The sequence below is a fragment of the Mesorhizobium ventifaucium genome (genome assembly GCF_935822925.1).
GTDB classification, from domain to species: domain Bacteria; phylum Pseudomonadota; class Alphaproteobacteria; order Rhizobiales; family Rhizobiaceae; genus Mesorhizobium; species Mesorhizobium ventifaucium.
In genome coordinates, this window is record NZ_CAKXZS010000004.1 from 1 (window position 1) to 115,343 (window position 115,343).

Genomic DNA, 115,343 nt, shown 5'->3' on the forward strand with positions numbered 1-115,343 from the left:
ACCTGAGCGTCCGACGCTCTAACACCTCATTAGACGGTAAGTTTCCTCTGGCTCTCATCATTGCGGCCGCTTCCGAACACGATCCCATCCGTGTCCGAGGACTGGAGCACGTGATGCTCAGGTCTCCAGTTGGAACCGGCCCAACCGCCAAGGAACCGAACATCAGCGCGCGCCTTTGTAACTCGGCAAGTACATGCCGAGCCGATAAGTCACGTCATTGATCGCAGAACACATCAGAGAATGCAGCGAACCATCAACCAGGATTTCACAATCATTTCCGGGAACAGACCAGGATGCCAGGAGTGAGCTTCGGCTGCGAGCCTTGCGCCGGACCGGCGGCGCGAGCATCCCGTTCTGGGCGACCGGCGGTCGCCAGCACAAGGGCGGCGCATGCGGCCCGCGCCAGATTCCGGCGAGAAAGGCGGTTGGTCATTGTCGTGTGCCAATAATTGCTGGTTTCGGGATGAGACTCCGCATGGACACCCGTTACTTACTATCGCGCTTCTCCTCACAAGCTCCGCAGCATATCATAGGTTTCAGTTTGGCCTTTCAACGACAGCCAGGGAAGTGGGTCGCGCCTGATGCGATAACGGAGAAAGCAGATGCAGACCGCTGACAGGATCGGTGCTTCGCCTCCCACCAGGCCGGGCAAAGCTCTTCCGCCCAATGCGCTTCTATTGAATTGCTTTGGCCGAGGTGGGTCAAACATTGTCTGGAATATCATCGGCAGCTCGCCGGATGTGTTGATGCCATACCGCGAATGGCATGAGGGAGTGTTCGGACGCTTCTACAAGCTGCGCAAGGCTGCGTGCCATATTGGCGGGGCCGTCAACTGGGCATCTGTTCCCGTCTTTTGGCGTCATATGCGCGCAGCGACTGCCGAGACCGTCCGCCCCGGGGAGCGCAATGAAAAGTCCCAAGCACGCTACGTCGTTTTGAAGGTGATGGATTACTACATTGCATTCGACGACGCGATTGCGCGCGGCTTTATGGAAGCGCGGAACCTTGTGCTTACGCGGCATCCATTACCGATGTGCGAAGGGCTGATACGCAGCGGTCTCAGCGAGGCGCGCGCGATCAAATGGTACAATGATGTGACTAGCCTGATGTTCAAAGCCTCGAGGAAGCGTGATGCGCTATCGCTTCGATTCGAGGACTTGATCCAATCACCGGATACCTTTGTTAAAAGCCTTTACGACGCGCTCGGCATAGCAGCAGCGGAGGACGGAAGGATCCGGTTTAAGGTCAAATCATTTGGGACGGAGCGGACGACGAACACAAACGCCGCGACTGGCGAAAAGCTGCGGATAAGATTGGATGAAGCACCCGATCACATCGCACGAGACGTCAACACCCGAGCGGTTGCCCGCCTCGATCATTCAGCACGACAGCGGATTTGGACAGGCACCCGCGCAACTGCGGAATTGTTCGATTATGGAGGTGACAATTTCTGAGTTTGCGCGGTTCGATGACGGGCAAAGATACGTCGAACAGATTGCGCAGGTCCAAAGGTTCGCCTATATTATCGAGCGCTTCGGGTACAGGTTCTGAGGATTAGGAATGACCAACCAGGGCGTGCCCAAGATATTCGGCGTGGGACTTGGTAAGACCGGCACAAAGACCCTTGGGACGGTTCTCAGAGGGCTCGGATTCAACCACGCGCCCTTTCGCCGCGACCTCGTGAGAGCCTGGCACAAGAAGGAGTACGACAAGATATTCGAGTTCATCGACCAGTACGACAGCTTCGAGGACTGGCCGTACGCGTCAATGTGCTCGATGTTGATCGAGCGATTTCCATACGCGCGCTTTATCCTGACAAGACGGTCATCGCCGGAACGCTGGCTATCCAGCCTGAAAAAGCACGCACTGACAGGCGTTCCGTTCAAAAACATCCGGAAGCTCGTCTTGGGCCAGACCTATCCCTTTGGGCAGGATGCGCGGCTAATCCAAATTTATACGGAGCACAATGCCCGCGTTCGAAAGATGCTTGTAGGAAAGCCGTTCCTGGAGCTTTGTTGGGAAGAAGGTGACGGTGTTGAGAAACTGGCCGAATTTCTCGGGATGGACGTCCCCGCGGGCACGGTTCTGCCGAAGGTCAATGCCTCGGCGGACCGCGATCGCACATACGTGCTCGCCAACCGCCTGCTCGCCACCGCATTCGCTCCCGCCGGATGGGCCGATATCTGGCAATTGAAGTTATAAGATGCGACCGCTTTATTCGCTCAGCTTGGCGTCCATTTGATCCATGCCGTTTTCTTTGATGCTGCGCTCTTGAGCACTTCTACGCCGTATCTCCCGAAAAAAAGCGAAGCCCTCATATAGAGCGCAACAAGGGATAACGCGCCTATGACGGAAAGCCCGACGGCCAGCACCTGATAATCCGGCCATCCTTCGAGCAGAGCTTTGACCGCCGAGCCTGCCCCGAAGACAAATGCGGCAAAAGCAGCCGGTGGACCATGGACAAGCAAGAAGTCCCAGAGTGTCACCCCCGTCATCCGGCAACTGACGACAGCACAAAGCACGAAACTTGCCGCCATGGCCGCCGATACAGCGACCGCCACCGCGTTCACGCCGTAAGGTGCCGAAAACAATGCGAACAAACCGATAAGCGCCATGTTGATAATTTGCATGGTCGCCATCTGGTAGCTGCGGCCTGTGGCAAGCATCACAGCGCTGCAAACCTTATAGCCGAGGCGAAAATAGATCGCCGCAGAAAAAGCCATGATGGGCACAACGGCGTCCACCCATTTCTGGCCGAGAACCGTCAGGACAAGCTCATTGGCGAACGTGCTCAGGAACGCGCTGAATGGCAAAGCTAGGGCTGCCGTCAAGGCATAGCCCTTGAGCTGAGCGGTGCGAAGCCTCACCTTGTCGTCCTGAACCTTCGACAGAAGCGGGAAAACCACACTCTTGTTCAGATTGCCGAACAGAGTTGCCGGCATCGCGATCAGATAATACGCTCGCGAGTAAATGCCCAGCTCTGCGGTACCGATCAAGCGCGCGACAATAATATTGTCGATATATTTGGCGGTGAAGGTCGATATACCAGCCAGCGAATAGCCCAGGCTCTGTCTGCGGATATCGCGGTAGGACTGCATGTCGAAACTGGGCCTCACGAGATAGTCCCTGGCAATGAAGAAATAGATGCTGGCCAGGATCAATGCCTCGGCCATATACGTGACCACCAAGGCCCAATAGCTGAATCCTAAATAGGCAAGCGGAATGGCTAGGCCGACATGGGAAGCAATCCAAGCGATCAGACTCGCTATGGAGGATATTTTGAATTTCAGGTGCCGCGACAAAATGGCCTCGGCAACAAGATTGAATGCATTCGCAACCATCATGACCGCAAGGACGCGCGAAACGAGGACCAATTCCGGGATATGAAGAAAATCGGCGATCTGCGGTGCAAAAATCCATTGAAGCAAGCCGAGAATGGTGGCGATTAGCATGGACAAGGAAAAGACGGTTCTGATATGCCGCTCTTCAATGTCCCGTCGCTGGATCACCACTTGCGACATGCCAAGATTGGCGATCGAATTTCCTAGGGCACCGACGATCATGGCAGCGCCGACAACACCATATTCTTGGGGGGAAAGCAGGCGAGCGAGGACAGCCGTGACCAGGACATTCAATAAGATTCGGGCCAGCAATGTGGCACCAGACCACGAGAGGCCCCTGGCTGCCCTTCGTGTCAGGTTCTTATGTCCAGTTACCTCGTCCAAGTTGACCTGCTCCGGACTGTCCAATTGGACTGCCACGCTTCAGTGCATGCAAGCGTGCTCCAACCTTATGAGCTATTTTCTCGCCCACGCCTCGCGGGTGGATTCCTCAGGCGCCCAATCACCGTTTTCGTCATCGCTTCATCAACCTAAGTCATTATGGCAGCGGCCGCATCCAGGGCACACTTTTCCCTAGCCACGAACCTCAGCTTTTCGCGGGAGTCGACCGTCATGGCTGATTACTTGGCCTCTTTGCTGCGTTGTAGGCGCTCAAGCATCTCGTTCAGCGCCTCTCTCCGGCATCAATAGTCGTCATTGCTTAGGCGGGCTTCGGGGTTGCTCCTTAATAAGCTATCGCCTCACGATCTGGGTGGCAGTATCCACAAGAGTGGCATACAGCCTCATTTGCCGTGTTGCGACGCTTTCCATGCTGAATCGCGCAGTGACTGTTTGTACTGCGCGACGCGCCATCTCATCGCGCTTTGCCTCCGATAGGCCGAGCGCGCGAAGAAGGAGTCCGCAATACTCCGCATGCGAGCGAGCCAAAAAACCGCTGCGCTCATGCTCCACAATGTCGGACGCACCGCTGACATCGGTGATGATCGGGACCACGCCGCAGCTCATGGCCTCGAGCAGGGCGTTCGACATGCCTTCCGACACCGAGGTGGAAAGATAGAAATCAGCCTCCCGCAGAAAGGGAAAGACATCTTCGACCGCGCCGGCGAATATGACCCTGCCGGAAAGGCCCAACCGGACCGCGTGTTCCTCGAGAGTGGCGCGGCACTGGCCATCGCCCAGGATAGTGAGTTGCGCCTTTGCGTGGGCGGGAAGTGCCGCGAATGCGTCGAGCACGTGCTCGACGCATTTTTCCGGATCGAGACGGCCAAGGCAGATAAAGCGTCGGCTGCCATCGGCGCTCGGCTCGCGGTGCGGCATGCGGGGCAGATCGATCCCATTCGGAATCACATGAATGCGATCCGCGTCGATGCCATGTCTCTTCAGATCACCAGCGATCTGGCGGCTATTGGCGATAAAGGCCGTGACGTGACGTTTGATCAGGGCGGACGCCCAGCGACCGATGATTTTCTTCTCGCGCACAACGTCGAGATCGAAACACGGTCCGCCCCGGCCCAATTTTGCGAGAACCGTTTTGCGCAGGAGGGCTCCTGCCAATGCCGCCGGAACGGCGTGAAGTCGGGCATGGATGATATGTACAACATCGAATTCGTCGCGATGGCGCAGCATCCAGATCACTACCTGGACACACCACGACAGGAACGACAGCATATGCCGCCCGCCTAAATTCGGCGCCGCGCGCAAACGAAGGCGCTGGATGGGCACCCCGTCGATGGCGGACCGTTTCGGCGTCGAGTGCGACAATCTGGGTGCCAGAATGGTTGCGGAAACGCCCCTTTCAACCAGCATCCGAGCAAATCGGCGCGTCTGTTGTTCGGCACCGCCATATGACTCAGGAAAATAGGTTGGGAGCACGAGCAGAATACGTATGCTCGGAAGAGCTTCGGCTTGGGGGGGCTTCATCGGATGAGCAGAGACAATTTCTGTTACAATCATATCAATCCGCCGGATAGCGTTCCTGGAGCCACTGGCGGCCACCCCCCGTCCCATGTGCAAGAGAAGATGACTTTTTTGGCATCTCACCACCTTGTCAAACGCATAGGTCACACCCCTTCATCGCGGAAGCGCCACATTTCCGACAGGAGGCCTTGTCGGCACTCCCTTGCTTGCCCGATGCTGGTCAAGAGCCTCGCGATAGATGGCATCGATCCGCTTGCCCATTAGCTTGGCGTCCCAGTTCGAAAGATCCGTCGCCGCGGCGCCTTGGGCGAGGCAAGCCAGTCTTTCACGATCCTCCAGGAGGGCGGCAATGGCGTCGGCCATGGCTGCTAAATCGTGTTCGGGTGTAATCACAGCGTTGATACCAGGGCGGAGCACTTCGCGAAGACCTGGCAGATCGCAAGCGACGCAAGGCTTGCCACCGGCGAGATATTGCATGACCACGCGGGGCAATCCCTCCCGCATGGAACAGAGCAGGCAGAGATCCGCCAGTGCGATCAGCCGCTCGGGATCGTCCCGATAACCGGTAAAGACCACTTGGCGCTCGAGCCCAAGCCACTTGGCCCGCGATTCGACGATCGAGCGAAGCGGCCCGTCGCCCGCGAGCACAAGCACCGCGTCGGGTAAGCGGACTGCGACTTTCTTGAAAACGTCCAGAAATTCCGTGTGTCGCTTGCGTGGCTCGAAAGCCGCGATCATCAAGAGCACAGGCGGGCGCGGCGCGCCCGGTGTCAAGCGCAGCAAATCGCGCCAATCGTCGGGCGGACGGGCGTTGCGAAAACGATCAAGGTCGAATCCGGAATGGACGACATAGTGTTTGTCTGGATGTCCCACTCCTGCGCTCAAGCATAAGTCGCGGATGCCCTCGCTCACACTGATGAACGCACTGGTGACTGGTGCTGCCAGTTTTTCCAAGGCGAGATAGGCAAACCGCTCGGCGACGCCGACATTGACAAAAGGCACGATATGTACGCCATGAACGATCGCTGGAACTCCTGCCTTCCATGCCGCGAAACGCCCGAGAATGCCTGCCTTGCTGGTGTGCGTATGTACGATGTCGGCATGCAAGGCGCGGAATCTCCTGGTAAGCGCCAACAATGCCTTCACGTCGGAGACAGGCGAAATGGACCGGGTCAAGCCCGGGACGCCAATGAGTTCCACCCGCGGGTCCACTTTAGCTAAAATTTCCGGGTGGACCATCTCGCCATGCAGCAGGACAACATCATGTCCTCTTTGCGCGGCCCAATTGCAGGAATGGACGGTATTCTCATCAGCACCGCCATTGATGAGACGGGTAATGACATGAGCGATACGCAGTCGATGCCGCATGGAGACGAACCCCGAATCCTGTTGCACCCCTTCTCCTTCTTGGGTCATGGCACATGCCGTTCCATAAGGAGGGGTTATCCCAACGGCTTCCAGTCGGTCAGACTTAGCTTGTTGGATTTAAACGGCTCAGAGACATCTCGCTGTGACCTTGGGCACAGCGAGATGATTATTTTGTGGTATGACTTCAATGCAGCCAGTACGCCTACTAGCGTCTTGCCCGATTTCGAGTTCCGAGGCCTCGTAGACGCGTGAAGTACAGAGGGCAGAGATGCCTAGTAACGGGACCACCGCTGAAGCCGTTCTGTGGAGGACATCTTCGAGGAACGTGATCGGAGTTGTCTTTCTGATCACGGCAATCTCGATATTCGTGATCTCTACCCGTCACGGCATCGGAATACTGCCGGACTCGACCCGTTACATGCGTCTGGATGAGACCCCATTTGATGCGCCGCTATACGCTTGGTTGCTCGACATTGTCAGAGCTGCAGACGGATCTGTCGTGACTTGGGCCCGCGTGCTGGGCCTGGTCTTCGTCTGTGTCAATATCCTCCTAATCTGGCTGATGCTCTCTTCAACGACGACCTCGGCCGCTGCTTTGGGGACAGCGCTGATCGTCACGTCGCCACAATTTATATTCCTGCATGCCGTTGCGATGAGCGAGCCGTTGTTCATTGGTTTGGTGCTAACCACGGTTCTCCTGTTTTGTCGGTACTTCGAAAGCCGCAAAGGCTACTTCCTGGTTTTTACCGGTGTCACACTGGGACTTGCGATGTTGGCGCGCTTCACCGCAGCGCCGCTGGCGCTGGCGATCGCGGCTTGCTTGCTTCTCGATAGGCCGAGGCTGCTTGCGCGACGCTTTCTCGATATCGCCCTAATCGCGATCACCAGCGGCGTAATCTTTCTGACCTGGGCTATCGGAAGCCGATTGGCAGGCGGGAACGGGCTTGGCCGAGAGCTCCGGCTGAACGGCAATCCTGACGCCGAGTCGTGGCTTTCGGGTCTGAATACGTTGACCAATCTTCTCGTCCCGATGGCACTCCCGTTCCCGATTCGGCTTCTTCTGCTCATCGCCGCAGTCGCGGTATCCGGCACAGTTATGTGGATCTGTAGCCGTCGCATTCTCAAGGAATCCGCAGCAGGCCGTGTCCTGACACTTGACCGACTACCCCTGGTCCTTGGGCTTTTCGCCATCTTCTACTGCCTGTTCATGATTATTGCCGTCCATGTCGAAGCAAACCTGCCGTTGTTCGGACCCCGCAGTCGCTATGCGGTTCCTCTCTACATTGCAGTTGTCATGGCTACGACGGTCGCCTTGGGTGGCCCGTATCGAGTCCGATTGCCACGTCTTGTCCTGTGGGCGTTTTCGGTCCTTATCGCGGTCGTCCTTGCGGCTCATCTGGTCCGCAGCACAGACCGGGTTTGGCGCGCCTACGCCACCGGCATCGGATATGATGCCACCGCTTGGCATTCCTCCCCGCTCGTTCAGTTCGTCAAAGATCTTCCGGCCGACGCAATTGTATACTCCAACGGCGCCGACGCACTCGGGTATCTGACCGGTCGGTTTGTTCGATTAGTTCCGCGTCAATTCGATCGCCGGACGCAGCGAGAAGACCCGAACAATACATTGGAGGAGCAGATCTTATCGCTTCGGCGATCAATAATAAGCGGCAATGGTTACGTCGTGTTCTTCGATGCCATCACTTCGCGATTTTACAATCTGCCTGAAAATGATCTCGTCAAAGTAGTGCCTTTGAGCCTCTACAAGCAGCTCCCGGATGGGCGTGTCTACGTCTTAGATCAGACGCGGATCGAATCCGCAGAAAGGTGATGACACCACAGCTCTTTTTCCAATTGCCCGGCAAGAACTTTTCACAGAGGACATTGTGTGATGCAGTCAGAACTGTCGAACGCCACTTGGGGAAGCTATCTTACGCTTGCGCGTGTGGACCATTCTACGAAGCACGTCTTCATCATACCTGGCATAGTTCTGGCTCTGGTCCTGAGAGAACCTACAGATCAGCTCCTCTTGAGAATTCTGCTTGGCGGGTTCAGCGTCGTCATGATCGCGTCGAGCAATTACGTCATCAACGAATGGCTCGATCGCGAATTCGATGCGCATCACCCAACAAAATCGAAGCGCGCATCCGTACGACACGACCTTGATCCCAGACTAATCTACATCGAATACGCGGTGCTTGCCGGGCTGGGGCTCATCTGCGCGGTGGCTCTCGGACCACTCTTCTTTGCGACCACGCTGCTGTTCCTGCTTTCGGGATTACTCTACAACGTGAAGCCATTTCGCCTTAAGGATCGCACCTATGTCGACGTGATCAGCGAATCCGTCAACAATCCAATACGCCTGGTCCTCGGCTGGGCGATGATCGACCCGACCTCGCTGCCCCCGTCTAGTCTAATGTTCTGCTATTGGATGGGCGGGGCATTTCTGATGGGAGCAAAGCGCCTATCCGAATATCGGGACATTGCAGCTGGTCCCGGCCTCGGCGTTCTGCACCTCTATCGTCGCGCGTTCCGCGGCTATTCCGAAGAGCGATTGCTGATCTCATGCTTTACATATGCAAATCTGGCATCGTTTTTCCTCGCGGTCTTTCTTATCAAGTATAAGGCGGAGTATATACTTACATTTCCGTTCTTTGCCCTGCTGTTCTCTCTCTATCTATGGCTCTCCTTCCGAAAGAATAGCGTTGCGCAACGGCCAGAGAGACTCTTTCGTTCGCGGTGGTTGATGTTCACGATTGTTGCCATCATTGCGGTCTTCGGCATAACAAGTCGTGTCGACGTCCCTTGGCTTCAGAAACTTTCCATTCCGCATTACATAGATTTCTTGAATTCTGGATGGTAGGGCATGGGAGGGCTTGATCGAACGTTCGATTGGGCTGCAGTTGATCTTGTCATCTTCGACGTCGACGGGACCTTGTATGACCAGAGGCGGTTAAGACAACGGATGCTAATCGAACTTGGAGCGCACTGTTGTCGAACATTGAGCTTCAGGACTGCGCTGACGCTGCGAGCGTTCCGTCGCTGTCGCGAGGATTTGAGCCGTGCACAGCAGATGGAGGATATAACGGATATCCAATATCGGCTTACTGCGGCGGAGTGTTCACTGCCACCGGATGATGTACGAACTCTGGTCAAGGAGTGGATCGAAGAACGTCCCCTCCGGTTTCTTAGGTGCTATCGCTTCAACGGTGTCGCGGAACTGTTCGATGCCTGTGCGGGTCGAGGAAAGACGATCGCGGTCTGGTCGGACTATCCTGCGTCTGCAAAACTTGTTGCCCTCGACTTGGTCGCCGATATCATCGCCAGCTCCGGGGACGACGGCGTGCGCCGGCTGAAACCCGATCCTGCCGGCCTATACTATGTTCTTGCCTGCGCAGGTGTTCCGCCTCAACGCGCCGTGCTGATCGGCGATCGCGCCGAACATGACGGGGAAGCTGCACGCCGGGCCGGAGTCCAGGTCCTTCTACGACGAGCGGTGCCGCACAAGGATTTCCCAACGTTCAGGACGTACCACGATTCCGTTTTTGAGCCTCTTCTTTCGTCGTCAGCGGTGGCCCGCGAAGACAGCAGAGGTTCTCAATGATCGAAAGGAATTCGCGGCTCGGTGTCGCTGACCAAGGGCTTCGTTATTTCGTCTCCGGTGGATTGGCTGCAATCGTCGACATCGGGGCTTTTTCTGCACTCTATCCAAAGCACGTTGGGCCGTTGTATGTCGCCGCTACGCTGAGTTTCCTGCTGGCGGCCGCATTTAACTACTGCGCTTCCTCTTTTTTTGTATTCGGGGTAAAAACACTTTCACTGAGATCTGCTATTTATTTTCTGGTCGCCGCAACGCTTGGATTGGCTCTTAACGTGACGGTCACAGTTATCGTTGTGGCGGAGACCAAAGTCGAACCGGTGTTGGCCAAAGCCGTCGGAATAGGAACGGCGTTTCTCCTCAATTTCATCCTTAATCGCTATTTCGTCTTTGGTGTTGTGCCACGCTCTTGAGAGGCAGCTATGTCTTTGAGCATACCCTAAATCGACATCGCAGAGACATGTCGCTGTTACCCCGGGCACAGCGGAGTGATTATTTTGTGGTATGCTCAAGGCAACGCTTTAAGGGACCGGGCGGCTTTACCCTATCAGGGGGACAGGAGCATGGCTGAGGCGCTTGACCAGCAGTTTGCGGATTTTTCGCGTGCCGCAAAGTTTGCTTATTGTCGATATGCGCTGGCGGCGAGCGTGCATTCGATCGAGACATGCTTGGCCTTGATGTGAAGACCTTGTCTCTTCCCTGGTCGGCGGATCCTACGGAGACTGAGTCGAGAAGCATCCTGGCTTGGTTCGCCATAACCGGCCAACTGGCCCTCTTCATCGCGCTGGTCTATCTCCTTAGGCTCGAGACTACTGCGCTTGTCCGCGTCCTGCTCGTTGCCCTCGCCGGCTGGTGCGTGCACTACTTCCTGCCACAGCGTTACCGGCTGCCGTTTTTCGTGCTGCTCTCGTTCGCGGCTATCGCCGCAGTCTTCGTGAACCTTGGGCCCAACTGGCACCACTGGAGATTTGAGGGCGTCATCGATGCCGCCTGGATCGTCGCCATTGGGCTCGTACTGATCGGAATTGTCCACCTACCGATCGCTTTTGGATGGAGAGTGCTGGCGCTGGTTGGCGCCGGCTGCGGGCTCGCCGCCGCACGAATGGACTGGATTGCGACCCCGTGGACGCGCGCCGTCTGGCCCGTGCTCGCTTCCATGTTCATGTTCCGTCTCATTGTCTATGCGTATGAAATGCGGCGTGACCAGAAAATGGCGACGGTTTCGGAACGTCTCGCGTATTTTTTCATGTTGCCGAACGTGTGCTTCCCGCTCTTTCCGGTCGTAGATTTTAGAACTTTCCGCAGCAGCTACTACAATGCTGACCGGCACTACATCTATCAAACGGGCATTCAGTGGATGTTTCGCGGCGCTGTCCAATTGATATGCTACCGCATCGTATATCAGCGATTTGTTATCGATGCTGCGGACGTACAGAATCAGATCGATCTTTTGCAATTTATCATATGGCCATTTTTACTTTATCTGAAGGTTTCAGGAACTTTTCACATAATCACGGGGATTTTGCATTTATTTGGATTCAACCTTCCAGAAACCCACAATCTGTACTTTCTTTCCTCAAGTTTCACAGATTTCTGGCGTCGAATAAATATATACTGGAAGGACTTCATAATGAAAATTGTATACTATCCGTTGTATTTTCGTTTTCGACGCTGGGGAGAGAGCGTAGCGCTGGTCAGCGCGACCCTCCTCGCGTTCCTCGCGACCTGGCTGCTGCACAATTATCAGTGGTTCTGGTTACGTGGCACCTGGGTATTCACCTGGAACGACTTCCTCTTCTGGATGATCCTGGCCGTGCTTGTGACGATCAACGCCCATTATGAAATGCGGCACGGTCGCACGCGGCGCCTGCGTGGCGGGGCACTAAGCTGGAACGGTGCGCTGCAAACTGCGGGCCGGACCATTGGCGTATTCGTCGTCATCTGCCTCCTTTGGTCGTTTTGGAGCGCGAGCTCTATCCCACAATGGTTCTCGGTCTTCGACACTGTGGGCGTGGAAGGACCTGGCAAAACGACGCCCGCCCTCGTACTGGTCGCGGTGGCAGCTATCATTGGCATTCCTGCCCTTGCGCTCGCGCGCGGCGGCGGCGACCGCCAGTACAGTTTCCGACGGTCGGTTGCGTCGGTCGGTGTCTGCGGGTTGATCGCGGTTTGCATCTCGCTCCCCGTGGTTCACGATCGCCTCGGGGAGACGGTCAGTACCGCAATGGCCGACATTAGAGTGCCGACCCTCAATAGCCGCGACAACGCGAACCTGGAGCGCGGCTACTACGAGAACCTCGTCAATGTCGGCGCATTTAACCCAGAACTCTGGATTGTCTATGGCCAGCAACGACACGACGGTTGGGACAATTTGGACAAGACGCCGCTGAGCGAGTTCACGGGTGCGCTTCCCACGACCTATCTGCGACCACTTTCCCAAGCAGACTTTAAGGGAAAGCGGGTCCATATCAACCGCTGGGGCATGCGAGATCAGGACTACGAGAAGATTCCTTCTCCCGGCACCCTACGAATTGCAGTCGTCGGCTCTTCCCACCTCTTCGGCGAGGGCGTCGCGGATGAAGAGACTTTCGAGGGCTTGTTGGAGCGGCGGCTGAATGCGCAGGCGGCCGACAGCGGATATCGACACTACGAGGTGCTGAACTTTGCTGTTGGGGGTTATGTTCCTCTGGACATTCTGGCCATCCTCGAGGATCGGGTGCTCGCATTCAAACCAAAGTACATCTTTTACGTCGAGCACAGCGCGCTTATTCCACGAATGCTAAAGCGTCTCGCGACGGCAATCCAGAATGGCTCCGCATATCGCTACGACTTCGTGCGCGACATTGTACGCGAGAGCGGGATCGATCCCAGCGCCGACCGCGAGGTGCTTCAAAGAAAGCTCACGCCCTACGGAGAGAGACTTCAGCGTGCAATCTATTCTCGAATCGTGGAAGCTGCGAAGCGAGAAGGTGTCGGGGTCTTTTGGATCTATCTACCCAGACCAGACGAGAGGACCAGTGCCGAGCTGGAGAAGCGCCTCGCTGCCGAGGCTGGCTTCAATGTTCTCGATCTTTCCGGTGTCTATGACGGGTATGACTGGCGGACGCTTCTTGTAGCACCTTGGGACGATCACCCAAACGCCGCCGGCCATCGGCTCGTCGCCGACAAGCTTTACGAAGTGCTGCAGCAACACCAGGATTTATTTCCCCTGAACCTTGCGGTTGCTCCACAAAGGGAGGAACAATGAACGCGATCCAGATCAGGACGATGGCCAAGGATTTCATATTGAAGGAATTTCTGCCCGGTGAAAGGCCGGAGAATCTGACGGATTCAACGGAGCTGATAACTGACGGCATTCTCGACTCGCTGGCGACGCTTAAGCTCGTTGCCTACCTGGAAAAATCCTGCGGTATCGAAATCGCCCCTGACGAACTCGTGCCGGAGAACCTGAACTCCATCGCCCAAATTGCCAATTTCGTCCAGTCGAAGCAGGCGTCCACATAGAGCTCGCCATGACGGTCGCTGCCTTACACGAGTATCTGGAACAGAGCGCGAGGCGGTATCCCCAGACGTGCGCCGCTGTCGAGGCGAGCTCTGGGCGGCAGATCACCTACGGCGAGCTCGACGCGCTGTCGGACCAAGTCCGCGACCATTTGCGTCGGATCGGCGTCCGGCCGGGGGACCGCGTCGGCATTTGCCTTCCAAAATCCATCGCCTCGCTCGCTGTTCTGTTCGGCATCTTAAAGGTGGGCGCGGCCTATGTGCCCGTCGACTCTCTGGCACCGCCTGCGCGTAACGCGTTCATATTTAACGACTGCGGCGTGCGCGCGATTTTCGTGGAGTCGTCCAGAGCCGAAACTTTGCGCTATGAGTTAGCGCGTTTGGCTGCGGAACCTCGGCTCTTGCCGCTCGACTGGTCCGACGGTCCCTCGCCGCTCGCGACGTACCTGGCTCGCGTAGAGGCCGGCGGCTTGGCGGTGGAGGACGAATCGGCGCGGCCGGAGCCGGACAACCTCGCTTACGTGCTTTACACTTCGGGCTCGACCGGCCAGCCGAAGGGCGTGATGCTGACGCATCGTAATGGCTCGAGCTACGTGGACTGGTGTTCCGATATCCTCGCCCCTGACGAGAACGACCGCTTCTCCTCCCATGCGCCTTTACATTTCGACCTGTCTATTCTCGACATCTTCGTACCGCTGAAGCACGGCGCGACCGTATTCCTCATCGGTGAGGAGCTCGGCAAGAATCCGACCCGGATGGCGTCGGTTATCGCCGAGCGGCGGTTGACCGTCTGGTATTCCACGCCCTCCGTACTCACGCTTCTGGTCGAGCACGGCAGCCTTGATGCTCGCGACGACCACGCTCTTCGGTTCATTCTATTTGCCGGCGAGGTTTTTCCGGTCAAGCATCTGCGCAGGCTAAAGGCTGTGGTCCCACGCGCACGTTACCTGAATCTCTATGGCCCAACCGAAACCAACGTCTGTACCTACTACGAAATCCCGCAGACGATCGCCGAAGACCGCTCGGCGCCGTTTCCGATCGGGCGCGCCTGCTCGCATGTTAAGGCACGCGTGATCGATGCGAATGGTCGCAACGTGCCGCGAGGCCAGGAAGGCGAGCTCGCAATCAGCGGTGCTCCCGTGATGCTGGGCTATTGGAACATGCCTGAGCGAACAAGCGCCGCTTTTCATGTCGATTCAAGCGGTCGCTGGTACCGTACCGGCGATGTAGTGATCGAAGGCGATGGCGGAGTCTACACCTTCCGCGGTCGACGCGACCGGATGGTGAAGAGACGGGGATATCGGATCGAACTCGGCGAGATCGAGACGGCGCTCTATCGCCATCCAGCGATCTCCGAGGTGGCGGCGATCGCTCGCTCGGAGGAGTCGGGCGTCTCCATAAAGGTGTTCTATGCCTCGCGCGACGGCCATGCGCTGTCGCTCATCGAGCTGAAGCGGTTCTGCGCCCACAACTTGCCGGCCTACATGGCCCCGGACTGGTTCTCGCATCAGCAGTTACTTCCCAAGACATCGACAGATAAAATCGACTACCAGCATCTGATGAGGATGGAGTAGTGGATTTCGCGCTGAACGAGGAGCAGCGTATCCTGCGTGGCCAGATCCTTCGCTTCGCGCAAGATAAGCTCAATAAAGATGTCAGGCAGCGCGACCGAGACCAAGTATTCCAGCGCGAGTTGTGGGGGGCTTGCGCGCAGATGGGCCTGACCGGCCTGCCAGTCCCCCAGGCCTACGGGGGAGCCGGTCTCGATTCCCTGTCCACGGCCATTGCAATCGATGCGCTTGGCTACGGCTGCGAGGATTCCGGCTTGGTCTTCTCGATCTGCGCCCACCTTCTGGCCTGCGTGGTGCCGATTTGGAAGTTCGGCACTGAAGAGCAGAAGAATCGATATCTTCCGGGGCTCTGTGATGGCACCTTGATCGCAGCCAATGCGATGAGCGAACCGGAGTCGGGCTCCGATGCATTTGCGATGCAAACCCGGGCGGAGCCTCATGGCGACGGCTTTCTAATCAACGGCACGAAGACCTTCGTGAGCAACGGGCCGGTGGCAGATGTTGCCGTCGTCTTTGCTGTCACTGACCGCGCCAAGGGGTATTTCGGCGGCATCACGAGCTTCCTCGTGGACCGCGCGCTGCCCGGCTATCGGGTCGCGCAAAAGTTCGAAAAAATGGGACTGCGGACGTCTCCGATCGGGGAGCTTGTCTTCGAGGACGTATTTGTTTCGAAGGACGCTGTTCTCGGTGGAGTGGGCGGCGGCTCCAGGCTGTTCGCTCATAGCATGGACTGGGAGCGGGCGTGCCTATTCGCCAGTCATATAGGCACCATGGAGCGGCTTCTGGAAAAGGCAGTGGCCTATACGCGCACCCGACGTCAGTCCGGCCAGGCCATCTCCAAGCACCAGGCGGTCGCCCATAAGATTGCCGACATGAAGATGCAGGTGGAGGCGGCCCGACTGCTCGTCTATAAGGCGGCGTGGGGCCTTGAGCGCTCCCAGTCCGTTTCCCTCGACGCCGCTGTTTCAAAGCTCTTTGTGAGCGAATCGCTAGTTCGCACCACGCTCGATGTCGTCCAGGTCTTCGGCGGCTATGGTTTCTTGAGCGAATTCGACGTCGAACGTGCCGTGCGTGATGCCATCGGCAGCAAACTCTATTCCGGAACTTCGGAGATACAGCGCAACATTATTGCTGGCTGGCTGGGGCTTTGATGACGGCTGTGGTCAGAACCTGTCCGGGTGAAGGGCGGCGTGAGCTGTCGCTGGGCCTGCCCTCAGTTCGCGAAAGAGGGTGCTCGATTTTGGTGAGGCAACCGGAGAGTGGTACTATCACAACTCACGGAGCCACCACTGCGGAGGGCGCTTTTGTCGTTCGACTTGGGTGCGTCTGCCCAGGCTCGTGGTCTCCGAACTTGCGGCTCAGAGGCGAAGAACTAGACTAGCCGCGACGCGTGAAAGATAGGCTTTGTGGATGCGGCTTCTCTATATACATTCTGCGCACGTCCCGGCGCCGGCCGCCAATGCGGTACAAGTCGCAAAGATGTGCCATGCATTTCGGGTTGCCGGAGCGGAGGTCCTACTAGCGCTTCCACGCGCCTCCATGAATACACGGGATCATTATGAAAAGATCGCGCGCGAATACGGATTCGGTACCGAGTTCCCATTCCGCGTTCTCCCTGTACCCTTTTGGCCTGTGCCCGGCCGGGAGCTTTTTTTTGCTGTGTTGGCGCTGCTTGCTGCGGTCTGGCTGCGGCCGCATGTCGTCTTTACACGCTCGGCTACTGTAGCGCTTGTTTCTGCCGGACTTTTCGGGTTCACGACCGTTTTTGAGCTTCACGACCCGATTGGCAGTTTGAGCAGACGTCAGCGTCAGCGCCTTGCCAAAGTGATAGGCCTAAAGGCATTCCGTATGCTGGTCGTCACGTCGCAACGCCTGCGAGACGACAGCATCCGCCTCTTTCCTCAACATGCGGGAAAATTTCTCATCGCGCCCAATGGCGCGGATCCTGTTCCGCCGAATGTCGAGCCATGCAACCTCAGCGGCACGTTCAAGGTTGGTTATGTCGGACATCTGTATAAGGGAAAAGGCATGGAGATAATAAGCGATATTGCGCCTCGATGCGGCTGGGCGACATTTCACATCGTCGGGGGAACACCGGGCGATATAGAGTATTGGACATCGAAGCTGGCCAAATGCCCGAACACAGTGTTTCATGGCTACGTTCCTCACGCCGCGACATGTGCCTACTTGGCCGATATGGACGTTGTACTCGCGCCCTACCTTAGAAATGTAGAGGGCCAGGGCGGCGGTCGAAATATCGCTGAGGGAATGTCGCCGCTCAAGCTCTTTGAATACATGGCGCATGGCAAACCCATAGTGTCCTCCGACCTGTCAGTTATCCGAGAAGTTTTGAGGGATAGCGTCAACAGCGTTCTGGTGTCGCCAGACAACCCGTCCGACTGGGTCAAAGCTCTTCATCGCCTGCGCAAAAACAAGGTGTTTCGGGATCAGATTGGTCTGCAGGCGAAGATAGACTTTCTGGCCAAGCATAGCCGCACCACACGCGCAAAGAACATCTTGAAGGAAGTCGAGAACCGGATGCCGTCGAGCGGAAGCTCATAGGCTGCATGGTTCAAGGCGGCTGCGCCATCCCATGATCGGGAAGCCCTCGGCGAATCGCGATCTCAGATATGACTCTAGGAAACCGGAGCTCGCACTCCATCGGCCCTGCCGAGTCGCGAGCTCCAATCCGGCAAGCGCATGAGCCCGCCAAAGGCACTGAGCAGTAGGACAATGTTGAAGTGCCGCACCACCGCATGGATGACGACCATGGGCATGAGCATGGCGAGGCAGAACACCACGAAGGAGAAGCTGCGCCACCGTCCCCATTCCCGCATGGCGGCTACAGCAAACCCGAGGAGGCCAGCTAGTTCCAGAAGACCGTAAAACACCTGATCTGCCGCAGGTGAGATCAAGCAACCGTAGCGGCGATCGCCCACGTGGAGGTCATCGACCAAGCACCCATACCCACTCACGAGCGTCCAGAAACGCAGAGCCATACGCCGCAGGGCGCTAACCGGATCGCTCCGGATCTCGTCTAGGGCGATGGCCTTGAAGATGCGCCGCTTGTTCTCATCGTGCAGCCATCGCTCGTAACTCCTCTGTGGAAGAAGACGTGGCTTTGGGAATGCAACCTTGTCGCCCGCGGCGTAGCGGCGCTCCACCTCTTCGAAGAGGCGGTCCTTCGCGGCTGATTGCGGATGGGTTCGCAGGAACGGGTGGTTGTTGATCGCCAGGTTCTCCTCGGCGCTCGTCGCGAAGAGGACGAAGCCGTTGTGAATCAAATTCTGTGCCACAATATAGGGTCCGCCTATTGCGAGGAAGCCGATCAAGAACATCGCGCGGGCGCGTCGGCACAGGCAGGCGAGCACCGACAGGTAAAGCGCGGCGAAGAGGAAAACCGCGTGGGTCAGGCAGATGAGCGCTGCGAGGATTCCGGCCGTCCCGTAAGCGCCCCGCCAGCGGGCGTCCCCTTCATCGGCCGAGAACAGACCCTTGCGCATTATCAGGAAAATCAGGGCGGCGATGAGCAGGATGGCAAGGTTCTCGGGCCGAATCTGGAAGTAGTTTCGGGTACCGACCACGAACAGGACGGCGAGGATCACGCTCGCGGCCCGGAGACGCGCATCCGTGATGGCGGCCGTAAGGAGCGCTAACCCGGCATAGACCATCGCCATGTTGAACACGCGCAACGCGGCGAGATCGGCTCCGGTCAGGCGCTGCACGAACCCTATGGTCATGGGGTAGAGCGGCGGCCAAGTCCCGTTGACGTAAAAAGTCGCGATGGTCTTGAAGGAACTGTCACCCCCGAGCATGCGCGAGAACAGAAGGGCGCGGCGATAGTGCTTGGCCTCGTCCACGTCCCCGTAGGTTTGTTGATTCCACAGGACGTCATTGCCGCTCAACATCCAGAGATTGAGCAGGAACAGGAGACCGAGTAACACCAGGTAGAGGTTGCGGGTGAGCCACCGGTCGTGATGAGAATTGAGTTGGTCCATCGTTCGGCTCCCGAAACACCGCCGGCCCGGTCCAGTCAGATCTTCATCCGCATGAAGATCGGCTCCGGCAAGAGGCGGATGATGAGCATGATGAGACGCCAGCCCCCGAGGATGTAGCTCACGGTGCGCCTCGTGAGCTGCGCCTCCACGATAGCCCTGGCAACTTGATCCGGGCTGGCCGTTAGGGCCTTGAAGAGCTTCAGGCCGCGTGTCATGCGGGTTGCGACGAAGCCGGGCTTCACGGTCATCACGTGCACGCTGCGCCCGGCGAGGCGGTTGCGCAAGGCGGACAGAAAAGCCGTGAAACCCGCCTTGGCGGAGCCGTAGACATAGTTCGTCGCCCGGCCCCGATCGCCGGCCACCGAGCTGATGCCGATGATCGTTCCCGCGCCTCGCTCGGCCATACGGTTCGCCAGAGCCGAGAGGACTAGCGCCGGAGCGACATAATTGGTCTTCATGATCATTCGCGTGGCCTCGGGATCGGCCTCGGCCGCCTTCTGGTCGCCCGGTAGGCCGACCACCGAAACCACCGTGCCGGGTACCTCGTCGAGCCCCACCAGAAACGCCTCGCGCTCGGCGCGGTCGAGGACGTCGAGTTCGACCGCCCGGGCCGTGGCCCCGTGCCGATGCCGGAGGTCGCGTCTTCAGCCATTGGTGCGGCCGCAGGGCCCACACGTAATCGCGCCAGCGCGATCCGCCCTCGTCCAGCGACACGGCGAACGGCATCGTGCCGCGCAATTGCCGTAGCAGCCGCGGGGTGCCGCCGGCCACCAGGGCCTCGCCGCAGCGCTCCAGACGTACAGATCCACCCGGCCCCCGCCGCAAGAAGTATTGTCTCTACGAGAAGGAAATCAGCGGTTGCGAGAAGCACGCAAACTGTTCCCCAAGGCAGCCGTAGCGGTTCTACGCTCCGCTTCCAGACCGCACGCGATACCTCGATGGGTGCATGCCGCATGGAGACGAACCCGATCCTGTTGCGCCCCTTCTCCATCTTGGGTGAAGGAACACGCCATAAGGAGGGGTTATCCCAACGGCTTCCAGTCGGCCCGATTTGATTTAAGCCGCTCAGAGGCGTGTCGCTGTTACCCCGGGCACAGCGGGGCGGACTATTTTATGTACCCTTATGTTCTGATAGTTCTGCCTTAGCGCGTTTGCGCGAGATCGGCACACCCAAGATAGCATTTGAGCGGAGCCGTAGTTGTACTCCGGGGTCGGGGAAACGATTGATTGGGATCGTCGAGTGTGCCGGCGTGCAAAGCGGTCTCCGCTCCGCGGGAGTCGAGGATCGCGGGATGCGGGCCTAGCCACGGTATTGCGTAGACGGCCGGCGCGGTGTTTCGCCCCTCGGGTTTGAGGATGATCCGAGCGTCCTCGATTCCGAGCGCGCGCAGGTGCTTGAAGCGATGCTCCTCGTTGCAGACCACGAGCGGCGCGTTGAAACGAGTTGGGTGGTCGAGCGCCCGTTGCGCGGTCTGGGCCGTTTCCGACGAGCGGAAGAAGCTGCTTGGGATAGGCCTCCCGAGATAGAGGCCAGAGACGGGACCCGGTTCCGCCGGAGAGAGGAGGACAGGGGTGATCCGCAGGCCCTTGGTCATCGTTTGTCCTTGCGGCCGCTCGCCGCTCCCCGTTACGGCCGCAGGGGTTCCCTGGGGAACCGCGGCCGCGCCGTTTGCGCCTATCGCCACCGGCTTCTCTCGCGCCGCCTCGGCCGGTGCCGTTATGCCTCGATTATCTAAAGCGCCCTACCGGCTGTAGTAAGCAAGAGCGCGTTCGACGCCGCTTTGAAAAGTGATCTTATACTGGAAGCCGAGCCGCTTCTGTTTGGCGGTGTCGCCGCCGCGGGCATGAACGCCGGCGGGCTTGTTAGACATGCCCTTGATCTCTGGATAATATCCCATGATCTGAGCGGCCAAGCGTGCGAAGTCGATGAAGCTAGTGAGAAGGCCAGTTGATAAATTGACTGCATCCCCATTGTCAATCTGATCTACACACGCGAAAACGCCGTCCACGCAGTCATCGATATGGATAAAGTCGCGCATCTGGGTGCCCGTGCCCCAAACATACAGCACATTGGCGCCCTTGTTTGCGAGCGCTCGTTTGCAGATGCTCGGAAACGGATAGGCGTCATCCTGATCTTCGCCGTAACCCGAAAACGGACGATAGCAGATCGAGTTGAGACCGTATTTCTCCCAAGCAAGCCGGGCCAGATATTCGCACGTTAGCTTCGCCCATCCGTAGCTCGTATCCGGCATACCGATGTCATCGTCAAACTTAATCATGTCCTCAGAAAGCAACACGTAGTGATCCGGCCGTTGCAATTTCACAGGATAGGCGGCGCTGGAGCTGAAACAAACCGTTTTTTTGGGCTGAGCGATCTTGGCCCACTGCCAATAGGCGGAATCGATTGAAAGGTCATCCGCCACAGCAAGGGGATTGTTCTCAATCATAAGCCGCCCGCCCACCATGGCTGCGAGATGAAATGCGTAGTCGAAATCGTCGTGCTGCACCCGTTCGAACCACGCGCGACAATCCTCCTTGTAGAAACGGAAGTTTCGGTAATCGCGTGGATCAAAAAGCGGCCAACCGTCGCCTGGGTGGATACCGCCGGTGTACTCCGCTATGCAATCGACCGCATGGACTTCGTGTCCCACATCGAGCAATCGCCTGACCATGTGCCTTCCCACAAAACCGGCCGCACCGGTCACAAGGACTTTACCCATGATTAAAGTGCCTCCGGTACAGTTGAAATGCCCAGGCTGACCGACCGGGCAGATAGGCGAGAATGGACGCCGGATCACGCGCCAGGTCGTTGACGATCTTCAGATTGTTTTCATAACCTAGGTATTCTTGGCGCATATCGCTAAGCAGGTCGTGTTCATTACGCTGCTGGTATACTGATGCCTTGCCATAGATGACACGACAACCTTTGGCCTGCACGTAGAAGGACGCCCAGATATCATCCATTCGACCTACGTGAGGAAACAGGAAGTAATCCTTAAGGTATGCTCCGCTAAGGAACGTGTTTTGAGAGTTGAAGGGCGACATCTTGTTGGCGGCCATCGGTAGTCGTTCTGGATCGAAAGTGCATTCTGGGGCATGCTCCATGCGGCAAATCGCGTCAATATCGGGATCGCCGTTCCAAAGATCAGCCTGCACGTTGACGATCACTTTTCGGCGACTTTTCTGGTTGTAGTTACGCTTCGAAAGAAGCGGCAGTGGATAGCCGCGGTGCCAAAGTTGTCCGTGATTCGTAGCGCCAAGGGGATCGAACGCGGGCAAATCTGTCTCATAGTAGTCTACTTCGACTTCCTTGCCGACCATCAGGTCGTCGCCCCAACCGGGCAAGGGAATATTGTCGTCATCGACCAACGCTACGACGTCAGCGCCGAGGTCTTTGGCCCAAAGCAATCCGAAGCTGCGCCTTTGAATGCAGTTCCAACCGATGGCGTCAGAGAGAGCTCGGTCGTATTTTTCCTGATCTTCGGGCGACACGTAGATCCCGCGATCAAGGTGATACTTGGGGGTCTTCTTGTCACCGATCACAACAAGGTCCCAATCCCTCATGGCCTGAAAGCCTTCGATAGCCTTCGTGGGCGGGTTGATCGTCGTCGTGACAATGACTTTTTTCATGGGAGTCTCGTGAGCCGTTCGGCAAGATTGCGAGTGGCGGCAATTGTGTTACCCGAGAATGTCAACTCCGGGTTTGAGCAACGAACATCTCGAGGCCCAGCGCGCTTTCATTCCGACCCGGAAATACTCAAAGTTACGGAAAAAGGTGTTCTGCGAAGCGCCTTCCGTTCGTGCCGTCCAAGTAGCAGGAATCTCGATCACAGGCACGCCTAGCCGTAGGGGTTTGACGAGGGCCTCAAACAGGAACGGGTGCCGGAGTTCCTCCCACCGGATCGCTTGGACTAAGCGTGTGGGGTAGATGCGGTAGGCATAGGTCATGTCCGAAAGCGATGTTCCATACAAGAGGGAGAAAAGGCGCTGAAATATCCAGTTGCACGCCAGCTTAATTGTCGAGTAGCCCTGAAATGATCCGCCGTCGCACCAACGCGATGCCGTGATGATCGCCGATGGGTGCATTTCCGCCTCGGAAATCAGCGTCCGAACGAGATTCGGATCTGTCTCGAGGTCGCTAGCCATAAGGATCACATGGCTGCCGCGTGCCAAATCGAAAGCCTCGCGCATCGCGCCGCCGAGAAAAGGCAGCTTCTGCTGATGCACCACCACGAGATCGCCGCAGTCGCAACGGATCTGTTCCACGACCGCCATCGACTCTTGCGTTGTCCGATCGGCCACCGCGATTATTATTTGCTCTAATTGATCCTTGACGTCGCGCAGGATGATCTCGACTGTCTGCACCAGCGAGGTCGTTTCGTTGATGACAGGCAGAATGACAGTGGCGGATTCAAAACGGTCGACAAGTATAATCATAGTGATTCCCGAGTGACATCAGCACGTTTCTCTTCGCAAAAAGCCAACCAGACCATCATAAAACTGACGCCAATGAGACTGCCAAGCCACAGGGTGCACACTCGGAACACCACTACTGGCACTGCGGCAACGGCCACGGGCATACCAAGCTGAGTGAGCAACAAGACCATCACAACTTCCGTGCTGCCGAGGCCTCCAGGCAACCCCGAAAGAGCTCCGGCCAACGTGGCGAAGCCGAACACGCACAACGAGGTTAGCACTGAAGCCTCAATGCCAAATTCACGGATGATTATGTGAAGGGCTAAGCCTTCACACGCCCAAGCGACAATCGCTATCGTTATCCCGACGAGAAAGGGCAACGGCTGAAGCAGCTCGTGTGCGACGTCGAACAAGAGGAGGATGCGGCTAACAATGCCGCGAAGTCCCGGGATCGTCCCAATCCTCCCAAGAATCGCGCCATAGATCGATCGGACGCCCACAACGACCATCATAGCGGCAACGAGTAGCGTGGCTATGACAAGGAAAAAAAATCCGTCGGCTAGAAGGGCAAGACCGCCTGCGGTTAGGAGTAGGATGGCCAGCACGTCACCAAGCCGTTCGACCATGAGTACTCCCAAACCTTCCGTCAATGAGATCCCGTAGCGAGTGCGTAGAAGCACCGATTTGACAACCTCGCCAACCTTGCCCGGTGTTGCCGTGAAGGCGAAGCCTGCCAAGAATGCGACAACGTTGAGGTGCACGGGGACGGGCCAATTCAATTTCTGCGTGAAATAATGCCAACGGCACGCGCGCAGACCCAATCCCAGAAAGACTAAGCTGATGGCCATAGGAAGCGTCGAAAGAGACATTTGTTGGATTGCGCCACGAAAATCCGCCCACCCGGCCCAAACCGCGGCACCGAGGTATAGACACATGATGGTCGCCATGGCGAATAGCGCTTGGCCGATCGGTCGGCTCCACGAAACTGCTCGCGCGCCATTCGCTGAAGCAAGATCGGTCGCCTTCTTCGGCTGCAAGCCAATCGGCCAATCACAGTCTTCGCGCTTTAACTGACGCAGTGGACCATAGTTCTGCATGAACCATCAACCCGTTGCTGAGCGGTATCAATTATGTCAACTTCACCAAACTATCCGTACAATCAGTTGGACGGCAGAGTACATATATCAATTCAGCTTCTTGAAAAGCTGCGATACATCAATAAGCGTTGCGATCCGCAAATATCAGTAAAGCAGTTTTCCAAATTATCTTAATGTCGAGAAGCATGCTCCAGGATTGTATATACCAGAGGTCATGCTCAATGCGTTTTTCCATCCTCCAGAGTTCCTTCGTTTCCCCTCGAAAGCCATTGATCTGAGCCCACCCTGTTAGACCGGGTTTTACATGATGGCGATAAGCATAGCTCGCAATGGTCAAAGTATAGGTGTCGTCATGAGCGACGGCGTGAGGTCGGGGCCCAACCAGGGACATCTCCCCCCGAAGCACGTTGAATAATTGCGGCAGCTCGTCGATGTTTGACCGGCGCAATATTCGGCCAAGTCGGGTAACCCGCGCATCATTACGCTGAGCCTGGAGAATTTGTGTACCGTTCTCCTGCACCGTCATCGATCGGAATTTGTAAATATTGAACGGCTTACCACCAAAACCTCGTCGCATCTGCCGGAACAGCACAGGGCGACCGTTCTCGAGCGCTATGGCACATGCGACCAAGGCCATCAACGGACACAGGAACAGCAGTAGCAGGGATGCAACAGCAACATCGAACAGCCGCTTGAGCAGGCGTTCGGCAGGCCTCAACGGCACACGCTGGACTTCGAAGGCTCGCTGCCAGCCGGTGTGCAGCGGGCTTCCAGCCAGAATTCTATCTATGTAGGCGTCGGCGAAAAGATAGATCGGCAGCGGGAGGCGGGACATTTCCTCCAGGATGCGTTCGATCAACTTCCGCTGGTCCCAAGAGCAAAAGAGATAAACTGCCCCATACGAGCCATTACGGAACGCAGCTTGTGCAGCTGCGACGGCGGCATGCACCGATCGTGCTGCGATCGTGCCGTCATCGTTCTCAATGTTCGAAACACCACAAACCGCGATGCCTTGTTGCCCAAGCTTGTTGATTATCCCCTGTTCCTTCCCAGGAACGCCGGAGTAAAACAGATAAACTGTGCGCAACACGAGTTTCTCAGCCGCCAGAAGCCGTTTCAGCCCACGCGCTAGAACCGCGTGGCCAGGCAGCAGGATTGGGAATCCGACCGCAAACGCCAGCGTCAAGGAGCCGCGCGAGAACGTCGACGTCGTCTTCGTGAGAAAGGCGAGCCAGAGAATTGAAAAGAAAACAAACAGCCAGCCGCTGAAGAGTGTTTTGATCCTGCAGTGATCGTCCAGGATGCCACTAACCGTGTAGGCGCCCCTGGCGGTCATGAATGCGACCAGCAACAGACCGGCGGTAACACTTATGCAGATCGAATCCCAGATATCTGGCGGCCTCACGCCGAAGGCCCGATGGTAGAGCTCAATTGACGCAAGAAATATTGTCTGTCCAAGGAGGAAATCAGCAGTTGCGAGAAACATGCAAACTGCTCCCACGGGGAGCCGTAGCGGCTCTACGCTCCGCTTCCAGAGCGCACGCGACGCCTCGGTTGGTGCATGCCGCATGAGACGACCCCCCGAATCCTGTTGCATCCCTTCCTTGGGTCATGGCACACGCCATCCCATAAGGAGGGGGTTATCCCAACGGCTTTCAGTCGGTTAGATTTGATTTAAATGTCTCAGAGACATGCCGCTGTTACCCCGGGCACAGACGAGTCGCTATTTTATCGTATCCTAATGTGTTAATATTTTCTGCCTTGACGCGTTTGCGCGAGAACGGACTGGAGGTCGGACTCGTTCAAAGAGGTGGTCAAGGCAAATGCTTTAGGGGGGCGGGGCGCATAGCCTATCAGGGAGAGGGAGCCATGACAGAGAATGGCGCTGAGGTTCGGGTCAAACAACTGAACAACATACGCTTATTTCGGCAATTTGGGCAAGATACTCTTAGCGAAATGGCGAAAGCAGCCATCTTACGGAGAGTTCCAAAGAATAAAGTCTTAACTCGCCTTGGAGACATACCGCGTTATATTTACTACATAATCCACGGAAAAGTTCGTCTTAGTGTTCCCCTCTCAGATGGACGAGAATTCATCTATTCCGATCTCGGTCCCGGTGACACTTTCGACTTGACTAGATTGTTCATCGCGCGACACAGTAACATGAACGCTGCATCAGTTGTGGACAGCGACTTGCTCCAAATCGAAGCAGCTTTCATGGCTAGTGTTTTCGACAAGCACCCAGATCTCGCACTGAAGGTGATCCCGTACTTATGCCAAGCAACGCACGACGCGCAAGAGCGAGTGATCCACAGTGCGTCGAATGCCCTATCCATTCGATTAGCGAGCACGCTCTTGCGATTGACTGAGACCCCGCACAGCACGGCTACCGTGAATGGAGCTCTGAGAATCCACATTTCGCAGACCGACCTCGCGGCAATGATCCCGGCGTCTCGAGCGAAAGTGAATCGTTGCCTGAGAGAATGGGAACGGCGGTATCTGACCCAATACGACCACGGCTCGCTGACAATTCTCAATCGCACCGCATTAGAGTCTGTTGCTCTTGGCTACTCGCGTTTGATCGTTCAATGATGCCTTTACCGTGTGCTCGGGCATCTCCACGCCATCCTCCGGGAAGATAATGAACCGGAAGTGGTGCCGGTCGTGCTCGGATCGCTCTGTAGAGTCCTTTACGTCGGCGTCGTAGGTCGCCGCACCGGACACTGCCGGCGAGATGGCAACGCACTCGCGCAGCCCGGAGCATCCCAACGGACCCTCGGCTCCCGGTGGAATTGGAGCACCGCCACACCGGCCGGCGCAACCTCCTGGCCCAGATGCGGCTCGGCAGCTTGCGAAATGAAGCAGCTAAGGGTCGACTGTTTGCCCAAGCGGTCAGCTTGCAGCTGGAACGCGTCGCGAAAAAATTATGGCTCGGCGTCAGGAGCCGCGCCGCCAGCTACCGCGAGCGACCGGTAATCGGCGGCGCTTTTTTGTACCGCCCGAGATTGGACGATGGCACGCACCAGGGCACCGCCTCTTTGCTGCGCGCGGTGCGACTTTGCTGTTGGGGAATCCGGGATTATTATCGGCCGCTCATATACATCACGTCGGTGGAAAAATTGGATCTGCAAGCCTTCAGAGATTTGATTGCGAAATCACAGCCGCCCGCCAGCCTGACCCCGGCCCTGCAGGCGCTGTGGTGGGATGCAAAGGGCGATTGGGATAAGGCACACGAGAGCGCGCAGCTGCGCGACGACGCGGCGGGCATGCGCGTGCATGCCTACCTGCATCGCAAGGAAGGCGATCAATCCAATGCGGAATATTGGTATCGTCGCTGCGATGCCACGCCTTCGACCTTGACTCTTGAAGAGGAATGGCAAGAGTTGGCGCGTGCGTTTTTGGGGCAAAGCTGACGGCTTCCGCCGAAAAGCCTGGCTTTGGCCGCGACCCGTCGTCCTATGGAGGTTGTCCCACGATGCTATCGCCTATCGACGATTCTGGGCTTGCAGGCCTAGGCGAGGGCAGGGGCTGCACTAGCTCCTGACTTTGATCCGCAAGCGGCACCGCGAGCACGGCATCTGCGGCTCGGCCGCCGCAGTGGCGCGAAAAGGATACGTTGATCGCTCGCTGTGCAACCTGAACCTCGCGATGTGAGGAGTTCGCCATATTTCGTACGATTGCGTCGGCGCTGTTCGCCGCGCTGTTCTGGTCGGTGGCCGCGCGTGCCGCCGCGGAGGAGGTCCGCTACTATCCCGTTCCGGAGGGCGCCGGCCCGCACGATGTCGCTCCGGCGCCGGATGGCTCCGTATGGTACACCGCCCAGGGACAGGGCGCGCTTGGGCGGCTCGATCCTGATACAGGCGCCGTCGAGCAAATCACCCTCGGCGACGGCTCGGCGCCGCACAGCGTGATCGTCGGTCCCGACGGCGCCGCCTGGGTGACCGACGGCGGCCTCAACGCCATCGTCCGCGTCGATCCCGAAACGGAAGCGGTGAAGGCCTTTCCGCTCCCCGAGGGGTACGGCTACGCTAACCTCAACACCGGTTCCTTCGACAAGGACGGGAGGCTCTGGTTCACCGGGCAGGAGGGCATCTACGGCAGGCTCGATCCGGCGAGCGGCAAGGTCGACGTCTGGAACGCCCCGCGCGGTCGCGGCCCCTACGGGATCACGACCACGCCGTCCGGTGAGGTCTACTACGCCTCGCTGGCCGGCAACCATATCGCCAGGATCGATGTTTCGATCGGCGAGGCTTCCCCGATCGACCCGCCGACCGCGGATCAGGGCGCCCGCCGCGTCTGGTCGGATTCCAAAGGCCGCATCTGGGTCAGCGAATGGAACTCCGGCCAGGTTAGACTAGCGTGTTCGATCCGGCAGCAAATGATTGGCGCAGCTGGAAGCTGCCCGGAGACGAGCCACAGGCCTATGCCGTCTATGTCGATGAACGCGACAAGGTCTGGCTCACCGATTTCAGCGCGAACGCCATCGTCCGCTTCGACCCGAAAACGCAGACCTTCGCGAGCTTCCCGTCCGACCGCGACAACGCCAACGTGCGCCAGCTCAACGGGCGCTCCGGCGAGGTATGGGGCGCGGAGTCCGGTACCGACCGCCTTGTCTTGATCGAGACCGAAACGGGCAAATAAAGCAAAAGAGGTCGAGGCAGCGACGAAGGGCAATTGCGCGAGGAGACCGCGTGCATCGACTGTCCTTTGACATCGCGTAGGGAGATGCCGCTCTACACGAAGAGAAAATCGCTGTTCGAGATGCTTGCAACGAGGACACCGTTTAGTGAAAGCATGTCACTGGTGGAGAAGACGACCAGCGTGTCGCTCCCGACCTGCCGGAGTTCGCTGTAGTTTTGGTATCCTGAAATCTCCAGGAGATCATCGCCGGAAAGGTCGAAGTCGGTGATGGTGTCGTGGCCATGGCCGGGGGCGAAGACGAAGCTGTCGTTTCCCGTTCCACCGGTGAGGATATCGGTGCCAAGACCACCGACGAGCCGGTCCGACCCGCCTCGGCCGTCCAGCCGATCTGCGCCGCCGAGGCCTTCGAGCGTGTTCGCTGCGCCGTTGCCGACCATCGCGTTGGCGAGCTCGTTGCCTTTTGCCGCCAGATTGGCAGCCGACCTCAGGAAGAGGTTTTCGACGTTTTCGGCCAGGGTCCAGTTTGTATAGGCGTGCGTCTCGTCAAAGCCGCCATTGGTCTCTTCGATGGTTTTGTCACCGGCATTGTCGACATAGTAGACGTCATTACCCGTGCCGCCAACAAGCGTGTCGGCGCCCGCTTTTCCGTCCAAGATGTCGCTGCCGTCCATTCCATAAATGACGTCAGCACCGGAACTGCCGGTAAGCGTATTGTCGCCGTCGTCTCCTACGATTGACCCCGGCGGCGGCTCATCGAGTGGATCGGTCCAGACGAAATCCGAACTGCTCAACGAGGCGCTGGTCACGTCTTTCAGGAGAACGGTGTCAGTGTCGGAGAAGACGACCAGCGTGTCGCTCCCGACCTGCCGGAGTTCGCTAAAATTTTGGTATCCTGAAATCTCCAGGAGATCGTCGCCGGAAAGGTCGAAGTCGGTGACGGTGTCGTGGCCATGGCCGGCGGCGAAGACGAAGCTGTCGTTTCCCGTTCCACCGATGAGGATATCGGCGCCGAGGCCACCGACGAGCCGGTCCGACCCGCCCCGGCCGTCCAGCCGATCGGCGCCGCCGAGGCCTTCGAGCGTGTTCGCTGCGCCGTTGCCCACCATGGTGTTGGCGAGCCCGTTGCCTTTTGCCGCCAGATTGGCAGCCGACCTCAGGAAGAGGTTTTCGACGTTTTCGGCCAGGGTCCAGTTTATATAAGCATGCGTCTCGTCGAAGCCGCCATTGATCTCTTCGATGGTTTTGTCACCTGCATTGTCGACATAGTAGACGTCATTACCCGTGCCGCCGACAAGCGTGTCGGCGCCGACTCCGCCGATGAGTTGGTCGGAGCCGCCGCGGCCCTCCAGCAAATCATCGCCAGCCAGCCCATCCAGCAAATTGGCTCCCTCGTTTCCGCCGAGTTGGTCGGCAAAGGCAGAGCCTGTAAGATTTTCAATGCTGGTGAAGGTATCGCGGTCGCTTCCGATACCGGTCCCGTCCAGGCCGAGATGTTGTTCCAAGGCGTCGATCCAATGTGAGGCGATTTTTGCATAGCCCCCGGCAGTCGGATGCAGCCCGCTGTCAAGCGGCGGCGCGGTGATGTCATCTGGTGTCAGATCACGCATGTCGACAAAGATGACCTTATGCCCCTGGGCGGCCAGTTCGGAGATCAGACCGGGCATTGCATCGTTATACGCATCGACACGGTCTGCCCGCGCTTGCGACTGTTGGCCGACGCGAACGGGAGGCAAGGATCCGACGAAGACGGTCAAGGCGGGATCGCTGGAGGTCAGGCTGAGCAACAGGGTGCGCAGATCCTGCAGCATCGTTGGCACGCTATCGGTCGAGCTGTCATTTGTTCCGGCGATCAGCAGCACGGCGTCGGGTTTCGTAGCTGCAACGACATCGTTGTCGATGCCGTTCAGTTGATTGAGCGTCCAGTTGCGGTGACCCTCGTGATCCCGATCGCCCATGCTGGCGGGTCCATTGGACGAGGAACCGATAAAGTCGATCTTCACATTGAGTGCGCTCAACTGTTCCAGCATAAACTTCCGATATCCGCCGCTTTCGGTATCGGAAGAGCTCGCGATTACTCCATATGTAATGGAATCGCCCAGCGGCAGTATCTTCAGCAACTTGTAAGCATGGCCGGAAGCCAAATCGGCGATGACTCCACGCGACGCAGCGCCGTAACTCACGGCGTCCTTGCCGGCTCCGCCGACGAAAGCGTCTGGACGGCTGCTATCATAGAACACCGTCATAGTGTTTTCTCCACCTGGCAAAGCTTCTCGCGGGCATCACCGCCTAGGCCGCGCAGCAGAAAGGCTCGAGATCGTCACAGTTGATCGGCCAGTCGAAACCGATGCCGCAGGCCTTTCAGCCTGAAGTCGTTAGACAAAGTCAATGTTGCAACGCACTCTCAAGTATTGCAGCGCAACATTTGCTACCATCTTAGGTGGTTATGCAACATTTTTTTAACTTGCATCTGGCGCGACACGGGGCACGGTGGCGCTGGCCGGGCGACCACCGTTGCTGTTGTGTGCGCAAACTGTGAGGAATTGGCCATTTAACCTCGACATTTATCGATAATTGGCCGCAATTCCGCGCGCGCTGGGCCAAGGCATCTTGAAACGCCGTCGTTGCCTGTATGGTTAAGTTGTAGTACGCTGCCTTGTTGCAGTGCAGCAATATGGTGGCGAGATGGCTCATCCGGTCACCGGAAAGGTGAGCACCGAATACCGAAGCGGTGACGCGAAAATTCCGGAAGATGGGAGAAGCATGGGATGAGCATCGGAGCGGGCAGCGCCCGGCGTTGGTCGTCAGTCGGCATCGAGCGTTCACCGGTTGAGCGTTATTTCCTTTCAGCCCTTCTTTTTTTCCCGTTCCTGTGCGGGGTCGTTCCGATCCTGTTGTACGAGAAGGCGGCATCCCGCGTGGCGTGGCATGATCCTGGCCTCGCCACGGTAAGTGCCATCGGGTTGGCTCTACTTTGCTGCCTTTTTGCATTCGTGCGCTATCCCGCCGAGGCGCGGGCTGCGCGAATTATCGTCGTCGGCCTGGCGATAACGCTGGGCCTCTTCAGCTTCGGGCTTGGAGACGAACTCGGCATTGCCGACGCAGCTCGCGCCGACGCGTTGGGAAATGTACTCATCTATTCTCGCCTGATCGCCCTTGCGGCCGCGCTTCTTTCTATCCTGCGGCCATCCTTTGCCATTTTTCCGATGGTCTATTACGGCTTCCACAAGGATGTCACGCGGGCAGTCTCCGGTGCTGCGGAACTGGGCCGCAACGACTATGCGCCCTTGATTGAGGTCGGTCTCTTCCTGGCCTGTGGCCTGTTGGGCCTCGGCCTGCTGCAGAGATTGAGCCGGCTGAAGCCCTTCACCAGAAACTTGCCCAACCCCCACGAAATCGGAACCAGGAATTTGGCGGCCCAGGCCGCCGGCATATTGTTGCTGGCCGGGATCGGCGCCCATTTTGGCAACTACTTCATGTCCGGCATGGCCAAGGTCACGCTTGACGGAGGGCCGATGAGCTGGATCCTCGAGAACCCGACCAGTTCCATAATGCTAGCCGGGTACAGTTTAGGCGCGGCCCCGTTGGGCTTTTCCGAATCGCTGCTCGCACTTGCTTATGAAGCAGTCAGGGCGGTCCAGATTCCGATGAATGTCGTTATCCTTGCTGCGCAGCTTCTATGCTTTCTTGCCTTTTTGCGCCGGCGATGGCTCATCGGACTGACCGCGTTCTTCGATATCATGCATATCGGGATCTTCCTGCTGAGTGGCGCTCTTTTTCTGCACTGGATCATCTTGAACAGTCTGATCGTCGCGGCTCTGACGAGAATGAAGGAAAATTCGTTTTCCACAATTGCCGTCGTAACCGGGATTGTTGTCACCATATTCGGCCACGCGGTCTTTTATAACGCGCGGCTCGGCTGGTACGATTCAAGGCAAATCCGGCAAGCATATTTCGAGGCGCTGACGAAAGAAGGTGACTGGGTGCGGGTCGCACCGAGCTTTTTCCGCGACGCTTCCTATCTGCTCTATGCTCGTCACTTCGGCTATCAGGAATATCGTCGTGAATCCGGCCACGTTCCGACCTCAGCTTGGGGCCAGATCGGGATCAGGCAGGTGCAGCCAAATTCGTCGGACATTGCCTCGTCCAACTATGAGGTCATGAAGCTTACCAAAGAGTGCGCCTATCCAGTCGAACTGCCAATCACGCCGCCTGACTACGATGCGGCCCGCCCGGCGCCGTTTATTCTTGGCCAGCACAATCGCGCCGCGAACTTGGCGAGCTCGGCTGTTGCGGTCGGTTACAACTTCTATCCACACCATCATTATTCCATGCCGTTCCTGCACCGCGCTTTTGAGGCGTTGGAGCCTCGCGACATCGTCGCGTATCGATACCTGGTCGATACCGTCTGCCTCGATGTCGCAGACGGCAAGGTCGTGCGGCGGGTCATGACTCAGACATTGGGGCCCAGGATCGATGTCCGCCAGTGACAGCACCAGTTTCCACGCTCGCAATCCTTGCCCCTGACGCTGGTCCAAAATTGCCACGGAAGTTGAAATTATTCCCTAAAGCGCGTCGCGTTGGACCCGCCTCATGCGACGCGCTTTAGATTGTTGTTTCAATGCATGTCGCTATCGCAAAAACCGCTGCACACTTTTGCGCGACATGCATTAGGCAGCCCGTCATAATAAGGCCGGCGGCGGCAGTACCAGCATGTCTCGAGGAGGAGATAAAATGCGGCTCAACAGGCCTTTTTTTACGGATAAGATTTCATCGGCGCTTTCTGCCGCAGCAGAGAGGAAACGGCGTCGACGTCAGACCATCCTGATATGTGCAGCTGTGGCGGCCGGTTCCGCGATCGCAGGTTTTTCGGCACAAGGCGCCGAAAGCGGAGCTTGGATCACCACTTGGGCCGCCACACCTGCTCCGCGCTGGTCGGATGATCTTCCTGCGCCTTTCGGAGTGCCGGAGGTGCTGGAGAACCAGACCGTCCGCCAGGTTGCCCGCATCAGTGTTGGCGGCAATAGCGTGCGGGTAGTGCTGTCGAATGCTTTCGGCGACAAGCCGCTGACCATCGGCGCCGGCAGCGTCGCAATAGCAGGCAAGGACGGCGAGGTCGACCAGGCGACCCTGAAGCCCATGACCTGGGGCGGCAAGAGTTCTGTGGTCGTTCCGCCGGGTGCTCCGATCCTCAGCGACCCCGTCGCGCTCTCGGCAGAAGCGCTTTCCGAAATCTCGGTCAGCATCTTCCTGCCGAGGAAGACGGCGCTGTCGTCGGTGCATTGGGATGGTGTGCAAACCGCCTACATCTCCGGCCAGGGCAATTTCACGAACGAGGCGGCGTTCAAGGCTGACAGCACACTCAAATCGCGCCTTTTCTGAGCGATATATGGGTTGATGCCGCGCCGGAATCGCAGGCGGTCGTGTTTTTCGGGGATTCCATCACGGATGGGAATTGCTCGACCCCCGACGCCAATAGTCGCTGGCCGGACCATATTGCCAAGCGATTGCAGGAGACCGCCCGCAAGGTCGCGGTGGTCAACGAAGCTTTTTCGGGCAATCGCGTGTTGACCGACGGTATGGGTGTCAATGCTCTGGCGCGTTTCGATTCTGATATACTGAGCCATCCCAAAGTCGCGACCGTTGTCGTGATGATGGGCATCAACGACATCGGCTGGCCCGGCGAAAATGCAATTACGCCGGACGACCAGCAACCGACCGCCGAAGACATCATCACCGGATACAAACAGCTCATCGACCGCGCGCACGCCCATGGCATACGCATTGTAGGCGCGACGTTGACCCCCTTCGCCGAAACCTTCAAAGGACTTCCCACCGAGGGTTACTACACACCCGAGAAGGAAAAGATCCGCGTCGCGGTGAACGAATGGATCCGCAACGGCGGCGGCTTCGATGGCGTGATCGACTTCGACAAGGTGATGGAAGACCCGGCCAAGCCGGGGTATCTGCGCGACGACTACGACTGCGGCGATAACCTCCATCCCAACGACGCGGGATACAAGGCAATGGCAGACGCGGTCGATCTCGACGTCCTGTTGGGTCCAGCTAAGTAGTCGCCTGTCGCTGCCGACCTTGCTGAAAGCGTCTCGTCGACCTGCAGGCCGATAGCCGGAACGTCGACACCGAGATCGCCGAAAAGCTCGCGGCGCACGCCATCGGCGAGCGTCGCGAATTCGGGTTCCGGGACCGAGCGTCCGAGTTCGGTTCCGAAGCGTACGACGATGCGGGATGAAGAAGGCAGTGCTGCGATGAGCATTGATGAAAGCGACGCCGGTTTTCCCTGTTGTTCGGTCATGGCGGTCTGGCCGATGTCCCTGAGCTCGGATTCCCGGGCGGTGCGGCGATTGATGGCAAAGGCGCCCGCGCCGAAGCAGGCGCCAAGGATCAGGAGCACAAGGGACGGAAAGCCCGGCACTACGGCAAGGCCGACCATGATCACCGCGGCGAGTGCGAGCGCACGGGGGTCGCGCAGTAGCTGGCTGGTTATTTGCTGGCCAAGGTCGCTCGTGCCGTCCGAGCTGCCGACGCGCGTCACCATCGTGCCGGCGGCCACGGCGACGAGCAGTGCCGGTATCTGCGCGACCAGCCCGTCACCCACCGTGAGCAGTGAGTAGGTCACGGCGGCGTCCCCTAGCGACATATCGTGCTGCAGCGTTCCGATCGCGAAACCGCCGATCAGGTTGACCAGAATGATGACAATGCCGGCGATGACGTCGCCCTTGACGAATTTCATGGCGCCATCCATCGCGCCGAACAGCTGGCTCTCACGCTCAAGCTGCTGGCGCAGCCGGCGTGCCTCCGCCTGATCGATGTCGCCGTTGCGCAACTCCGCATCGATGCTCATCTGCTTGCCGGGCAGCGCGTCGAGCGTGAAGCGCGCGGCAACCTCGGCAACGCGTTCCGCACCCCGCGCAACGACTATGAACTGAGCAACGGTGATGATCAGGAAGATGACGAGGCCCACGGCAATACTGCCGCCGACGACGAAAGTACCGAAGGCGGAAACGATCTCGCCTGCGTCGGCCTGGAGCAGGATCAGTCGCGTGGTCGTGATCGTGATCGCCAGCCGGAACAAGGTGGCGATGAGGATGACCGATGGCAGCGACGAGAACTGGAGCGGATGAGAAACGTAAAACGAAGCCAGCAGGATAAGCACGCTGACGGCGATATTGGCGGTGATGAGAATGTCGACGAGAAAGGTCGGCAATGGGATGAGCATCATTACCACTGCAACGAGCATCAGGATGGCAATGACCAGATCGCTGCGGCGTGACAGCTTGGCAAGGAAGTGCAGAAGGCGCTCCGATATCGTCATTCGGCGGCTCGATGCGATAGGAAGCTCCGCAAGGCATTGTGCGCCTCGGCCCTGCGGCCAGCCACAAGCAACGCGCGGCTCTTCAGCAACGCCAGCGTCGGGTGGTCCATTCCCTCCAGCGTCTCCAGCCTGGCAATCGTGGCAAGCGCCTTGTCCGCTTCGCCATCGAGTATGAGCAGATGCGCCAGCGTGCGCAGAACGCCGGCATTTCCCGGCGACAGCTGCGCCGCGATAAGCAGGTAGGCCGCGCCCCGCTTTGCCTGCCCGTGACAGCCGTAGAGATAGCCCAGGACATGCAGCAGATGCACTGTGTCACGCGGATCGGTCAGGTTTCGATTCCTTCCTGTATCCGGGCAAGCAGATCGCGGTGACGCTCGATTTCATCCTCCATCAGCGTTCTGGCAAGTGTCTTGAGTTGCTCGCCGCCCTCAAGATCGGGAACCAGATGCGCTACAAAATGCTGTAGAATGGCTACCGAGCGACGCAGGATGGCTGGCTCGGGAATAGCGGGCATGACGAAGTTGATGAGCGCCTCGTCGAGCGAATCGCCAGCCATACCCCGTGAGGACTGGAATTCCGCGGCTTCTGGCTTTTGCGTGCCGCCGGCCGATGTCGTCCCCTGAGCCCGGCTTGCGGCCTTGTCGACGCCATTCATCCGCCGACGGTTGATTGCCTGACCATGCACGCCTTCCGCCTGCCGCACCTCCCGGCCGGTTGTATCAATCCTTGCCGTATCGAAGCGCGGCCCTTCAAGCCGGCGGTTCACAGATATTTCAGCGCGACCGTGGCGCCGCCCTTGGTCAGGAGAAGTTCCGTCTCGCCAATGCGCTTGACGGTCCAGCCGTCATTGGTGAATGCGCCTTCATGATAGCGTGCGCCGTCGGTGGCGATGACATAGGGCCGCTCGCCATACCAGATCGCCTGCAGTCTCAGGCGCGGAGCCTGCTCGGCGTTGCCGATCATGACATTGGAGGCGAGGGGGATGTGCGCGCCGAACGCCTGGTCGAACCAGGATTGCGTTTCGGTCCAGGCGCCATTCTTGTCATTGGCGATCATACCCGAGACCACGAGCCGGCCAGGTGCTTGCTGAACGGTCAATGTGCTGATGCCAGATTGCTCGAGGCGCAGCTTGAGCTGGCGTTCCAAGTCGGCGGGGCTGGGTACTTGTGTCGGCGATGAATCGTCCAGAACACTCTGCCCGGCCTCGCCGGCGAGGGCCACCGTGATCGATTTATCGACTTGAGCGGATAGCTTGTTGCCATTGTCGGGCTCGGCGAAAGAGAACCCATTGGCGGCGACGGAAACAGCGAAGACGGCAAAGAGAACGCTGCCTGCAACCAGGAGGGGGCGATTGGAAACAGACCAGCGATTCGGCGGGCGTTCCGGGTTGACCAACTGGATATGGGCATCGCCGATGCTTATCGTCAGCGGCAGCTTGCAGCGGCTGCCTTGGCCTTCACGGATGATCTCGCCGGTGGCGAGCGTGACATCGCCGCCGACGGCTTCGATTTCAATCTGGCTGCCCTTGCGCCGCAACCTTGCGTGGACCGGAGCGATGCCGGCGTCTCTGAGAACAACGTCCGACTCCGTGCTGGAGCCGACCGTATACAGAGGCGCGACCAGGCTGAGTTGGGCGCCGGCATGAAATCCGTGCGTGACGCTGAGCGCAACAGAATGTCGCGATGCCGGGGTGCGGGCCGCCGCATCCTGATATTTGCCGATAGCCCAATCTTTGCCGATCATGCCACTTCATCTCCCGCCGATGACAATTCAGACGCAGCCCGACAACGGCATCGAAAGCCGTGGACGTGCGCCGCCGGGTGCTTGCGGCGGCGCATGGTTTCGAGAATCCCGCCTTAGGCCTTCTCAGCCGACTGGCCGAGCGTCTTGGCGGTGCTCATCAGCATGTCATGTTGGGACTTCGCGATCTCTTTTGTGATCTCGAGGCCAAACATGCGCTCCTGATGCTTGATCATCTTGTCCAGGTTCTGTTCCGGTGACCCGGAAGCGCCGGATGGGAGGGGTAGCAGCCATCATTGTCTCCTTGACCATTCAGGTTACAAACTCCGGAATCACCTTCAAGGCGTTCCGGCAGGTTGCGAAACCAGCTTAAGGCAGCATGACCGAGATTGAAAGTCCACTTGGAATATTTGAACCAGTTCAGTTCCAACTGTTGCATTGCCACCATTGGAGGAGTAACTTGCCATCGGGGGAAATGGGGTATGGCAGAATGGAACAAGGTCCTTTGGCGGAGCTGTTGGTCGAACGGTTCGAGAATATGCCGCCGCAGCTGCGAGTCGCGGCGCGTTTCGTGCTCGACCATCCCAAGGATGTCGCACTGATGTCGATGCGCGAGCAGGCGCACCAGGCCGGCGTTTCGCACAGCACGATGATGCGGTTGGCGCGATGGCTTGGCCTTGAAGGCTATGAGGACATGCGCAGCCTCTATGCTCGCGCGCTGCGTGACACGGTCGCTAGTGAGCCGGCGCGACGGGGTGCCGACCAGGGTGGCGATGCGGGATATTCGACTGCAGGGGTTGTCGCCGACACGCTCGCGGCGCAGGTCTCAAGTCTGGGTGAGTACGGCAATGCCTTGCAATTCATCGCCGCCGCGGACCTGCTTGCACGATCGCGCAATCTGTTTGGCCTCGGCTCGCGCTCCTTCTATCCGGTCGCCAACCACTTCGTTCACATCATGTCGTTTCTGGCCGGCGGCGACCGCAAGGTGACGCTTGTCGGCGAGATGGGCGGACATGGTCTGGATGCCTTGCAGGGCGCGGGACGTGGTGATGTGCTGCTTGCTGTGGGCATGTCGCCTTATGAACGCACGACGATCGAGGTGGCGCGCCAGTCGGCCAGGCAAGGTGTCGGCGTGGTGGCAATCACCGATAGCAGCGTGTCGCCGCTGGCCCGGATCGCGCGGGAGACCATCATCGTTACGGCAAATTCGCAGTCGTTCTTCCGCAGCATGGCGCCGGCGTTCGCCGCCGTCGAGATTCTGGCGGCACTGACGGCGGCGCAGTCTGAAGTGAATGCTGTAGAACGAGTAAGACAGTCGGAAGAGCAACTCGCTGCTTTCGGCATTTATTGGAAGCCGCCCCGCTAGGCACAGGGCTTCCACTGTCCGGCGCGGGGGCGTTGACGGCAGGCAGACTGCCTGAACCAGGACTGGACTGGCCGGAGGTTGTTTGATGATCCGCCCGATTAACACCGTCAAGCCGCCGCCGCCCAGGGTCGATCCAAAGGCCCATGCCGAGCAGACTACGCGGCTGCAGGCGGAAGCCACGAAATTGCAAAATGAAATCCGGCTCGCCAAAAGGATGGGCGAGGCCGACGCGGCCGCGGGCGCCCGCCAGCGGCTGACGCAGGTCAATGCGGAACTGACGACGGCGCAGCCGACTGCCCCGGCGGCGCAGCCGACTCCCCCGGCGCAGCCAGGACCGGAGCTGCCTGCCGCGGTCACCGTGGCTAACGGCAATGGCGGCGCCACAGCCGCGCCGGCGCTTTTCACGGTCCAGGATCTCGGCGGCGGCGTCGTTTCGCCGGAAGTCAAGGCGCTGGAAGTCAAGACGCCGGACGTCAAGGCGCTAGAAGTCAAGGCGAACGACGTTCTGAGAGCGATCGATGGTGGCAAAAGCATCGACAACATCGCCGCCGAGCAGGGCCTGGCTCCCGAGGATGTGGTGGCGGCTCTGAATGCCGGCGGCATGACGGCGGTAGCGACCGAGCATGCCAACGGCGACACCCGCACGGTGGTGATTACCGCCGGAGACCGCACGATCACCGAAACCAGGATTATCATCACGGCGGCTACTACACCCAAGAGACCGGCCCCGACATGCAGGCGACCTCATTGCCGATCCGTGACGATCTCGGCCGCAAGGAAACCACCAGTGTCGACGCGCAGACCGGCGCGATCACGACCACACTCGTGGACGATCTCGGCGACGGCGCTGTCACCGAACGCACGACCAATCCCCAGACCCGTGAAACCACAACCACCGAAACGAGTGGTAACGGCGCCGTCACCGTCACCAGCAACCTGCCGAATGGGTCGACCGTGCAGACGGTGACGCCCGCCGGCGGCCCCGCATTGCCGGTAACCACGGTTACGGCTCCGGACGGCGAGGTAACCACCCTGGCGCAATCGCAGACGGCGGACGGCTCGGGCGTGGCGGCGATCGAGGAACAGCTTGCCGCCGGCAAAAGCATTGACGAGATCGCCGAGGCGAGCAATCTCACGCCGGAGCAGGTGATCGCCGAAATGAACGCCGCCGGCCTCGAGGTGACGCAGGGCGGTGACCTTGGCGAGACCCTGCAGATCGTCGTCACCGATCCGAATACCGGCAGGACCGCCACCTACAACAACGACTACCAACATGGTTCGCGCTCGGCGACGACCACCGAGGGAAGCACCGAGACGACCAGCATGGTCGACGGCAACGGCGTGACCACGCAGACCGAGCGCAACACCGAAACCGGCGAGCAGACCACGACCATCGTCGACCCCGTCAACAACACCGAGACGAAGATCGTCGTGGACAAGGATGGCCGACGCACCGAAACCATCGTCGAGACGCTGAGCGACGGCGAGCCGATCGAGTACGAGGTCAAGCCGGGCGACAATCTGAGCGACATCGCCGAGGCCAACGGCGTGACGCTGGACGATCTCGCCGAAAGCAATCCGGAACTGTTCACCACGCCGCGCGACCCCGACCTTATTCATCCAGGCGAGACGGTGGTGATCGACGGTGCCACCAGGACCACCGTCAATGTAACGTTCAACGGCTACACGATGACCACTCGCCGGACGGCAAGATCACGCTGACCAACGCCGCGACCGGCGCCGTCACCGACATCGCCGCCGGCACCGCGCAACAGGCATTGGCCGAGCTGCTGCTCGACATCAACCCGAACAGCAGTGACCCGCAACAGGCCAAGGAAGACCAGATAGTCAAGACGGCGCTGGATGGCATGTTCGGCGGGGCGACGCCGGAGCTGACCGCGGATGCGCTCGAAAAACAGCAGGCCGTGATCGCTGCGATGGAAGCCTATGGGGGGCCGACCCCGCCACGCCGCAGCTCGAGGGCACGCCGACCTCGGTCGGCCCGTTCGGCGAACCGCCGTCAGCCACCGCGCCATCAGGCGGCAAATGGGTGCCGCTGATGGTGGACGGGAATTGGCAATGGTACGATCCGGAGGTGGCCAAGGCGATCGCAGCCGAGAACGTCGCTGTATCGCGCCTCGGCGAGGCGCAGGCAAATTCCGTGCAAAGCGAGGCGCAGCTCGACGTCTACGCACTGGATCCCGCCTACAAGGAGGCCATGGAAGCCGCCGAAGCCACGCTCGACGACACATTGGCGCCTTATGGACTGGAGTTGAAGCCGTCCGAACCCAAGGGTACGCTGGCCGAAGCGCAGGAACGGCTGAGCCTCGCCAACAGCGCGCTCGAAGATGCCGTCTCGGCCAGCGCCGAGTACCAGGCAGGTCAGCAGAGCCTTCTCGACGCCATCGCCAAGCAGGTCGACCTGCCGGCGATCAGCGATCCCAGCCAGGCGGCCGTCCGTAGCCCTGACGGGCCTAGCGCGGAGGAAGCAAACCAGGACGCCAAGGCCGAGCATGCCGAAGTCGCCCAGCTGCTTATCGACTCGGCGCTGCGCACCGCCAATGGCAACAAGGCCACCGTCGATCAGCTGGTCGCCTCGACCGAGCTCGAGTTGAAGCTGACCGATGCCAAGCCCGGAACCGCCGAATACACGGCCATCGAAGAGCGGCTTCAAGGTCTGCAGACGCTCCAGGGGGCCGCGGCCAATCAGGTGACATTGGCCGAGGCATATCAGGAGTATGGGATTGCGCAGAAGGCGGCGGCGGATCTTGCCGTGACCATGGAGCCTCTCAAGCAGGAACTGCTTGCGCAGGCGCGGGAACGAAACCCGCACCATTTCGACTGGGAAGGTTTTACCAACGGCCGCGGCGAGTTTACCGGCAAGATCCTGTCACAAGACATCGTCGACGAGAGCGGCCAGCTCTACGTCGTGACCGTCTATGAGAACGCCACGTTCACCGATGAGAACGGCCCGGCGAGCTGACCCGTCAGAGGACGGACATCATCGACCTGTGGCAGGATGATTTTGCCGCTTTCGCGCTCGGCAGTTCGCTGACCGTCGAAGCTGCACTTGCCGAAAAGAAACTGAGCCGCATCGGCTGCGGCAAGGCCTCACCCAAGTTCCGAACCAGGATCAAGACGTGTCGCGTAGGACCGTTTGGTGGCGAAATGGTCGTCTCGATGCGTCCGATAGGCCGTTGCGATGTCGACAGGGTTCGCGCCCTCACCGCACGCTTCCCGCATGCCCACGGCTCTCCCGTCCATGTCGGAGATCCCATAGTCATCGGAATAGCCGACTTGATGGCTCCCGATTGGGGCGATGCGGTTAAAATCATGGACGGGGAGGTCCCCGTATTCTGGGCCAGCAGCATCACCGCGCAGGATGCACTTGCTCGTGCCGAACTGGCGACCTCAATCACGGTTTCGCCGGGGCACATGCTGATCACCGATGTCGATGCACGAGCCGATGCGGGCGCTCTCAAGGTCTATTAGCAGTTCATCTGGCTTCAGGCCGGCCCACGACGTGTTAAGCTTTTGCTAACTCTCCTAAGTCGAAAACCAAGACGTGCTGGCTCCTTTTGCCCTTGATTGATGTTAGGGCTGCTATCCAGCGAGACGAAGGAGAAAAGACCGCGATGGCCACGGTTCTGAACGCCAAGGGCGTTCCACTTCCCTACAGCGGCTCCTCCGTAAAGTGGTATTCGGCGACGAATTCCGGCCCGACACTTTATGGCAGCACATACAACGACTCGATGTATGGGGACGCTAACGTCACCGTCACAATGCGTGGCGGCAAGGGCGACGACATTTATTACCTGTACTCCGCGAAAAACAAGGCGGTCGAGCTGTCCGGCGAAGGGGTGGACACCATCTCGACCTGGATGAGCTACAAGCTCCCAGCCAATTTCGAGAATCTGACGGTCACGGGCGACAAACGCTATGCTTTCGGAAACGAACTGAACAACATCGTTACCGGCGGCTCCGGCCAACAGACGCTCGACGGCTTACAGGGCGATGACGTGCTCAAGGGCGGATCCGGGGCGGACATTTTCGTCGTCAACCCCGGCAATGGCAGTGATCTGATCCTGGACCTTGGCGCGACGGATATGGTTCGCGTCGGAAGCTACGGCTTCACCTCCTTCGAGGAGGTTCGCGTCAACATGGTCCAGTCGGGAGCCAACGTCCGACTTAATCTGTCCGACGACGAGTTTCTCGTCTTCGCCAACAAGACCATCGGCGATTTCACCGCAAGCCAGTTCAAGCTGGCCGTGGACAGGTCGGCTCTGGAACTCACCTTTTCGGACGAGTTCGACACGCTGGACCTGTGGAACGGCTCGAGCGGCACCTGGGATTCGAACTACTGGTGGGGGGCCGCGAACGGCAGCACGCTCACGAGCAACAACGATCTTCAATGGTACATCGATACCGACTACGCCCCGACACGTTCCGTCAATCCGTTCAGCATTGAGGACGGTGTTCTCACCATTACCGCCGCCCGGGCTCCTGAGGCGATCCGTCCCTACATAAATAACTACCAATACACGTCAGGTTTGTTGACGACCTACGAATCCTTCGCGCAGACCTACGGCTATTTTGAAATTCGGGCCGACATGCCCGAAACGCAAGGTGCATGGCCGGCCTTCTGGCTTCTCCCGGCGGACGGCTCCTGGCCGCCGGAACTGGACGTCATAGAGATGTTCGGTCAGGATCCAAACAAGCTCATCTTGACAGGCCACTCGAACGCGACGGGAACTCATACAACAGTAGGCTCGACGGCCTACGCCTCGGATACCAGAGGGTTCCACACATATGGCGTGCTTTGGACAGAAGACGAACTCGTCTGGTATTTCGACGACGTCGAAGTCGCTCGTGCCGCAACGCCTGCCGACATGCATGACCCGATGTATATGCTGGTGAATATGGGGATTGGTGGCCAAGCGGGAGCGCCCGCCGACGGGCTTGCGACGCCTGCGGAAATGCAGATCGACTACATCCATGCCTATGCGTTGCAAGATTGGATTATCTAACATTTGACAGATAGGCTCGGCACCGACACGATCGTCATCAGGCCTGATTTCGGGCGCGGTTATTGCCGCCTGAGACCGAACTGGAACTGATGTGAAGGCGATGTCGCATCCCATTCCACCTGAACCGCCGCGGACGACACTTGCGGCGGTTCTGGCCGCGTTTCGGCGAGCGTTGGCGGGAATTGCATTGATGAGCGGCGTCGTCAATGTTCTGGCGCTGACCGGCTCGTTTTTCATGCTGCAGGTCTACGATCGCGTCATACCTGGCCGCAGCGTGCCGACGCTCGTCGGGCTCGCCGTGTTTGCCGGCACACTTTTCGTCTTTCAGGGCGTTCTTGAACTCATCCGGTCGCGTTTGCTGGTGCGTATCGGAATGGCGCTGGACGCGCGCTTGAGCGGACAGGTCTATGCCGCCCTCATGCGTTTGCCGCTGCGCACCAAACTCGCAGGCGACGGCCTTCAATCCTTGCGCGATCTTGACCAGGTGCGATCGTTCATGTCGAGCGCCGGTCCGACCGCGCTTTTCGACCTGCCGTGGATGCCGCTCTACCTCGCAATCTGCTTCCTGTTCCATTTCTGGATCGGCATGACGGCGCTGGCCGGGGTGGTCATTCTCTTCAGCCTGGCATTGCTTGCCGAAATTCGCACGAGAGAGCCCGCCAGAAAGGCAAACAGTCAAGCGGCAGCGCGCAATACACTTGCCGAAGCGACGCGCCGCAATGTCGAGGTTCTGCAGGCCATGGGCTTTGGCTCGCGCATCGCCGAGCGCTGGTCAGGGATCAATGCCGGCTATCTCGACACCAATGCAAGAGCGAGCGACCTTGCCGGGACTCTCGCAACGATCGCGAAGATCCTGCGCATGATGCTGCAATCAGGCATATTGGCGATCGGCGCTTATCTGGTCATCCATCAGGAGGCGACCGGCGGCATCATGATCGCCAGTTCGATCATGATGAGCCGGGCGCTCGCACCGATCGAACTGGCTATCGCCCACTGGAAGGGCTTCGTCACCGCCCGCCAGGCCTGGACCCGGCTGACCCAGCTTCTGGTCCTGCTTCCCGAAACTGCGATAAGTGTCTCGCTGCCTGCGCCGAGATCTGCTCTTTCGGTCGAAAGCATCAGCGTTACGCCGCCAGGCGAGCGTCGTTTGGTCGTGCAGGACGCCACCTTTGCACTGGAAAAGGGCGTCGGCCTCGGCATCGTCGGACCAAGCGCTTCGGGAAAATCATCGCTGGTTCGGGCAATTGCCGGCATATGGCTCCCGATCCGCGGAACCGTCAGGCTGGATGGCGCAACGCTCGACCAGTGGTCGCCGGAAGAGCTGGGCAGCCATGTCGGCTATCTGCCGCAGGATGTGCAACTGTTCGACGGCACCATTGCCGAGAACATTGCGCGCTTCGAATCGCAGGCGCCCTCGGACAAGATACTGACGGCTGCGCGCGCGGCCGGCGTTCATGATCTGGTCATCCACCTGCCGGAGGGCTACGAGACGCGCATCGGCGAGGCCGGGTCGGCGCTTTCGGCGGGCCAGAGGCAGCGGGTGGCGCTTGCCCGGGCTCTCTACGGAGACCCGTTTCTGGTCATTCTCGACGAGCCTAACTCCAACCTCGATGCGGAAGGCGAGGCCGCGTTGACGGTGGCGATCCAGGGTGTTCGCGCTCGGGGCGGTATTGCCATCGTGGTCGCACACCGGCCGAGCGCGCTGGCCAGCCTGGATCAGGTTCTTGTGATGGCGAACGGCAGGATCCAGGCCTTTGGCCCGAAGAATGAGATCCTGAACAAGATCACCCGCCCAGCAGGCGTTCCCCTGAAGGTCGTTTCCGGGCCTGAGGAGTCGGCATCCTGATGGCGCAACGCACGATGTTCGCAGCCGATCGCACTATTCGACGCTATCTGCTTGGCGGTGTCGCGACCTGCATCCTGCTGGTTGGCGGGGCGGGGAGTTTGGCCGCCGTCACCGAGCTTTCCGGAGCCGTCATCGCTTCGGGAAAGCTGGTCGTCGATTCCAGCGTCAAGAAAGTGCAGCATCCAACCGGTGGCGTGGTCGGTCAAATCCTCGTTCGAGAAGGCGATGCGGTAAAGGCGGGCCAGGTTTTGATCCGCCTGGATGAGACCATCACCCGGGCCAATCTGGCGATCGTCACCAAGAGCCTGGACGAATTCGAGGCGCGCCTGGCTCGCCTTGAGGCCGAACGCGACGGCAAAGCAAGCATCAGCTTTCCAGTTTCGCTTGTGTCACGCCAGGATGCCCCCGAGATTGGGCGGGCGATGGCCGGCGAGCAATCTCTGTTCGAATTTCGCCGACAGGCGCGCTCCGGTCAGAAGGCTCAGTTGGCAGAGCGCATTGCGCAGCTTGCCGAAGAAGTTTCCGGCTTGACCGAGCAAAGAGATGCCAAGAGCCAGGAAATCAAGTTGATCGGCTTTGAGCTCGAAGGCATGCGTAGCCTGTGGCAACGTAAGCTGGTTTCAATCGATCGCATTACTGCGCTTGAACGCGATGCCGTGCGGCTCAAAGGTGAGCACGGTCAACTGACTGCGGCAATTGCGCAATCAAAGGGTCGTACCTCCGAAATCCGTTTGCAGATCATCCAGATCGACCAGGATTTGCGCAGCGAAGTGGCGAGCGAACTGCGTGACGTCCAGGCAAAGATCTCCGAATCCGTCGAGCGCAAGGTTTCGGCCGAAGATCAGCTCAAACGGATCGATATACGCAGTCCGCAGAACGGTGTCGTTCATCAGCTTGGCGTGCACACGGTCGGTGGCGTCATTTCTCCGGGCGAGCTCATCATGCTGATTGTCCCGGTGACAGACGACCTGACCGTCGAGGCGCGTGTGGCTCCGCAAGACATCGATCAATTGACGCCAGGACAAGGCGCGACCCTGAGGCTGTCGGCATTCAATCAGCAAACGACGCCGGAACTGAATGGTGCCGTCAGCAAGATTTCCGCCGATCTCAATGTCGATGAGAAAACAGGCACCGGCTTTTACACCGTTAATGTTGTTTTACCTCGCACAGAGCTTAGCCGGCTCAAGGGCGTGGCCCTGGCGCCAGGCATGCCTGTCGAGGTGTTCTTTTCGACCGGCAACCGCACCATGCTGTCCTATCTCGTGAAACCTTTGGCGGATCAGATTCAGCGAGCTTTCAGGGAGGAGTAGGCTCTCTCGGCGAGCCGACGAGCTGAATTCCGGAACAAGGACGCGATTCTGCCGTTTCGCCTGAAACTGGAAGCGGTCCCACATGTCCGAGTTGACGAATGAAGAGATCGAGGGGCGGCTCAATGCCCAGCGCGAGACTCTGGCGCTGGTCGTCGCGCTGCTTGCCGGCCTCGAGGCGACTTCCGAGCGAATATGGGCCGAACTGGAAGCCCGTTTTCAATTCCAGAACAATCAGGAAGACCCGAGCCCGATGAGTGCGACGCTGCACCAGGTTCGCATCGCTGCGGAGTGGCCGGGCCACGACGCCACGCCATGACGCCGGCTGGTTACGAAAGGATGCCTGGAACAATGGCTCCAGTAGCAATTTTCCATTCGGACTCCGGAAACATTCGGACTCCGGAAACATTTTTGGCATGCTGGTGTTAACTCACTGGGCGGGGCGCGAGGCGCTTCCTTCTCTTTGAGGCAATGATGAGCTTCGATAAGACATTGCAGATCGCCCACATCCGGCTGAATGGGACTGCGGCTAACCGTGACCGGCAGGTTGCCCGGTTGAAGTCCAGGCGGCCTGGCGAACAGGCCTGAGCTGTGGCGAGTAACGGCACGACCCTTCCGACGGTTCTTATCACCGGCAGCAGTGGCTTCCTGGGGCAGGCGATCGCGCGAGGCTTGATTGACCGCTACCGCGTCATCGGCCTCGACGTCGCAAAACCGAAGCATGCCCCCGCCGGCATGGAGACGATCGAGATCGATCTCACCTCCGATGAGGGCGTGAGCAGGGCTGTGCAGGCGGCACGGGAGCGCAGCGGCGGCCGAATCGCTTCGGTCGTTCATCTTGCCGCCTATTATGACACGACCGGCGAGGACAACCCGAAATATGACGCCGTCACCGTGCAGGGCACGCGCCGGCTCCTGAAGGCGCTGACGGCGGTCGAGACCGAGCAGTTCGTGTTCTCCAGCACGCTTCTCGTCCATGCGCCAAGCCCGGGGAAGGGTGCGAAAATCAATGAGGGCTCGCCGCTTGACCCGGCCTGGGCATACCCAAAATCGAAGGCCGAAACCGAGGCGCTGATTTCGAGGGAGCGCGGCCAGATCAAGACGGTGATCCTGCGGCTCGCCGGCGTCTATGACGAAGACTGCCGGGCGGCCTTTATTGCCCAGCAGATCGCCCGCATCTTCGAGCGCTTGCCGACCGCTTATCTGTTCGCCGGCGATATCACCGCCGGCCAGCCCTATCTGCACAAGGACGATCTCGTCGATGCGGTGGTGCGCACCGTCGACCGGCGCGCCGAACTTCCGGCCGAGACCGTGCTTTTGATCGGCGAAGAAGACACACCGTCATACGAGGAGATGCAGAAACGCATCGGCCGGCTTATCCATGGCGAGGACTGGCGGACCCTGGCGCTGCCGAAGCAACTGACGAAGCTGGGCGCCTGGGTGCAGACGGAGGTACTCGACCAGGACACCGACATCAAACCGTGGATGATCGAGAACTCGGACGATCATTACGAGATCGACATCTCGCGGGCCAAAACCCTGCTGGGCTGGGCGCCCAGACACCATCTGCTGGACACATTGCCGGAGATGATCCGCCGGCTGAAACAGGACCCCACGGACTGGTACGCGGCCAACAAGCTCGATCCGCCCGTTGTCGCGGCTTCGGACCCCGAGATCGAGCAGGCCGAAAGGCGCCTCAAGGGACCGCTCGAGCGAAGCAAGGAAGACGTCGAAGCGGCGATAAAACGGCATCGGTCGAGGACGCTCTGGGCGCCGATGACCAACGCTGCGCTCGGACTATGGCTGGTCACTTCGCCGATGACAGTTGGACTGTTCGATCCCGTCACAGCCGTAATGCCACCCGCTCTGGGGCATGCTGTCGCGGAGCCGCAATTGCGCAATGCAGGCCTCGGCGTCAGCGAGATCGTTTCCGGCCTGCTGGTGACGGTCTTTGCGTTGATGGGCATGTCCCGACGCTGGCGCTGGGTGCAGTGGATCACGGCGTCGCTCGGAGTTTGGGTGATGCTGGCGCCGTTGCTGTTTTGGACGACCAGCGCCGCCGCCTATGCCATCGACGCGCTCGTCGGCATGCTGATCGTCGCCTTTGCGGTGATGATCCCGCCGACCCCTGGCATCAGCCGCCGCGCGCTGGCGGCCGACGACGACATTCCGCTGGGCTGGACCTATTCGCCATCGACCTTCACCCAGCGGATACCGATCGTGGCGCTGGCCTTCGTCGGCCTGTTCGTCTCGCGCTATCTCGCCGCCTTCCAGATGGGCCACGCGGATGGGCTGTGGGATCCGTTTTTCGGCCCCGGCGGCGCGCCGGTGCGCAACGGCAGCGAAGCGGTGGTGACGTCATGGGTCTCGAAGGGTTTTCCAATCGCCGATGCCGGGCTCGGCGCCTTCGCCTATTGCCTCGATATCCTCGCCGGCGCGATCGGCGACCGCCGGCGCTGGCGCACCATGCCGTGGATGGTGCTCCTCTTCGGCTTGCTGATCATTCCGCTTGGCGCGGTCAGCGTCTTCTTCATCATCATCCAGCCACCGCTGATTGGCGCACTGTGCACGTTCTGCATTCTCCAGGCCGCCGTCACGGTGGTGCTGATCCCTTACTCCGTCGATGAGGTGCTGGCGACCATCCAGTATCTCTGGGGCGCCACGAGGGCGGGCGAGCCGTTCTGGCGTACCTTCTGGATGGGCGGACCGGCGCTGTCGGAGAACCAGACGCCTGGGGCCGACCTCGACCGTCCGGTTTTCGAGGTGCTGAAGGAATTTGTCACCGGCGGCGTCAACTTCCCCTGGACGCTGGTCGCGAGCACGCTGCTCGGCGCCTTGCTGATGACGACGCCATTGCTCTTCGGCACGCAGCCACCGCTTTACTTCAGCGATCATGTCGTCGGCTGTCTCATTATCATGGTCGCAGTCACGGCCATGGCCGAAGTGGTCCGGCCGGTGCGCTTCCTCAATGTCGTGCTTGGTGCCTGGATCGCGGTGTCCCCCTTCGTGCTTGCCGGCGGTGAAACCCTGGCGACCGTGGCGGACGTTGCGATCGGTCTGGCGCTGATCGTGCTCAGCCTGCCGCGCGGCACGCGCAGCGACCAGCATTACGGCGGTTGGGATCGAGCGATTGTCTGAGGAACAACTTCAGCGCCTGGCGATCCGGGCCGATATCGTCAGGGGTCCGGTGACGGCCAGTCTGCCGAGGAAGGATGGAACGAAGCTGCAAATCTGCCGTTTGGCCTCATGCCACAACATGTGCCAAAGGCGAGACGCACTTCGCAAGGTTTCGCCCAGCCAGGATTGGGGAGTCGGAGTATAACTAACATGCCAGACGAAATGATTGGCGGAGATCGGATAGCAGCCAATACCGACCACGCCGACGAGCGCAGTCCCGATGGCGGTCAGGGCAGAAAGGACAAGCGACAGGATCAAGCCGTCGCGCCGGACAACCGCCCGCAGGAGGACCCGGCAGAAGGTTCGCGCGACACGGTGGAGCACGAACTGGATAGACACAAAAAATCGGGTTCGGACGCACCTCGCGGCGAGGCGAAGCCGGCGCGTGACGATCTGCAAGAGCAGGTCAAGGAAGAGATCGAGTTGCCTGAACGAGGCTCTGCCTGACGGCGCCGGCCTAGATTTGTTCGCCGAGCAGGATCCTCGCGTCCTTGGCCGCGACGATGAACGCTTGGCGTGCGACCCTTGGCGGCTTTTCGCCGCGGATAACAGCAAGGCAGGCTGCCATTGCAGCCAGTCGCGTCTTGGAGGTTGGCGTCGGCCAGTCCCTCAGCAGCACTTCAGCCGCGTCGGAGACAGACAAAACGACCCTGTTGCGATCGATCCGACCGGGTTGAACGACAATCGGCTTTCTGAAACGTCTCGTGCGCACGACACTCTCCAAAGCGAGGAGTATGTTAGCCGCGTCTGATCTTGTTCGCCACCTCAAATATTAATTGTTGCCGGACTTGCCGCTGTCCTGTCCATGGTAGGTGTATGGTATTTCACCCACCCGCGCAGTTTGGCGTAATGCAGGTGACCGCCACGAAGGTGATCTGCCTGCCACAAAGGCGTGAACGACCATGATCTATTTCACGGCCGACACGCATTTCAGCGATCCCCGCGTCCTGCGTATCGATCGCCGCCCATTCGGCTCGCTGGCGGAACACGATCGAGCGCTGATTTCGCTCTGGAACGAAACCGTCAACCCGGATGACGAGATCTGGCATCTCGGCGACTTTGCGAAGGGATCGGCCGAATTCGTTGCATCGCTCCTGTCGTCGCTTCATGGCGAGAAGCATCTGATTATCGGCAACAACGATGGCGCGGCGACCATAGAGGCTGCGGGTTGGGCCAGCACACAACATTACAAGGAACTGACGATAGACGGCAGGTTGCTGATCCTATGCCACTATCCTTTTCGCACCTGGAATCAGATCGGCAAGAAATCGATCGATCTGCATGGCCATTCCCACGGCAGGCTGAGCCCGGTCACACGCCAGTACGACGCCGGCGTCGACAACTGGGATTTTCGCCCGGTCACCCTTTCCGCCATCCTTGCGAGCCGACGGCGGCGCACGGCCGGCCGCGAAATTCGACGCATGTGATCAAAAACGCGGATTATCCCGGCTGTTGCTGGCAGGTCGGCGAATTTCGCTACTTGGCGCCCCTCAGACACCGTTTGAACCTGACGTCCTTAATCGTGCACTCCGGGCTGAACGTTTCTGCCATCTGGTGCGTTCTCCCGGGCAGAGGGCGTAGCGACCGCAACATCGTCACCCATTGCCATAACGAGGAAGCACCGGAACGAGCGAGATGACCGAGCACAGAGGCACTCAGCCGAGCGAGCCAAAAGGCACCGTGATCGCATTCTCCGCGCCGGGCTGCGAGCCTCTCTACGCTCACGAGCGGGAAGCCATAGCTGCCGTCGCCCGCACGATTGCCACCCTCAAGGGGTTTGCCTTCCGGCAGGGTCTAGGCAGCGGCAGCAGCAATGGCGGGGGCTTGTACTTCGTGCCGGACGACAGCTTGCTTGCCAGCGATGCGGCGCGGCTGGGCATCAACCGGCCGCAAGACCTCTTCGGCGGCGTGGTGCCTTGGCGCTTCGCAACCACCAAGGCGATAACCCACGAACTGGTCGACGACTTGGCCGAGCGACCGAAAGAATGGTCAACCGGCTTCGGCAGAACTGTCGGCGCAGCAGTATTGCCTGGCTACACCGTGTTTTCGCGGCACGATGCGCTGCGAGCAGCGCGACGCCTGCTGAGGCTCGGGCTGGCCCGACTTAAGCCGCCGCTTTCCTCGCGAGGCCAGGACCAGCACATCGTTCGCACGGTCGCTGACGTCGAGAGACTGCTCGAGCAATACCGCTCGGCCGACCTGGACGAGTGCGGTCTGGTGCTCGAAGCCGACCTTCGTGACGTCGTCACATTGAGTGTTGGCATAACCGAGATCGACGAAGTAATGGTCGCCTACTACGGCATTCAAAGGACGACGACGGATAATGCAGGACAATCCGTTTATGGCGGATCGGATCTCATTGTAGTGCGCGGCGGATGGGAAGCTCTCGAAGACCTTCAGCTTCCTCGCGCACTGGCTTTGGCAATTGCGCAGGCGAGGGCCTATGACGCGGCGATGGCTGAGTATCCTGGATTTTTCGCCTCGCGGCGCAACTACGATATCGGCCAGGGTGTCGATTCGTCCGGTATCTGGCGATCCGGTGTGCTCGAGGCCAGCTGGCGTATTGGCGGCAGCAGTACTGCCGAGCTTGCGGCAATAAAAATTATGAAGCAGGACCCGGACATCCAACTGGTGCGTGCGTCCGCAGTTAAGAAGTTCGGCAATACCAGCCGGATACTGGTCAACGCGGACGTGCACTTTCAAGGAGAAGACCCCGATGAGGGTCCGATTACGCGCTATACCGTCGTCACGCATGCGACCCGGGAGCCGCCAAAGAAAGCGGCGGATTAGTGTCTTAAGCTTGGTGCGATCGTCTTGCACTGCTTGCGCGTCGATGGTCGCTGCACAACCCTGTGCCATTTGCGCCGTGCCAAATTAAAAATCGCAAAACGCTTAGGCCAGGGAACATCCGTGGGTAGCACGCGTTCAATAGCGGTATCCGGGGAGCGGCCATGCCAACCATCTACAACAAACGGCAGGATTCGGAGGGTCTGTGGGAAGTCTATTGACGAGGAGAGCGAGGAAGCCGTCATAGTTGACGGTTTGCCGCTTTCCGGCCTGGATGAAATCGAAGCCAACGAAGCCATTAGAAAACTCAAGCGGGGTGAGGTGACTTCCGACAACATTCCGCCGACGGCTCAGTCTGGCTGGCCTCCGACCAAAGACCGGATATGATGGGTTCAACATGTTGACCCATCGGTCGGTTTCGAACCGAGAGCGGACCGTTTCAGCGTCGCAAGATCCGAATCGCGTGAGCAGCGAACGTCGATAATTCCCGTCAGTGGCAAATCGCAAACCTCTAGGATTAGCCGAAACACCTATCCACTTCGTCATCCTAGGGCGGAGCAAGGAGCGAAGCGACGCGGCGTAGACCCTAGGATCCATGCCGTTACCCAAGCCGAAGAATGCAGCGGCCCAGAACCTAATGCTACCACCCCGTTCCGCGAAAAAGCTCGAATTATTCTGGATTGGACTTCTCGATCAACTCTATCTTCCACTGGCGCGGCCAGCGCTTCAGCGACTTCTCGCGCTGGGTGGCGACGCGAATGTCGAAATGCTCCTCGTACCAGACCAGTCGCTGCACGCCGTAGCGGCTGGTGAAGCGCGAGCCTTCGCCGGATCTGTGCTCCGGCATGCGGCGGCCGAGATCATTGGTGACGCCGATATAGATCGTGCCGCGCTTCTGGCTCGCGGTCATATAGGCATAGCCGGTCATGGTTGAAGGGTACCTGCCACCGTTGCGGATAGAAGTGCCGTTCTGAGCCGCTGCATTCTTCGGCTGATGTCACGGAATGGATCCTAGGGTCTGCGCCGCGTCGCTTCGCTCCTTGCTTTGCCCTAGGATGACGAAGACGTGGTGGCCTGTAGCAAACCGCCAGCGTTTGAGATTGGCTGCAGGTCGACCGGCAGCCACCGTCAGTCAAAGAACCAGGTCGTGTCGCGACAGGTGGTGTAGCTCGGCGGTAGCGAAGCCGCTCGCGAGCGCGCCCCTCGATAGCGCTGTAGCGAGAGTGAGCGGCTTCGAAATATTCGGGCCCTGCCAAAACGCGCTCGCATTCCTGGAGGATCGCGGCAATCCGTGGTGCCCTATCGCCGTAGGTTTCCGACCAAGCCCTGGATCAGCGCGAGGGAGGTTGCAGGGGCCACATTTCCAGTGCATTCTTGCTGACATCCATGACCAAACAGTATCTTAACCACCAGCTGGAATGCCCTTATTGTCTGACAATAAGACTGAGGATTCGGGCCGACGCCCGCCCTGAGGACGGGATCGTTTGCGACGACTGTGGCGAATTCCTGGGTACATGGGACGATCTGCTTACCGATTTTGAAAAGCAGGGCGGACAGGATGGAGTGTTCCGTCTCGACAAGGGCCGTATCAAGCGGATCGATTGAGCCGATTGCCCGGCGCGGTCTGACTGGCGCGCGGCCTAACTGGGGCACAGGCCCGAAAAGCGAGCGGCGCTGCGCCTCGACCCCGAGGCGTCGGAAAATTTCCAGCGGCTCGACTCATCAGGGAACTTGTTGCCGGCCGGCGGGGTTATCGGACGCCTTCCTAATTGGGGAGGCTAGCTCCAACCTCAGCGGGAGACGACCATGCCAACTGCGAAGAAAGCCGCGAAAGCGACAACCAAGGGTCTTGAGGACCTGTTCCTCGACGGGCTCAAGGATCTCTACTACGCCGAAAAGAAAATACTGAGGGCCCTGCCGAAAATGGCGAAAGGTGCCGAGTCAGAAAAAGTGACTGCTGCCTTCGAAAAGCATCGTATTGAAACGGAAGCTCACGTCGATCGCCTCGAGGAGGTATTCGAGAAATTTGGCAAGGCAGCACGCGGCAAGACCTGTCCGGCGATCGACGGCATCATTGAAGAAGGCTCGGAGATCCTCGAAGAATATGACGGCGCTCCTGCGCTCGATGCCGGACTGGTCGCAGCGGCGCAAGCCGTCGAGCATTACGAGATCGCCCGGTACGGCACTCTAATCGCCTGGGCAGAACAGATGGGAAAGGCCGATGTCGCCGCTCTTCTCAAAGCGACGCTCAAGGAAGAGGTCGCGACGGACGAAGCGCTGACGGGCCTAGGCGAGGGTGGTGTCAACCAACGTGCCCTTCAAGCGGCCGCGTAGTTCCTCATGACATGGCTGGCGGAGCTCCGGCAGGATGCCAGGGGCTCCGCTCAGAAGATGCAGAGTATCGGGCAGCAAATTTGCCTGAAACTGCCGCGTCAGCTGGCAGTTCAGAGCCGGCTCGAGGATCGGTGACGCTGCAATTGCTGTTGCTGGGTGGCACGCCTGAAACTGGAAGCGCGGCGGCTCGCTGGACAAGAGCTATGCCTCGGTGCCGGGTGGATGGAACATCTGCCGACCCACGCCGTTGATATGCTCGTCAGGCGAAAGGGCTGCATATGTCAAAACTTCAGGCGGTGACTCCAGAGCATTTGCAGCGGCTCAAGCTCGAGGCGTCTGCTTACTTTGGTCCGAAAGTGCTCCACGAAGCATTGTTGCGTCTTTGCCAGGCTTGCGGAAGCGATAGCCTTGACCGGTTCGAGAAGACCATGGTCGATCAGATCGAGGCAATGCAAGGTGAGAGGGCCGATTTCGAGACAATGAAGGAATTTGCCATCGAACAGCTTTACGCCTGCGTTCGCGAGGTCAGTTGTTCGCCGAAAATGAAACAGCCGCTGGAGGAAGCAGAAACCCGAAGGACGCCTGGTCGGTCGGAAGAGCCGAAAACCCTGGAAGACCAGTTGCAGGCCGGGCTTGAGGATTCTTTTCCCGCGAGCGACCCGCCTGCCGTGGTGTCCACGGCGATATCCGGCGGGGCGAAAAAGTTGGTTGGGACTGACGAAGTCCTGAAAAAGCAGCGAGAAGAGGCGGCTAAGAACAACGAGCGGTCATAGACGGCCGCCCGCTGGACTTGCCGCGGAGCCCGGCCATCGGGCGAACCGATGGCGAATTGACATCGCTGATGACCCAGTGGGCGGATCCCTGACCATGTTCCAAACGCGGGACTCGCCGCAACTGGAGCTCAGCCGCGCAAGCAGGGCGTGTGCGTTGCCCAATCCGAGATTTTCCAGCGACTTATTTCGACGTCCGGAACGATCCAAACCTTCATGCATTTAGCTAGGTCTGCGTTCATCAACTCTTTCTTGCTGGGAGCTGGACCATTGTCCTCCAGGGGCTACCCCTTGGCCAACCAGGAAACGGATGAAGTTTCCATCGTTGACCTGATACCCGCCCTGCGAGCCTTCGCCCGCACCTTCTGCCGTGTTCCCGACGATGCCGACGACCTGGTCCAGGAGACATTGACCAAAGGGCTCGCCAACATCGACAAGTTCGAGCCCGGAACGCGTATGAAGTCATGGCTCTTCACCATCATGCGCAATACCTATTATACGCGCATCAAGGCCGCCGACAGGGAAAAGCCAGGCCTGCTTGACTGCGCCTCCGCAATCCCGATCACGGAAGCGACGCAGGAGTGGTCCGTTCAGAGCAAGGAAGTCTCTAACGCGGTCCAGAGGTTGCCGGAGCATCAGCGCGAGGTTCTGATGCTGATCGGGGTTCTTGGCGTCAGCTATGAAGAAACTGCCGAAATATGCGGCTGCGCGGTGGGAACGGTAAAAAGCCGCCTTAACCGAGCGCGTGCCAGCGTGCTGGAATACCTCGGCGAAAGTTCGTTGCAGACATTGGTGGAAAGACGCAATCCCTTGCCAGAAGCACAGGGAAATTTCGCAGTCGACAGGCGTCGATAGCTAGAGCAATTCAGGAAAAATGCGTAACGGTTTTCCGTCCGGAGCGGTTCGGCGGTTCTGTCAAAAGCTAAACCGCTCTAGTTCCTCTGCACGGTGGATTTGGTTCTTTGACTGACGGTCGCTGCAGGCCGGCCTGCAGCCACCATCTCTGACGCTGGTGATTAGCCACAGGCCACCATGCCTTCGTCATCCCAGGGTCTGCGCCGCGTCGCTTCGCTCCCTGCTCGCCCTGGGATGACGAAGTGGAAAGATGGTTCGGCCAATCCTAGAGGTTTGCGATGTGCCACTGAAGGGGGGCTGTGGACGTTCCCTGCCGATCGCCGACCTGTCAAATCACTGTGTCGCGGGACTAGTCCTGTTTCTTTGCTTTGCATCGACGCTTCTCGACAAGCGCATTCTGCAGTTGAACCGCAAGGTTGGTCAGCCGGTCGGGGACCTTTTCCTGCTCGATAGCAGTCAGCAGAAATGCAATCTTCCGGTCTATTGCCAGCCGGAGTTTCGGGCTGATGCTATCGTCGCTCGAGCGAGACATAGTGTTCTCTTAACGAATCAGTCCCTTCACCAGTGTGGTGACGGCAATCAGAGCTTGCAAGGATTCGCGCGCCGTCCTCACAGTCAGCGCCGTCCCTTGCACAGCCCGTCCCTTGCACAGCCCGTCCCTTGCTCAGCATTGTGTGTCGAAGCTGCGGGTCTCGTCGGGGAAGCTATCCTTTCCCGTCGGGTCCTCCCGGCAATATTGCCGTGCGCTCGACAATTCGACTCTCGCGACCTCGACTGGCCACTGGTCATGATTGGCGTCTGCGGTTGCAGCAGTCAGTCTTAGGAGAGCCGATCTGCGGCGTGATACTGATCGGAGTTGATCCGATTGCCATCGAGCCGGCGTTGGTCGGTGTGCTGCTCCAAGGCTCTGTTGGACAAAGCCGCATTTCCTCGACCTCGTCCTTGGCCCAAATCGTCATCGCGCCGGCGCCGGAGCCTTTACCTGACGGCAGAGATGATGTCTATCTTGCCGCCGGATGCCATCTAGTCCTCCTTCGGATTGTGGGCACTCACAGGTGCCCTTGTCTCTTTGGTGCCCTTTTCTCTTTGGTGCCTTTTCTCTTTGGTGCCTTGTCTCTTTGGTGCCTTGTCTCTTTGACGCCCCAACAATCATTGGGCCGTAATGTTCCGTCGGATGCCGTAAGAAGAAAGGCATTTCCGTCCCACAGCCGGAACGGCTTCTCGCCGTCTACCACGACCTGCATGCCGCCGGCTTCGGCGAGGCGGTGAACATCGGCACGATCCAGCGCCGGCGATCCGCGATAGGAGTAATTCAGAAGTGCTGCCATGCCTGACGGTTTCAGAACACGCGCAATTTCCTTGAAGTACCGCTCCGCCAGGCCAGCCAGCACCAGGTAGGGGAAGCTGTCGACAGCCAGCACGCAATCGAAGCTTGCGTTGCCGAAATCGGCAAGATCGAGACCAGAGGTCGGCCGCAGGTCGACATTGCGCAGCCCGGCACATCGCCGACGGGCGACCGAAATCATCTCCAGGGATATGTCGATGCCGACGATCCGGTGCGCTGCATCCGAGAGCGCGCTTTCGAAGCGCCCGATGCCACAACCAATGTCCAGTATGTCCTGGTCGGGGCCGGTGAAGCCTTGCCCCTGCAACCATGTGACGATCTCGTCGGTGGCGGCGGTGAGTTTCTCCTCGTCTCCCAACGAAGACAGCTGAACGCTCGCCGCATGGGAAATTGTCGCCGCGGCATCAAAGCCGGCGGCCAGCCGCCTGACGACCGCGGCGTCAGTTTCCCATTCATCGCGTTCGTGGCGGACGGCCGCACCTGTTTCGCGCAGCGTGGCGAAGATGTCAGGCCTGTGACGAAGCAGATCGGCGATCCGCTGCAGTCTGTCGCGTTTTCGCAGGTCGGGTGAACTCATTTTCAGCGCCACATCGGCCAATTCTGCGGCATCGACCCCCGTCTCGAAGCGCAGCGCCAGTCTGGCAATGATGGCTTCGACGCAGGCGCCGTCGGCCATGCACTCCTCGATCACCATTTTTGCTGTCGATGCCGCCTGGGGCGATGGCTTTCGTCCGGTGGTGCTCATTGAGCCATGCTCCGCGTCCAGACCTTTCGCATTGTCCATTGGTCGACGGCGCCCCAGCCATATTTGTAGCTCTCCTGGCCACGCAGAAAATCGAACTCCCGTGCTCCTTCACGGGCCGCTTCGGCAATCGCGTGACCGATCAGGATTGCGCCGGGACTTTCCTCGGCATAGGCCGGATCAAAACCGCCAAGGTAGGCGTAGGCGCGGTGGCGATGATGAAATCCGTAATAGGCGCCGACGACCGCATCATCGATAGCAACAAGCCAGCATCGGACAAGACCCTGTGCGGCAAGGATGGGAAGCGCCTGCCGATGGAATTCTTCTGCAGCCGGATCGGCCAGAACGCCGTCGCCACGCCCGGCCCAACGCGCGCCGTGAAGGCGGATCAGGTGATCGAAAAACGCTTTGAGATCGGCCTGCGCCGGTATGATGGATACGCAGCCGCGCCGGCGTGCGGCATTGTGTGCGCGGCGCAACTGGCGTCTTCGCCGCGCCGGAACGCAGACCGCGAGCGCATCGTCGCCAGCGATCGGCAGCACGGGACAAGCGGCGTGGTCGACGAGTTGACCCACCTCCAGCGCAGGGTGCGTAATAGTGAGACCGGCAGCACCGGCCGGTAGGTCCGGTAAAATCCATTGCGACCAATTGATTGCAAGAACCCGGTCGGCGATGACGGCGGCGACAGCCGCTTCGATACCGGGGAAACACAGGACATCCAGATAGTCGCTCAATGAAATCCCAACCGGAAGCAGTCTCGACCCGGAAGTGGCGTGTTCCAGGTAAAGCGGTGCCAATCCCACCAGATTGTCGCCTCGCCAGACAGCGATCGTCGCCAGTTCTCCGGGCGCGAATGCGCGCCACCACGGCACCAGCCAGGCGGGGCTTTGGAACGGCGTCGCTGTCCGGCTGTGCGCCCAGAGCTCCCACCAGCGCGGCGCCAGCGCCTCAAGGGCGGCCGGATCGTCGATGATCTCGGAGCGGAGCATGAAAGCCGCTCACTGCACCGCCGCGCGGCGCCTGCGGCCGGCACCAAGCCCTGCCAGCGTCTGGTAGGCGTCCATGTAAGACGAAATCATTTGGTCGAGCGAAAAGCGCCGCCGCGCCTCGGCCCGGCATGTCTCGGCATCAAGGCCGGAGGCTGCGACGATGGCCTCCGCCATCTCACGGATGTTGTTGACCAGAAAGCCCGTCTTGCCGTGTTCGACCACGTCCGGCAGCGCGCCGTTTGGACAGGCGACGACCGGCGTGCCGCAGGCGAGAGCCTCCATCGCGACAAGCGAGCTGGTTTCCGCGGCAAGGCTGGGAATGACCAGGCAGCGGGCGGCGTTGAGAAAGCGCCGCTTTGCGACGAAGCCAAGCGGACCGAGGAAGCGGCGGCGCTTGTCGAGGCGCGGCTGGACTTCGTCACGAAAGTACAGCGTGTGTGTTTCATAGGGGTAGACCTTGCCGCCGATGATCAGCGGCACGCCAGCCTGTTTGGCCGCGTCCAGTGCCAGGTGGATGCCCTTTTCAGGGCAAATGCGGCTGAGCACCAGCGCGAAGTTGCGCTTTGACTGCCGACTACTCAGCGCGTCGATATCGACGCCGTTTGGAATGGGTGCCAGCAGCCTGGCATCCGGCGGCGCGGTCCTCTGTTGGGCGATCGAGACGGCGTGAAGCCATAGATCGTCGCGGACAGTGCGCAAGGCATCTGCGGGATACCAATCGAGCGGCAGGTGCAGGCTTACAAGGGTCGGGCCATCATCAGGCAGATAGGCATCAAAATCGATGCCGTGCAGATGAACCACGTCGATCGGCCAACGGGCGCGTGCGACTTCTATCGCGGTGCGGTGAGAGCGCTGTGCCCGTTTCTTCGCCGCATCGTCGAGCACACCCGGTTCAGCAGGCGTCTCGATGAGCACGCCCGCCGCTTTCGAGCCCCGGCAACCGATCACGATGGAAGCGTGTCCCGCGCGCACGAGTGCCTGGTCGAGCATCGACAGCACCTGCTCGGCACCGCCAACCGCATCCGGGCCGACTGGCGCGAGAGGGTAGGCGACGTTCAGGACGGTGAGGGTCATGGCCGGTCGAGCCCAAGCTCCTCATGCGCAGCGGCCGCGGCGTGAAGCCAAACCGCCGGCTCGAAACCGAGCGGCAGCGCCTCGTAATAAAGCCTGCCGTGGTTCGGCAGCGCCAGGAAATCATAGGCGGGCGCCACCCGGAAACGTTCGGCGCGCGCCGTAAACGGCGCCAGCGTCCGTTGCTGTGTCCGGTGGCAGGCCAGCATGCACTGCTTTCGTTCGAAAGCCGCTTCCGTAAGGTGGAGTTCAATGCACTCACCGCCGGGATCGCTGTTGAAGTCCTGGAGGACTGCGCCCTCAGGTCCGGCGGAATAGAACGCCATTTCGACGATGGCCGGCGCCTGGCGTCCGTCGCGGCGCAGCAAATGGCAGGCCGCATGGACGGCAAAGGCGGTGGCGTCATGATCAGGGTGACCACCTTCATAAGGATGCGTACAGACGAAGCTGACGTCGCGATCGGCCAAAAGGCCGGTCAGATCCCGTGCGAGCGAGCCAAGATTTCCGGCGGCTTGCTTGTCGGGATAGCCGAGGCTGATCAGGGCCGTAGACGGCAATCCCGCTGCCGCCAGCGCCGTCTCCAGCTCCTTATGGCGGGCCTCGGCATAGTCCTGCCACGTCTCGAAGCCGTGTGCTCGCGCGTCTTCAAGGTCTCGCGGCGCGCCGTCGGTGACATGGACGATGCGAGATCCGCGCAAGCCGGCAAGATGCCCGCCGATGCCGATGGTCTCGTCGTCCGGATGCGCGACAACGATCATGATTTCAGCACCGTCAGAGCAGTGCGGAGCAGCACCTAGCAACAAGGCCGCGAATTCGGCAAGCGGTCCGGACCTGTCGGGTGCGTGTTGCATGACACACTCATGCTGCCGAAGCCCGCACCGCTCTGACCGGCGAGACAGCCAAGGCGGGAGCGTAGCGGCGGGTCATCGTCGCGCAAAACTCCGCGAATTCCTCCGGCACCAGCGGCGGACTGGTGTGATGCGGCATCACTCCACGGTGCTCCGGAGTGAAGCAGAAGGTGATGGTCACGTCGAAATCGGCAAGTGCTTCCATCTGCCGGTCGTACCAATCCAGCGCATTCGGCCTGAAACTGTCGGCCCAGGAGAGCCCGGTGCGCAGATTGGTGACGCCCAGCCGTTTCATCCAGGCGACGGCGTCCTCCAGCCGGGGATCTTCAAAATGGAACCATTGCACCAGTCCCATGTCGGGTGCGTAACGCAGGAATTCCTCGAGCGCGGGTTTGGGCGTACCGTCTTCGCGTAGCAGGCCCATGTAGAAGTGGCGATAGTAGGAGGAGCCTTCGGCCTCGCGGTGACGCGTCGTTGCCCCCCATTCGCGCGGAAGATCGTAGAGGCTGTACCATTGCACGCGCGAGGCATTGCCGAGCAGCAGTTCGGCGCTCCTGCGCAAACCCCAGAGCTGTACCTCCTCCGCCCCGAAGCTCGACACACCAACTTCGCTGACCCATACGGGAAGATCGGTGACGGTCGAAATCTCGCCGATCTTCTGGGGCCATTCCTGAATCTGCCAGAGATTCCAGTCGAGTGGGAAGCCATGCACACCGACGGCATCGACATGGTCGAGCACCCCATATTGCTTCATGAGCGCCATGAAATCGGCATCGATCGGCGAAATGCCGCCCAGTATCCTGGTCACGGCCGGGTTTGCCGATCCGATCGCATCGGCGGCCAGTGTTGCCATGTTGGCAAAGCGGCTCCAGTCGGGGTCGAGTTCGGGATCCCAATGGGATTTGTTGTTCGGCTCGTTCCAGATCATCGCGGCTTCAATCATGAAGTGGTCCTTTCGACGGGTAGACGGCGCCGCCGCCGGCCGGCTCACCGGCGGCGCGGCAGAAATAAACCTCTTGCTCCGGGTGCAGCACGATCTCGAAGCCGGCGCTGCGCAGCATCGCTTCGGTGCAGGCGCGATTGGGAATCCACCAGTTGGTCGGGTCGTCGGCATAGCGATGCTCGACGAAATGCAGCTTCGGAAACTCCGGCCGGTCGAACAGATCGTGGGTCGAGAAAGGATAATTCTCATCGAGTGCAGGCAGTTCGATGCTGCCGCGCTGCATGGACTGGAAGATCATCAGGTCGCCGGCAACGTGCTCCCGGATCAGATCGAGAGCGAGCAGGGGGTGGCGCAGGTGATAAAGCACGCCCATGAACAGCACGATGTCGAATTTCTCCCGCAAGGCGCCGACGTCGTAGACCGACAGCTGCTGGAATTCGATGTCGCAGTCCGCGATTTCGGCGGCGAAGCGCGCCTGCGCCAGATAGGCTTCATCGAAATCGATGCCGAGGACGCGGCCGGCGCCTCGTCGCTTCATCTCGATCGAGTAGAAGCCGGCGTTGCAGCCTATGTCGAGCACGGCCTTGCCGGACAGGTCGGCAGGAATGGCGTCGGCGAACTTGCGCCATTTGTTCAGGGGATAGTTGCCGAGGAAATGGTCGGGGGCGGTTTCGACGCCCGCCAACTCCATGTTGTGGAACCACGGGCCAAGGGCATCGATGCGGCGGCGGATTTCGGCGTTCGAACGCAGCATGGCTAGCCTCCTTCGCCTGGATGGCTTGGTATTTGCGCCTGCCCCGGCAGCACGAATATGAGGTTTTTCGGGTCCTCCAACGTAGTGTCGTTGTTCTCGAGCAGCCGAAGCGCCGTGCGGTAGCCGTTGAACGTGCCGACGTCGACATAGGCGGTGCCTGCCTTGACGCCGCAAGCCTCACCACCGACCGCCAGATGGGCGTTGATCAGGGTGCCGACATATTCGTCGCTTTGATCCCGCTCGCGCCAAAGCGCGGCAAGCTGGTGAAGAATGCGGCCCGGCATCTTGAACGCCCCCCAAATCCAGTTCGATGCGGCGCCTTGTTGCTTGACCTGGATCTCCTTCACCCGGTCATCCCCGTCGAGAACGACGGCATCGAAGAGTTCCGGGTGATCCACCGGGAAGAGCAAGAACGACAGCCGGTCGTCCGGCAGGCGGCAAAAGCCATCTTCCGGAAACCAGATCGTGTCGGGCAGGCCGATCAGAACCGTCTCGTCCGGCGCGACCAGCGGCGCGGCGCGGAAGATCGCGTCGCAAAGCCCGACGGGGTTGGGCTGCACGACAAACAATGCGGCGGCGTCGCCGTAGCCGGCGGCGTAGTATTCGAGAATGTCGGATTTTCCCGATCCGATGACGAAGCAGATTTTGTCGACGCCGTTGCGCACCATGCGACGCACCAGATATTCGCTCACCGCGCAAGGACGCTCGGTCTGGCCGTCGATGCGGCTGCCGACCGGCAGCAGCTCCTTTGAGAAGCCGAGCGGTTGAATGCGGCTGCCGCGGCCGGCGGCGGGCACGATGCCCAACATCAGATTGCTTCCTTCAACGGCTCGCCCGCCGTCAGGCCCTGCCCCGCCGTCAAGCCCTGCAATGAATCGGACAGGAGGCGGTCCAACTCCCTGGCGCGCTGCGCAGAGGTGTGTTCGTCCAGCACCCGCTCGCGCGCCCGGCGCCGGATGGCGTCGACTTCGCTGTCGGGCAAGCCGACTGCCGCGACCACGTCGTCGGTGGTGTCCGCCAGGATGATCTCGCTGCCGGGCTGGAAAAAACTGCTCAGCCCGGGCCAGGTGTCGCTCACGATCGCCGCCCCGCAGGCTGCCGCTTCGAACAGCCTGCCCGAAGGACACCAGCCCCTCTTGGCCATTGCCTCGCGGGTCACGTTCAGCGTCAGGCGCGATGAGCAGAAGAAGGCCGGATGATCCGCAGGCGGAAGGTGCCTGACAAAGAAGATGTTTTCGCCCCACGGAAATTCGTGCGGATATTGGGCGCCGCCGATGACGAAGCGGTGGTCCGGCAGGCGCGCTGCCGTGCGGACCAGCAGCTTTTCGACTCCGGCCTGGCGATCGGCCGCATAAGTTCCGAGATAGGATAAATCCCCGGCGAATTCAGCCCGGGGCTCGGCCGGCCGGTGTCGCTCGGGATCGACATGGCCGTAGAGAGGCAAGACACGGCGGGCGCCCAGCAGCGCTTTTAGCGCATCGATTGCGGTTCCCCCCGTGTAACTCAGGACGAGGTCGAAATCGCGCAGCCCTTCCGGCCCGTAATACGCCGGTCGTAGACCTTGTTCGATCCGGGCGAGTGTGACCGGCGTGTCGAGATCGTAGAAAACTTTCAGCCCGCGACAGGCCTGCTGCGCCAGGCGCGATGCTTCCACGGCGTCGGGACAATAGGACGTGATGATGACGACGTCCGATTGCCCGATCGCCTGTTCCGCGACATGGCGAATGTCCTCCCACTCCGGATAGAGAACGACATTGCCGCCATCGAGATGATCAAGATCGCGTGCGCCGGCATAATATGGGGTGTTGCGTTCGAAAAAGCTGACCGACCAGCCCAGCCCGCCCAGCGCACGGATCAGCCCGCGCCACAGCGTCGCGTGTCCGTTTCCCCACGAGGAGGTGACGGTGAGACCGAAAATGACCATACGCATCCGGCAGTCCTCGTCAGGCGGCTTCGTTTAGTCGGATCAGCTTGGAGCCCCAGTCACCGGACACGACCGTGGTGATCGAAGCGGGGTCGATGTCGAAGCGAAAACAGTCTCCCAGCGGCAAGCCGAGCACCTTGCAGACGGCGGCTTTGATCACGTCAGCATGGCTGACCAGTGCCACGGACTGATTCTGATAGCCTTTGCGAAGCTGCTGCATCAGCGAGACGACACGTTGCTGGACGTCCAGCATGGTCTCGCCGCCGGGCGTCCTCGCCTGCTGACGTTGACTGTTCCACACAAGCCAGCCGGCGTCCTGGTTCAACTCTTCGAAGGTCTTTCCCGACCACGCGCCGAAGTCGATCTCATCGAGTTCCTGGCGGATTGTAATCTTCTCGGGGCTGCAGGCGATTGCGATCGGTTTTGCGGTTTCCATGGTTCGTTCGCGCGGGCTGCAACAGATGGCCGCTAGCGGCCGCGGCGCCAAGTGGCTGGCCAGGCGCAAGGCTTGTGCCCTGCCGGTTTCGCCGAGGCAAACTCCAGCCATGCGTCCGGCAAGATAGTTGCCCACATTGTCGTGCGCCGCATGGCGGATCAAAAGGAACGTCGTCGTCATTCCGCGGCATCAAGCATCGGCTCGTCCCTCCCGGCGATGAAAGACAGCGTGCGCTGGCGTGCCTCGGCATCGGTGAACTGCTCGGGCGGCGACTTCATGAAATAGCTGCAAGGGCCGGTCAGCGCTCCCGCGATGCCGCGGTCAAGCGCCAGTTTAGCGCAGCGGACAGCGTCGATAACAACTCCGGCCGAGTTGGGCGAATCCCATACTTCCAGTTTGAGCTCTGCATTCAGCGGCACGCCGCCGAACGTCGTGCCTTCGACGCGGATGTAGGCCCATTTTCGATCGGTAAGCCAGGGAACATGGTCGCTGGGGCCGACATGGATGTTGCCGGCCTCCAGGGGGACGTCGAACTGGCTGGCTACGGATTGTGTTTTGGAAATTTTCTTCGATTCCAGCCGCTCGCGTTCCAGCATGTTGAGGAAATCGGTGTTGCCGCCGAAATTCAGCTGGTAGGTGCGGTCGATGCGGACGCCGCGCTCGCGGAACAGATTGGCGAGCAACCGGTGCACGATCGTCGCGCCGACCTGGCTTTTGATATCGTCGCCGACCAGCGGCAGACCGCGCTGTTCAAAGCGCCGGCGCCATTCAGCCCGCGATGCGATAAAGACCGGTATGCAGTTGACGAAGGCGCAACCGGCCTCGAGCGCGCACTCGGCATAAAAACGCGTAGCTTCTTCCGAGCCGACCGGCAGATATGAGACCAGGACGTCTGCGCCGCTTTCACGAAGCAGCGCGCTGACATTCGCGACAGGCTCTTCTGCCTCCTCGATCTCATCGCGCAGATATTTGCCGATGCCGTCAAGTGTCGGTCCGCGCTCGACGCGAACGCCGGTTGCCGCAACATCGGCAAAGCGGAAAGTGTTGTTAGGCGCATTGTATATGGCTTCCGCCACATCACGCCCAACTTTGCCCTTGGCGACGTCGAAAGCACAGACCACCTCGATGTCATCGACGTGATAGCCGCCGAGATTGGCATGCATCAGGCCCGGTATCGGCTCATTGCCCTTGGCATCCCGATAATATGAGAGGCCCTGGACAAGGGAAGACGCGCAATTGCCGACGCCGGCTATTCCAATCCGTACCTTTTTTGATCCCACGAAACTGCCGCCATCGCTGTTGAAGGTAAGTTCCTCGCGCCGAACTGTCAGCTGCCGGGAATGTTCCTTGCGACCTGGAAAAATCACGAACTTCCATTCGGATCAAAGCTGCGCCCTGTGTTTTGCGTTGCCTGGGCTGACCGACCTCAGCGCCGGAGGCCTCAGTCGAGGCTTCGCAGCATATCCGCTTCTTTTTCCAGGATGGTGGCCACTTCCTCGCGCTCGAGGTGTGTCATCATCAGGCTCACACAGCATTCGAGGTAGGTGATCGAGGCACGTCTCAGAAAGGCAGCCGTTTCCCTTTCAGCCATTTGCTCGATGTCCTTGGCGGATCGTTTTCGATGCACGGGTCCGTTCTCCATGCCGATACCTTCGCCCAACGGCGAGGTCGACCGGATGTTCCCATAATGAGAAAAAGTGAAAGCGCCTGTGGCACGGTCACCGTCTCACCATGACCATGCCCGCGGGCAGCTCTCCCTCACCTCAGGCCGGCAGGTTTTGCAGTCGGCCTGAAGCGGACTTGACGCTTGTCGCAATTGGGGAAATTCGATGCTCGTTACGGCTGGCTTCGAGCTCCGTAAAATAGCTGATCGTCTGCATCAGGCCTTGCTTGAGCGGCACCTTTGGCGCCCAATCGAGAAGGGTTTTTGCTCGGGAAATATCCGGTTGCCGCCGGCGAGGGTCGTCTTGCGGCAGTGGCAGGAATTTGAAGCCCGAGTTGCTGTAGGTCATATCTCTCACCAAGCCGGCCAGTTGAAGAACGGTGAACTCCCCGGGATTGCCCAAATTGACCGGTTGGCGCGGATTGGGATCGACATCCATAAGACGGACCAGACCGTCAACCAGATCGGAGACGTAGCAGAACGACCTGGTCTGCAGCCCGTCGCCGAATATCGTCAGTGGTCTCTTCTCGAGCGCCTGCATCACCAGGTTCGAGACGATCCGGCCGTCGGCAGGATCCATCCTCGGACCATAGGTGTTGAAGATGCGCGCGACCCGGATGTCGGCCATTTCGGTTCTCAAATAGTCGAAGCACAAGGTTTCGGCGGTGCGCTTGCCCTCGTCATAGCAGGCACGAGGACCGGTGCAGTTCACGTGACCGACATAGTCTTCCCTTTGCGGGTGCTGTTCGGGATCGCCATACACTTCGCTTGTCGATGCCTGCAGGAAGCGCGCATTGTTTTGGGCGGCGAGCTCAAGCAGATGGAGGGTTCCGATCACGCAGGTTCGCGTGGTGTGAACCGGATCGGCTTGGTAGCGCGGCGGCGATGCGGCGCACGCCAGGTTGAAAATGCGGTCCACCGGCTCAGCAAGGTCCAATGGTCGGCAAATATCCTGCTCGATCAGCCGGAAACGAGGGCGGTCCATCATCGAGACGATGTTTTCCATCCGACCGGTAAGAAAATTGTCGACACAGATCACGCGGTACCCGGCCTGAAGCAGTGTTTCGCAAAGATGCGAACCGAGGAAACCCGCGCCGCCGGCGACAAGCGCCGTTTTGGTCCGTTGCGTCCTTCTTGATTGCCGCATCTCTATTTTCTCCTGTCTGCCAGTCATGCTGCACTTTCGACGCCCAGATCGAGAGCTGGACGTGCCGATCTTGGCCGCGCCAGCAGCGAAACGAATTCGCGGGCTCTCGCGGCGCTCGTATGTGCCGCCAGGATCGTTGCACGCGCTCGCCTGGCCATAGCCAGCCTGACGCGGTCGGATTGGCTGGACAGGATATCGATCACGTCTTCGGCTTGGCCGGCCGTGTTGATCGTGGCTGTCGGAAAGAAGCTATCCAGACCGGTCCAGCGATCGCTGATGATCGCCGTGCCACAGGCAGCCGCCTCGAAGAGGCGTACGCTGGGAGACCACCCAGCCGCTATCATGGAGCTGCGCGTGACATTCAACGTATAGCGCTGGCGGCTGTAGAACGAGGCGTGGTCCGCCGGCGGCAAGTGCTCGATGCGATCGACGTTGCTTGGCCAGACGGTCTCGGACGGGAATTGCGAGCCGGCCACGACGAAGCGACGGTCCGGCATGCGTCTTGCCGGTTCGAGCAGGAGAGCATCCAGCGTCGCCTGCCGGTCCGAGCTGTAAGTTCCGAGATAGCCAAGGTCCCAGCAGATTGGATCGGCCGTTCGGCGATGCCGCTCCGGGTCGACCGAGCAGTAGAGCGGCTCGGCGCGCCGTGCACCGAAGTCCGCCGCCAAACGGGCGAGCGTTGGCCCGCCGGTGAATGAGAAATAGACATCGAAATACGGAATTTGCCGTCGGCATATGTAGTCGCAATCATCGGCGGCGAGCTTTGCCAGCGTGACCGGCGTGTCGATGTCGTAGAAGCAGAACTGGCCCGTGCACAGGGAGGCGACGATGTCGATGACCGCTCGCCCCTCCGGAACGAAGGACCCGACCACCACGACATCGGCCTGCTGCAGATAGCCGGCATAGGTCCGACGAAGATCGTTCGTCGTTTCGTAGTAGCGCAATGTGCAGAAATCCGGGTCGCGCAGATCGCGATGGCTTGCGTACCATGGCACGTCGCGTTCGAGGAAGGTGATGCGATGGCCGAGCTGGTGCAGGCCCTTGAGCAACCCGCGAAAGGTCGTGGCGTGACCGTTTCCCCATGAAGAGGACAAAGACAGGCCAAGAAAGACGATATCGAGCCGCTTGGTCATTCGGCTGCCTCCACGGTGGGGCGCTCGAAATGACGCCTGAAGACAGCGTCGGCCACAGCTGCCCTTAACGCATAGGTATGCTCGGCGAGAACACGCCGAAGCGCAGATGCGCCGATCGCCCTTGCCCGCTGGGGTGTAAGGGTCCGCATGATTTCGGCGACATCATTGCCATCGCGCGCCACCAGGATCTCTTCCCCGGGGGCCAGGAACAATTCAACGCCGAGCCAGGCGTCGGTGATGAGGCATGCGCCGGCACCCGCAGCCTCGAAGACGCGCGTGGCAGGCGAAAAGCCGTTGGCGGCCATGCTGTCGCGGCTGATGTTCAGCACCGCCTTGGGGGTGACATTGAACGCATTGTGGTCGCGCGTCCCGACGTGGCCGAGCCATGCGACATTTGCCGGAAGCTGCTTGTCACCCCAACCCGATCCGCCGAGCAGGAAACGCTGATCACCCGAACGGCTGGCCGGATCGAGGAAGAAAGCTTCGACGCGTGCCTCGCGGTCCGGCAGACGGTTGCCGAGAAAGGCGAGATCGCAAGCGAAACGCTTGTCCTTCGCGACCGGATGGTGCGTTTCGGGATCGAGCGCATTGTAGATCGGCACGCATTCGGCAGCCCCCAGCGCACGATAGGCCCAGACAACCGGATCGCCGCCGCCATAGGTGAGAACAAGGTCGATTTCCCGCAACGCGCGGTGCAGGGGGTGATCCGGCTCGTCGCGCAATTGGCCCAGAGTGGCCGGTGCGTCGACATCCCAGAACACTGTCAGCGCATCCGTACGGGCGTGGTCGAGCACGGCGCGCAACAGCGCGTCGTCCTCGAAGCCTACTCCGCTCGCCTTGACGACGATGTCGGCTTCGCCTGCGCTTGCTGCCACCTGCATCAGCGCATGCGGGGTCGCCTCGTAGATGACGACGTTGCACCAGTCCGGTGCCTCGATATCGCGGTTCTTCTGCCTGTCGTAGACGTCCGGTTCATAGAAAGTGATCTCGTAGCCGAGCTGAGAAAGAGCCTTCAGCAATCCGCGGTAATAGGTCGCCGCGCCGTTCCAATAGGACGACAGCAGGCTCGATCCATAAAACGCAATCTTCATGCGACTGTCTCCTCTATGGCGATGCGATCGATGGCTTGGCGGTTGCCGCATTCGGCGAGCACGTCGAACAGCTCGTCCGCCCGGTGCCGGCAAGTATGTCGCGTCCGGATGGTTTCGAGGCCGGATTTCACCAGAGAGGAGGCCAGGTCAGCATCGTCCAGCACGTCGCGAAGATGACGGCACATCTCGGATCCGTCGCGCGCGAAAAGAAAGTCGATGCCTGGCCTGAAGAGTTGCTCGACATCGGCCCAGGGCGCCGACACGAGCGGGATGCCACAGGCGAGCGCCTCGAACATGCGGATCGTCGGGATGCCGGGTAGACTCTCCCAATACGGGCGCCGCGGGATGTGGACGGTAACGCGGTGTGCCGCGAATGCCTTGGGCACGTCGGCATTGGCAATCCAGCCTTCGTAACCCAGGCCGGCGGCGGCAAGATCGTCGAGCGCTTCGCGTGGATAGCGCACGCCATGAACAGTGCCGCCCAGGCCAAGTTCTTCCACCGGATCGATCAGGAATTCCTTGATTTCGGCACTGCGCTCGTCATCGCCCCAGTTGCCGATCCAGATCAGGTCGGCTGTCGGGTCGATCTCCGGGTGCGGCTTGAACAGGCGCTCATCCGCCGCCTCGTGCCAGGTGAAAGCACGTTTGCCCCAGCCGGCGCGAAGATAGCTTTCCCGCAACGCCTCGCCGAAGGCGAGCACGCCATCATAATGCTCCAGCCGCAGAGCCGAGATCGCCTGCGTCGCCGAGACGGCGCGATGGTGGGTGTCATGGAACAGAAGCGTGAAGCCCCCTCCATTCGCCTTTGCCCTGCCGATCCGCTCGACAACGTCCGGGTCAGTCCATTCGTGGACGATCACCACATCGGCGTCGTCAATCCAGCCTTCATGGTCGAAGGAGGCGTCGTAGGTCACTGACATCAGCTCCGGAAAATCCTTTCTGAAGCGCTCGACCGCGAATGGCCCTTTCTCTGCCAGCAGGTTCGAACGGCTCCAGCCGTCTGCTGGCTCCAGCGCGATCGCCTGGTGCCCACGTGCAACCAGTTCCCGCATGATGCCGCGCAGGAAATGTGCGTTGCCGTGGTTCCAGTCGGAAACGACCGAATGGCTATAGAACAGGAACCGCATTGTCAGCGTTCCGCAACGGCCAGGGCGGCCCGATCGTAGATGTCGTGCATGGCCGCCGCTTGCCTTGCTGGTGAAAATTTGCGCGCTCGGCGTGCGGCGGCTTCGCCGAGCCGGCGCCTATACTGGGCGTCGTCAGAGAGACAATCGACACATCTGGCGAGATCGCGTGGATCATGGACGTCGTAGAACATAGCCGCGCCATTCCACAATTCGCGATAGGTCGAGATGTCGGCAAGCACCAAAGGTGTTGCTGACGTCGCTGCCTCCAGTGCGGCAAGGCCAAAGGGTTCATAGACGGACGGCGATACGAAGATGCCGGCCCGCGCCATCAACCGACGCACCTCATCGTGGCAGACAGAGCCCAGAGGAACGACGTTGCTGAAATTGGCGCTTTGGCCATCGGCGCCCTCGATCGGCCCGGCAGCAAAGACCGGCCATTTCGTCAGCGCTGCTGCCTGGTCCAGCGTAGCTGCGTTCTTTCCTTCGTCCCACCAGCGCGCGGCGGCGAGGACCACTGGTTCGCGCCTCTCTGCCTTTGGACCCGGCCGTGTGCCGTTGCTGACTACGCTCAGGCGGGCGATCGGCCCGTAGCAGGCCTCGAGCATGTCGGCATGGCTGCGGCTGGGCGCGATTACCGCATTTGCCCGATCGAAACCGCGTCTGTTGCGGTCCTTCTGCCAGCTCCATTCGCCGTCCGCAGCCTGTCCCCTGACGGCGTGGAGCCAGGTCACAACGCATGAATGCGAGACCGCCACGACCGGGCAAGGCACATCAAGTCCCACGGCCTGCGTCGGCGCATTGAGATGGACGAGGTCGATCGCGTAATCGCGAACAAGTGCGCGCAATTCCTGCGGCAATCTTTCCAGATCGCCCTCATTGCGGGTCATCCAGTCCGGCAGTGTCTTGAGCCACGCCAAGGCCGCGAAGGCCTGTGCCTCCTTCGCCTGCTCCTCGGATGGTTCCGGGCCTAACCCGGCGAGCACGATCCTGTCGCCGCCGCGAGCCAACTCCCGCGCCAGATCAAGCGCGTAGCGCCAGACGCCGCCGACGGCATCGACGGTCATCAGGATTCGCCGCGGGGGGCGGATCAGTGACTGCAACATGTCGCCTCCAACTCGGCCAGCGCACGCGGACGCTTCTCCTGGATGTCGCTGAACGTCCGGAACGAGGCCAGGTAATGCTCGTGGGCGCGCTCCCAGGCGAGATCGTCGGGCTCGCCCCAAAGCTCGCGATAGCTGGGCGAACTGGGGTAGGGATAGAGCGGCACCGGCTCGTTGGCCCACACGCCGCGATCGATGAGGTGCTTGCGCCAATAATCGACCAGAGCGGGATCGTCCTCGACGACCCCGATCAGATTGGCCTGGACGAACGGAATGTGACGTCGTGCATTGACCAGCAAAGCGGCCAGTTCCTCCGTGCCCAGCCGGCAACGCTTTGCCAGCATGGCCCGGCCTTCCACCGTCAGGCTTTCAAGGCCGGCTTCAATCGAAACGCAGCCGGCGGCACCCAGCAGTTCCAGGAGCTCCGGTTTCCAAAGATCGATCCTGGTCTGCACGCCGAATTTGACGTCGCGAACGACCAGTGCCTCCAGCAGCGCCTTCTGCGGCAGGAAGATCTCGTCGATAAAGTAGATGTAGCCGACGCCTTGCCCGATCAGCCGATCGATTTCCGCGATGATCGCATCGTGGTTCCTGCGGCGGTAGGCGTCGCGGAAATCGATCTTGGCGCAGAAGCTGCAATTGTAGGGGCAGCCGCGGGACGCCTCGACTTCCGCTCCGAAACCCACCTGATCGTCGTCGAACCTATGGTGATGGTGCGAATGCGCGGCAATCCAATCGGACGGCCAGTTGAGCGGCGGATGATCAACAAACGAACTGGCGTGGACGCCGCCATTGCCGACAAGTTTTCCCTCGTAGAGATGAGCGGTGTGAGGCACGGCTCTCCAATCGTCACGGCGGGCGAGTTCGGCGACGACCTCTTCGCATTCGCCGCGCACGACGACATCGACCCCCAGCTTGCGCAGTGTTGGGGCCGGCGTCGCCGAGCCGTGCGGTCCGACAGCCACCGTGCGGCCGCCGCGCACGGCGAGGCGGTTGAGGAAGTCGGCGGGCACGCGCAGCTCGGGCGGCGCGCAGCGCCAGAACAAATAGGTCGGCGCCGTGCTGACGACGGTCATGGCTGGTGAGAAGGCGGCTACGCGATCGGCAAGTGCTGGGTTGTCCAGCTTCTGGATTTGCCCGTCCAGCATCAGCACCTGATGGCCGTCGGCCTCCAGCAAGGCTTTCGAGTAGCCCAGTTCCAGCGGCAGATGCGGCTGGCGGCAGCCGAAATAGATGCTGTCCTCATAAGTCCAGAACGGATTGACCAGGGCGACTTTCATGCCACGTACCTCGCTGGTTCAGGCTCGAGGCGATGACGCTGGAGCCAGTCGGCGAGATCGCGGACGCCGTCGCGCCAGGAGACATGCGCTTTCCAGCCGAGCGTCGCTTCTATCTTGCGGGTGTCGGCGACAAAGAAAGGTTGGTCGCCGGTGCGTTCCCGGTCGTAGCGGATCGAGAGCGTCCGCCCGGTCAGCTCGCCGATCTCCTCGATCAGCATGCGCAGGCTGACGGCGTTGCCCGGTCCGCCGCCGAGATTGAATGCTTGGCCCCGGATGTCGTCGATCCTGGCAAGTACTCCGCGATAGGCCGCAACGGCGTCGGAGACATGAAGAATATCGCGCACCTGCTTGCCGTTGCCATAGATCGTGATCGGCCGGCCGGAAAGCGCGCTGAGCAGAAAATGGGCGACCCAGCCCTGGTCCTCCGTGCCGAACTGGCGCGGCCCGTAGATGCAGCTCATGCGCAGGACCGCGGTCGGCAGATCGTACGACTTGGCATAATCGAGCACATATTGGTCGGCCGCGCCTTTGGAGCAGCCATAGGGGGTGCAGAAATCCAGACCGCAGGTCTCGTCTATGCCGTTGGCGCGGATGCTGGCATCGCAGGGCACGCACCGATCGTCCTCTTCGCGCACTGTGACGTCGGGCAGGCCGCCATAGACCTTGTTCGTGCTGGCGAAGATCACGGGAATGCGTCGGCCGCTGCGGCGGGCCGCTTCCAGGACGTTGAAGGTTCCGCGAAGATTGATGTCGAAATCTTCGCTTGGCTGGACGAGGCTCGTGGTAACGGCGGTCTGCGCGGCGAGATGGAATATCGCCTTGGAATACGCCAAAAGCGGCGCCAGCACGTCTCCATCCCGGACATCAACGGTTTCCACGGCAAGTTGATTGCCGTGCTTCTGCGCCAGCCAGGCTAGGTTCTGATCGACGCCCGGGCGGCTGAGATTGTCGATGACCAGCACCGGCACCCCATCCGACAACAGGCTGTCGGCGAGGTTCGAGCCGATGAAGCCGCTGCCGCCGATGATGGCAACCGGCGCTTCACGAAAACCGTCCGGCCTCATGATACCAGTCCTCGCTCTTCGAGTTCCCGTTTCATGTCGGCGCCGCGGTCGATGGCGACCGTGTTGCGCACCCATGCGACGAACTCGTCGAGTGAATCCTCCAGCCGGTGCTGCGGCTCGAAACCGAGCAGTTCGCGCGCTTTCGAGATATCGGCGAAGCAATTGCGGATATCGCCGGCGCGCGCCTTGCCGAGGATATCAGGCCGATGGTCCGGCACACCCATAGCGTCGGCGAGCAGCCGGGCGACCTCGCTGATCGCATAGGCACGTCCGCTGCCGATGTTGATGACGTGGCCGCGCGCCTGGCGTTGTTCCAGCGCCAGGCGGAAGGCGCGGGCGACGTCGCGCACATGCACGAAGTCGCGTTTCTGCTCGCCATCTTCGAAAATCATCGGCCGCTGTCCATTGGCGAGGCGTGAAGCGAAATTCGCCAGAACGCCGGTGTAAGGGTTTGACAGCGCCTGTCCGGCGCCGAAGACGTTGAACAGGCGCAGCGCCACCGCGTCGACGCCATAGGCATCGCCGAAGATCAGCACGGCGCGCTCCTGGGCATATTTCGTCAGCGCATAGATCGAAGCGAGATCGACCGGCTTTTCCTCGTCAGTCGGCAGGGGCGACAGGCTTTCATCCGCCGCCGACAGCGGATTCCATTGGCCGCTCTTGACGTCGTTGGCCTGCCTCCGTGCATTGTCGACGCGCCGACCGCCTGGCGTGGCGTAGAGACCCTCGCCGTAGACGCTCATCGACGAAGCGACGACGATCCGCTCGACCGGATGTTTGATCAGTGCCTCGAGCAGGGTGGCGGTGCCGAGGTCGTTCGCGCCGACATAGCGGGCGATCTCGTACATGGACTGGCCGACGCCGACCTCGGCGGCGAGATGGATAGCGGCGTCGACGCCCTGGAGCGCCTCAGCGACGGCGTCGCGATCGCGAACGTCGCCTTTGATCAGGTCGGCTCCTGCCGGCAGGGTGATCGCCTCGCTGCCGTGCACCTGTTCCAGCAGCGCATCGAGAATGCAGACGGCATAACCATGTTCAACGAGTTCCTGGACGACGTGGCGGCCGATGAAACCGCACCCTCCTGTAACCAGTATGCGTTTCACGACAACTCCTTACGCAGTTGGCCTTGGCGCCCCGAACTGTTTGGCAAAAGGTTTGTTCCCTCTGCTTCAACAAAGATGGTTTTGGGGAGGCCGCAAACCGAGGTGAACACGTAGCGGACGAGCCTTGGGCCCTGCGCTGGAACATTGCAGCTTCTTTGGGGTTAGGGCGCTCATCCGGTCCGTGGGCGCAAGGAGTGGTTGGGCAGCTGGCTGTGATCGAAACGGTATCGCGTAGCAAGCCAGACCTGATCATGAGCCTCACACGCCGCATGCAAAGCCTGGATCAAAGGGAGATTTCAATGTCTGAATCGAAAACAACCACCAATCATGACGAGATCCGCCAATGGGCCGAAGATCGTGGTGGCCAACCTGCGGTTGTACGAACCAAGGGCGAGGGCGGCATCTTGCGGATCGATTTTGGCGAGCCCGAGGAGAAGCTCGAGCCCATTGAATGGGATGAGTTCTTCCGGATTTTCGACGAGAACGATCTGGCCTTCCTCTACCAGGACGAAACCGGCGGCGGCAAAACCAGCCGGTTCAACAAGTTCGTCGACCGCAACCAGAATGGCTGAGGAGGCTGCTATGTCAGCGGCGACGGGCAGTTTTTAAGCAGGCCTCGCGTTCTGACAGAGAACGTCACTATAGGTCGCAGTTTTTGCCTACTTTTCGGACTGTTGGAAAAACCAACCGGCCTTTCCAGATAGTTCGGACTTGGCCAAATAGTCCGGATTTGGAAACAATCACAGGTTGAACACGCGGCGGTTGCGGAACGGCACAGCCTTAGTGCAACAGGCTCGTTCCGCCCGATCCGGCAATGTTTCGCATGATGCCGTTCAGCCAGTCTTCGGTCGATACCCCGGCCCGCCTCCTGTCGATCTCGCCGATGGCGCGCTCCAGCGTTCGTTCGACCAGCCGATCGGAAGCACCAACGTCGCCCAGAAGCAGACGCGCCGCGAGCCTGAGCTTCGGCAGAAGTGAGAAGACGTTGTCCGACAAGTTCACGGGAGGGCTACCCGCCAAGGCGGATTTTTCCGGAGGGAACAAGGCATCAAAGACGGCGTAGCTATCCGACGACTTCCGAAGATTGCTGGCGTGGCGGAGACGTTCGGGAATGACGATGTCCTCGTCACCGCTGAAAAAGACGAAGGGAACGCCGCGGCGCATCAGTTCGTCTGCGATCGGAAACACCCGCCGGCCGTTGAGATTGACGTCGAGGATCGCGGCCTCAGCCACCTCGGTATGCATAGAGGCGTGTTCGACTGTCGCCGCAGGGCCGAGGACGACCGCGCCCATATTGCCGAAATATCTTGCAAGATCGCCGGCCAATATCCAATCGTCTTCGACGATCAGTATGCGCACCCCTCGGAGATCGCGCACCTCATCGTCCTTTCTTCGAGCGGGATTTCCAATTGTCCGCACGGGCCTGTTCAGAACCTTCCTGCAAGGCTGCCTGCAATCGTTTCGCCAAAACCAGCATACGTGGCGGAATGGATTCGTTTCCCGGCAAACTCAGCAAATCCTCGAAGCGCAACAACGCTCGTTTTGTCAGCTTTAGGTCAGGTGTGCGTTTTGACATTGGAGTTCCACAACAATTCCGGACCTTAACGCCGTCTGCACGGACTTGTTCCGGCCCTCTTGCACGTTATATGCTGGGCGTTGCGTTCAGCCCAGTCGTGGGTTTTGGGTCGATTACCCAGGGGTTTGCGGTGACATCCCAGATGAAGAGATTTCCCATTGTGGGCGTCGGCGCGTCAGCCGGCGGCATTCCCGCAATGGAGGGTCTGTTCAAAGGCATCACCGGCCGGCCCGGCATGGCATTCGTCATCGTCACTCATCTCAGTCCCGGGCGCGAAAGCCTGCTTCATGAGGTCGTCGGACGTTACACGCAACTACCGGTTGTCGTCGTCGAGGACGGCACCACTGTCCTGTCCGACCACGTCTATGTGATGCCGCAAAACGTCGTTCTCACGATTGAGGGGGGAGTGCTGCACCTGCGGCAATCCAACGTGCTCAGCCGCGAGCGTAAGCCGATCGATATCTTCTTTAGCGCGTTGGCCGAGGATCAGGGCGAATATGCCGTTGGCATCATTTTGTCGGGCGGCGATTCCGACGGCACGCTTGGCGCGAAGGCGATCAAGGAGCGTGGCGGACTTACGGTCGCCCAGGCTCCCGACGGCTACGGTCCGCGCAATCCGGACATGCCGAAAAGTGCGATCTCCAGCGGGCTGATCGATATTGCGGCGCCCGCGCAGGACATCGGTGCGAAGCTCGAGGGGTTCGCCCGCAGCTTCGATATGCTGAACGGCGTTGCCGGAGACGGCGAGCACGAGACGGCAGAACTGGGTCGGCTCCGCGACGAGATCTACGGCATTCTGCAGGGCCAATCCGGCCACGATTTCTCCGGCTACAAGACCAAGACATTCCTGCGGCGTATAAAGCGGCGCATGCAGATCGCGCAGCTTCATTCGATTGCAGCCTATGTCGAGTGGCTGAAGAAAGACCCTCGCGAGGTGATGGACCTCTTCCGCGATCTGCTGATCAACGTCACTAATTTCTTCCGTGATCCCGATGCGTTCAAGCTGCTCGAGGACAAGATCATACCACAGCTGTTCCAGGGCAAGACCGCCAGCGACGCCGTCAGGATCTGGGTGCCTGGCTGCGCCACCGGCGAGGAGGTGTTCTCCATCGGCATGCTGTTGCGCGAACACATGGAGATGCTTTCGGTTGTGCCACGCGTCCAGATATTTGCGACTGATATCGATGACCCTGCACTTGCGGTGGCGCGCGCGGCGCGTTACCCGGCGGCATTGCTGCAGGGGGTTTCGCCCGAACGCAAGCAGCGTTTTTTTAGCAGCGACGGCGAGAGCTACGTGCTTGCCAACGAGGTCCGGGAGCTGTGCGTCTTTTCCCCTCACAGCGTCGTCCGCGACCCGCCGTTTTCACGCATGGACATGGTTTCATGCCGCAACCTGCTGATCTATTTCGGCTCGAACATCCAGAACCGGGTCATTCCGATCTTCCATTACGCGCTGAAGCCGGGCGGTTATCTTTTCCTCGGCACGTCCGAAAGCGTCGGCAAGCACGACGACCTCTTCGCCACTGTCGACAAGAAGCAGCGCATTTTTCAAGCGCGCGAACATGCCTCGCCACACATTAGACTGCCGATGCTGATCGGCGATGGCCATTCGGGTGCCTTCCTGCCCGAAGGCACGGGGCCGAAGAAGGCAACCGCCAGCTACCCGCTTCGGCAGGCGGTCGAGGCACAAGTTCTGGAGCGTTTCGCGCCGCCGCATGTTGTGGTGAATGGCGATGGTGACGTCGTCTACTATTCGGCGCGGACCGGCAGATATCTCGAAGCGCCGCAAGGCATTCCGAGTCGACAGGTGCTGACTTTGGCCCGCTCCGGGCTAAGGCTCGACCTGCGCGCGGGGTTGCGGGAAGCCACCACGACGCGCCGCAGCATCGTGCGGGAAAATGTCGTCGTCGATGAGGACGACGAACAGGCGCAGTCGATCAAACTCATTGTCGAGCCCTTGGCTGAACGCGGCAAGGGCGAACAACTTTACCTTGTCCTGTTCGAACCATCGGGGCCGGTGCAGCCGCGGTCGGATGTGAGGGGCGAAAACCGTGATGGCGAAGGCGCTGCTGATCTCGAGCGGGAACTGCGCGAAACCCGGGAGCGACTGCAGTCGACGATCGAGGAGTACGAAACGGCGCTGGAAGAGCTGAAATCGTCGAACGAGGAACTCGTCTCCGTCAACGAGGAGGCGCAGTCGACCAATGAGGAGCTTGAGGCCTCGAAGGAGGAGATGCAGTCGCTCAACGAGGAGCTCAACACGATCAATTCGGAGCTGACCAGCAAGATAGAAGAGCTCGACCGCGCCAACAGCGATTTGCGCAATCTGTTCGAAAGCACGCAGATCGCAACCATTTTTCTCGACCGCAATCTGGTGGTGCGGACCTTTACTCCGGCGGCCTCGTCTTTCTTCAGCCTGCGTCCCTCCGACGTCGGCCGGCCGCTGACCGAGCTTTCGAGCCAGCTCGACTATCCCGAGCTGAAACAGCATATCGATGCCGTCTTCGAAACCGGAGAGACCCTTAACCATCATCTGGCGCGCGACGACCGGGGCCGGTTTTATATGGTTCGCATCAATCCGTATCGCGACAAGGACAGCAGGATCCAGGGCGTCGTGGTCACGCTGGTCGACGTCACCACCTTGGCCGAGACGGAACAGCAAAACCGGGTGCTCATTTCGGAGCTGAACCACCGCGTCAAGAACATGCTGGCGGTGGTCGCCAGCATCGCCAACCGCACCCGTGAAAGTTCGGAATCGAAGGAAGAGTTCGCCGAAGCGCTGATTGGTCGCCTACACGCCATGTCGCGGGCTTACGGTCTGCTGTCGAAGGAACGCTGGAAAGAAGCTTCCATCAACGAACTTCTGCATCAGGAGCTCGAGCCTTTCAACATTGACCGGTTCGAACTTGACGGCGCTGAAGTGAAGCTTAGCCCGCAACAGGGCCTTTCCCTTAGCATGGCCATTCATGAACTGGCGACCAACGCCGCCAAATATGGCGCGCTGTCGAAGCCCGAGGGCAGGGTCGCTCTGAAATGGTCTGGCGAGGGCAATGTTTTCACGCTCGCCTGGCGCGAGAGGCACGGGCCGCCGGTCAGAAAGCCGCAAGTTAGCGGCTTCGGACTTTCCCTGCTGCAGGGTGAGATCGGCTACCGGCTTGGCGGAAACGTCGAGACCACGTTCAATCGTGACGGTCTTGAGGTCCAGATCACATTCCCGATGATGCGCAAGGAGACGCCGTGACCGACCCGCTGCGCATTCTGGTGGTCGAGGATGAATGGCTCATCGCCGAGGACATCGCTGCTTGCCTGCGCGCTTCGGGACATGAGGTAATCGGCCCGGCCCCTTCGGTGGCGGTGGCCCTTCGCCTCATCGGCGAAAATCCTGTCGACGTGGCGCTGCTGGATGTTCAACTGTATGGCGAAACGAGCCTGGCGATCGCAGAAGAATTGCAAGCCCGGCGCATTCCGTTCGCGTGTCTGTCCGGATTTGGGCCGCGCGATGTTCCATCCGCGCTCGCCAACTCTAGATTTGTTCGCAAGCCGGCAGATCAGGCGGCCATTCTGAGTGCCTTGGCTGAATTGGTCCCGACGTCCTAGCTTGTTTTCGGCAGCCGCTGCCATCGCCCTTCAGTCCAGCGGCTTATCGGTCGGCCGTGGCGTCGTGCCTTGCTGGCGCGGCCGACCGGCATTGCGGTTCGCCACCGGATTGTCCAGCGGAGCGGTCGAGGGCTTCGATGTACCCGCGGTTTTCGGCGTCGGCGGTCTCGCTCCGGCATCCGTATCGTTGGCGTCCCGCCTTGGACGTCGCAGGCCGTCGGCATTTGCCTGCCGGACTGCCGGCTTCGATGTGGTGTTCTTGTTGGCCATGGTGTCTCCTTCCTGCTGCGACGGATAGAACGGATGGCTTCGTTCACCGCTCACAGCGTGTACGTGTCAAACCGCCGGCACGGTGCGAAGTTCCACGACCTGACGCTGGATGGGAACCATTTTCGATACTGGCTGTTCGGCTCGCAGGAAGGAGCCGGACATGGAGCGACGTAACGCTATACTTTCGCTGGTGATAGCAGCGATCATTATCGTCGGCTTTCTCATTGGCTTTTTGTATGCCGATATGGGCTGGCGCAACTCGCCACTCGAAAGAGCCCCTGAGCAAAACCAGGGTGGGAACGCCCCGGCCGACACCTCGCCTGCCGCGGGCATCGAAAAGAACCCCAAAGAGAATACCGAGATGCCGGATCAGCAATAACCGCGATCCTTCGGGCAGGAATGGAGGCCGGGGCAGAGATACAAACCGGGGGAGCGCATTGCGACGAGCTGGATGGCCTTGCGCGACGCCGGGACCAACGGCTGTTTCGGTATTCTGGTGATGTCGGACTTACGGTGGCTGTTGGCTCCTGGCTGCCAACGCAGCGGCCTCTTCCTCCGTCGTTGAAATCCCTCCTGCTGACGCAAGCGATTTCTGGCATTTGCGTAGGGGAAGCACGGCGTGCTCAGTCTCCGGAGACGATAGCCGGCCGATCCTGCTGCTTCTTGCAAACGCATCTTGATTGGCCCTTGCTGCGAGCCACTCCGCCCGCTCCCGCGGCAAGCCGATAAGGCAAATACCGGCGAAGTACGCCGGCACATCCACGGTCGTATCGAACACGGCCCATGTGTTGGTCGGTTCCTGAACGGGCAAAAACCTCATAACAGCTCCTGCTAATATATAGCACGAACTTACGGACGGAGCATTGTTCAGGCATCAACCAAACGAGGGAGAGTGTTTTCGTTTTGCCACGCTGCGGCGCGCTGAGCCTCGCGAATTGATCTACAGCTTCTGCATCGCGGCTGCGACGTGGCCGAAACAGGGAGGCAGATATCGACGAGCGAACGCATCCAGAGCCCGCCAGGCGGCGGCGCTTTTGCGTGTCAGCTATCCGCCTTCACTGCCCCGTCTCGCGGGCCTCGGCGTACCACTCAAGGAACTGTCCTTGGGAGCGCTGCTCGGGATCAGGAATCCACCTTTTAGCAACTCCAAGGCGTCGAGTGCCTCCTCATCCAGCAAATTTGTCAGAGCCACCCCGTCTGCGAAGACAACCCTATTGTCGTCTATGTCATAGACCTCCCAAAGCCCTTCCTTGATCCGTCGAATGGCGTGCCGATGCTCCATAAGCAGACGCTAATTGAGTCGCGGAAATGGTGGCTAGAGAAAATCCGGGGAGACCGACATTAGCAGTGGAAAACCTCAGGCGCCCTGACGCGTGATGCGTGTGCGCAAGTCAAGGGTATGCCGGCCGCGCGTGGCCCGAGGGGACTGTGTCGACCACGGGCAAATAGCCAAGTTGAGAAACCGTTTGACGATCATTGCGGACACTCGGCCTCTGATGTAATTTAGGATTTGATCAAGTGAGGAATATATCGCTGTCGCGACGGCTTTTCTCTCTTTTCTGTCTCGGCAGATAGCATGCTCTCTAACGGTCCTCGGCACTGCAAGCTGTGTTCTTGTGGTCGCCAGGTAACAGCGGTTAAGGGATTTGCCATGCGCCGACGTTGCGGATTTGTTGCGGCCTTGATGCTCGCAAGCGTCACGACTTTCGACGCTTCTGCAGTCGAACGAAGGGTCGCCTTTGTTATCGGCAACTCCGATTACCAGGAAATCTCGGCCCTCAAGAACCCGGCCAAAGATGTGGTGGACGTGTCCAACACGTTTCGAGCGGCTGGCTTTGATGTTTTCGTCGCGAGCAATCTTACAAAGCTGCAATTTGAAGATCAGTTCCGCAACTATCTTGCCGCCGTGGACGGCTCGGATGTAGCTGTCGTCTACTATTCCGGTCACGGCTTTCAGATCGGCGGCGAAAATTTCCTGATCCCTGTCGATGCCTCGTTGAAAGATGCGGCGGACGTCGAGGTTCAGGCAATCAAGCTGAACGACGTGCTGCAGCAGATGCGTTCGAAATCGAAGATCCAGGTGATCATCCTCGATGCCTGCCGCAACAATCCATTCCCTCGCAAGGACTATTGGCTCAGGGACCAGCTTCTTACCGCCAGCGGCACCGGCCTTGCGCAAGTAAGAAGCTCACTGAATACACTGATTGCTTTCGCCACCGAACCCGGCGCGGTCGCCTATGACGGCGCCGGCGACCTCAGTCCATTTTCGCTGGCGTTTTCTCGTCGCGCGCTCGCCCCGAACCAGGAGATCCGCACGGTCATGTCGGCCGTCCGCCGGGATGTGGTTGAGGCTACCAAGGGCTTGCAGGTTCCCTGGGAGAACTCTTCGCTGATCGACGAAGTCGTTCTGATGCGTCGCACCAGCCGCCCATCGCTGCCGCCGGTATTGGAGAAGGTCGTGCTGTCCGGGGCGGGCCCCGTCGATCTGGACCTGCCGCAACCGGTCGAGGTCGACGGCGGGACAATAACCGTCAGCATCGATCGACCGCCCGCCTTGGGACGCCTGATGCTGGACGGCAAGGTCGTCGAGGCGGGAGAACTGATCCAGGGCAAGGATCTGCCGCGTTTGCAGTTGGATATCCCCAAGGGAACTGGCGAGCCGGAAGAGATGGATATGCTGGTCTACGCCGCACGCGACAATTGGGGCGGCGAAGCCAAGGGCATGCTGGTGTTCCGGGTCAAGAGCGGCGAAGGAGCCCAGGGCGAACAGGTGATGGCCGCGCTCGAAGCCGAGCAGAAGCAGCAGGTGCTGCAGCGCGGCATTCATGTCACCGGTGCGGCCGAGGCGATCGAGAACCGGGAGGTCGACGTTCCGGTCGGCGTCGGCGCCGTTGCTCTGAACCTGGATGTCCCGACAGACGATGCGGCGGTCAGCCTGAAAGTCACAAACTATCCGGCAACGGGAACACTCTCGCTGCCGGATCGGACCCTGTCGCCCGAATCGAGCTTGACGGTCGGTGAAGTCGAGGGACTGCGCTATGAACCCCAGATCGGAGCCAGCGCACCGGTCGAGATCGCCTTCGAAATTCGGGCGGACAGCGCAGTATCCAAACCCGCCAAAATGAAACTGTCGCCGAGCGTCGATCCGTGCGACTTGGCTGCCGGCGAACCTCTCGACCTTCAAGGCGTGGTCCCCGGCCTGCTGCCAAATGAAATCGGCGCCGACGCGGTGAAGCTGTGCGAGGCCGCGGTGAAGGCGTATCCCGATGTCGCCCGCTTCCGCTATGAGCTGGGACGCGCGCTGCTTGCAGCCGGCAAGGTCGACCAGGCCAGGAAAGCCATCCAGCAGGCCGCCGACAGGGGGCACGTGCGCGCGGTATTCGAGCTCGGCTATTTCGCCTCATCCGGGATAGGGATGGCCGTCGATCCCACAAAGGCAAACGACTTCTACGCAGTGGCCTCCGACAAGGGAGACCCCTATGGCATGACGGCATGGGGTCGTGCCTTGTTCCATGGTCTCGGCGTCGAGCGCGACACCGGCAAGGGGCTGGATCTGCTACTCAAGGCGGCATCGATGGGGCACACCTATGCCATGAACGATCTCGGCGCGATCTTCACCGAGGGTCGCAACGGCGTGCCCGCCGATCAGGCCCGTGCCGTTGCCTTCCTCAAGGCCGGCGTCCAGCGCCAGGACATGTATTCGATGAACCTGCTCGGTCGCAACTACATCAGCGGCAGGGGCGTCGAAAAGGATCCGAAGGCTGCGCTGGAGCTTTTCCAGAAGGCCATCGACCTCGGCCAGCCCTATGCGCCGGGCAGTCTTGCGCGCATGTACCGTGATGGCGTTGGCGTGGAGCAGAACCTTGATGAAGCCCAACGTCTGTTCGAACTGGCAACCTCGCGCGGTGACCAGTCCGGCGCCTATGATCGCGCGGCTCTCGAGATGCAGAAGGGCGATCAGGCCGACCAGGCCGTCGCCGTGCGTTTCCTGGCATTCACAGTTGCGCTCGATCTTCGCAACGAGTTGCCGGACGCCCGGGCGACGTTGGCGAAATTCGGGGCCAAGGCGAAAGCGGCGGCGTTGAAGCAACTGCGTGGGGAACTCAAGTCGAAGATTCCGTTGAGCGGTTCTGTCGACAAGCAACTGGTGAAGGTGGCCAGGGCGGTCTGGGAACAAGCCAATCCGCGTCGGGATTTGTTCTGATCAACAAGGAGGCAATGGTGGGCAGAAATCGGAAGCAGGCAACAATCGGGATAACTCTGTCCATCGCCTTGGCGGGGGTCATGGGCTGCACATCCTGGCCACCCCTTCAACCGACGCCGCTGGTGGCGACGCCCACGCCGGCGCCGAAGGTCGTTCGCAGAGCCGCGGCGCCGAAGGTCGTCAATCGCGCTCCCAAACCGGTGGCCGCCAAGAAAGTGGTGACGGTTGCGGACGAGCCCCGGCCACCTGTCATCGCTCCCCTGGGTGGCAGTGGCGGTGGCAGCGGCGGTGGCGGGGGAGGCGGCTGGTGACAAGCGCCAGTCGACCGTATGTCGGCCCACCGTTGAGCTGACCTCAGCATCCTTCTCAAAATCGCGCTAGAGCGGAGTTTTACGCTTTCGTGACGATTGGGGCCACTGCGTTCGGTGCAGGCGGTGCCTACACGCGACACATACGATGGCTGCGAGTAAGACGGTGACTCCCGAATTCTCTGTTCGGAAAGGCTCATGGTCTAGGTTGAGGCCTGTCCGATCCTTTCATACTTGCCCCTAGCTCGCATCCGCTGACTGGCGCAGCGCCTCGATCTCTGCCATCTGGATGCCCATTTCGACAAACGCGGTAAGAACTGAAAAGCGGTCCTCGAGCGCAACGCGTGCCAGTCCGGCCAGAACCCCCGCACTCACAGCGCGGGCGGCTGGCGGCGAGGCCGATAGCGCTGGCGCCCCCATAGCTGAACCGTTGCCATGCCGTCCTGCAGCCAGGGCAATCCAGGCGGCCGGCGTTGTTGGCGGCATTGCCGCAGCCTCGCTCACTTCCGGGCGATGGTGAGGGCTCTCCGGTTCGCTGACCCAGTCACGAACAAATGCGAGCAATTCCTGATCCCTGCCGTCGAGCAGAACGGTGAGGTGGCTCAGGCATTCATGGGCCCACCACACCGCAGCCCGCTCGGGAAGGAGATAGGCACAGAACGTAATCGCCTCCTCGGGCACCCGCCCGGCCAGGAGGGCGCGGCAAAATTCGATTGAAGGCTGTTCGGTCGGAAGTGCCACCATGTCCCTGGAAGCAGCGGGGCAGGCCATGAAGAGGTCCCGTGCCGTTTTGAAACGAAGCTCATTGGCCATGGCGCCACGCTTTCCCCAGGGAACAATCGACACTGAAGCCCTGGACGGGGCGCGGGTCAAGTCTCCAGTCCCTAGTGGTCAAAATCTGACGGTTGATACCCAAATCGAATTGCAGCAATGGGTGGGAAGTTGCCCCACAGCAGGTTTAACCTGAACGACAGGATTGCGCGCCAGGAGCCGACATTCCAGCTGAACTACTGGGCACTGGAGACGTCTCACACCGACTGGCCGTAGGTAACCGAGAACATGCACAGGGCGCGCCCGTGCCTGAAGTGCTTATCAGCTCTGGTCTATAAAGGCCTCGAGATCGGCTGCGACGCGTTGGGGCCGTTCCCAATTCGGACAATGTCCGGTCTCTGGGTAGCTGAGCAGTTTGGATCCTCGGATCGCGGTCACGAGGCGATCCTGATCGTTTCTGGAAAAGAGCACGTCGCGTTCGCCCCATATGAGGAGCGTCGGTGTGACAATCCGAGAAAGTTGCTCCGTGTCATCGTAAGCGAGCAAAGCGTCGAGCACGCCGCGCCAACGCCAAGCCGCCAGCTTCAGGCTTTCGGCAACGATCCGTTCGAAGAACGATTCGGGGAGGGGTACGTGCGCGGTGCTCGCCTGAAAATCGCGGGCGAACTCCACCAGCACCGGGTCTGGTAGCTCCATCAGTGTGGCCTGAACCTCCCGCGTGACCGGAGTGGCGGCCGACACACCGGTGCCGATCAAGACCAAGCGTGCGACTCGTTCGGGATTTGTGATCGCGACGTGTCGCGCGACGAAACTTCCGAAAGAGTGTCCGACGATGGTGGCGCGCTCGATGGAAACAGCGTCGAGAAACGCGACAGCATCAGCGGCGAATTCGTCGATCCCGTAACCGGCATCCAGCGCTTCCGAGTCACCGAAACCTCGCTGATCCAGGACAAACGCATGAACCCGATGCGACAGCAACGGCAGAATACTGCTGAACGAGAACCAAGAGTCCGGCCACCCGTGCAGAAAGAGGATCGGGTCGCCGTCAGCATTGCCCTGTTCAGCGTAGTGAATCTGTGGACCCGTCGCCAGTCGAACAGTTGCGAATCGCAGGTCTCCCATCAACCGAACTCCGCTTTCTGAGTCGAAATTGCCAGCCGGCCGCACATCTTCGGGGCGTTTGCCATGTCGCTCTTTCAGCCGAGCGCAACCCGCTTACCAACGGCTGCGCCTTCTTGAATATGTGTCACACCTTGGACCGTGCTGCTCCCATTTCGCCCGTCGAGGTCAACATTCGCACCACTCCAACGGTTGGAAGCTGCTGCGGTCGGCAGTTCCGTCTGACATAATCCGTTCTTGTTTCGGCAGTTTCTCTGGATCGACGCCAGAGTGTTTCGTTTGTTTCAGCAGGACACAGAGCTCGCATGTCGCGCTACCGTCGCGCAGCGGACGCGTGGTCCCTCGGCCTAACAGTCGCTCACAATCTTTGGCGTGGAGGCCGAGTAGCGTATTGCCACGCCGTCACCACATCCGGGTGCGGTTGCCACTGGGCTGAGGTGACGCCCATTGCTCTCTCCTTTGCTGGCTATCCAATTAAGCCATGGTGCCTGACTCGCTGATGAACGGCGGCGCGCCTCGATCGGACTTTTGGCCGGCAGCCCTGCGGGAAGTGAAATCCCCCTCCGGCCGTTGACCGGAGGGAGAGAAATCCCCTGCGGGAACGGCCCGTCACAGCCGCTCCAGCGTCAGCGTGGCGGGGTCGCCACGCCAGGCTTTGGCGAGCTCAGCGGCGGCCTTGGCCTCGGCGGCACTGTCGCGCCTGGCCTTTGCCGTTTCCTTGAGGCCGAACAGCGCCCAGGCGCTGCCGCGCGCCTTGTCGAGCGCGGCCCGGAACTCCTTCTCGGCCTCTTCCGGATCGCCGGTACGCAGCAGGGCAGCGCCCAGCGACTGCCTCACCGGATAGTACCAGTAGGGCGGCTCCATGTAGGGGATCGTGTCCTCGACCTCGGCGGCCTTCCTCCAGATCGCCACGGCGCCCTCCAGGTCACCGTCGGCCTCGGCCGCGCGTGCCCGCACCGTTGCCTCAGCTACCTGCAGCACGGCCAGCGCGGGAATTCCCCAGGCGTCATGGGTCGACCAGTCGGTCTCCGCCGCGATGCGGTGAATGGCGTCGGCCTCGGCGCGCGCGGCGGTAATATCCTTCTTTGCCGCCAAGGCGGCGCCGCGCATATAATGCTGGACTGCCTTCACATAGGCTGGCGCGTCCGCCTGCACCGGCTTGGCCAGGACCATGTCTGGGTCGCCGTATTGCGCCCAGGCGAAATAAGGCGCCGCCTTGACCGGCTGCACGATCGGGATCGCAGCGGCGATCTCGTTGGTGAGCAGCGTGTCCAGCTTCTCAGCCTGGTCTAAGACGGTCGGCGCGTCACCCAGAAGCTGCGCCGAGACCATCACGAAGTGGACATTGTGAGAATAATAGCCGATCGGGTAGACACCGACCGCACCGGTATCGGCAATGTAGGTCTCGTCGACCTTTGCGGCGGTGACGTTGGATGCGAGCGAGTCGGCGTAGCGGCCGACCCGATGGTAGATGTGGCTCGGCATATGGACGATGTGCCCGGCACCCGGCATCAGCGCGGCGAGTCGCTCGGCATAGGGCTCGGCCCGCTCCGGGCGGTCGGAAGCCTCCACCAGGTGGATGTAGAGGTGAATCGCCCAGGCATGGTCGGGCTTTTTCGTCACCACGGCTTCCAGCCGCTTCTGAGCGTCAGCTGCGCGGCCCTTCGGCTCCTTGCCGCCGGGCTGCCAATAGTCCCATGGCTGGGTGTCCATGGCCGCTTCCGCCGCGATCGTGGCGAGTTCCAGTTCGTGGGGATATTTGTCGGACAGGGCGGCCATGGCATCGGCGAAGGCCGCATCGAGGGCTTTGCGATCCGCGTTGGGATCGTCCGAGTAGCGGGCGGCGACGGCATCGATGAGGCCGCGCTCCTTGTCGGTCGCCGCTGAGGCGAGCGACTGTGCTTTTTTCAGCGCCGCGACGGCCGGTGCGTTCGCGGCAGGGTCCATCGGCACGTTGATGTTGGGTCCGAGTACAAGTGCTTCGCCGAGGAAGCACATCGCGCAACCCGGATCGAGACGCTGCGCCTTGCGGAAGGCGCGACGCGCCTCGGCGTGGTTGAAGTTGGCGGCCTGCCTCAGGCCCTGGTCGAAAAATTTCTGCGCGTCCGGGTTCTTCGTGCTGATCGGCCAGGTGAGCGTGCCGAGGTTGTCCCAAAGCGGCGGCTCGGCATCCTCGTAGGCCTTGACCGCCTCGGCGATGGGCGATTTGAGCGGTAGCGTCGCGGCGACGCAGTGCGCGATGGACAGGTCCTTCGGGAGCGGCACTCGCGTGGCGGCGGGAAGCTGAACACTGGCCGGGCCGCCGGCTGCATACGCGATGGCGGCGCCTGCGCCGAAACCTATGACTAAGAGTGCGGTCCATCCCGCGCCAGGCAGGAACTTGCGCAATTTCATGTGAGCCTCCCATTGATTGCGGGCCGCGCCGGCGTCACGTTCTGGCGGCGCGCCCCCGACGTGACGATCATACCCCAAGAGGGTCTTCAGATCAGTTGCGACGCTATCGGCGCGCTTGCCTGGAATCTACGCCCCGGATGTTTCAGTCGTTGTTCTTGAGCGGTGCTGAAATGTTTCGATTGTATCACAATGCTCATTCCCCCTTGGGTTAGAAACCGTTCGACGTGTGTCGGCGAGACTCTATCTTTCATGGGCGCCTCCGAGATGGACGTCCGGGCCAATACCTCTCATGTAAGCGCCTCGGTCGAGGTCTGCCTTGCCCGCGCCGGGCGCGTCACGTCCACCATCGTGCGGCAGCTCGCGCATTTCGATCGAGCCGAAGCCGGCTTTGCGCATCAACTCCTCGGCCTTCTCGCGGCGCCACTTGCGAGCCCGCCTAAGGAAGGACTGGTTCACGGGGCTGTGGGGCTTCAGCGCCAAGCGCTCGTTGGCGAGGGCTTCCGTCAGGCGGGTCAGGCCCCCGCGGGCTGCGGCCTCAGCCAGCGTCCAGTCGATGACGTCGCGCTGGGCGTGGCTGCCGCCGAAGCTATTGGCGATGAACCGTGTGCTATAGAGGCGATCGGCGGCCCTCTCGTAGTCGCCACGCCAGAATGCCGCGAATCCTTCGATCAGAGGCACTGCGGTCCTTCGCCCCCATTCGGCGATATCGGATCCCTCTGCAACGCTCCGGTAAGCCGAAACAAGCCGATCGACATCGCCGTCTCGGCCGGCGCCCAGATAGGCCATCACCGCGTGCCAGTCATTGAACGGATAAGTGCGGCCATCGGCATGGATGTCCCAATTCGCCGCCAGTTCTTTCCAGCGATCACCGACATCGTGGCCTGAGAGATGCAAGCGCCAGAGAAGTGCTGACGCATCGATCATGTCAAGCGCGACGGTACTGCGGTCCTGCCGGATCGGCCCGTCATAAAGCGCGAAAACCTCATCGACCTGACCGAGATCGAGGTGATAGAGCGAGCGATGCCACCAGTTGTGGACCTTGAAGAAATTGTCGTCGCCCGACCAGTAAGGTTGGCGGGCGATCATCCAGCCGATGCCGTCTTCGGCCCGCCCCTGCATTTCCATGACATGGGCGACGGCGTGGTGGGCCCAGCAGTCGAGCGGCTGCAGATCGAGCGCGCGCCGGCCCGCGTCTTCGGCCCGCCCATAGTCGCCGGTCTCCTCGAGGCCGAACGAATACATCCCGAGTAGGATAGAATAGCCCGGCATGTCCGCCGACCAATTCGACAGGGCCCGCGCGATCCTGTCGCGCAAGTCCCGTGCGTTTGCGCGGTAGAAATCCATCAGGTGGCCTGACTGCGGATGGTCCACGCTGTGACGATCGAGGGCCACGGCGGCGGCGGTCCACTGTCCCTCGAGGAGGAGGTCGAGCGCGGCGACGTGCGAGGCCTCACGTTCGGAAAGCCGCTGGCTCTTCACCCTGGCGACGATCGCCTTCGCTTCCTTCGTCGCTCCAGGTTCGGTCGCGAGGCCGAACAGATGCGCTTTGAGGATATGCGCCATGGCGAAGTCGGGGGCGAGTTCGATGGCGCGGTTCAGTAAGCCAACGGGGTCGCCGCGATAGATATTGAAAGCCTCCACGGCCTCGTTGTAGAGCTTTACGGTCTCGACCGTGGCACCTGAAAGGGCGTTATTCTGATTGTCAGTAATCACGATCGCTTTTTCCTCTTGGGCGCTTAGACAATCAGGATCATAATCGCATTGATTGCCAGCACGACTTTGCTTGGCAATCGACTGCCAGTTCTTCGGTTTCGGTGCTAAGCTAGACCGTTGCGAAAGGGCAGGAAATGACTCATGCGCCGGAACTCTTAATCGATCCGCTGCTTATGAGGGGAATGTGGCCTAGTGGATGCCCTGCTGGACATAGTGCGGGCGATGCGCCTCACAGGTGGCGTCTTCCTCGAGGCGGAATTCACTGCGTCCTGGTGTATCTCCTCGAAAATTGCCCCGGAAGATTGCAGGCCCTTCACGCCCGAGCCACGCCACATCATCGGTTTTCACTATATTACGGCCGGCCGCTGTCTTTTGAAGGTCGACGGTCAGCAGCCGATGGTGGTCGAGCGTGGGCAACTCATCGTGCTGCCGCGCAACGACGAACACGTGCTCGCAAGTGCTTCGAATCTGCGGCCCGTCAAACTCCCATCATCTGATCCAACCGGGGCCGGACGGGGGCTTAGCGAGAATCGTTTACGGCGGGGGCGGTGAGCCGACGCAGATCTTGTGCGGCTTCCTTGGCAGTGACGTTCCCTACAACGCTTTCATCGCGCTGCTGCCGAATGTCTTGAAGCTCGATGCCGCCGACGGAGCTTCCGCAACCTGGATAGAGAGCAATTTCCGCTTCGCCGCGAGGGAATTGGCGGGGGGGCGTGCCCATTCGCCGGCAATCCTCGCAAAGCTGGCCGAACTCCTCTTCATGGAGGCTGTCCGTCGCTACTTCACGTCGCAGCCGCCCTTGGACAGCTCCCTGGCAGCAGGAATGCGTGACCCGATCGTCGGACGCGCACTCGGGCTCATTCACGGTCAGATTGCCAGGCGTTGGACCACGGAAGATCTCGCGCGGGAGATCGCCCTGTCCCGCTCGGCTTTTGCCGAGCGCTTCACACGCGTCATCGGCGAACCACCTATGCGATACATCGTCCGGCAGAGATTGGAACAAGCCTCTGCACAGCTGAAAGAGTCCGCCGATTCGATTGCGCGGATCGCATACGACGTAGGCTACAAATCCGAAGTGGCCTTCAACAGGGCGTTCAGACGCGAATATGGCGTACCGCCGGCGGCCTGGCGTCGGGGCCATGCTGCTCGCCAGGTCTGACCGGTAGGCGGAACAGTGAGGAGGATGGCATTCCGGCTCCAAAGAAGGTGGGCAGCGACAACATCAGTTCCGACGCTCAGCATCACGAGCCAAAGTTCAGGAGAAAATCCGTATTCGGCCGATTTGCGGTCCTAGCTTGTTCTATCCTGAAGGGCAGGAAAGGGTCGTCTCGCGTCCTTCTACATGTACCAAGCGTCAGGTCTTCACGACTAGCAAGATGCAACTGCCCCCACTATGCTCGACGTTTTGACAGACAACCGCTTCGCAATTTGGTACTGTCCGCACTCGATGAAATCGATGCTCAAGACAGGAGTAACCGTTATGCGGTTGGGCAGTTTAGCCTTCGTGTTTACGGTCGCGTTTTTTTCGACCCATGCTTTTGCTGATCCGCTTCAGAAATCAGAAGACATCGTGAAGTTTTTCGACGCGGCGAGCGAGCTCGGCCCGCCGCGTGGAATTTGCGTCGGCACCGAAGAAGAGTGCAACAGCAAGAACAAAGCAGCGCCTGCCGAAAAAACCAGCCTCGACATGCTGATCAATTTCGGCCTGGATTCTGCGGAACTCGATGCAACTGCGCGCGCTGAACTGGATGAGTTCGCCAAGGCGTTGAAGGACAGCCGACTGAGCACTCTGAACTTCGTTGTTGAGGGTCACACCGATGCTACCGGCTCGGCTGACTACAACGAGGGGCTGTCGGAACGGAGAGCGAGATCGGTAACAACCTTCCTCACCTCCAACGGCGTCGATCCTGCCCGCATCAAAGCGACAGGCCTGGGCGAAGCGAGTCCGCGCAACCCCAATCCATTCGATCCGGTAAACCGCCGGGTGGAAATGCGGATAAGGACTGAGTAGCTGGAGCGTGGGCGCTAGAGCATTTTGCAGCCAAGTGGAATCACTTGGCGTCGCAGAAGTGCGGCTAAAACAAATAGATAGAGCGGGATGCCTCGTTCAATTTGAACGCATCCCGCTCTGGACTAAGACCAGACCCGCGCGTCCTTTTTGACGCGAACCGGGGGGTCGGCGCAGCAAAACCGATTCCGATAGGGGCCACGTCGCTGGCTCAAAGCGCGTTCTGAACGGAACTCACCATAGCCGTGATTGCCTGCTTGTATTTTTCGAACTCGGGCGATGTCTGCCGGACTTCCGTCGTTGTCGTTGTCTGTTGGCTCACTTCAACCATCGCCGGGCTCAGCTTCCGCCCCATTTTCCTTTCGGCCCAGCTCACGACATAGCTGGCGGACTTGCCGGTGAGAAACGGGTTGGCTTGGATGACGGCCGATCCGAGCACGGCGCTCAATTGCGCCGAACCCGGCGACGACAGCACTTGATGGGCGCCTTCCATTCCCAGGAAATGACAGAGATAGAGCCGGCCGGCTGTGATCTGGTGGCCGCGTGCCCGAAGATAGGCTTCGCCTTCGCGCGCCAGATTGCTGACCATCTCGCGCGAGATGGTGGCGTCAAAACGCAGAGCGAGCAGGTCGGCGGTTGACAGTGTCCGCGCCAGTTCGGGGCGGTAGGTGTTCATCATCCGGATCCAGGTCTTGGTTATGAACTGACCGGCGCCGGTCGCCGAAGAAAGTGGGTTCTTGGCGCGGGCTTTGCCGCCACTTTCGACCTGAACGATACGCTCGGTCAGCGTTTCGACAGCGGAAGCATCCGTCGCGATTGCCGTAACCGTGCCGAGCGGATCGACCGCCTGCCCATTGCGATAGAGTTCGAAATGCAGGTGCGGTCCAGTCGAAAGACCAGTGGTGCCGATGTAGCCAATGATATCGCCTGCCTTCACCTTCGCGCCGACACCGCCCTTGTCCGCGAATTTCTGCATATGCGCATAGCGCGTCTCACTGCCGTTTCCGTGCGAAATCTTCACCAGATTGCCGTAACCACTTCCATCGCCCTGAAAGACGATTTCGCCGTCGAAGGCGGCGGCTATCGGCGTGCCCAGAGGCGCCGCCCAATCCACGCCCTTGTGGATACGAACGGTTCCGAGGATTGGGTGCTTGCGTGGGCCGAAAGTGGAGGTCATGACCCCGTTGACCGGGGTGACCATGCCGTTGGCGACTGTCAGCGAGCGAACCTGATCGTCGCCGCTAACGCATGCAAACTGGCCGTCGGTCTGCTGGAACACGAAACAGTCAAGGCTTTTTTCGCTACCCTGGACGCCAACATACAGCACCCGTCCGGCCGTCTCTTCCTTGCCACGGGACCTTTGCGAATAGATCAGGACCAGACGCTGGTCTTCGCTGGCGAAGGCATCCAGATCCTGTCCTCGCGACAGATACATGATCGCTTCTCCGATCACGCCGGTCGGAACTTTGTTGCGCGCTGCTGTCGAGTAGATTGCGTCGAGCAGCCGGTATTGCCTTTTGTGCGTGCCTTGCGCCTGTGCACCCGAGTAGTTGAACAGGTCTTCGCGGACCCAGGGGTCCACACCAGACACAAACACACCGGCGGCATTGCGCGTCAGCGTGCCGACAAATACGTTCCTGGCGTAGATCGAAACCTGCATGAGGGACATGGTTGTCGTCTCGCGCGTCGGCCTGAAACCGCGCATGGCGACGACATAACCTGGCTCAAGGCTTTCCCGATTGAAAAGCGCCTTCAGGGCTTCGCCTGCCAGCTTGGCATCCTCGGCGGAGAAATGCGCATCGAGCGCAACGCTGTCCAAGCTGCGGTCGTTGAGGATCTTTACGAACGTGTCTTCGGTAGCCTCGTATCGTTGATGTTCACTGATGACATTTGCAACGCTTGTGTTGTTTTCGATCTGGGTTTTCTGGAACGCGGGAAGGGCTGCCTCGCCTGAATCGATTGTTTCGCCCCAACCTGCTTCGGCATCATCGGCATCCCCCTGCGGGTCCGAAGCAACCGGAGCCTCGTTTAGAACGGGCGGTGGCTGAACATCGTTTTGCAGCTCGTTGGATGGCGCCGGCGCGGTCTGTCGCTGCGCCTGGAAGAATGCGAAATCTTCTTGCGTGGACGGTATCGTTGTCATGAACTTTTCGCTGGCGCTAAGCATCACGTCAGACAGAATTTCGATCTGGGGAGAAACGCCAGCCCCATCGAGTTCTGCCGGGCGCGGGATCACCTGGCTTTTTGTTGCGCCGCCGGTGTCGGGCGCAAGGGTGATCCACATCGGGTCGCCTGCGAGATCGATGATGGCAGGCACATAGACAGATGCGTCGGCTGGCACATCGTCGGTTCCCTCGACGGCGTGCAACTCCTCATCTTCGTCGCCAAACGACCAATAATCCGCAGTGAGATAGAAGCCGGCAGCGATCGACAACAGGACAACCACGGCAAGACCGGCAAGGAGCCTGCGCCAGAGCCTGCGTCTGCGCAGGGCGGCGTGCGCCTGCTTTTTCAACCTGAAGCTTGTGTCGATACTGTGCGTCACGGATTGCTTCCGGTCAGAAAAAAGGTCCACCGCACCTGTTCAAGCGTATCGACTTCGAGAAATCGTGCGGCGATATGGCCGCGCTGCCAGCATTCATCGATGCCGCGTATCGAGAAACGCCGCCGGTCGATGCACATTTCGGTCGACCCGGTCAGGGTCGCATGGCCAAAAACGTCCGTCGCATAGATGTAAATGTAGCGGTTGGTGAGTTCCTCGCGGATGACGTTCACGCACTGATTTGCGCCGATGGTCCACCAGCCATCGGTCTGGTCCGCATTGTCGACCTTTTGGCCGACAGCGAGATTGACGACGTCGAGTGTCTGATTGCAGACGGTGAATTCGGCGCGCGCTTCGTGGGACGACAGGAGAGCCAGCAATGTCGCGCCCAATATGACCGCAAGTCTGATACGGCCTCTCAGGGCAAGCAGGCCGCGAAGCCAGTCACGCTGATTGTTGGGCGGGACAGCGGTCAGGAAGGAAAAACGCGAGCTGCGGAAGTCCATCGGCGTCCATGCTACCCGCCGAGCCGGAAGTACTTTGCCGTGGCGGAGAACTCAGATCGGTTGATGTCGATCTCTTCGAGAATCCTGGGCAACAGCAGCGCGGCCGGTGTCGGCGCGGAGAACGCCGCAGCGTGAATATCCTGTGGACCCGTGATCACCATTATGATCTGCGGCACGACCTTGCCGGCCGCCTTGTCGGCTGCGCCGAGATCGATCGGAATGTTGAAAGTGGCCTTGTCTGCTTGCGCCAAGATACGATCGTCGAGGCTGAATGCCATGCCCCTGTGGTCGATCAGCAGCACGCTGGAAATGAGGCCGCCATGCGTCACCAGCGAGCCGCCGATCGGCGAGCCGCTCGGCACCGTCGTTCGATCGAGAACAAGCTGCGGCTTGTCAGCCGGCATCTGGTCCAGAAAGCGCAGAAAGTTGGTGACTTCGCATTGAGCCGGCTCAATGAGGCGGACGCTGATGTCCGGTTCGACACGGAATCTTGCCTGGAAATCGGACAGCATTCGTTCGAACGGCTGGACCTCTGTGCCCAATCCCTCGATCGCGACGGCGGCCTCGGTTGCCGACGTCAACGTCGCATAGAAACAGTCGCCGCCGTTGAAGTCCCGCACCCAGGAGACCCGTTGCGCAGCGTGGTCAAGGGCATTTTTCGGCGGCAGTTTCAGGTCCGGTTTCGGCACGTTCAAGGCAACAGTGGCTTCGCCCGGCTGTTTGCCTGGCGCCGGCTCGTACCGCTGCCGTTTTGCGCTCGCATCATCCGTCTGGCTTACAGCGGGTTCGGGCACCCTCGCGGCCTGCTGGCTGGCCGGTTGATCGGGCTTCCGGCTCTCCAACCTTTCGGGCTGGACCGCTGGGGGCGGCGAGGCCTTGTCAGCCGGCGGGTTGGGCGCGACCTGGATGCGCGGCGGAACCGGCTCAGGGGTTTCCTCGGTTGGCGAAAGGACTTCGGCGGGCCGTGTCGGCTCCAACTTTTGATCCGCCGCGGCATCTGCCCGATTTTCAGCTGGCGATGGCGCCTCGGCTGCCGCCGGCTCCGAGGTGTCCTCGGATGCCACCGGCTCCGACGTGTCCTCGGATGCCGCCGGCTCCGGGGGTTCCTCGGTTGGCGAGAGGACTTCGGCGGGCCGCGTCGGCTCCAACCTTTGATCCGCCGCGGCATCTGGCCAATTTTCAGCTGGCGGCTGCGCTTCGGCTGCCGCCGGCTCCGAGGTTTCTTCGGATGCCGCCGGCTCCGACGTTTCTTCGGATGCCGCCGGCTCCGACGTTTCTTCGGATGCCGACCGTTCCGGGGTTTCCTCGGATGGTGAGAGGATTTCGGCGGGTCGTGTCGGCTCCAACTTTTGATCCGCCGCGGCAGCTGCCTGACTTTCAGCTGGCGGCGCAGTGGCTTCTGTTTGTGACTGCTCAGGTAGAACTGCCTTTGCCGGCTCATCGCCCGGCGAAGTTGCAGCGCTATCCGTCGGGGCCGGTTTTGACGCGTTTGGCGACAAGAACGCTGTATCGCCGGCGGTCGGTGTGGAAGGCGTCATCAGGCCGCTGAGATAAACGCCTGCACCCGACGCGACAGCTAATATCGCCAAGGCAGCGATCGCGATCGATCGGGTCTTGGCGGACTTTGCAGCGACCTTTGGCAAAACCGCCCGAGCAGGACCGGCAACTGGCGAAGGCCTTGGCTCGGACAGAAGCGCCGGCCGGACATGCGGAACGAAGCGCTGCTCACCGGCAGCCGCCGGAGGCTGACTTGCCATCTTGGGACCGGCAAGCTTGGGACCGGGAAGCTTGGGGCCAGGCGCAGCGGTTCCCCCCGTTCGCGGCGTCCGGTCGCGCGGTGTGATGGACGTTGGCGGCCTTGTCTCCTCGTCCGTGTCGTCACGTGTCGCCCTGGCGATATCCGCCATGCTGATCGGCCGTTCCTGTGGATCCGGCTGCAGCATGGCCTCAACAATTCCACGAAAATCGGCGTCGATGTCGGATAGGTCCGGAACGGTTCGGCGTTTTTCCACGATCTCGAACTGGGAGCCGCCCATGTCGATCGGTTTCCCGCGCAGAGCAGCGGCCAGCACCAGGCCCAGGCTGTAGATGTCGGATTGTTCGCTGACATCGCCGCTGAACAGCCCGAGCTGTTCGGGAGAAACGTAGTTATACTTGCCCGCGAACTTTCCGCCGATCAGCGTCTCGCCGCCGACGGTCGCCGACCGCGCGATGCCAAAATCGATGATCTTTGCGCGATCGACCCGGCCTCCTGGCAGGATGATGTTATCCGGGGAGAGGTCGCGGTGTATCGCCCCCGCCTGGTGCACGGCGCTCAAGCCGGAAGCCAGACGATGGCAGAGCTTGCGCACGTCTTCCGTCGGCATCGGGCCACGTCGCATGATATCGAACAGCGATTGGCCGTCGACGAACTCCATGGCAAGGTAGGGGCGACCGATACCGGGGTCGATCGTGAAGACGTGATATCGCACGACCGCGTCGTGCGACAGGTGATTGAGGATCGATGCTTCCTTGCGGAACAGCGACAGGATCGTCTGGTCACGGGCGAACTCGGGCAATACGATCTTGATCGCGACGTGGTCGCCGGTCTGGATGTTGTGGCCACGGTAGACTTCGCCCATGCCACCGAATGCGATCCGCTCGTCCAGTTCATAGATGCCGCTGAGTTGCGTGCCTACGGCTGTGGTGGCCACGTCAGGCGATATCCGCGTCTTGTCGTCGGCGCTCATCAGCCTCAACCTTCCGCTCTGGAAGGACCGGGATAGGCCCCACTGCGCCCGTCTCCGATCTTGACGAGCACGATCGTGACATTGTCCGTTCCCCCGCGCGCCAGCACCATTTGAAGCAGGTTTTCGCATGCCGCCTGAGGTGTCGCCGACACCGCCGCCGCCTCAATCTCGGCGTCTGTGACATGCGCTGTCAGCCCGTCGGTGCTCAACACAAATATGTCGCCCGGCATGATTTCGCCTTGCTGGAAATCAATGACGATCTCGTCGCTGACGCCGACCGCATGCGTGATAACGTTGCGGCGTGGCCAGGCGAGCGCTTCGGCTGCACTGATCATGCCCCTGTCGAGAAGTTCCTGGACTTCGGTATGGTCCTTCGAAATCTGCGAGATCGAGGCGTTGCGGATCAGATAAACGCGACTGTCGCCTGCCCACAGGCAGGCAAAGCGCCCATCCATCGCCAGCAGGGCGGCGACAGTGGAGCCAATGGTTACTCCGCGGGATTCCGATATCCTGCGGATTTCGGCATTTGCCCGGCTCAGCCGGTCCTCGAAGCGCGCGCGAAGATCCGGTGCAGAGCTTGCAATGCCGATCGTTGCCAGATGATCGACAATGCTGGCCGAAGCGACTTCCCCGGCATCATGTCCACCCATTCCATCGGCCACCACCCACAGGCCGGTTTCCGGCTCGACCAGATAGCTGTCTTCGTTGAGCTCACGGACACAGCCTCTGTGGCTAACGCCGAAGCTTTCAAAGGGAAGGGCGACATTGTTCACTTTGCCACCAAGCGCTTCTCAAGCGTCCTCTGCGGCGCACCGTCAGGCGCTCGCTCGCGCCAGTTTGCCACAGGCTCGAACGTTAGAGTATCGAAATCAACGTCCGCCCATCTGTTGCCGATGGACAGCCGCATCGTATTGGAAAATTCAAGGGTCATCTCAAAACGCCTTTGGACAGCTGAACCCGGAAAGCGCAGGAAGGAAGAGAGGGTTGGGGTCCGAACTGCTCTGGACCGTATAGGCGACATCGCGTCCGCCGATCACGAAGCGGGCTTCCGTGTTGCCGCCGGTGCTGGTGATATCAGCCTTGTCCAGCAGGCGCTTCAGTGCCCACGGACCATCGAACTTGATCGCGGACTCACGGCCCGGCATTTGGGGAATGAGGCTCAGGCTCGCCGACGCGGAAGCCATGCCGTTCGGCCAGGTCACCGTGCTTGGCGCGTTGCCCGCCTGGTTGCTTTGGACGATCTGGCCATCGACGTCGAGTACCGCCGTATCGGCGTCGCCATGCAGAGAAAACGGCGTAAAAGTGACACTGACCGACGGTACCGAACCACCTGAAGGAAAGAAGGCATTGCGGATTTCCGCCGCCAGCTGGAAGTTTTTCAAGGTCGACTTGGACAGGTCGCGCCCGAAACGCGCATCCTGCTTCCAGTTCCAGTCCTGGCCGGTCATGTCGATCAGCGATGCGAGATTCTGTGCGAAGAACCGGTCCATCAGTCCGCCTGGAGCGAACAGTTTCGCGAAATCCGCCATCGCAATATCCTCCGAGCCATCGCTGGCGAAGGGATAACGGCCCTCGACCATCTCCTCGCAGGCGCGGGTGACCGTCTGGTCGAGCATCTGGTTCAAATTCGTCAGCGAGGTTTCTGCGACGTTGCCGTCGAGCTCGTCGGCGGTCGCAGTAACCATTCGGGCGAGTTGCTTGGGCAGCCGCGAGACATTGGCGCGAAGGGTGGATATCTGCAGCTGCAGATTCATGTTGGCGCGTTCCGTTTGCGAAGGGACATCGGCCGCCAATTGCAGGCTTTGATAGATGTCGCGGAAATTCTGCGTCAGTGCATCGATTGGGCGGCGTCCGGCGGGACCGCTCACCAATGCCTGAAATGATCTGAATTGTGCTTCGATGTTCGCCCCAGGGTTCTGGTTTTGCGCGCTAGCGGACCCTGTGCCGGCCCGGCTTTGCGATTTGCCGCTGGCGATTTGAATGCCGATGCGGGCCAATCCCCTGGCGATATCTGCAGCGTTTTGCGGCTGGTTTTGAAGCATGCCGGCTTCGGCCTCGGAGCCTGACTCTTCGCTGGAACCAGCGTCTCGCGTCAGTGCTGTTTCGTCGGCTATCGCCGTAAACAGCTGGTCGATTGGCGAGGTCGGTGACGCGGCAGCGGAGAGCGCGATATAGTCCGGCTTGTCCTCCAGCACTGCCTTGAACTTCAGTCTGTCGAGAACGCTGTTCCACGCTGCGGCGAACTCCCTTCCATAGCGCTCGACAAGTTCGGGACCGAGTTTTGGCAACTCCTGGTCGATGCCACCTTGCTCGGCGCCGCCGCCGAGAACCCACTGCTCATCGACAAGCATCTGCGCAATGCGCGAGAGTTGTCCGAGATAGAAGTTGTTGAAGCCGCTATAGGTGTAGATCCCGGGAACGCGAAGGCCTGACAGATCGCCACCATCGACACGCTCGAACAACAGCTGCGCTTCCGGCCCGCCTTTGACGGAGACGGAAAAATCGTCCAGCGCTGCGGCGTATACCGCCGACTTGACCAGGGCAGAGGCACGATCGGCAAGGCTCATGCGTCCGAGCGAGCGTTGAGCGGCTTCGACAAGTGGCTGGTTGAGTTCGAAAACCGGATCATAGGCGTCGTCCAGCGCAAGCATGGCCCGCAGATGCTTTTCGAGTTGCGCCCGTCCCTCGCGGTTGTTTTCACCCGGATACCGGTTCTGCTCCCAGTCCTGCCTCATCCAGGACACGATCAACTCGTCGTCGACCTTGGGCGCCTTGCCGCCAAGCATCATGTAGACCTTCAGCGGTTCGTAGAGCGCGCTGGGATCAGCCATCCTGGCCTGGATCGTCCGTTCGGCCTGAAGCAGCAGGCGCGAGCGGAACATGCGCTCCAGCGCCTGCCGGTAAGCTGTTTTTGATGCCGAAAGCAGTCTTTCCCGCTGACTGAGGCCGAACGTCTCCTGGATCGGGGTCGGCAAGTCATCGGTGTCGAACCCGGCCGGCAGTTCGCGCAACTGGTCGAGCGGGCCGATGACGTTTTCGAGGTCGACGTCGGCGACCGTCGTGCTTTTGAGGAGCGGGTCGGCAGTCTCGCGATACTGGCTTGCGGCTTGCGTGGTAGAAGCGATCAGCGACCTGTTGGCGGTAAAGCTCAGGGCCAGGGTGCCCAGAGCCCCGGCAGCCATCAATGCTATTGCGCCAAGGCCGCCATATCTGGCGATCGCTGCACGCTTTTCAGCCGATTTGTCGTATGAAACCCAGCCGGATTCGGCGAAAATGACGCCGGTCAGAAGATCATGCAGGAAGAAGCTTTTGCCGGTGCCGGAAAGATGGGCGCCAGAAGCGCTGCCGAAACTGCGGCCGATTGCGCCCAGCACCTGGTCGATCGGCGTGCCCTCCTGCGTGCCTGACGAAAAATACAGTCCACGCAGGCTGACATTCACCTGGCTGCGAGCCGGATCGAATAGGCTGGCGACGAAACTGGCAATACGGCTTTTTAGCGCGTCAAATTGAGCTGGAAAGCCAAAGATGGCTATGCGCGCCACCGGATCGGCCTCTTCTTGCAGGCGGTCGGCCATCTCCTCTGCCAGGCGCTTTGCCAATGCGTCTAATTCGGCCGGTGCCTCACCGGCCATGTTCTTGCTGCGATCGGCGGTCTGGAATGTCGCGCCCCACACTTTGCGGCGGCGCTGCTCGTCGAAACCGCCAAAATAATCCATGAAACCGGAGACAAGGTCGGCCTTGGTGAAGAGCAGGTACACTGGGAACTGGATTTTCAGTGTTTCGTGGATTTCGCGCAGACGGCTGCGTATTTCAACGACATGGATGTCAAGCTGCCGATCATCGAGGCTGATGAGATCGGCAAGGCTGATGGCCAGAATGACCCCGTTGATCGGTTGCCTTGTGCGGTATCGCTTGAGCAGCGACAAGAAGGCGAGCCAGCTCTTCTTGTCGCTCTGCGCATTGGAATCCTGCGTGGTGTAGCGTCCGGCGGTGTCGATCAGCACCGCCTGATCGGTGAACCACCAGTCGCAGGATCGTGTGCCGCCAACGCCGGCCACCGGCTGGGCCTGCCCCGAACCGGCAAGCGGAAAATTCAGACCCGAATTGACCAACGCCGTTGTCTTGCCGGCGCCGGGCGGGCCGATGACGACGTACCAGGGAACTTCGTAGAGGAAATTGCGCTTGCCGCTCGACCGCTTGAGCGCAGCGATGGCTTCGTTCATACGAACCTCGAGCACCTGCGAGTCGTCATCCCTGTCGTCATTGCGGGCGACTATCGTCTCGAGCGCCTTTTGCGCCTTACGCTTTTGCCAGAAACGCACTCCATAAAACAGCGTCGCGATCGCAACGATCACGCCGATGATCGTGACGCGCAGCCAGACGGGTGCCAGTGGACGAGTGTCGGCAAAGCGGATCAATGGTCCGGCAAACCAGATGGCTGCCGCGAAACCGGCCAACGCGATCGCGCTGAATATCCGCAACAGCCAACGCGTCATAGGCGCTTCCAAATGGCCGTGCTCACAGGGTTTCCTCCTTGGGGATCATCAAGTCGACACGGCGATTCTGCGCGCGGCCTTCCGGCGTCGCATTGTCGGCGATCGGTTCGTCTTCACCCTTGCCGTCGACGGTGATCCGGGAAGGCTTGCTGAACCGTGGCGCCATCACCGCTTCGACGGCCTCCGCCCGGGCGATGGAAAGGTCGAAGTTGGATTTGAACGGGCTCGATTTTCGCGGCTTCACATTGTCTGTGTGGCCGACGATCATGATCGGTCCAGGCTCCGGTTCCAGTGCGGCGGCGATGTCCGCGGCGATTGTTGCAAACTCCGGTTTTATCTCGGCCCTGCCGGACGAGAACAGCAGGACATTGTTGATCTCCACGACGATGAACCTGCCCTGCGTGCCGAGGGTCAGCCCGCCGCGCGCGATAGTCTTGGCCAGTGCGGCATGGATGCGATCGATCTGAGATGGGATAGCAGCGACAGGCGGAGCGACTTTCACCGGCGCAGGCGCCGGCACCACGCTGGCGCGTTGGATGGCGATCGGCGTCGACGGATCGAGCGCCAGCAACCTGCCGGCAAGGGCGTCGCCCTCGTTGGTGATGAAGACCCGCAATGCGAAGAATGCCGCCGTCAGCAGCGCAGACGCAGCCGCCGCAATCACCCAGAGCGGCAACCGGGCCGACGACTGTGGGCTAGACACCGCCAGGCTTTGCCAGTGCGGCGAGATGTCGTCGTCGGCGCGCGCCCTGAAGTAGCGAAGCGTCTCGTAGACGTCGCGTCGAACGCGTTCGAGATTGTTGTCCTCGCGCGCAAGACCTCGATACTGGCCTTCGAACCCCAGCGACAGGCAGGCATGCATCAGTTCAAGCAAATCGTAGTGTGCCTCCGGCGCCGCCAGTATCTTGTTCAGCGCTTCGTAGAATCCCGAGCCGGTGGGCACGACGCGAAAGAACTGTGACAGCATGCTGTGCTGCGCCCAGGAGTCTGTCTGGGGCCAAGGCAGGTTACCGATGAGGTCGTCAGCGGTTTCGCAGAGAGCAAATTTTGCGATCCGTGCGTCTTCTTCGGGAACACCGGCTTTCTCCATCGTCCGGTCGAATTTATCGATCGCCTCGGCAACATGTTCCGACAGCTGCTCCGCCTGTCTTTCGACAGCCATAAGCCTGAGCTGGCCAAACAGCATCAGCAAAGGAGCGGCCGCGGCGAGGATCGGATTGGCTGCGGAGTATTTGACGCTGTCCGTGGCATGCAGCAGGATGTCCTGCTGAATGGCTGAATTCGGCGCCGCAAAGGAGCCGGTTGCCGCCGCTGCGCCGGGGTCTGCACCCTGATAAATCACGGTTCCGGATGTCCAGCCCGGTGCATGGCGACCCACACCCGGATCGAAAACCGTTGAATCCTGCGAGGGACTGGGGCGCCCGTCGTCGGGAACAGGTCTGTGAGGAGCCGGCGCTGATTTTTCAGCGCGGCGCGGTGCGCGAATAACGGTCTTGCCCGCTGGGCCGAAAGGATCGTCCTTCGATCTCATCGCCAAACGTCCGTCCACGCGTGTGCGCCGCGTGTGCGCCACATCAGGGCAAAACGGTCCCCGGCCAGGCGCAGGAACTGCAGGCGCTGCTGGCGAGGGCAGTGTCTGGAGGAAGATCGGCTATATTTTTCTATCCCGCCGTAACATGACATGTGCCGCAGACCCCAGGTCAATCAGCCTTACCCGCTGGCGAGCTGTCGTAAGTGATCGTAAGCTTAGAAACGGTCGATTGGAACCAGATGCAGCGCTGCGAACGGATTTTTTTCTGGCTTGCAAAGCTCTAATACGTCCCACTTGTTGCATTATCCGTTCGGCAGCCGAAGGTCATCGCAGCAAGCCGATCCGACTTCCGAGCTATCTGCCCAGTTTAGTCTGCCTTACCTATTTTTGCTTGTCGGCTTTGGCATAGGCTTCGCTGAAATAGGCCAGGAATATGTCCAGCATTCCGTTTTCGTGTGCTTCCTCCATGGTCCGCCATTTGGCGACGAAGGCGTCCCAAGCCAGGCCCTTCTTCGATGTGAATGACGTGGGTGGGAGTTTTTTGCTGATCGCCTCAGGCGATAGGTCGTCAAGCAGCCGGGAGAGCGCAGCTTGCATGGCTGCATAGGTGGCAAATTCGTGCGTTTTGAGATCGCGGAACGCGTCTTCGACACTGTGCCTGGCATCAAGGTAGCCGGATCTGCGCCGCGCAAACATGATTTCGAGGATGTCGTCGGTTCCCGGGACGAATTTCAGGGGATTGTTATCGGTGGAACTGATCATCGTGCGGTGTGTGCTCTTGGCCAGTATTTTCGCAGCCGCACGTGCCTTCAGCAGCTGGGCCAGCTCCTCGACAACCGTTCGAAGCACCGCGCCGATTTCGGCGGCCACTTCATGCGGATCACGCGATTGAAGCAATTCCGGCGAGATGCCGGCTGCGATCGCGATTTCCCGCAGCACCTCGTCTCTCGTCGAAGCGAGAAGCGCGGGCGGCGAAGACGTCGACGCCGGTGCTCTCTGCCCGGGCCGTTGCTCCACCGGCTCGGAGAAAGGCTGACCTGCGAAATCCAGCGGCCGGCCGGTTGCGACAGGCATTTGTCGCTGCGTCGAACCGTGGCTGCTTCGAGGCTGCCCTGTCGGGGCGCGCTCGTCATCAATCGAAACCAGGACGACATAGCGGCCGATCAGCAACCGGTCGCCTTGACCGAGCCGGTGAGGGCCGGCCATGCGCTGGGTCGATCCGTTGATGAATGTGCCGTTGCGCGAGATATCGTGCAGCCAGAACGCGCCTGCCTGGTAACGCACTTCGCAGTGTCTGGCGGAGATGAACTTGTCGGGGTCGGGCAAGGTCCAGTCACAGGCCTCGCGGCCGATTTCAAAGCTGCGATCACGAGCGGAGTAGCCGGTCGACATACCGGCGGGCAGGGAGACGACATTGTTGATCTGCAGCCTGATGTACATTCAAATCGCCGTCGATCCTGTTGGGAAAACTCACCCAGGACGCCCCATTATACCAGCAATTTCTGAGCGCGGCGGCACAGAAGCGTTCAAGTCGATGATTCCACAGGCGACCAGGCTGCAGCTACCAAGGGTCCCCTTTGGTCGGTGCAAGACATGTGCTAGGCTCAGGCAGAAACGAGCGGCGGGAGGGGGCACGACCCATGCCGAACGAACGTGCCACGGTTGTGCAGACGCCGGTTGGCGCTGACCTGTTGACCTTCACGCATCTTGTCGGGCGCGATGAGATCAGTCGTTGTTTGGCCTATACGGTCGGGTTCGTAAGCGGCAGCCCCGAGATCGATCCGCTGAAGATGCTGGGCGGTGCGGTTTCGATCGAAGGTGAATCCGATCCCAAACGCTGGTTTAGCGGCCTCGTCTCCGAGTTTCGGCTGACCCGGATCGAGGACCGTCTGGCTTATTACGAAGCCGTCATCAGGCCATGGCTTTGGTTTCTCGGCAATACCACCGACTGCCGTATTTTCCAGAACATGAGCGTCATCGAAATCGTCGAGGAGGTTTTCTCGAAATACAGCACGGCAAAATTCGAGAAGCGCCTGCAAGGGTCTTATCCGCCGCGTGAGTATTGCGTCCAGTATGACGAGAGCGATCTCGATTTCGTGCAGCGGCTGCTCGAGCACGAAGGCATCCTGTATTTCTTCGAGCATGACGAGGGCAAGCACACGCTTGTGCTCGCCGACGCCATGAACAAGCTCAAGCCGGCGCCGGGCTATGAGAAGGTGCCCTATCACTTTGAAGGGCAGGGCTCCCGGCGCGATGTCGAATACATCACGGAATGGATCCCCGGCAGCTCGGTGCGGCCGGGCGCCTATGTCCATACCGACTATGATTTCAAGAAACCGGGCGCCGACCTGATGGCCAAATCCGCCCAGCCGTTCAGTCACAAGCTGGCGGCGGGCGAGAATTACCGCCAGCCCGGCGCGCATCTCGACGTCGGCCGCGGCGACAGCCTGGCCGCGATACGGCGCGAGGAGATCCAGGCCGTGCACCAGCGCATCGCTGCAGTCGGCACCGTGCGCGGCCTGTATTCCGGCTGCACGTTCAAGCTGGACGGCTTCCCAAGAGAAGACCAGAACCAGGAGTATCTGGTGGTCAGCGCCGAATACAGGCTGTTCGATCCGGGCTACAGAGCCCTTGCCGACGTCGAAAGCGAGAACTTCAAGGTGATCCTCGGCGTGGCGCCGACCGCCTTGGCCTATCGCCCGCCGCGGGTCACGACCCGGCCGATCATGCGCGGCCCGCAGACGGCGACGGTGGTCGGCCCGTCCGGCGAGGAAATATTCACCGACAAATATGCACGGGTGAAGGTGCAGTTCCACTGGGATCGTCTCGGCAAGAAGGACCAGAACAGTTCTTGTTTCGTGCGGGTGTCGCAGACCTGGGCTGGCAGCGGCTGGGGGTTCATCCAGATCCCGCGCATCGGTCAGGAGGTGATCGTCGACTTCATCGAAGGCGACCCGGATCTGCCGATCATCACCGGCCGCGTCTACAACGCCTCCCAGATGCCGCCCTACGGACTGCCGGGCAGCGCCACGCAATCCGGCTGGAAGTCCGACTCCTCGAAAGGCGGCGGCGGATACAACGAGCTGATGTTCGAGGACAAGGCCGGCTCCGAACTGGTCAATTTCCAGGCGCAGAAGGACCACAACCTTCTGATCAAGAACGACCGCACCAAGCTGGTGCAGCACGACCAGTCCGACCGCATCGACCACGACGCCAAGCACTCCGTCGGCCACAACCTCGACGAGGACGTCGGCAACAACAAGACGGTAAAGGTCGGCGTCGACCAGACCACGGACATCGGCAACAACGACACCGAGACGGTGGGGGTCAATCGCTCGCTGACGGTGGGCTCGAACGAAACGATCAGTATTGGGTCGAACTCGACGGAGACGATCGGGATTGCGCACACACAAACGGTCGGGGCTGTTCAGACGGTGACTGTCGGCGCGGCTCGTGTCGATTCGGTCGGAACATCCGAGACCCGAACCGTGGGTGGCCCACAAGCGAACACGATCGGCGCGACGCGGTCGGTCACTGTAGGCGCGGCGCAGAGCCACAGCATCGGGGCGGCGGACAGTTGGAACATCGCGGCGGCGCAGAGCGTGCAGATAGGGGCCGGCCAGACGATCAAGATCGCAAAAGATCAAGGCACCGATATCGGGGCTGGACGATCGGCCAAGATCGCTAAGGATGACGTAACCGAGGTCGGCGGTTCCAGAGCGCTCAAGATAGCCAAGGGCAGCGCCGTCGAGGTAGGCGAGGACGGGCTCATCAAGATCGGCAAGGATTTGCTGATCGAAGCTGGCGATTCGATCGTGATAAAGTGCGGCTCGGCGGCAATCGCAATGAAAAAGGACGGCACGATTTCGATCGAGGGCAAGGACATATCCGTCAAAGCTTCGGGAAAGATCAACGTGAAGGCGTCGAGCGACATCACGATGAAAGGCTCGGAAATAAAACAGAATTGAGGGGAGGGCTTGCCATGGCAAAGATTTTAAAGCGCATCGAAGGGGTGGTGATCGGCGTGTTCCTCGGCTTTGGCGAGGACGCGCCGCTGGTGGTTTTTCTCGGCAATCCAAAGGAGACAGCCATCCCTGCCCTCAGCCTCGTGGAACTTAGCTCGGAAATGATCGGCGCTGAAGTGGCGCTGTTGTTTCAGAAAGGCGATCCGGGACGGCCGCTGATCGTGGGCCGCATCGTGGAGCCGTCGCGCAAATCTACCGCGCCGCAGGTGGTACGCGACGGCCAAAACGTGCGGATCACCGGAGAGGAGCGGATCGAACTGCGCTGCGGCAAGGCGACCATCATCATGGAGAAGGACGGCCACATCACCATCCGTGGCACCTATCTGACCAGCCATGCCAGCGCTGCGAACCGCATCCGTGGCGGATCGGTCAATCTGAACTGATGCCAGCGCCCGTTCTCCGCGAAATCGTCCGCCAGCACGCCGAGATGGCAGCATTCCTGTGGACGGTCTACGACTATCACCTGCTCCACCCCGATGAGAATCCGGACATGGACGAGGAACGCTTGGCCCGTCTAGTCGAGCGGCTGGAAGCGCATCTCGATGGATTGCGGGTGGCGGGAGAGGTGGGTCGCGAAATCGCGCACGAACGCTATGCAGAGTATCGGGAGGCGGGGGAATTGTTCGTCGTCCGGATGCTGCAGCCAGGCGCCGCCACCCGGGGGATCCGCGACTTCGACCTGCAGAAGGTCCGAGCATATCTGAACGGCCAAGCGCGGTCAGCTTAGGCCGTATCGCTGCAACATGTCCTGGAACTCGGCCTGCAGCATCCGCTCCTGCTCTGTGCCATCATGCAGCGTCCAGAGGGAGCTGTCCGCCAACACTGCAAGCCGGTCGCCCCAAGGTGTGACATGGAAAGCGCGCCGTGCCGAGACTTCCTCGACCTCGGGATCGAGGAAGCGGTAGAGGCCCTGATAGCCGAAGCCGACAAGGAGCGTATCGCGGTGGATCACGGCATCCCAGGCGGGGGCGACAGGGAGGTCGATCGATTCCACTTCGCCGTCGGCAACGCGGAACATCACGGGGCTCTCGGAAAAAACGAGCATCGACTTTTCTTGGGCGCACAGTCGTCGGAGGCGAGTGTTTGTCTGCAGATGGAGGTTGGTGACGCCACCATCGGCGAAGCGTCCGAATAGCCCGGCATCGCCGCAGACGAAGATCTCGCCGTCGTGCTCCTTGAGGTCAAAGATCCTGCGTTTCTCCCCGGTGACAAGCCTTCGCCAGCCCGTAGTGAATTCCATCACGAGGCCATGCCAGCCGAAGGCGAGCAGGCGACTGCTGGAGAGCGAGCGAAAGCCGGAGACGTAGGGAAGATCTTCCGCCACGATCGAATAGGACTGATCGGCGATCTCGAGGATGCGGCCCCCGGCGGTGCTACAGAACAGCTTTCCCCGCGCTTCGTCGAAATGCATGGCGAGCAGCCATGTGTCGGCCGTGAACAAAGGCGTGATGGTCAAGAGTTCGGGCGAGACCGACGCAATCTGCGACACATAGCTCTCCTGATCGCCGCAGACCAGGAGCACCAGGAGGCGGCCGTCAGACAGTGCTTGCACCGCATTGCAATTGCAGGAAAAGCCGCCGATCGTCAACTCGCCTTCGATCATAGCAGTGCCCGCGTTCCGGGCCGCCGCACGGGCTGGCCTTCCAGAGCCGCCCGTTGCGAGGGCGTGGGCGTGTCGCCCGCTTGCTGTGTGAGGCCGGCGGCGTAGGCGAAATACACGTCGCAATAGAACTGCAGGCATTCGAGCACTTCGCTGTTGTCTTCCTGGCCGACCAACTCCTGGTTGCTGGTCTCGGTGGCGTCCAGTGCGCTTTGGCGGGCAAAGCGGTAGGTCGGCTGGCGATCACGGACGAAGGCCTTGTCCGGGTTCTCGAATGCCTGGGTCTTGACCCCGTGCTCCGCGACATCGAGTCCATGCGAGCCGTAGCTGGACTGTTCGCTCGTGGATGGTCCGCTTAGGCAGATGCAGGGCGCGTCGTACATGTTGTAGTTTGGGAAGTTCGGCCGGTTCCTTCCGTAGTCTCTGCCCTTGCGGAAGAATGAGTTCGGAACGATGTGATCGGACTGCTTCCCTGTACCCTTGCAATGTTCGCTCGCCTCGTCGTAGCGGTGAACCTCGATGCCGAAGCCGTCAAGCAACTCGCGACAATAGTTCCCTTGCGCCGACAGGTTTGCGATGTGGACCCAAAGAGGTGTATTGCCAGCCGGCGATGCGTGATTATTGGTTGCCATATCGGTCATGCGAATGACCGGCTCGCCGTCGAACTTCACGTTGTTGGACCACGAGTGGAAATACTCCTTTCCTGTGTTCTTCGAAGTGACGACTCCTTTCTTCGCGGCGCAGCCGGCCTCGGTGCCCGACGTCCTAGAAAGATCAGATTTGTTTTTGATATTGACGGTTTTCCCGCCGATCTTGACCGTACCCGTCCCTTGCTCCGTGTCGCTGGCAAGCCCAAAACTCGGATAAGGAACAGGCACGCCCGGTGGCGTCGCTGGATTCTCGGGCGGCGTGAAGCAGACGTCGGGAAAAGCGGCAATTGTCTTGGCATTTACAGCCTTGCCGGATATCTCCAAACCGTTGGCAAAGACGTTGGACATCACACTGCCTTCCCAGCGAGCACGGCCGCGCCGCATGCGCCGGCGTCATTCGACGCTTCGACCAAGACCGGGTTGCCCGCGGCATAACCCTTGCGCGCAGCCGTCCAAGCCATGCCGATCATCAGTGGCACTGCGGCGGCGCCAACATTGCCGAGCGACTCGCCCGGCGACCATAGGTCCTGGAAGCCGTGGGCGCCCCGCACGAGGCGGAGCGAGGCGAGCCCGGACTGCTTGAACCAGAATTGCTCGCCGATGAGATCGGAGATTCGATAACCGAGCCGGTTCATTTCGATGCCGGTTTCTTCGAAGGCCGTCTGATAGGCGGCCGTCATGCCATCGCCGCGCAGCGGCAAATCCTCAGCATTGTAGATGGATGCCCTCTCGCGAGACAGACCGAGACCGAAGAGGCGAAGTCCACCGCTCTCCGAGCGGGTAGAAAGGACGGCGGCAGCCGCTTCGCCGGGAATGAAACCGTTCGGGTTGCTTTTCGTCAACAGACGATTTTTGCCCAAATAGTGCGCTACTGCCGGAGCTGTCAGATAACTGTCGACGCCGGCGATCATCACATAAGGTGCTTCGCCGGAAGCAACCAGCCGGCGCGCCTGATCGAGCGCGACGTGGCCCGAGGGGCGGCCGTGTGAGACGATGCGGGAGCGCGCGTGCGGCTCGACCTCGACGATCTCGGCGATCCGACGGAGCAGGCGGGCATTGTCCCGAACTGGCCGACCGGGGCGGTCCTGCTCGGCAAGGCACAGGATGAGCGCGGTCTGGCCGCGGGCCTGCGGGACGGCTTCGAAGGCCTCGCAGATGGCGCCAGCGGCCAAGTGCGCCATGCGCTTCTCGCCGGTCCAATTGCGCGGCAGGGACACCGGCGCGCCAACCAACCAGTCACCGCCGGGGCCGATGAACCGCGTCTCTTGAAAACCATCCAACCTCGCCCGCATCGCCGCACAAGACGACGGGGCGTCGAGGCCGACGGCGGTCACCATGCCGATCGAGACGATGTCGATCGGGGCGCTCACGCTTCCTCCTCCTCGGGCGCTACCCCGTTGGCGCGGATGTATTGGCGGCCGGTGGCGCGAGCTCTCAGCATGGATTCTGTCGGTGGGCCGACCCAGCATTCGGTAAAATCGAGAATCGTGCGATGAATACGCTGCGACACGCGCCAAACAAGCGAAAAGCGCCGGCTTTCGGGATCGAACAGGACGG

General features: G+C 60.4%; 98 protein-coding genes and 2 pseudogenes (1 of these 100 running past the window's edge). 45 read left to right on the forward strand and 55 right to left on the reverse strand.

What is annotated here, in order from left to right; all coding sequences use genetic code 11:
* The first annotated feature begins 602 nt into the window (after positions 1 to 602).
* Together NMG70_RS03650 and NMG70_RS03655 are read left to right on the forward strand one after the other, a co-directional pair.
* Positions 603 to 1,454 carry a sulfotransferase gene (locus tag NMG70_RS03650; protein WP_254023267.1) on the forward strand — a complete coding sequence of 284 codons (852 nt, stop codon included), beginning with the start codon at positions 603 to 605 and terminating at the stop codon, positions 1,452 to 1,454.
* Between the two features lie 106 nt (positions 1,455 to 1,560).
* The gene (locus NMG70_RS03655) at positions 1,561 to 2,202 is read left to right on the forward strand and encodes a sulfotransferase (RefSeq protein WP_254023268.1); all 642 of its coding nucleotides are present in this window, start codon (positions 1,561 to 1,563) and stop codon (positions 2,200 to 2,202) included.
* Between the two features lie 20 nt (positions 2,203 to 2,222).
* On the opposite strand, the gene NMG70_RS03660 is transcribed toward NMG70_RS03655, so the two are convergent.
* From NMG70_RS03660 to NMG70_RS03670, 3 genes are all read right to left on the reverse strand, one after another.
* Complete coding sequence (locus tag NMG70_RS03660; RefSeq protein ID WP_254023269.1) at positions 2,223 to 3,725, reverse strand: lipopolysaccharide biosynthesis protein; 1,503 nt, start codon at positions 3,723 to 3,725, stop codon at positions 2,223 to 2,225.
* Between the two features lie 348 nt (positions 3,726 to 4,073).
* A complete protein-coding gene (locus tag NMG70_RS03665) occupies positions 4,074 to 5,294 on the reverse strand; it encodes a glycosyltransferase (protein WP_254023270.1) in 1,221 nt (406 codons plus the stop codon).
* A 117-nt stretch (positions 5,295 to 5,411) separates the two neighbouring features.
* Entirely contained in the window at positions 5,412 to 6,653 is a 1,242-nt protein-coding gene (locus tag NMG70_RS03670; protein WP_436798347.1) for a glycosyltransferase, read from the reverse strand.
* Positions 6,654 to 6,951: 298 nt separating this feature from the next.
* Here NMG70_RS03670 and NMG70_RS03675 point away from each other — a divergent pair, with 298 nt between their 5' ends.
* The 9 genes from NMG70_RS03675 (at position 6,952) to NMG70_RS03715 (ending at position 17,855) form a co-directional block, all read left to right on the forward strand.
* Positions 6,952 to 8,454, forward strand: a complete 1,503-nt coding sequence (locus NMG70_RS03675) for a glycosyltransferase family 39 protein (protein ID WP_254023272.1) — start codon at positions 6,952 to 6,954, stop codon at positions 8,452 to 8,454.
* Positions 8,455 to 8,514: 60 nt separating this feature from the next.
* Positions 8,515 to 9,486 carry a UbiA family prenyltransferase gene (locus NMG70_RS03680; RefSeq protein WP_254023273.1) on the forward strand — a complete coding sequence of 324 codons (972 nt, stop codon included), beginning with the start codon at positions 8,515 to 8,517 and terminating at the stop codon, positions 9,484 to 9,486.
* 3 nt (positions 9,487 to 9,489) lie between these two features.
* The gene (locus tag NMG70_RS03685) at positions 9,490 to 10,227 is read left to right on the forward strand and encodes an HAD family hydrolase (RefSeq protein WP_254023274.1); all 738 of its coding nucleotides are present in this window, start codon (positions 9,490 to 9,492) and stop codon (positions 10,225 to 10,227) included.
* A complete protein-coding gene (locus NMG70_RS03690) occupies positions 10,224 to 10,634 on the forward strand; it encodes a GtrA family protein (RefSeq protein ID WP_254023275.1) in 411 nt (136 codons plus the stop codon). Before NMG70_RS03685 ends, NMG70_RS03690 begins: the two co-directional genes overlap by 4 nt.
* 251 nt (positions 10,635 to 10,885) lie before the next feature.
* A complete protein-coding gene (locus NMG70_RS03695; protein WP_254023276.1) occupies positions 10,886 to 13,468 on the forward strand; it encodes an SGNH/GDSL hydrolase family protein in 2,583 nt (860 codons plus the stop codon).
* Complete coding sequence (locus tag NMG70_RS03700; protein ID WP_029356091.1) at positions 13,465 to 13,725, forward strand: acyl carrier protein; 261 nt, start codon at positions 13,465 to 13,467, stop codon at positions 13,723 to 13,725. Before NMG70_RS03695 ends, NMG70_RS03700 begins: the two co-directional genes overlap by 4 nt.
* Positions 13,726 to 13,733: 8 nt before the next feature.
* On the forward strand, positions 13,734 to 15,296 hold the full coding sequence (locus NMG70_RS03705; RefSeq protein WP_254023277.1) for an amino acid adenylation domain-containing protein: 1,563 nt from the start codon (positions 13,734 to 13,736) through the stop codon (positions 15,294 to 15,296).
* Positions 15,296 to 16,444 carry an acyl-CoA dehydrogenase family protein gene (locus NMG70_RS03710; protein WP_254023278.1) on the forward strand — a complete coding sequence of 383 codons (1,149 nt, stop codon included), beginning with the start codon at positions 15,296 to 15,298 and terminating at the stop codon, positions 16,442 to 16,444. The genes NMG70_RS03705 and NMG70_RS03710 overlap by 1 nt, the downstream gene beginning before the upstream one ends.
* Before the next feature lie 259 nt (positions 16,445 to 16,703).
* Entirely contained in the window at positions 16,704 to 17,855 is a 1,152-nt protein-coding gene (locus NMG70_RS03715; RefSeq protein ID WP_367185489.1) for a glycosyltransferase, read from the forward strand.
* 74 nt (positions 17,856 to 17,929) lie between these two features.
* On the opposite strand, the gene NMG70_RS03720 is transcribed toward NMG70_RS03715, so the two are convergent.
* The 8 genes and pseudogenes from NMG70_RS03720 to NMG70_RS03755 all read right to left on the reverse strand — a co-directional run bounded on the left by NMG70_RS03720 (position 17,930) and on the right by NMG70_RS03755 (position 26,290).
* The gene (locus tag NMG70_RS03720) at positions 17,930 to 19,291 is read right to left on the reverse strand and encodes a hypothetical protein (RefSeq protein ID WP_254023280.1); all 1,362 of its coding nucleotides are present in this window, start codon (positions 19,289 to 19,291) and stop codon (positions 17,930 to 17,932) included.
* Between the two features lie 35 nt (positions 19,292 to 19,326).
* Positions 19,327 to 19,905, reverse strand: a pseudogene (locus NMG70_RS03725) (SDR family NAD(P)-dependent oxidoreductase); the annotation flags it as partial.
* Between the two features lie 451 nt (positions 19,906 to 20,356).
* Positions 20,357 to 20,818, reverse strand: a pseudogene (locus NMG70_RS33185) (hypothetical protein); the annotation flags it as partial.
* Positions 20,819 to 21,033: 215 nt separating this feature from the next.
* On the reverse strand, positions 21,034 to 22,011 hold the full coding sequence (locus tag NMG70_RS03735; RefSeq protein ID WP_254023281.1) for an NAD-dependent epimerase/dehydratase family protein: 978 nt from the start codon (positions 22,009 to 22,011) through the stop codon (positions 21,034 to 21,036).
* A complete protein-coding gene (locus NMG70_RS03740; RefSeq protein ID WP_254023282.1) occupies positions 22,004 to 22,921 on the reverse strand; it encodes a hypothetical protein in 918 nt (305 codons plus the stop codon). Before NMG70_RS03740 ends, NMG70_RS03735 begins: the two co-directional genes overlap by 8 nt.
* Before the next feature lie 48 nt (positions 22,922 to 22,969).
* Entirely contained in the window at positions 22,970 to 23,728 is a 759-nt protein-coding gene (locus NMG70_RS03745; protein ID WP_254023283.1) for a glycosyltransferase family 2 protein, read from the reverse strand.
* Positions 23,725 to 24,804 carry a lysylphosphatidylglycerol synthase transmembrane domain-containing protein gene (locus NMG70_RS03750; RefSeq protein WP_254023284.1) on the reverse strand — a complete coding sequence of 360 codons (1,080 nt, stop codon included), beginning with the start codon at positions 24,802 to 24,804 and terminating at the stop codon, positions 23,725 to 23,727. Before NMG70_RS03750 ends, NMG70_RS03745 begins: the two co-directional genes overlap by 4 nt.
* Before the next feature lie 118 nt (positions 24,805 to 24,922).
* A complete protein-coding gene (locus tag NMG70_RS03755; RefSeq protein WP_254023285.1) occupies positions 24,923 to 26,290 on the reverse strand; it encodes an exopolysaccharide biosynthesis polyprenyl glycosylphosphotransferase in 1,368 nt (455 codons plus the stop codon).
* Positions 26,291 to 26,673: 383 nt separating this feature from the next.
* Here NMG70_RS03755 and NMG70_RS03760 point away from each other — a divergent pair, with 383 nt between their 5' ends.
* The 3 genes from NMG70_RS03760 (at position 26,674) to NMG70_RS03770 (ending at position 29,422) form a co-directional block, all read left to right on the forward strand.
* Positions 26,674 to 27,396 (forward strand): Crp/Fnr family transcriptional regulator, encoded by a 723-nt coding sequence (locus tag NMG70_RS03760; RefSeq protein ID WP_254023286.1) that lies wholly within the window; start codon positions 26,674 to 26,676, stop codon positions 27,394 to 27,396.
* Between the two features lie 518 nt (positions 27,397 to 27,914).
* The gene (locus NMG70_RS03765) at positions 27,915 to 28,217 is read left to right on the forward strand and encodes a hypothetical protein (RefSeq protein ID WP_254023403.1); all 303 of its coding nucleotides are present in this window, start codon (positions 27,915 to 27,917) and stop codon (positions 28,215 to 28,217) included.
* Between the two features lie 299 nt (positions 28,218 to 28,516).
* Complete coding sequence (locus NMG70_RS03770) at positions 28,517 to 29,422, forward strand: Vgb family protein (RefSeq protein ID WP_367185490.1); 906 nt, start codon at positions 28,517 to 28,519, stop codon at positions 29,420 to 29,422.
* Positions 29,423 to 29,537: 115 nt separating this feature from the next.
* Here NMG70_RS03770 and NMG70_RS03775 read toward each other — a convergent pair whose 3' ends face one another.
* Entirely contained in the window at positions 29,538 to 31,688 is a 2,151-nt protein-coding gene (locus NMG70_RS03775; RefSeq protein ID WP_254023287.1) for a GDSL-type esterase/lipase family protein, read from the reverse strand.
* Positions 31,689 to 32,210: 522 nt separating this feature from the next.
* On the opposite strand from NMG70_RS03775, the gene NMG70_RS03780 reads away from it, so the two are divergent.
* The 3 genes from NMG70_RS03780 (at position 32,211) to NMG70_RS03790 (ending at position 35,516) form a co-directional block, all read left to right on the forward strand.
* Positions 32,211 to 33,932: a hypothetical protein gene (locus NMG70_RS03780; protein WP_254023288.1), complete on the forward strand. Its 1,722-nt coding sequence runs from the start codon at positions 32,211 to 32,213 to the stop codon at positions 33,930 to 33,932.
* 481 nt (positions 33,933 to 34,413) lie between these two features.
* Positions 34,414 to 34,824, forward strand: coding sequence for a hypothetical protein (locus tag NMG70_RS03785; protein WP_254023289.1), 411 nt, complete (start codon positions 34,414 to 34,416; stop codon positions 34,822 to 34,824).
* Between the two features lie 41 nt (positions 34,825 to 34,865).
* Entirely contained in the window at positions 34,866 to 35,516 is a 651-nt protein-coding gene (locus NMG70_RS03790; RefSeq protein WP_254023290.1) for an SGNH/GDSL hydrolase family protein, read from the forward strand.
* Here the strand turns inward: NMG70_RS03790 and NMG70_RS03795 are convergent.
* From NMG70_RS03795 to NMG70_RS03810, 4 genes are read right to left on the reverse strand one after another with little or no spacing between them, the layout of a single operon-like run.
* Positions 35,420 to 36,778: a flagellar biosynthesis protein FlhA gene (locus NMG70_RS03795; RefSeq protein ID WP_254023291.1), complete on the reverse strand. Its 1,359-nt coding sequence runs from the start codon at positions 36,776 to 36,778 to the stop codon at positions 35,420 to 35,422. The genes NMG70_RS03790 and NMG70_RS03795 overlap by 97 nt on opposite strands.
* Entirely contained in the window at positions 36,775 to 37,086 is a 312-nt protein-coding gene (locus tag NMG70_RS03800; protein ID WP_244602868.1) for a tetratricopeptide repeat protein, read from the reverse strand. Before NMG70_RS03800 ends, NMG70_RS03795 begins: the two co-directional genes overlap by 4 nt.
* A gap of 17 nt (positions 37,087 to 37,103) precedes the next feature.
* Positions 37,104 to 37,544, reverse strand: a complete 441-nt coding sequence (locus NMG70_RS03805; RefSeq protein WP_254023292.1) for a hypothetical protein — start codon at positions 37,542 to 37,544, stop codon at positions 37,104 to 37,106.
* Positions 37,541 to 38,521, reverse strand: coding sequence for a SctD/MshK family protein (locus NMG70_RS03810; RefSeq protein ID WP_254023293.1), 981 nt, complete (start codon positions 38,519 to 38,521; stop codon positions 37,541 to 37,543). Before NMG70_RS03810 ends, NMG70_RS03805 begins: the two co-directional genes overlap by 4 nt.
* A gap of 59 nt (positions 38,522 to 38,580) precedes the next feature.
* Between NMG70_RS03810 and NMG70_RS03815 the strand changes: the two genes are divergently transcribed.
* The 12 genes from NMG70_RS03815 to NMG70_RS03875 all read left to right on the forward strand — a co-directional run bounded on the left by NMG70_RS03815 (position 38,581) and on the right by NMG70_RS03875 (position 51,688).
* Entirely contained in the window at positions 38,581 to 38,778 is a 198-nt protein-coding gene (locus NMG70_RS03815; RefSeq protein WP_254023294.1) for a hypothetical protein, read from the forward strand.
* Positions 38,779 to 39,023: 245 nt separating this feature from the next.
* On the forward strand, positions 39,024 to 39,884 hold the full coding sequence (locus NMG70_RS03820) for a MurR/RpiR family transcriptional regulator (RefSeq protein WP_254023295.1): 861 nt from the start codon (positions 39,024 to 39,026) through the stop codon (positions 39,882 to 39,884).
* Positions 39,885 to 40,631: 747 nt separating this feature from the next.
* Positions 40,632 to 41,606 (forward strand): LysM peptidoglycan-binding domain-containing protein, encoded by a 975-nt coding sequence (locus NMG70_RS33190; protein WP_436798348.1) that lies wholly within the window; start codon positions 40,632 to 40,634, stop codon positions 41,604 to 41,606.
* Between the two features lie 56 nt (positions 41,607 to 41,662).
* Entirely contained in the window at positions 41,663 to 41,944 is a 282-nt protein-coding gene (locus NMG70_RS03835) for a hypothetical protein (RefSeq protein ID WP_254023297.1), read from the forward strand.
* The gene (locus NMG70_RS03840; RefSeq protein ID WP_254023298.1) at positions 41,944 to 42,867 is read left to right on the forward strand and encodes a hypothetical protein; all 924 of its coding nucleotides are present in this window, start codon (positions 41,944 to 41,946) and stop codon (positions 42,865 to 42,867) included. Before NMG70_RS03835 ends, NMG70_RS03840 begins: the two co-directional genes overlap by 1 nt.
* 26 nt (positions 42,868 to 42,893) lie before the next feature.
* Positions 42,894 to 43,376: a D-glutamate cyclase family protein gene (locus tag NMG70_RS03845; protein ID WP_301555124.1), complete on the forward strand. Its 483-nt coding sequence runs from the start codon at positions 42,894 to 42,896 to the stop codon at positions 43,374 to 43,376.
* Between the two features lie 143 nt (positions 43,377 to 43,519).
* The gene (eglC, locus tag NMG70_RS03850; RefSeq protein ID WP_254023299.1) at positions 43,520 to 44,911 is read left to right on the forward strand and encodes an endo-1,3-1,4-beta-glycanase EglC; all 1,392 of its coding nucleotides are present in this window, start codon (positions 43,520 to 43,522) and stop codon (positions 44,909 to 44,911) included.
* Between the two features lie 100 nt (positions 44,912 to 45,011).
* Entirely contained in the window at positions 45,012 to 46,757 is a 1,746-nt protein-coding gene (locus tag NMG70_RS03855; protein ID WP_254023300.1) for a type I secretion system permease/ATPase, read from the forward strand.
* Positions 46,757 to 48,067: an HlyD family type I secretion periplasmic adaptor subunit gene (locus NMG70_RS03860; RefSeq protein ID WP_254023301.1), complete on the forward strand. Its 1,311-nt coding sequence runs from the start codon at positions 46,757 to 46,759 to the stop codon at positions 48,065 to 48,067. Before NMG70_RS03855 ends, NMG70_RS03860 begins: the two co-directional genes overlap by 1 nt.
* A gap of 82 nt (positions 48,068 to 48,149) precedes the next feature.
* Positions 48,150 to 48,383, forward strand: coding sequence for a hypothetical protein (locus NMG70_RS03865; protein ID WP_254023302.1), 234 nt, complete (start codon positions 48,150 to 48,152; stop codon positions 48,381 to 48,383).
* Positions 48,384 to 48,655: 272 nt separating this feature from the next.
* The gene (locus NMG70_RS03870) at positions 48,656 to 51,202 is read left to right on the forward strand and encodes an NAD-dependent epimerase/dehydratase family protein (protein WP_254023303.1); all 2,547 of its coding nucleotides are present in this window, start codon (positions 48,656 to 48,658) and stop codon (positions 51,200 to 51,202) included.
* A 189-nt stretch (positions 51,203 to 51,391) separates the two neighbouring features.
* The gene (locus NMG70_RS03875) at positions 51,392 to 51,688 is read left to right on the forward strand and encodes a hypothetical protein (RefSeq protein WP_254023304.1); all 297 of its coding nucleotides are present in this window, start codon (positions 51,392 to 51,394) and stop codon (positions 51,686 to 51,688) included.
* A 10-nt stretch (positions 51,689 to 51,698) separates the two neighbouring features.
* On the opposite strand, the gene NMG70_RS03880 is transcribed toward NMG70_RS03875, so the two are convergent.
* Entirely contained in the window at positions 51,699 to 51,953 is a 255-nt protein-coding gene (locus NMG70_RS03880; RefSeq protein WP_254023305.1) for a DUF982 domain-containing protein, read from the reverse strand.
* Positions 51,954 to 52,143: 190 nt separating this feature from the next.
* Between NMG70_RS03880 and NMG70_RS03885 the strand changes: the two genes are divergently transcribed.
* Together NMG70_RS03885 and NMG70_RS03890 are read left to right on the forward strand one after the other, a co-directional pair.
* Complete coding sequence (locus tag NMG70_RS03885; protein ID WP_254023306.1) at positions 52,144 to 52,668, forward strand: metallophosphoesterase family protein; 525 nt, start codon at positions 52,144 to 52,146, stop codon at positions 52,666 to 52,668.
* A gap of 208 nt (positions 52,669 to 52,876) precedes the next feature.
* Positions 52,877 to 54,031: a DUF3182 family protein gene (locus NMG70_RS03890; protein ID WP_254023307.1), complete on the forward strand. Its 1,155-nt coding sequence runs from the start codon at positions 52,877 to 52,879 to the stop codon at positions 54,029 to 54,031.
* A 667-nt stretch (positions 54,032 to 54,698) separates the two neighbouring features.
* On the opposite strand, the gene NMG70_RS03895 is transcribed toward NMG70_RS03890, so the two are convergent.
* Positions 54,699 to 54,956, reverse strand: a complete 258-nt coding sequence (locus NMG70_RS03895; protein ID WP_254023308.1) for a GIY-YIG nuclease family protein — start codon at positions 54,954 to 54,956, stop codon at positions 54,699 to 54,701.
* An 878-nt stretch (positions 54,957 to 55,834) separates the two neighbouring features.
* On the opposite strand from NMG70_RS03895, the gene NMG70_RS03905 reads away from it, so the two are divergent.
* The 3 genes from NMG70_RS03905 (at position 55,835) to NMG70_RS03915 (ending at position 57,987) form a co-directional block, all read left to right on the forward strand.
* Positions 55,835 to 56,362, forward strand: a complete 528-nt coding sequence (locus tag NMG70_RS03905; RefSeq protein WP_254023310.1) for a YciE/YciF ferroxidase family protein — start codon at positions 55,835 to 55,837, stop codon at positions 56,360 to 56,362.
* A gap of 278 nt (positions 56,363 to 56,640) precedes the next feature.
* Entirely contained in the window at positions 56,641 to 57,135 is a 495-nt protein-coding gene (locus NMG70_RS03910; RefSeq protein WP_254023311.1) for a hypothetical protein, read from the forward strand.
* A 288-nt stretch (positions 57,136 to 57,423) separates the two neighbouring features.
* Entirely contained in the window at positions 57,424 to 57,987 is a 564-nt protein-coding gene (locus NMG70_RS03915) for a sigma-70 family RNA polymerase sigma factor (protein ID WP_254023312.1), read from the forward strand.
* A gap of 1,049 nt (positions 57,988 to 59,036) precedes the next feature.
* Here the strand turns inward: NMG70_RS03915 and NMG70_RS03920 are convergent.
* The 19 genes from NMG70_RS03920 to NMG70_RS04010 all read right to left on the reverse strand — a co-directional run bounded on the left by NMG70_RS03920 (position 59,037) and on the right by NMG70_RS04010 (position 77,747).
* Positions 59,037 to 60,008, reverse strand: a complete 972-nt coding sequence (locus tag NMG70_RS03920; RefSeq protein ID WP_254023313.1) for a class I SAM-dependent methyltransferase — start codon at positions 60,006 to 60,008, stop codon at positions 59,037 to 59,039.
* A 65-nt stretch (positions 60,009 to 60,073) separates the two neighbouring features.
* Positions 60,074 to 61,063: a GNAT family N-acetyltransferase gene (locus NMG70_RS03925; RefSeq protein ID WP_254023314.1), complete on the reverse strand. Its 990-nt coding sequence runs from the start codon at positions 61,061 to 61,063 to the stop codon at positions 60,074 to 60,076.
* 9 nt (positions 61,064 to 61,072) lie between these two features.
* Positions 61,073 to 62,137, reverse strand: coding sequence for a glycosyltransferase family 4 protein (locus NMG70_RS03930; protein ID WP_254023315.1), 1,065 nt, complete (start codon positions 62,135 to 62,137; stop codon positions 61,073 to 61,075).
* Positions 62,134 to 62,985 carry a PIG-L deacetylase family protein gene (locus NMG70_RS03935; protein WP_254023316.1) on the reverse strand — a complete coding sequence of 284 codons (852 nt, stop codon included), beginning with the start codon at positions 62,983 to 62,985 and terminating at the stop codon, positions 62,134 to 62,136. Before NMG70_RS03935 ends, NMG70_RS03930 begins: the two co-directional genes overlap by 4 nt.
* Before the next feature lie 7 nt (positions 62,986 to 62,992).
* Entirely contained in the window at positions 62,993 to 63,925 is a 933-nt protein-coding gene (locus tag NMG70_RS03940; RefSeq protein ID WP_254023317.1) for a glycoside hydrolase 5 family protein, read from the reverse strand.
* The gene (locus NMG70_RS03945) at positions 63,918 to 64,679 is read right to left on the reverse strand and encodes a TIGR04290 family methyltransferase (RefSeq protein ID WP_254023318.1); all 762 of its coding nucleotides are present in this window, start codon (positions 64,677 to 64,679) and stop codon (positions 63,918 to 63,920) included. Before NMG70_RS03945 ends, NMG70_RS03940 begins: the two co-directional genes overlap by 8 nt.
* A gap of 2 nt (positions 64,680 to 64,681) precedes the next feature.
* On the reverse strand, positions 64,682 to 65,488 hold the full coding sequence (locus NMG70_RS03950) for a sugar phosphate nucleotidyltransferase (protein ID WP_254023319.1): 807 nt from the start codon (positions 65,486 to 65,488) through the stop codon (positions 64,682 to 64,684).
* Positions 65,488 to 66,609 (reverse strand): CgeB family protein, encoded by a 1,122-nt coding sequence (locus tag NMG70_RS03955; protein WP_254023320.1) that lies wholly within the window; start codon positions 66,607 to 66,609, stop codon positions 65,488 to 65,490. Before NMG70_RS03955 ends, NMG70_RS03950 begins: the two co-directional genes overlap by 1 nt.
* 13 nt (positions 66,610 to 66,622) lie before the next feature.
* Positions 66,623 to 67,219 carry a histidine phosphatase family protein gene (locus tag NMG70_RS03960; protein WP_254023321.1) on the reverse strand — a complete coding sequence of 199 codons (597 nt, stop codon included), beginning with the start codon at positions 67,217 to 67,219 and terminating at the stop codon, positions 66,623 to 66,625.
* The gene (locus NMG70_RS03965; RefSeq protein ID WP_254023322.1) at positions 67,216 to 68,319 is read right to left on the reverse strand and encodes an inositol-3-phosphate synthase; all 1,104 of its coding nucleotides are present in this window, start codon (positions 68,317 to 68,319) and stop codon (positions 67,216 to 67,218) included. Before NMG70_RS03965 ends, NMG70_RS03960 begins: the two co-directional genes overlap by 4 nt.
* Before the next feature lie 161 nt (positions 68,320 to 68,480).
* Positions 68,481 to 68,699 (reverse strand): hypothetical protein, encoded by a 219-nt coding sequence (locus tag NMG70_RS03970; protein ID WP_254023323.1) that lies wholly within the window; start codon positions 68,697 to 68,699, stop codon positions 68,481 to 68,483.
* Positions 68,700 to 68,802: 103 nt separating this feature from the next.
* Complete coding sequence (locus NMG70_RS03975) at positions 68,803 to 69,849, reverse strand: UDP-glucuronic acid decarboxylase family protein (protein ID WP_254023324.1); 1,047 nt, start codon at positions 69,847 to 69,849, stop codon at positions 68,803 to 68,805.
* Positions 69,850 to 69,872: 23 nt separating this feature from the next.
* A complete protein-coding gene (locus NMG70_RS03980; RefSeq protein ID WP_254023325.1) occupies positions 69,873 to 70,982 on the reverse strand; it encodes a CgeB family protein in 1,110 nt (369 codons plus the stop codon).
* A complete protein-coding gene (locus NMG70_RS03985; protein WP_254023326.1) occupies positions 70,979 to 72,073 on the reverse strand; it encodes a CgeB family protein in 1,095 nt (364 codons plus the stop codon). The genes NMG70_RS03980 and NMG70_RS03985 overlap by 4 nt, the downstream gene beginning before the upstream one ends.
* Positions 72,070 to 73,200 carry a CgeB family protein gene (locus NMG70_RS03990; protein WP_254023327.1) on the reverse strand — a complete coding sequence of 377 codons (1,131 nt, stop codon included), beginning with the start codon at positions 73,198 to 73,200 and terminating at the stop codon, positions 72,070 to 72,072. The genes NMG70_RS03985 and NMG70_RS03990 overlap by 4 nt, the downstream gene beginning before the upstream one ends.
* A 2-nt stretch (positions 73,201 to 73,202) precedes the next feature.
* Positions 73,203 to 74,264: a glycosyltransferase family 4 protein gene (locus tag NMG70_RS03995; RefSeq protein WP_254023328.1), complete on the reverse strand. Its 1,062-nt coding sequence runs from the start codon at positions 74,262 to 74,264 to the stop codon at positions 73,203 to 73,205.
* A 23-nt stretch (positions 74,265 to 74,287) separates the two neighbouring features.
* A complete protein-coding gene (locus NMG70_RS04000) occupies positions 74,288 to 75,580 on the reverse strand; it encodes a TIGR04295 family B12-binding domain-containing radical SAM protein (RefSeq protein ID WP_254023329.1) in 1,293 nt (430 codons plus the stop codon).
* Positions 75,577 to 76,644 carry an NAD-dependent epimerase/dehydratase family protein gene (locus NMG70_RS04005; RefSeq protein WP_254023330.1) on the reverse strand — a complete coding sequence of 356 codons (1,068 nt, stop codon included), beginning with the start codon at positions 76,642 to 76,644 and terminating at the stop codon, positions 75,577 to 75,579. Before NMG70_RS04005 ends, NMG70_RS04000 begins: the two co-directional genes overlap by 4 nt.
* Positions 76,641 to 77,747, reverse strand: a complete 1,107-nt coding sequence (locus NMG70_RS04010) for an NAD-dependent epimerase/dehydratase family protein (RefSeq protein WP_254023331.1) — start codon at positions 77,745 to 77,747, stop codon at positions 76,641 to 76,643. The genes NMG70_RS04005 and NMG70_RS04010 overlap by 4 nt, the downstream gene beginning before the upstream one ends.
* A gap of 299 nt (positions 77,748 to 78,046) precedes the next feature.
* On the opposite strand from NMG70_RS04010, the gene NMG70_RS04015 reads away from it, so the two are divergent.
* Positions 78,047 to 78,319, forward strand: coding sequence for a hypothetical protein (locus tag NMG70_RS04015; protein ID WP_254016548.1), 273 nt, complete (start codon positions 78,047 to 78,049; stop codon positions 78,317 to 78,319).
* A gap of 208 nt (positions 78,320 to 78,527) precedes the next feature.
* On the opposite strand, the gene NMG70_RS04020 is transcribed toward NMG70_RS04015, so the two are convergent.
* On the reverse strand, positions 78,528 to 79,124 hold the full coding sequence (locus NMG70_RS04020; protein ID WP_254023332.1) for a response regulator: 597 nt from the start codon (positions 79,122 to 79,124) through the stop codon (positions 78,528 to 78,530).
* A 1-nt stretch (position 79,125) separates the two neighbouring features.
* Positions 79,126 to 79,323, reverse strand: coding sequence for a hypothetical protein (locus tag NMG70_RS04025; protein WP_254023333.1), 198 nt, complete (start codon positions 79,321 to 79,323; stop codon positions 79,126 to 79,128).
* A gap of 142 nt (positions 79,324 to 79,465) precedes the next feature.
* Here NMG70_RS04025 and NMG70_RS04030 point away from each other — a divergent pair, with 142 nt between their 5' ends.
* Entirely contained in the window at positions 79,466 to 82,564 is a 3,099-nt protein-coding gene (locus tag NMG70_RS04030; protein ID WP_254023334.1) for a CheR family methyltransferase, read from the forward strand.
* The gene (locus NMG70_RS04035) at positions 82,561 to 82,920 is read left to right on the forward strand and encodes a response regulator (protein ID WP_254023335.1); all 360 of its coding nucleotides are present in this window, start codon (positions 82,561 to 82,563) and stop codon (positions 82,918 to 82,920) included. Before NMG70_RS04030 ends, NMG70_RS04035 begins: the two co-directional genes overlap by 4 nt.
* Positions 82,921 to 82,950: 30 nt before the next feature.
* On the opposite strand, the gene NMG70_RS04040 is transcribed toward NMG70_RS04035, so the two are convergent.
* A complete protein-coding gene (locus tag NMG70_RS04040; RefSeq protein WP_254023336.1) occupies positions 82,951 to 83,190 on the reverse strand; it encodes a hypothetical protein in 240 nt (79 codons plus the stop codon).
* A 160-nt stretch (positions 83,191 to 83,350) separates the two neighbouring features.
* Between NMG70_RS04040 and NMG70_RS04045 the strand changes: the two genes are divergently transcribed.
* Both NMG70_RS04045 and NMG70_RS04050 read left to right on the forward strand, forming a co-directional pair.
* Positions 83,351 to 83,569 carry a hypothetical protein gene (locus tag NMG70_RS04045; RefSeq protein WP_254023337.1) on the forward strand — a complete coding sequence of 73 codons (219 nt, stop codon included), beginning with the start codon at positions 83,351 to 83,353 and terminating at the stop codon, positions 83,567 to 83,569.
* A gap of 1,305 nt (positions 83,570 to 84,874) precedes the next feature.
* Positions 84,875 to 87,394 carry a caspase family protein gene (locus NMG70_RS04050; RefSeq protein WP_254023338.1) on the forward strand — a complete coding sequence of 840 codons (2,520 nt, stop codon included), beginning with the start codon at positions 84,875 to 84,877 and terminating at the stop codon, positions 87,392 to 87,394.
* 548 nt (positions 87,395 to 87,942) lie between these two features.
* On the opposite strand, the gene NMG70_RS04055 is transcribed toward NMG70_RS04050, so the two are convergent.
* The 4 genes from NMG70_RS04055 to NMG70_RS04070 form a co-directional block, all read right to left on the reverse strand.
* On the reverse strand, positions 87,943 to 88,515 hold the full coding sequence (locus NMG70_RS04055) for a DUF6931 family protein (protein ID WP_254023339.1): 573 nt from the start codon (positions 88,513 to 88,515) through the stop codon (positions 87,943 to 87,945).
* 279 nt (positions 88,516 to 88,794) lie between these two features.
* On the reverse strand, positions 88,795 to 89,595 hold the full coding sequence (locus NMG70_RS04060; RefSeq protein WP_254023340.1) for an alpha/beta fold hydrolase: 801 nt from the start codon (positions 89,593 to 89,595) through the stop codon (positions 88,795 to 88,797).
* A 606-nt stretch (positions 89,596 to 90,201) separates the two neighbouring features.
* Positions 90,202 to 91,986, reverse strand: coding sequence for a tetratricopeptide repeat protein (locus tag NMG70_RS04065; protein WP_254023341.1), 1,785 nt, complete (start codon positions 91,984 to 91,986; stop codon positions 90,202 to 90,204).
* A 240-nt stretch (positions 91,987 to 92,226) separates the two neighbouring features.
* Positions 92,227 to 93,699, reverse strand: coding sequence for a tetratricopeptide repeat protein (locus NMG70_RS04070; protein ID WP_254023342.1), 1,473 nt, complete (start codon positions 93,697 to 93,699; stop codon positions 92,227 to 92,229).
* Between the two features lie 192 nt (positions 93,700 to 93,891).
* Between NMG70_RS04070 and NMG70_RS04075 the strand changes: the two genes are divergently transcribed.
* The 3 genes from NMG70_RS04075 (at position 93,892) to NMG70_RS04085 (ending at position 95,710) form a co-directional block, all read left to right on the forward strand.
* Positions 93,892 to 94,251, forward strand: a complete 360-nt coding sequence (locus NMG70_RS04075; protein ID WP_254023343.1) for a cupin domain-containing protein — start codon at positions 93,892 to 93,894, stop codon at positions 94,249 to 94,251.
* Positions 94,252 to 94,264: 13 nt separating this feature from the next.
* Positions 94,265 to 94,858, forward strand: a complete 594-nt coding sequence (locus tag NMG70_RS04080) for a helix-turn-helix domain-containing protein (RefSeq protein ID WP_254023344.1) — start codon at positions 94,265 to 94,267, stop codon at positions 94,856 to 94,858.
* Between the two features lie 321 nt (positions 94,859 to 95,179).
* Positions 95,180 to 95,710 (forward strand): OmpA family protein, encoded by a 531-nt coding sequence (locus NMG70_RS04085; RefSeq protein WP_254023345.1) that lies wholly within the window; start codon positions 95,180 to 95,182, stop codon positions 95,708 to 95,710.
* A gap of 208 nt (positions 95,711 to 95,918) precedes the next feature.
* Here NMG70_RS04085 and NMG70_RS04090 read toward each other — a convergent pair whose 3' ends face one another.
* From NMG70_RS04090 to tagH, 7 genes are all read right to left on the reverse strand, one after another.
* Positions 95,919 to 98,252 (reverse strand): M23 family metallopeptidase, encoded by a 2,334-nt coding sequence (locus tag NMG70_RS04090; RefSeq protein ID WP_254023346.1) that lies wholly within the window; start codon positions 98,250 to 98,252, stop codon positions 95,919 to 95,921.
* Positions 98,249 to 98,755 carry a DUF1036 domain-containing protein gene (locus NMG70_RS04095; protein ID WP_254023347.1) on the reverse strand — a complete coding sequence of 169 codons (507 nt, stop codon included), beginning with the start codon at positions 98,753 to 98,755 and terminating at the stop codon, positions 98,249 to 98,251. The genes NMG70_RS04090 and NMG70_RS04095 overlap by 4 nt, the downstream gene beginning before the upstream one ends.
* 11 nt (positions 98,756 to 98,766) lie before the next feature.
* Positions 98,767 to 101,484 carry a serine/threonine-protein kinase gene (locus NMG70_RS04100; RefSeq protein ID WP_254023348.1) on the reverse strand — a complete coding sequence of 906 codons (2,718 nt, stop codon included), beginning with the start codon at positions 101,482 to 101,484 and terminating at the stop codon, positions 98,767 to 98,769.
* A gap of 5 nt (positions 101,485 to 101,489) precedes the next feature.
* Complete coding sequence (locus tag NMG70_RS04105; RefSeq protein WP_254023349.1) at positions 101,490 to 102,257, reverse strand: PP2C family protein-serine/threonine phosphatase; 768 nt, start codon at positions 102,255 to 102,257, stop codon at positions 101,490 to 101,492.
* A gap of 159 nt (positions 102,258 to 102,416) precedes the next feature.
* A complete protein-coding gene (gene tssM / locus NMG70_RS04110; protein ID WP_254023350.1) occupies positions 102,417 to 105,980 on the reverse strand; it encodes a type VI secretion system membrane subunit TssM in 3,564 nt (1,187 codons plus the stop codon).
* A 22-nt stretch (positions 105,981 to 106,002) separates the two neighbouring features.
* Complete coding sequence (gene tssL, locus NMG70_RS04115; protein WP_254023351.1) at positions 106,003 to 107,511, reverse strand: type VI secretion system protein TssL, long form; 1,509 nt, start codon at positions 107,509 to 107,511, stop codon at positions 106,003 to 106,005.
* A gap of 381 nt (positions 107,512 to 107,892) precedes the next feature.
* Positions 107,893 to 108,951, reverse strand: a complete 1,059-nt coding sequence (tagH, locus tag NMG70_RS04120) for a type VI secretion system-associated FHA domain protein TagH (protein WP_254023352.1) — start codon at positions 108,949 to 108,951, stop codon at positions 107,893 to 107,895.
* Between the two features lie 200 nt (positions 108,952 to 109,151).
* Between tagH and NMG70_RS04125 the strand changes: the two genes are divergently transcribed.
* From NMG70_RS04125 to NMG70_RS04135, 3 genes are read left to right on the forward strand one after another with little or no spacing between them, the layout of a single operon-like run.
* Complete coding sequence (locus NMG70_RS04125) at positions 109,152 to 111,479, forward strand: type VI secretion system Vgr family protein (protein WP_254023353.1); 2,328 nt, start codon at positions 109,152 to 109,154, stop codon at positions 111,477 to 111,479.
* Between the two features lie 14 nt (positions 111,480 to 111,493).
* Positions 111,494 to 111,919 carry a DUF6484 domain-containing protein gene (locus tag NMG70_RS04130; protein WP_254023354.1) on the forward strand — a complete coding sequence of 142 codons (426 nt, stop codon included), beginning with the start codon at positions 111,494 to 111,496 and terminating at the stop codon, positions 111,917 to 111,919.
* Complete coding sequence (locus NMG70_RS04135) at positions 111,919 to 112,263, forward strand: hypothetical protein (RefSeq protein ID WP_254023355.1); 345 nt, start codon at positions 111,919 to 111,921, stop codon at positions 112,261 to 112,263. Before NMG70_RS04130 ends, NMG70_RS04135 begins: the two co-directional genes overlap by 1 nt.
* Here NMG70_RS04135 and NMG70_RS04140 read toward each other — a convergent pair.
* The 4 genes in view from NMG70_RS04140 to NMG70_RS04155 are tightly spaced (each overlapping or abutting the next) and all read right to left on the reverse strand, a layout consistent with a single transcriptional unit that may run on beyond the window.
* Positions 112,255 to 113,139, reverse strand: a complete 885-nt coding sequence (locus tag NMG70_RS04140; protein WP_254023356.1) for a hypothetical protein — start codon at positions 113,137 to 113,139, stop codon at positions 112,255 to 112,257. The genes NMG70_RS04135 and NMG70_RS04140 overlap by 9 nt on opposite strands.
* Positions 113,136 to 114,134 (reverse strand): DUF4150 domain-containing protein, encoded by a 999-nt coding sequence (locus NMG70_RS04145; protein WP_254023357.1) that lies wholly within the window; start codon positions 114,132 to 114,134, stop codon positions 113,136 to 113,138. The genes NMG70_RS04140 and NMG70_RS04145 overlap by 4 nt, the downstream gene beginning before the upstream one ends.
* Complete coding sequence (locus NMG70_RS04150; RefSeq protein WP_254023358.1) at positions 114,134 to 115,156, reverse strand: 3-oxoacyl-ACP synthase; 1,023 nt, start codon at positions 115,154 to 115,156, stop codon at positions 114,134 to 114,136. The genes NMG70_RS04145 and NMG70_RS04150 overlap by 1 nt, the downstream gene beginning before the upstream one ends.
* Positions 115,153 to 115,343, reverse strand: partial view of a DUF2169 family type VI secretion system accessory protein gene (locus tag NMG70_RS04155; protein WP_254023359.1) — the final stretch only. Its footprint extends 907 nt past the window's final position; the window shows 191 of its 1,098 coding nt (coding positions 908-1,098); its start codon lies off the right edge, out of view; it ends in the stop codon at positions 115,153 to 115,155. The genes NMG70_RS04150 and NMG70_RS04155 overlap by 4 nt, the downstream gene beginning before the upstream one ends.

Excerpts from the sequence above, each read along its gene's own strand:
- NMG70_RS03935 (WP_254023316.1), bottom strand. The coding sequence starts at position 62,985 with ATGCAACACGCACCCGACAGGTCCGGACCGCTTGCCGAATTCGCGGCC.
- NMG70_RS04135 (WP_254023355.1), top strand. The coding sequence starts at position 111,919 with ATGCCAGCGCCCGTTCTCCGCGAAATCGTCCGCCAGCACGCCGAGATG.
- NMG70_RS03885 (WP_254023306.1), top strand. The coding sequence starts at position 52,144 with ATGATCTATTTCACGGCCGACACGCATTTCAGCGATCCCCGCGTCCTG.
- NMG70_RS03980 (WP_254023325.1), bottom strand. The coding sequence starts at position 70,982 with ATGACCAAGCGGCTCGATATCGTCTTTCTTGGCCTGTCTTTGTCCTCT.
- NMG70_RS03955 (WP_254023320.1), bottom strand. The coding sequence starts at position 66,609 with ATGCGTATGGTCATTTTCGGTCTCACCGTCACCTCCTCGTGGGGAAAC.
- NMG70_RS04015 (WP_254016548.1), top strand. The coding sequence starts at position 78,047 with ATGTCTGAATCGAAAACAACCACCAATCATGACGAGATCCGCCAATGG.
- NMG70_RS04005 (WP_254023330.1), bottom strand. The coding sequence starts at position 76,644 with ATGAGGCCGGACGGTTTTCGTGAAGCGCCGGTTGCCATCATCGGCGGC.
- NMG70_RS03665 (WP_254023270.1), bottom strand. The coding sequence starts at position 5,294 with ATGATTGTAACAGAAATTGTCTCTGCTCATCCGATGAAGCCCCCCCAA.
- NMG70_RS04130 (WP_254023354.1), top strand. The coding sequence starts at position 111,494 with ATGGCAAAGATTTTAAAGCGCATCGAAGGGGTGGTGATCGGCGTGTTC.
- NMG70_RS03680 (WP_254023273.1), top strand. The coding sequence starts at position 8,515 with ATGCAGTCAGAACTGTCGAACGCCACTTGGGGAAGCTATCTTACGCTT.
- NMG70_RS03990 (WP_254023327.1), bottom strand. The coding sequence starts at position 73,200 with ATGCGGTTCCTGTTCTATAGCCATTCGGTCGTTTCCGACTGGAACCAC.
- NMG70_RS03780 (WP_254023288.1), top strand. The coding sequence starts at position 32,211 with ATGAGCATCGGAGCGGGCAGCGCCCGGCGTTGGTCGTCAGTCGGCATC.
- NMG70_RS03910 (WP_254023311.1), top strand. The coding sequence starts at position 56,641 with ATGTCAAAACTTCAGGCGGTGACTCCAGAGCATTTGCAGCGGCTCAAG.
- NMG70_RS04060 (WP_254023340.1), bottom strand. The coding sequence starts at position 89,595 with ATGGGAGACCTGCGATTCGCAACTGTTCGACTGGCGACGGGTCCACAG.
- NMG70_RS04025 (WP_254023333.1), bottom strand. The coding sequence starts at position 79,323 with ATGTCAAAACGCACACCTGACCTAAAGCTGACAAAACGAGCGTTGTTG.
- NMG70_RS03865 (WP_254023302.1), top strand. The coding sequence starts at position 48,150 with ATGTCCGAGTTGACGAATGAAGAGATCGAGGGGCGGCTCAATGCCCAG.
- NMG70_RS04085 (WP_254023345.1), top strand. The coding sequence starts at position 95,180 with ATGCGGTTGGGCAGTTTAGCCTTCGTGTTTACGGTCGCGTTTTTTTCG.
- NMG70_RS03925 (WP_254023314.1), bottom strand. The coding sequence starts at position 61,063 with ATGCTCCGCTCCGAGATCATCGACGATCCGGCCGCCCTTGAGGCGCTG.
- NMG70_RS03745 (WP_254023283.1), bottom strand. The coding sequence starts at position 23,728 with ATGATTATACTTGTCGACCGTTTTGAATCCGCCACTGTCATTCTGCCT.
- NMG70_RS03855 (WP_254023300.1), top strand. The coding sequence starts at position 45,012 with ATGTCGCATCCCATTCCACCTGAACCGCCGCGGACGACACTTGCGGCG.
- NMG70_RS03810 (WP_254023293.1), bottom strand. The coding sequence starts at position 38,521 with ATGATCGGCAAAGATTGGGCTATCGGCAAATATCAGGATGCGGCGGCC.
- NMG70_RS03750 (WP_254023284.1), bottom strand. The coding sequence starts at position 24,804 with ATGCAGAACTATGGTCCACTGCGTCAGTTAAAGCGCGAAGACTGTGAT.
- NMG70_RS03795 (WP_254023291.1), bottom strand. The coding sequence starts at position 36,778 with ATGACGATATCGGAGCGCCTTCTGCACTTCCTTGCCAAGCTGTCACGC.
- NMG70_RS03685 (WP_254023274.1), top strand. The coding sequence starts at position 9,490 with ATGGGAGGGCTTGATCGAACGTTCGATTGGGCTGCAGTTGATCTTGTC.
- NMG70_RS03655 (WP_254023268.1), top strand. The coding sequence starts at position 1,561 with ATGACCAACCAGGGCGTGCCCAAGATATTCGGCGTGGGACTTGGTAAG.
- NMG70_RS03875 (WP_254023304.1), top strand. The coding sequence starts at position 51,392 with ATGCCAGACGAAATGATTGGCGGAGATCGGATAGCAGCCAATACCGAC.
- NMG70_RS03715 (WP_367185489.1), top strand. The coding sequence starts at position 16,704 with ATGCGGCTTCTCTATATACATTCTGCGCACGTCCCGGCGCCGGCCGCC.
- NMG70_RS03950 (WP_254023319.1), bottom strand. The coding sequence starts at position 65,488 with ATGTTGGGCATCGTGCCCGCCGCCGGCCGCGGCAGCCGCATTCAACCG.
- NMG70_RS03860 (WP_254023301.1), top strand. The coding sequence starts at position 46,757 with ATGGCGCAACGCACGATGTTCGCAGCCGATCGCACTATTCGACGCTAT.
- tagH (WP_254023352.1), bottom strand. The coding sequence starts at position 108,951 with ATGTACATCAGGCTGCAGATCAACAATGTCGTCTCCCTGCCCGCCGGT.
- NMG70_RS03905 (WP_254023310.1), top strand. The coding sequence starts at position 55,835 with ATGCCAACTGCGAAGAAAGCCGCGAAAGCGACAACCAAGGGTCTTGAG.
- NMG70_RS03930 (WP_254023315.1), bottom strand. The coding sequence starts at position 62,137 with ATGACCCTCACCGTCCTGAACGTCGCCTACCCTCTCGCGCCAGTCGGC.
- NMG70_RS03945 (WP_254023318.1), bottom strand. The coding sequence starts at position 64,679 with ATGCTGCGTTCGAACGCCGAAATCCGCCGCCGCATCGATGCCCTTGGC.
- NMG70_RS03650 (WP_254023267.1), top strand. The coding sequence starts at position 603 with ATGCAGACCGCTGACAGGATCGGTGCTTCGCCTCCCACCAGGCCGGGC.
- NMG70_RS03695 (WP_254023276.1), top strand. The coding sequence starts at position 10,886 with ATGCTTGGCCTTGATGTGAAGACCTTGTCTCTTCCCTGGTCGGCGGAT.
- NMG70_RS04095 (WP_254023347.1), bottom strand. The coding sequence starts at position 98,755 with ATGGACTTCCGCAGCTCGCGTTTTTCCTTCCTGACCGCTGTCCCGCCC.
- NMG70_RS04045 (WP_254023337.1), top strand. The coding sequence starts at position 83,351 with ATGGAGCGACGTAACGCTATACTTTCGCTGGTGATAGCAGCGATCATT.
- tssM (WP_254023350.1), bottom strand. The coding sequence starts at position 105,980 with ATGACGCGTTGGCTGTTGCGGATATTCAGCGCGATCGCGTTGGCCGGT.
- NMG70_RS03720 (WP_254023280.1), bottom strand. The coding sequence starts at position 19,291 with ATGGACCAACTCAATTCTCATCACGACCGGTGGCTCACCCGCAACCTC.
- NMG70_RS04000 (WP_254023329.1), bottom strand. The coding sequence starts at position 75,580 with ATGAAAGTCGCCCTGGTCAATCCGTTCTGGACTTATGAGGACAGCATC.
- eglC (WP_254023299.1), top strand. The coding sequence starts at position 43,520 with ATGGCCACGGTTCTGAACGCCAAGGGCGTTCCACTTCCCTACAGCGGC.
- NMG70_RS04030 (WP_254023334.1), top strand. The coding sequence starts at position 79,466 with ATGAAGAGATTTCCCATTGTGGGCGTCGGCGCGTCAGCCGGCGGCATT.
- NMG70_RS03760 (WP_254023286.1), top strand. The coding sequence starts at position 26,674 with ATGACAGAGAATGGCGCTGAGGTTCGGGTCAAACAACTGAACAACATA.
- NMG70_RS03975 (WP_254023324.1), bottom strand. The coding sequence starts at position 69,849 with ATGCGGCAATCAAGAAGGACGCAACGGACCAAAACGGCGCTTGTCGCC.
- NMG70_RS03840 (WP_254023298.1), top strand. The coding sequence starts at position 41,944 with ATGGTGGACGGGAATTGGCAATGGTACGATCCGGAGGTGGCCAAGGCG.
- NMG70_RS03705 (WP_254023277.1), top strand. The coding sequence starts at position 13,734 with ATGACGGTCGCTGCCTTACACGAGTATCTGGAACAGAGCGCGAGGCGG.
- NMG70_RS03775 (WP_254023287.1), bottom strand. The coding sequence starts at position 31,688 with ATGACGGTGTTCTATGATAGCAGCCGTCCAGACGCTTTCGTCGGCGGA.
- NMG70_RS03960 (WP_254023321.1), bottom strand. The coding sequence starts at position 67,219 with ATGACGACGACGTTCCTTTTGATCCGCCATGCGGCGCACGACAATGTG.
- NMG70_RS03940 (WP_254023317.1), bottom strand. The coding sequence starts at position 63,925 with ATGATTGAAGCCGCGATGATCTGGAACGAGCCGAACAACAAATCCCAT.
- NMG70_RS04100 (WP_254023348.1), bottom strand. The coding sequence starts at position 101,484 with ATGAGCGCCGACGACAAGACGCGGATATCGCCTGACGTGGCCACCACA.
- NMG70_RS04140 (WP_254023356.1), bottom strand. The coding sequence starts at position 113,139 with ATGATCGAAGGCGAGTTGACGATCGGCGGCTTTTCCTGCAATTGCAAT.
- NMG70_RS03735 (WP_254023281.1), bottom strand. The coding sequence starts at position 22,011 with ATGGGTAAAGTCCTTGTGACCGGTGCGGCCGGTTTTGTGGGAAGGCAC.
- NMG70_RS04125 (WP_254023353.1), top strand. The coding sequence starts at position 109,152 with ATGCCGAACGAACGTGCCACGGTTGTGCAGACGCCGGTTGGCGCTGAC.
- NMG70_RS03690 (WP_254023275.1), top strand. The coding sequence starts at position 10,224 with ATGATCGAAAGGAATTCGCGGCTCGGTGTCGCTGACCAAGGGCTTCGT.
- tssL (WP_254023351.1), bottom strand. The coding sequence starts at position 107,511 with ATGAGATCGAAGGACGATCCTTTCGGCCCAGCGGGCAAGACCGTTATT.
- NMG70_RS03995 (WP_254023328.1), bottom strand. The coding sequence starts at position 74,264 with ATGACCGTCGATGCCGTCGGCGGCGTCTGGCGCTACGCGCTTGATCTG.
- NMG70_RS04145 (WP_254023357.1), bottom strand. The coding sequence starts at position 114,134 with ATGTCCAACGTCTTTGCCAACGGTTTGGAGATATCCGGCAAGGCTGTA.
- NMG70_RS03985 (WP_254023326.1), bottom strand. The coding sequence starts at position 72,073 with ATGAAGATTGCGTTTTATGGATCGAGCCTGCTGTCGTCCTATTGGAAC.
- NMG70_RS03700 (WP_029356091.1), top strand. The coding sequence starts at position 13,465 with ATGAACGCGATCCAGATCAGGACGATGGCCAAGGATTTCATATTGAAG.
- NMG70_RS04050 (WP_254023338.1), top strand. The coding sequence starts at position 84,875 with ATGCTCGCAAGCGTCACGACTTTCGACGCTTCTGCAGTCGAACGAAGG.
- NMG70_RS04040 (WP_254023336.1), bottom strand. The coding sequence starts at position 83,190 with ATGGCCAACAAGAACACCACATCGAAGCCGGCAGTCCGGCAGGCAAAT.
- NMG70_RS03890 (WP_254023307.1), top strand. The coding sequence starts at position 52,877 with ATGACCGAGCACAGAGGCACTCAGCCGAGCGAGCCAAAAGGCACCGTG.
- NMG70_RS04065 (WP_254023341.1), bottom strand. The coding sequence starts at position 91,986 with ATGAAATTGCGCAAGTTCCTGCCTGGCGCGGGATGGACCGCACTCTTA.
- NMG70_RS04055 (WP_254023339.1), bottom strand. The coding sequence starts at position 88,515 with ATGGCCAATGAGCTTCGTTTCAAAACGGCACGGGACCTCTTCATGGCC.
- NMG70_RS03920 (WP_254023313.1), bottom strand. The coding sequence starts at position 60,008 with ATGGCCGACGGCGCCTGCGTCGAAGCCATCATTGCCAGACTGGCGCTG.
- NMG70_RS03755 (WP_254023285.1), bottom strand. The coding sequence starts at position 26,290 with ATGTTTCTCGCAACTGCTGATTTCCTCCTTGGACAGACAATATTTCTT.
- NMG70_RS03895 (WP_254023308.1), bottom strand. The coding sequence starts at position 54,956 with ATGACCGGCTATGCCTATATGACCGCGAGCCAGAAGCGCGGCACGATC.
- NMG70_RS03740 (WP_254023282.1), bottom strand. The coding sequence starts at position 22,921 with ATGAAAAAAGTCATTGTCACGACGACGATCAACCCGCCCACGAAGGCT.